We start from the raw sequence: 115343 nt of genomic DNA on the forward strand, positions 1-115343 counted from the left end.
GACCCGGATCTGCGACGAGTAGGCGGGGCGGGGGTTCCAGTCGCTCATGCGGCGCCACGTCTCGCCCTTGTCCTCGGAGCGGAAGACGCCGCCCAGGCGCTTGCCGTAGGAGATGGAGGAGGTGTAGCGCTCCCCCTGCTCGAGCGAGATGTAGACAACGCGCGGATCCTTGCGATAGATCGAGATCCCGATGCGCCCGACCTGACCGTCCGGCAGCCCACTCGTCAGGCGGCGCCAGGTGCGCCCAGCATCGGTGCTCTTGTAGAGGCCGGCCCCGGGGCCACCGCCCACGAATCCGAAGGGTGCGCGGCGGCGCTGGTACAGCGCGGCGTAGACGATGTTCGGGTCCGACGGATCGATCGCGACGTCGACCGCTCCGGTGTCTTCGTCCTTGGCGAGTACCAGCGACCAGGTCGCCCCGCCGTCGATGGACTTGTAGAGCCCGCGATCCGGGTTGGGCCCCCAGAGATGGCCGGGGACGGCAACATAGACGATGTCGGAGTTGGTCGGATCGATCGCGACGCGCGCGATGTGCCGGCTGTTGCGAAGCCCGACGTTGCGCCACGTGGCGCCGCCGTCGGTCGACTTGTAAAGGCCGTCGCCCCAGGACGAACTCTGGCGGTTGGTCGCCTCGCCAGTCCCCACCCACACGATGCGAGGATCGCGTTGATCGACGGCGAGGGCCCCCACCGAGTGCACGGCTTCGCGCTCGAAAACCGGCTTCCAGATGACGCCGTTGTCGGACGTCTTCCAGACCCCGCCGGTGGCGCTCCCGGCGTAGAACTCGTACGGGTTGGACTCGTTGACGGCAATGTCGACGATGCGCCCGCTCATGTTGGCAGGGCCGATCGAGCGGGCACGAAGCGCCGAAAACTCCGGGGCGCCCTGCGCGCCTGCGGCCGGCGGAATCAAGGCGGCGAAGCAGGCGATGGCGACGCGGAGGGACGAGTGCGTATGACGGGGCATTGGAGATGAGGTGAGCGACGCGCCAAGGCTATCGCCCGCGAAGCTTCGTGTCGACCGTCTCCTCTCGTGCGCGGTGGGGGCGCAGAACGCGTGGCGGCGGAGGATCGGGCTGGGACCTCGGGAGGGCGCTGGAACCAAAAAAAGTTCGTGTGTATATATCTCATAACAGAGACATTATCCCGAGGAATGATCCCATGAAGCGCTGGCTGCTCTCCGCCCTCTCCGTCCCCCTCGTGCTCGCCGCCGCCCCGGTCGCGCACGCTCAGACCACGAACTGGAAGATCGATCCGGTACACTCGGAGCTGACCTTCCGCATCCGCCACTACGTGACGCGCGTCCGCGGGACGTTCGGCAAGTGGGACGGCGTCATCACCGCAGACGCGAGCTCGCTGAGCAAGGGCGCGGTGGCCGTCACGATCGACGCGAAGAGCATCGATACCAACAACGAGACGCGCGACAACCACCTGCGTTCGAACGACTTCTTCGCCACCGACTCGTTTCCGACGCTCTCGTTCAAGAGCTCGAAGGTCGAGGTGAAGGGAGAGTCGATCAAGGTCTACGGCGATCTCACGATTCGTGGCATCAGCAAGCCGGTCGTCCTCGAAGGCGCGTACAACGGCGTGACCAAGGACATGCAGGGGAAGGACCGCATCGGCTTCGACGCGTCGACGAAGATCAATCGCCTGGACTACAGGGTGACGTGGAACCGCGCCCTCGAGGGGGGCGGCGCCATGCTCGGCGACGAGGTCGAGATCAACATCACCGTCGAGGCGGTCAAGCAGTAACCGCTCGCTCGGGAGGGGAGACGGGGCGTCCGGTCATGGCCGGGCGCCCGCGTCCGCAGCCAATGCGGCGCCTGGCGTTCGTGCCTCGTTAGGTGCGGTGCCAGTCGCCCTCGTACTCCATGTACCGCGCGGTCTCCAGCGCCAGGTCCTCGCCGAGCAGTCGCGCGACGACGTGCAGCGACATGTCGATCCCCGCGCTCACGCCCGACGAGAGGATCACGCGGCCGTTGTCGACGATGCGCGCCCCCTCGCGAATCGCCGTGTGCGGTGCCACCGCGCGAAGCTCGTTGAAGGCGAGGTGGTGCGTGGTCGCGGCGAGGCCGTCGAGCAGGCCGGCGCAGGCGAGCACCAACGCCCCGGTGCAGACGGACAGGAGGTACTCGCACGCCGCGCCCTGCGCCGCGACCCATTCCAGCATCACCGGGTTCTTCATCTCTCGGCGTGTCCCGAATCCACCGGGGACGAGCAGAATGTCGGGGCGAGGGGCACTCGCGAAGGAGTGGAGCGGCGTGACCACCAGTCCATTGCGCGCCCGAATCGTCTGGCCGCGCTCCGACACGGTGAAGACGTCGAACGGATCGAGTTGCGATCGACGTCCGCACACCGAGAAGACCTCGAAGGGCCCGGCGAAGTCGAGCACCTCGACCTCGTCAAAGAGGACGACAGCGACGGTGCGGCGCGTGACAGCGGCGAGGCCGGCGTGAGGCGAATGGATGGTCATCCCCTACAGGATATACGGGGGACTCCCTCACGCGCGAGTCATGCAGCTTCCTCAGCTTCCCGCGCATGTTCTCCCACACGATCATCGAGCCCTTCCGTGTCCGCACTGTCGAGCCGATCCGGCAGACGACGCGTGCCGAACGCGAGTCCGCCCTGCATCAGGCGAGCTACAACGTCTTTCGCCTGGATGCGCGCGACGTCCTGATCGACCTGCTGACCGACTCGGGGACCGGCGCGATGTCGGCCAACCAGTGGGCGGCGATGATGCAGAGCGACGAGTCGTATGCCGGCGCCCGCTCGTTCCATCGCTTTCGCGACGCGGTGGCCAACATCACGCACCTCACGCACGTCCTGCCGACGCACCAGGGGCGCGCCGCCGAGCGCATCCTCTTCACGGCGATGGTCCGCGCGGGCGATGTCGTCCCCAACAACACCCACTTCGACACGACGCGGGCGAACGTCGAGGACCGCGGCGGTATCGCCCTCGATCTCCCGTGTGCGGAGGGGCGCGATCCCGAGCTGCTGCATCCGTTCAAGGGGAACATGGATGTCGAGGCGCTGGAGCGCGCACTGCGAGAGCACGAGGGGCGAGTCCCGCTGGTGATGGTCACGGTGACCAACAACTCGGGCGGGGGACAGCCGGTGAGCATGGCCAACCTTCGCGCCGTGCACGAGGTCTGTCGTCGTCACGGCATCCCGTTCTTCCTCGACGCGTGTCGCTTTGCCGAGAACGCCTGGTTCATCAAGCTACGCGAACCGGGATACGCCGACAAAACGCCGTTCGAGATCGCCCGCGAGATGTTCTCGCTGGTCGATGGTTGCACGATGAGCGCGAAGAAGGACGGGCTGGCCAACATCGGCGGCTTCCTGGCGCTCAACGACGAATCGATCGCCAACCGCTGCCGCAACAACCTCATCCTCACTGAGGGGTTCCCGACGTACGGCGGCCTGGCCGGCTACGACCTCGAAGCGATCGCGGTCGGGCTCTCCGAAGTGCTGGAGCCCGACTACCTGCGCTACCGCATTCGATCGGTGGAGTACCTCGCCGAGAAGCTGCAGAAGGTCGATGTCCCCATCCTGGTCCCCCCGGGCGGGCACGCGCTCTATCTCGACGCCAAGCGCTTCCTGCCGCACGTGCCGCAGCTCGAGTATCCGGCGTGGACGCTCTCCTGTGCGCTCTACCTCGAAGGCGGAGTGCGCGCGGCGGAGATCGGGACGGTCATGTTCGGCCTGCAACCCGATGGCAGCGAGGTCCCCGCGCGCATGGAGTTGCTGCGCCTCGCCTTCCCGCGGCGCGTGTACACGCAGTCCCACGTGGACTACCTGGCCGAGGTGATCGCGTACGTGCGGCAGCGCTCCCACCTGCTGCGCGGCATGCGCATCGTCGAGCAGCCGCCGGCGCTGCGTCACTTCACCGCGCGACTGGCCCCGCTCGCCCCCGGCTTCTACGCCAGTTAGGCGCGCCGGCGTGACACTCGGTCACGTCGGCAACGCATGACGACGCACGCGCCCTCAGTTGAGCGGCGCGCCTAACGCGTCGCCGAGTGCCTTGGTGAACGACGTGTCGGTGGCGCGCACCGTGCCAAGGTGCTTCCACCGCAGCACCCCCTCGCGGTCGATCAGGTACGACGCCGGGACGCCGAGCGCCATGTACAGCGTCTGGACGCGCTCGTCGGGGTCGAGCCAGATGGGGTAACGCATGCCGAAGTCGGTCCGGAAATCGCGAATGGTGGCTTCCGATCCACTCGCGTCGACGCTGACGCCGATCACCTCCAGGCCGTTGGCAGCGTGCTGGTCGTACAGGGACTGGAGGTAGGGAATCTCCTCGCGACAGGGGGCGCACCAGGTCGCCCAGACGTTGAGGAGGACGACCTTTCCCTTCTGGTCGGCGATGGACGCCGCTTTCCCCTCCAGGGTGGTCGCCGCGTACGGAGGAATCGGCTTCCCGATGGCGACTTCCGTGGGCGGCGCGTCGGAACGGGCGCAGGCGACCGCCGACCAGAGGACGACCGCCAGCGCGAAGCGACGACCCGTCATGGCAGCGACTCCAGCCGGTAGCGCGCGAGTCGGACGCGCGCCGAGTCTCCCGGGACGGTCCATGCGGCGACGAGTTCGCCGCCGCGGCGCGTGATCCTGGGGAAGCCGCTCGCGCGGACCCCGGACGATCGCGCCAGCACCACGGGTGCTCCTGACGTTCCGTCGCGACGGACGCGACGCAGGCGTACCTCGGCGGTGGTGCTGTCGGTGCGCTCCAGCCACGACACCGCGGCCGTGCCGTCGTCGAGCATCTCCACGTCGACACGCCCGGCCGGGTTGCCCGCGTCGATGCGTTGCGGCGGGGAGAACGAGGCTCCGGCATCGATGCTGTAGGCCACACGGACCCGCGCGGTGTCCTGCGCGCCGGTGAACCAGGCAATGACCACCGTGTCGCCTCGCGAGGCGAGGGCGGGGCCGTTGACGGGGCAGGCGTCGATCTGCCAGTGGTCGTCATGCACGACGGCCGGCGTAGTCCACGCCCCGTCGACCCGCCGCACGACGGAGATGTCGCGCACTTCATCCTCGGTTCGATCGCGATAGGCCACGACCGGGCCGCGCGTGGTGCGCGTCGCGGCCACCTGACAGCAGTCGCAGTTGCGCTGGTCGAGGAGCAGTTCACTGCCTAACGTACCGTCGGCCCCGATGCTCGTGGTCGCGACGTGCATGGCGCGCATCGACGCGTCGTGGTGCGTCGTGCCGCGGCCATCGAGCCAGGCCGCCTCGATCCCGCCGTCGTCACCAGGCCAGATGGCGACGAAGCCGTGCTCCGCGGCGATCCCGTCACGATGCAGCACCTCGCCCGCACTCCAGGTGCGCCCGGAGTCAGCCGACCGGGTGATCATGACGTCGTAGCTGTACTTGCCGCCCGGGCGCCGCTGCAGCCAGTGCGCGAAGAGCATCCCCTTGCCCGACGCCACGACCGATGGAAAGTCGGCCCAGTTGACGAAGAAGTCGTTCCGCTCGGCGATGGTGCGCACGTCGCTCCAGGTCTCGCCCACGAGGCGCGCGTAGCGGAGCGCGTAGGTGGAATCGCCGCTCCGCTCGAGCCAGGAGAGGTGCACCGTGCCGCTGGCATCGGTGGAGAGGAACGGCTCGCCACTCCGCGTTGCGGCGGGGGAGGGGAGCTCCTGCAGCGGGTCGCCCGGCGGCAGTTCAATCACCTGCACGCAACCCGCGAGGGCCACGCCGAGCACGAGGGGGAGGAGGCGCATCCCGGAATCTGTCCGGCGAGCGCGCGGGGCGTCAATCGCGCGCTCGACCGGAGGGGCGACCGATCGCCCCTGGCTCCAAGCGTCGCGCGCTCAGCGTCGCGCGGCCGCGTCGTGGCGATAGATCGTGCCGCCTTTCATGACGAAGCGCACTCGGCGCGTGGCGTCGATGTCCTTCGTCGGGTCGCCTTCCATCGCCACGAGATCGGCCCAGAGCCCCGGCTTCACGCTCCCCAGCCGGTCGTCCAGGCGGAGGACCTTGGCGGTGACCGAGGTGGCCGCACGCATGGCCTCGAGCGGCGACATCCCGTAGTCGACCAGGAGTTGCAGCTCCCGGGCGTTCTCGCCATGCGTGAAGACGCCGACGTCGCTGCCGTTGCAGATCGTGACCCCGGAGGCGCGCGCGCGCGCGAAACTCTCGCGCTTGTTCTTGATGCGCGCCGGTTCTGGCTCCACGCCCTTCTGCCAGCCGCCGTACTGCGAGGTGGCGTCGCCGGCGGCGAGCGTCGGGCAGAAGGCGACTCCCTTCTGTGCCATGAGGGTGAAGACCTCGGTCGTGCCGAAGTCGCCGTGCTCGATGTTGGCGACGCCGGCCATCGTCGCACGCCGCATGGCTTCGGCCGACGAGGCATGGGCGACGACGTGCCGACCGCTCGACTCCGCAATCTCGACGGCAGCGCGGAGCTCCGACTCGGTGAAGGCCGGGCGCGTCTCTCCCGTCGGGCCCCAACGATAGTCGGCGTAGACCTTGATCCAGTCGGCGCCATGCTTGATCTGGTCGCGGACGACGCGCACGAGTTCGTCGGTGTTGCCCGCCTCTTCGGCCCCCTGGGGGATGTCGAGGTCGTTGGCGAAGGATCGCGGGCCGTAGCTCCCGCGGCCGACGATCGCCTTGGTCGTCACAAGCATGCGCGGCCCGGGAATGACGCCCTGATCGATCGCCATCTTCACGCCGACGTCGGCGTACCCGGCCCCTTCGGTGCCGAGGTCACGGATGAGGGTGAAGCCGGCCATCAGCGTCTGTCGCACATGATTCGTCGCGCGAGCGACGCGAAGCGCGGTGGGATCGCGCAGGACCTGGTCGTCCCAGGTGGCCTCATTGTACGGATGCAGGAGGACGTGCGAGTGCGCCTCGATCATCCCGGGGGTGAGCGTCAGTCCGGGAAGGTCGACGACCTGCGTCCCCGCCGGTACGGTGACCGAACTCGCAGGCCCGACTGCCTCGACCTTGTCGTCGACGACGAGGACGACCACACCGGGGCGCGGGGCATCGCTCACGCCGTCCCACACGCTCGCAGGGCGCAGCAACGTTGCCCGGGGCTTGGGGGCGACGGGCGCGCTCCCCTGTGCGCCAAGCGTGGGCGCGACAGCGGAGAGGGAGAGGGCGGCAAGGATCGCCGTCGCACGGGTGAAGGGCGTCCTGCCTAACGTGATGGAGGCGATGCGCATGGGGGCCGGGCGGGAGACGTGCCGAACGCTGCGGAGGGGCGGGAAGGTGCGCTGCAACACGCCGGGAATCCAGTCGCCGGGGCCCGACCGCTCCCCGCGCCCACGCGGGTCACGCCGCAGCGAACACCGCGTGGGCGAACCGGGCCAGCTTGTCGCTATCCAAGGCGCCGTCGGTGCGGACGCCGGAACAGACGTCGATCCCGAACGGGCGAACGGTCGTGATGGCTTCTCCGACATTGTCGACGCGCAAGCCGCCGGCGAGCAGGAGCGGGCGATCGGTCGCGGCGCGAATGCGCGCGCTGAGCGCCCAATCGTGCGTGCGACCGGTTCCCCCGAGTTCCTTCACGGCGAGCCGAGGGTTGCCGGAGTCGAGCAGGAGGCGATCGACGAACGGGGCCAGCTCCATCGCCTCGTCGATGGAAGATTCGTCGAGCACGTGAATGACCTGCACGAGCGTCACCCCTTCGACGAGCGCGCGCAGCCGCTGGTACTCGTCGTGCGAGGCGAGTCGGTCCACCAGCTGCAACGTGGTCGTCCGGCAGCGCGCGTGCTGCGCGGCGATCGCCGTCGCCTCGCGTTCCGAGGTGAGCAGGTAGGTCTCGATGGGGGGCGAGACGACGGCAGCGATGCTGGCGATCGTTGCCTCGTCGATGACCCCGGGCCCCGACGGCATGGCCGACACGAGGCCGAGCGCCGACGCTCCTGCGCCGATGGCGCGGGCGGCCTCGGCAGGGGTGGCGATGCAGCAGATCTTGAGATGCATGGGCGGGGCCGAGCGCGTCAGGGGGCGGGTGTCGGCGCCGTCGCGGGGGTGGTCGGCTGCGCCGCGCCCGGCAGCGCATGGGTCAACACCGGGATCTCCGTCACCCCGCCCGAGACGATGAACGCCATCATGTCGGAGCTGTTGGCGTCGAGGCGCGTGACCGCGGTGGTCGGGAAGATGTACATCTGCCCCGAGAAGTTGTACGAGTGTGGCATGTACACGGAGACGAAGCCCGGCATCTCGAGCTGCGTGAGCGATTCCTGCGTCACGAAGCCGAGCGCCCGGGCGTTGCCGCCGGGGAAGAGCTCGACGACGACCGGCTTGTCGAAGCGGCGCTTCTCGCCGACGAAGGCACTCACCAGGTCGCGCGTCGAGGAATAGAGCAGGCGCACGAACGGCAGACGCTCGAGCAGGTCGTCGAGCGCGCCGATCAAGCTGCGGGTGATGAAGCTCGAGGCGAGGAAGCCGAAGAGGGTGATGAGCGCCAGGGAGACGGCGAAGCCGGCGCCCGGAATCGGGAGGCCGAGCCAGCCGTCGATGGCGCGGAAGACCACAACACAGATGTACGCCGTGATCCCCACGGGAGCGAGGAAGACCAGCCCGCGCAGAAAATACGTGAGCAGGCGCCGGGTGAACCCCTGGGTGGCCGTGCGGGCCGACACCTAAGCCGACACAGATGACAGGGTGGTCTCGACGGGGAGCTCCGCTGCCTGCCACGCCTGGATGCCGCCGCGCAGGTTGACGACGGGCGCTATTCCGTGCAGTCGAGCGAGTGACGCGGCGATCGCCGAGCGGGCGCCGCCCTGGCACTGCATCACGATGCGATGCTTCGACGCGAGTTGGGGGAGCACGTCGGCGAGGCGCCCGAGCGGGGCGTTCACCGCCTCGGCGATGTGTCCCGCCTGCCATTCGCTGCCGGCCCGCACGTCAACCAGCGTGATCGCGTCGTGCCGCAGCCACTCGGCCAGCGTCGGGGGATCGATCTGCTCCACGCTGTCGAACTCCCGCCCCGCGGCACTCCACGCGGTGAAGGCCTCGGCGCCGAACCAGCCGACCACGCGGTCGAGGCCGATCATGGCCAGCTCGGCGGCGGCGGCCCGCACCGTCGCATCGTCGCTGTCGTCACACAGGAGGTAGACGTCCCGCGCGTAGTCGATGAGCCACCCGCTCCAGCCGACGAACGACTTGTTGAGCGGGACGTTGAGCGTACCGGGGATGTAGCGGTTGGCGGCGACGTCGGCGCGGCGAATGTCGACGACGAGCGCCTGGCTGGCGAGGACGTCGTCCAGCCGGGTGGCGGAGATGTGCGGCGGGGCGGGGAGGTGGCCGAGGATCGCCGGCCCCTCGCGATTGAGCTTCTTCATCATCGCGAAGTAGCGCGGCGGGTCGGGTTGTCCCTCGAGGACCGCCTCCACGAACCGGGCCTCGTCGTGAAGCTGCAGCGCCCAGTTGGCGAACTTCTCGTAGCCTAACGTGGTCTGTGGCACGGCGCCGAGCGCCTTGCCACACGCCGACCCCGAGCCATGCCCCGGCCACAGCTGCAGGTAGTCCGGCGCGCGCGCGACGAAGCGCTGCAGCGAGTGGAAGAGCTGCGCGGCGCCCGCCCGCATCGTCCCCTCGACCTTGGCGGCGCGCTCGAGCAAGTCGGGGCGCCCGACGTCGCCGACGAAGATGAAATCCCCGGTGAAGGCGCCCACCGGGTGCGGCGACGCCGGCGTATCGGTCAGGACGAAGATGATGTGCTCGGGCGTGTGCCCCGGCGTGTGGATCACGTCGAGCCGCAGGTTGCCGACCATGAAGGCATCGCCGTCGCGCAGGAGCGTCACGGCATCCCGCGTCGCGAAGGCGTACTGCCACTCCGGGCCCCCTTCCGCCGACAGGAAGAGGCGCGCGCCGGTCCGGGCCGCGAGTTCGCGACTGCCGGAGAGGTAGTCGGCGTGAATGTGGGTCTCGCTGACGTGCGTGATGCGCAGTCCCTCGCTCGCGGCGGCCGCGACATACTGGTCGGCGTCGCGGTGCGCGTCGATGACGAGCGCTTCGCCGGTCTTCTGGCATCCCACGAGGTAGCTCGCCTGGGCCAGCCCCTCATGATAGAATCGCTTCAGGAACACAGCTCCTCCAATCTCCAGCGGCAGTGGCACACGGTGGTCGGAGAAAAGTGCTCGGTCGGGGGCGCCGGAGGTAGGGCTGCGCGCCACCGATGCGCCCAGCACGGCGGCCGCGCTCCGGTGCAACGCGCGCGACCTTCACGCGACGATCGCCCACCTGCGCGCCATCTCGATTTCCCGCGCCTCCGTACCGGACCGTATCTTCACCCCATGCCGCCCGCCATCGAGACGCACGCGCTCCGCAAGGTCTATCCCGCTCCGTCGGCGCGTCGGCGATCCGGGCCGTCCGGACGAGGGATGGGACCGCCGCCGGCCCCCGCGATGGCACCGGCGCGCGTCTCCGCCGAGGGGGTCGTCGCGCTCGACACCCTCGATCTTTCCGTGGGTGCGGGAGAGTTCTTCGGCCTACTCGGGCCTAACGGCGCCGGCAAGACGACGACCATCGGCATCCTCACCACGCGCATCGTCCCGTCGTCGGGACGCGCGCTGGTGGCGGGCTATGACGTGTCGGGTGAACCGGCGCGCGTGCGGCAGCGGATCGGCGTGGTGCCGCAGCGACCGAATCCCGATCGCAGCCTGACGACGCTGGAGAACCTGGTCTTCCACGCCGCCTACTTCGGCATCCCGATCGACCGGGCGGAGCAGCATGCGCTGGAACTGCTCGAGCGCCTGCGCATCGCCGACAAGGCCGACGCCAAGGTCGACGCGCTCTCCGGCGGACAGCAGCAGCGCCTCATGATTGCACGCGCGCTCATCCACGAGCCCGAGGTGATCTTCCTCGACGAGCCGACCGTCGGGCTCGATCCGCAGGCGCGGCTGGACCTGTGGGGGATCCTGCGCGACCTGCACGCGCACGGGCGCACGATCGTGATGACGACGCACTACATGGAGGAAGCCGACCAGCTGTGCGAGCGACTGGCGATCGTCGATCGCGGGCGCCTGCTGGCCTGCGACACGCCGGCCAACCTCAAGGCGAGTGCGCCTGGCGGCACCCTGATCGAGATCACGCTCGATGGCCCCGCCGATGGCGTCGTGTCGTCGGCGCTCGCCGTCGCGGGCGTCACCCGCGCCGAGGCTCACGGCGTGGCGCTTCACGCGTACAGCGAGCGCGGGGGCGAGGCGATCCCCGCGCTCATCGGCGCCGCGCAGGGGAGCGGGCGCACCGTGACCAACATTCATCTCACGAGCCCGTCCCTGGAATCACTCTTCATCTCCATGACCGGAAGGAAACTCGATTGACGGCGCGCACTGCGGTCTCAGGGGAGCGGCCCCCGGTGTCGGCTCGGTCGGTCTTCGTGGCGTTGCTCCGGCGCGATGCGCGAGTTGCACGTCGCGAGCTGCCGTCGTTCCTGGTGCGGACGATCATGCAGCCGGTCCTCTTCCTCATCGTCTTCGGCTACCTGCTGCCACGCATGGGCTTCGTGCGGTCGGGTTACACCTCGGCACTCCTGCCGGGGATCATCGCCGTGTCGCTCACGCTGTCGTCGGTTCAGTCGGTGGCGCTCCCGCTGGTACAGGACTTCGGCTTCACGCGCGAGATCGAGGATCGGCTACTCGCGCCGGTCCCCATTCGGCTCATCGCCATCGAGAAGGTGGTGTCGGGGGCGTTGCAGGGCGTGATCGCGGCGTGCGTCGTCCTGCCGATCGCGCGCGTGATCATGGGGCCAATCACCGAATTGCACCTGCCGAACGCCGCGCTGGCGCTCGGTGTGACGCTTCTGGGCTCCACCGTCTTCGCGTCGCTGGGGCTGGTGATCGGGACGGCGATCTCGGCGCAGCAGATCGGGCTGATGTTCTCGATCATCATCGCGCCGATGCTGATGTTCGGCTGTGCGTACTATCCCTGGCGCGGCCTCGATGCGGTGCCGGCGTTCAAGTACGGGGTCCTGCTCAACCCGCTGGTGTACGTGGCCGAGGCGATGCGGGGGCATTGACGCCCTCGTTGCCGCACATGCCGCTCGCGGTGTCGTGCCTGGCGATGGTGGTGCTGTCGGCGCTGTTCCTTACGATCGGTCTTCGCACGTTCGCGCGCCGGGCCACGTCGTGACGTCGTCGTGACCGACGCGGCGCGCGCCGTGTGCGGTGTCGTGAGGAGGTGCGCGGCGCGTGCCGTTGGCGCGGCGTGGGCGCGGGCGCGATTGCCGGTACCATCTGCCGGCCCAATGCCCTACGTTTTTCCCCCATGACGAGCACCCGCATTCCCGCCGCGACCACGCCGGCCCCGACTCCTCCTGCCGAACCCCAGTCCTGGAGCGTCGAGGACGCGAAGGAGCTGTACAACATCGAAGGATGGGGCGCCGGGTTTTTCGACATCAACGACGCGGGGCATGTCATCGTGCGCCCCGATCCGTCGGTTCCCGGGACGACGCTCGATCTCTTCGAGATCGCGGTCGACCTGGAAGCACAGGGGGTGCCGCTCCCGGTGCTCCTGCGCTTCTCGGACATCCTCAAGCGCCGCATCGAGACGCTGAGCGAGTCGTTTGCCACCGCCATCCGCGAGTTCGAGTACACCGGCGGCTACACCACGGTCTACCCGATCAAGGTGAACCAGCAGCGCCACGTGGTGGAGGAGATCGTCGAGTTCGGGCGGAAGCACGGCGTGGGGCTCGAGTGCGGCTCGAAGCCCGAGCTGCAGGCGGTGCTCGGGCTGTCGGAGAGCACCGAGCACATCATCGTGTGCAATGGCTATAAGGACGAGGAGTTCATGCGCCTCGCCCTGATGGGGCAGAAGCTCGGGCACAACGTCTTCATCGTCATGGAGCAGTTGAGCGAGCTCGACGTGCTGCTCGACGCGGCCCGTGACCTCGGCGTGACGCCGCGCGCGGGCGTGCGCATCAAGCTCGCCTCCGAAGGGGCAGGGCGGTGGGCGCAGAGCGGTGGAGAGAAGAGCAAGTTCGGCCTCAACACGGCCGAGCTGATGAAGCTCATCGATCGCCTCAAGGAGATGGGGCAGCTCGACATCCTGCGGCTGGTGCACTTCCACCTCGGGAGCCAGATCACCGACATCCGCTTCATCAAGGCGGGGCTGCAGGAGATCTCGCGCTACTACGCGGAGCTGCACAAGCTGGGCGTGAACATCACGCACGTCGACGTCGGCGGCGGACTCGGGGTCGACTACGACGGGACCAACTCGGTCAACAACGCGTCGGTCAACTACACGTTGCAGGAATACGCCAGCGACGTGATCTACGGCCTGGCCGAGACGTGCCGCGAGGCCGACCTCCCAATGCCGCACATCATCAGCGAGTCGGGGCGCGCGCTTACCGCGCACCACGCCCTGCTCCTGCTGCGCGTCATCGACGTCGAGTCGCAGGCCGAGCCGCCGCTCCCCGAGATCTCGGAGGACGATCACGTCCTGCTGCACGAGATGCTCGAGGACTACAACACGCTGGCGAAGAAGAAGCTGCCGAAGCGCAAGATCGTCGAGATCTTCCACGATGCGTCGTTCGACAAGGAGCGCGCGCAGCAGCTCTTCAATTCGGGCGTCCTCTCGTTGCGCGAGCGGGCGATGGCCGAGACGATCTACTTCGCGACGATCAATCGCATCGCCATCGTGATCGCCGAGAATCGCGAGGCCTACGACGAGATCCTGAAGGAGGTCGACGCGACGCTGGTCGATCGCTACTTCTGCAACTTCTCGCTCTTCCAGTCGCTCCCCGACAGCTGGGCGATCGACCAGCTCTTTCCGATCATGCCGATCCACCGCCTCACGGAACGTCCCGATAGGCGTGGGACGTTGCAGGACGTGACGTGCGACTCTGACGGCAAGATCGATCGCTTCGTGGGTGGGCGTGACGGGCGTCCGAGCCTCGAGCTGCACACCTTCCGTGATGGCGAGGACTACATCCTCGGGATCTTCCTCACCGGCGCGTACCAGGAGATCCTCGGCGACCTGCACAACCTGTTTGGGGATACCAACGCCGTGCACATCCGGCTGACCCCCAGCGGGTACGAGCTCACCGACCTGGTGCACGGTGACACGGTGACCGAGGTCCTCAACTACGTCCAGTTCTCGGCGTCGCAGTTGCTGGGAACGTTCCGCCGCAAGGTGGGAGGGGCGAGCGGGATCACCCGTCAGGAGGCGAACACGTTCATCGCCGAGTATGTCGCGGGGCTCGAGGGGTATACGTATCTCGAGGGGGAAGCGGCGCGGTAGAAGACGGGAAGACGAAACGACCGCCCCGGGGGCGCCAAAAAACTCGGGACCCAGGTGTTGGAGCCCCCAGAGTCGTCGTCCCGTCTTCCCGTCTTCCCGCTCCCCCCGGCGTTGTCGCCACGCGCCGAAGCGAGCCGCGACCGCGCCCCAGTTCACCACGTTCCACCACGCGCCGATGTAGTCCGGACGGCGGTTCTGGTACTTGAGGTAGTAGGCATGCTCCCAGACGTCCAAGCCGAGCAGGATGTCGCCGGGCTTCTTGCCATCCATGATCGGGTTGTCCTGGTTAGGCGACGAGGTGATGGAGAGCTTGCCACCGTCGTTGAGCAGCCAAGCCCACCCCGACCCGAAGCGTCCGACCCCTGCCGCCTGGAACTGCGTCTTGAAGGTGGCGAAGTCGCCGAAGGCGGCGGCGATCGCCGCGCCGAGGGCACCCGTCGGCTCGCCGCCGGCGTTGGGGCCCATCAGGTTCCAGAACAGCGTGTGGTTCCAGTGCCCGCCGCCGTTGTTGCGCACGGCGGTGCGGATGTCGTCCGGGACGCCGGCGAGATTGCCTAACAACTCCTCCAGCGGCTTGTCCTGCAACCCGGCGTGCTTGTCGAGCGCCGCGTTGAGGTTGGTGACGTAGGCCTGGTGATGCTTGCCATGATGGATCTGCATGGTCTGCGCGTCGATGTGCGGCTCGAGCGCGTCGAATGCGTAGGGCAGTGCAGGCAGGGTGTGTGCCATATCGTGCGTTCTCCCGAAAGTCAGAGGGGAAGGATCACGAGGGGAAGTAAACGAAAGTCGATGGGAGAGTGAAGCGCCCACGGCGGATCAGGCGCGTGGGGTCCCGTCTCGCGTCCCCCTTGCCCGCGGGAGACGCGGCTTCCAGACTCCCGCGTCATGACCTCGCTCGGCGCGTCGCTCGACACCGTCTTCGTCGTGACCCACACGCACTGGGATCGCGAGTGGTATCGGACTGCGGAGGAGTTCCGGCCGGGACTGCTCGACCTCGTCGACGAGGTCCTGGATGGCGCCGCCGGGGGCCATTTCCTCCTGGACGGGCAGGTCATCCTCCTGCTCGACTACCTCGACAGTCGCCCCGAACGCGCCGGCGACCTGGCGCAGGCGCTGGCGGCGGGGCGCATCGACGCGGGGCCATGGTTCGTCCTCGGCGACAACCTCATCCCGTCGGGTGAGGCGCTGGTGCGCAACCTCCTGGTGGGGCGCGACGTGCTCGCGCGCCTCGGCGGGGAGGCGCCGCGGGTGCTCTACTGCCCCGATGCCTTCGGCCACCCGCACGCCATGCCGCGACTGGCTGCTGGCTTCGCGCTGCCGCTCGCCGTGCTCTGGCGGGGGTACGGCGGCGCACCGTGGCCGGCGGGCGACGTGGCGCGATGGCGTGATGACGACGGCAGCAGCGTGTTGCTCCATCACCTGCCGCCGGACGGGTACGAAGTGGGGTCCTCGCTGCCATCCGATGCACACGAGGCGGAAGCGCGATGGGCGCGCCTGCACAGCGTGCTGGCGCCGCGCAGCGCGTTAGGCGTCGTCCTCCTTCCCAATGGGGCCGACCACCACGCGGTACAGCGACGGCGGGGGGCCGCGCTCGACGCGCTCGCCATGGCCGCGGCGCCCACCCGGGTCGCTGTCGGTCGTTTGCAGGACTTTGCCGACGAGGTGCAGCGCCGCGCCGCCGGACGCGCCCTGCCGACGGTGCAGGGGGAATTGCGCCACTCCCCCGAGTACGCCTGGTCGCTGCAGGGGACCTTTGGTTCGCGGGCGCCGCAGAAGCGGCGCAATGCGCGGGCGGAGCGTCTGCTCGTGCACGGCGTCGAGCCGTGGCTCGCCATGGCCGCACGGCGCGACGGCGTCACCGCGCTGCAGACGCTCGACTCGCTCTGGCGCACCCTCCTGTCGTGTCATCCCCACGACACGCTCTGCGGTTGCTCGATCGATGCAGTGGCCGAGGCGATGGACCATCGACTGGGGGTCGTGGAGCGCGCCGGGGCACTGGTCGCGCGCCGCGCGCGCCTCGCGATCCTGGGACACGATGCCGCCGCGGCGCGCGAACGCGAGGACGAGTGGCGCCCGGTCGTCACCGTGTGGAACGCCCTGCCGCACGCGCGCGGGGGGATCGGCGAGGTGGAGATCGATGAGGTGGTGGGGGGCGTCCAGGTGGGCCCCGCGTCGGCGGGAGCGACGCTCCCGCGTCGTGTCGTGCGATCGTCGCGACTGGGCGATGGCACCGTGGCGACGCAGGAGCTGTCGCGCGAGTTCGTCCACGTGCGCGAGGAGTCGCCGCGCGACTATCCGCGCGACTTCCTCGTGCAGCGACGACGGGTGCTGGCCTGGCTTCCAGCGGTGGAGCCGCTGGGGATACGCGTCCTCCCCCTCCACACCGGGCGATCGCGCCCCGCCTCTCCGCCGCACCCGGTGACGGCCAGCGACCATGCCCTCGACAACGGACGATGCCGCGTCTGGCTCGATGACGAGCGACGGCTCTGCCTGACGAGCGCCGCCGGGCAGACCCTCACCGATGTCCTCGCCCTGGAGGTCGAGGGGGAGCGGGGCGACCTGTACACGCCTTCCCCGATTCCGGGGACGCGCCGGCAAGGAACCATCGTTCGCCATCGCTGCACCGCGCGCGGGCCGCTGCGCGGCGAGTTGCGCCTGACGATGAAGGCGGTGGTCCCGGCGCGCGCGCTCACCACGGCCATCGGAGGTGTCATTCGGCACAAGGCGACGCCGGTCACCGTCACCGTCGACGTGCGGCTCGACGCCGACGCCGAGGGGGTGGTGCTGGCCGTGCACGGGACGAACACGGCGCCGGATTGCCGCGTGCGGCTCGTGGTGCGCAGCGCGATCGGCCTGCCGGAGGTGCTGGCGGATGCGGCCTTCGGCGCCGTGATGCGGACGGGTGCGGCTGACGGAGGCGCGCCGGCGGCTGGCGCGGCGCGCGAGTGCGCGGTGCCGACGGCGCCGCTGCATCGCTACGTCTCGCTCTACGGCACCGATCGCGGCGTGACGGTCGCGAGCGATGGGCTCGCGGAGTACGAGGCGCGCCCCGACGGGAGCGTGGCCGTGACCCTCGTGCGTGCGGTGGGCGAACTCTCGCGCCACGACTTGCCCGAGCGGCCTGGGCACGCCGGCTGGCCCGCGGCCACGCCCGGGGCCCAGTGCGCCGGACCGTACCAGGCGTGCCTCGCCATCCTGCCGCATGGTCCGCCTGGCGAGGCCGTGCGCGCCCGCGTGGAGGCCTGGGTGCAGGGCTTCCTGCTGCCGCTGGTTGGGGAAACCTGGCGCTCGGCGATCGACCCGCCCGCGGCCGTGTCCGGGCCAAGCCTGACGGGGGAGGGGCTGGCCTTCCTGGCGTGCAAGCCGGGAACGGACGGCCGCTCGCTGGTGGTGCGCTGCCTCAACCTGCTCGATCGCCCCGTCGACGGGCGATGGCAGCTGACGGGGCTCCGGGAGGCCCGGTTGGCGCGCCTCGATGAGACGGCGGTGGGGATCCTTCCGGTGACGGTGGGGGGCGTCGTCGACTTCTCGGCGCCCCCGCACGCCACCGTGACGATCCTGTTGCGCGCCTAACGCCCCATCATCTTCCCGAGCATCCCCCCGAGGTCGTCGACCACCGAGCCGTCGCCATCGCGGTCGATGAGGCTCATCAGCCCGCCGAGTGCTCCGCCGGCCTGGCCGGGGATCGCGGCGCGCTCCTGACCGAGCATCGCCGCCAAGCCGCCGGCGTCGAGGCCGTTGGTGCGCTTGGCCTGCCCCAGGGCGGCCATCACGATCGGCGCCAGCATCCCCAGCAGTTGCCCGCTCTTGGCGGAGTCGAGTCCGGTCGCCGCCCCGAGTCCCCCGGCGACCGCGCCCTGCTTTCCGCCGAGGATGTGGCCGAGGATGCTGGCGCCGGCGCCCCCTCCTCCGTTCAACAGGGCCGGGAGGTCGTTCAGGATGCTGCCGTCGTGGTCGCGATCGAGGGCGCCGGCGAGCGAGGCGGCGCCGGCGGGCGACTGCGCGTTGCGCGCGAGCGCGCCGACGAGCGCGGGGAGGGCGGCACCGATCGCCTTCTGCGTCGTCGCGTCATCGGTGCCGAGTTGCTGGCTCATCTGGCGCACCGTATCACCACCAAGCTGCTGCATGAGACCGTCGAGCAGGGACGACATGAGGGACCTCGCGTGGGAAGCGCCCCGGGGGCGCGTGGCAGGGCGGGCGCCGGATCATCGGCATTTGCATCGCGGGGCGCCGGACCGCGTGCGTCGAAGAACGCGGGGGCCGTGGCGCGGCGCAAGGCACGACCCCGAATCTGGATTCGAGACGCAGGGCTCGTTAGGTCCGCTCCCCGAGCGGACGGACGCCGTCGCCCGACAGGCGATCGCGCAGCGCATCGCCGAGCACGGTACACAGCAGCACCGTCGCGACCAGCGCCAGCCCGGGGGCGAGCGCGACCCACGGCGCGGTGACGATCAGCTCGCGTCCGCCCGCGATCATGTTCCCCCAGCTCGGCGTCGGAGGCTGGACCCCGAGCCCGAGAAAGGCCAACCCGCTCTCCAGCAACATGGCGTTGCCCACGCCGAGCGTGAGCGCGACGATCGCGGGCCCCAGCGCATTGGGGAGGACGTGCCGCCACAGCGCGCGCCACTCGCCGACGCCGAGCGCCCGCGCCCCCTCCACATAGGGGCGTGAGGCGACCGCCTGCACCTCGGCGCGCACCAGACGGGCGACGCTCATCCAGCCCGTGAGCGCGAGGACGACGACCACGGTCGAGATGCCGGGGCGCCAGAGCGTGGCGCAGAGGAGCAGGAGGATGAGGCGCGGGATGGCGAGGAGCGCGTCGGCCACCGCCATCGCGATCCGGTCGACGGTGCCGCGCCACCACCCGCTCACGGCGCCGACGAGGACGCCGACTGCGGTTGCCAGCAGCGAGCCGCCGATTCCCACGGCGAGCGAGATGCGCGTGGCCAGCAGCATGCGGAGCAGCACGTCGCGCCCGAAGCGGTCGGTGCCTAACGGGTGCAGCACGCCGGCGGCGTCACGCGCCATGGGGGCCACCAGGCGCGCCCCCAGCACGTCGTCGATCGCCAGCGGGTCGACGCCGGAGAGCGGCGGGACGATGAGCGACAGCGCCGCCAGCACCAGCAGCGCCGCCAGGGCGCCCCACGCAGCGCGCGTCACGGTTCCCTCGGGCCGGTGGTCATCGCCGCCTCGGGTCCACCAGGTGCAAGGCGACGTCGGCGAGGGTGTTGGAGAGGATCACCAGCGTCGCGTACACCAGCGTTGCCCCCATCACGACCGGAAAGTCGCGGGCGGCGATCGCCGACAGGAGCGCGCGTCCCATCCCCGGCCAGGCGAAGATCCCCTCGACGAAGACCGATCCGGCGACGACACCGGGGAGGGCCAGGGCGAAGAGCACGACGAGGGGGCCGGCGGCGTTGGCGAGGACGTGGCGTCCCATGACGCCGCGCTCGCCCACCCCCTTCGCCCGCGCGGTGCGCACCCACTCGCTCGCCATGAGGTCGAGCGCCGCGCCGCGCGCATAGCGGGCGATGCCGGCCGCGCCGATGGCGGCGAGCACCGTCACGGGGAGGATCGCGTGGCGTGCCACCTCCACCATCGCGCGCCATCCGGTGGCCGTCGATGCCGGGCTGCGCATACCAAAGGCGGGAAGCCGAAGCCAGCCCGGAAAGTCCCACCACGACGCGCCGGCGGTGAAGAGGGCGACCAGGGCAAGTGCAAGCCAGAAGGATGGGGCGGCGAAGACGGTGATGCCGATCGCGGTCAGCAGGCGGTCGGGCCAGCGCCCGCGCCGCGCCGCCTGATAGAGCCCGGCCGTGACGCCCAGGGCGAAAGTGAGGGCGAGCGAGGTGAGCCCGAGGCCGAGCGATACGGGGAGGGCGCGCAGCAGGACGTCGCGCACCGGTTCGCGCAAGGCGAACGACTCGCCAAGATCGCCGGTGAGCACGCCGCCTACCCACCGTGCATATTGCGCGGGGAGCGAGGCGTCGAGGCCGAGCGTGCGCCGCAGGCGCATCACCTCGTCGGATGACGCCGAGGGTGACACGAGCAATTCTGCCGCATCCCCGGGCGCGAGGTGGGCGAGGAGGAACGTGAGCGAGACGACGAGCCACAGCAGGAGCAGCGACTCGGCGCATCGGTGGATGAGCGCGCGCACGTCGTCATAATGCCCTTCGGCCCCGCCACGTCAACGGCTTTCGCACGCGTCGTCGCGCCGATGGAGGCACGCCTCGGCGCGCCCGGTCGCGCGCACACCGTCACGCCGACGCTCGAGTGCCCACGCGCGCGGGGCGCGACCGCCGCGCATTCGGCGCCATCGATGGCGCTGACGCTCCTCGCGGTGGGGGCGGCGTGCCTCACCGGCGGGGGGTGCGGGCAGGCGTCAGCGGCGGGGGCGTCGCCGGCCGGGGGGACGGTCGTCGTCGCGTCGGGGGCCGACCTGGAGTCGGCCAACCCGCTCGTCACGGTCCACCCCATGGCGCGCCAGGTGCAACGGTTCGCCCTCTTCGTGACGCTGGCCCGCTACGATTCGGCGCTGCGCCCTGTGCCGTACTTCGCGCGGGCGTGGCGCTGGTCGGGCGACCGCCGCACGATCACCCTGTCGCTCGATCCGACGCTCCGCTGGCACGACGGCCGGGCGACCACGGCGCACGACGTCGCCTTCACGCTCGATGCCGCCCGCGATCCGGAGACGGCGTCGCCGCGCGGGGCCGATCTCGGGTGGCTCGCGCGCGTGGACGTCGCGGACGATACGACGCTGCGGCTCGTGGCGCGGCGGCCGCTCGCCGACCTCCCGTCGATTCTCTGCGAGCTCCCCATCCTGCCGGCGCATCGACTCGCCACCGTGCCCCGCGGGGACTTCCGGCGCGATCGTTTCGCCACGGAGCCGTTAGGCAACGGCCCCTTTCGCTTTCGCGAGCGGCGCGCCGGCGAGCGATGGATCTTCGATCGCAACGACGACTTTCCCGCCACGATGGGCGGGCCGCCACGCCTTGGCCGGCTCATCGTCGCCGTGGTGGACGAGCCGACCACCAAGTTCGCAGGGCTGGTGAGCGGCGACCTCGATCTGGCCGGAATCAGCCCTGGCATGGCGTCGCTGGTCCAGCGCGACCCGACCCTCGCGGTGCTCTCGTACCCGGCGACCTTTTCGTACGCCCTGGTCTTCAATTCGGCCCGCCCCCCATTCGACGATGTGCGCGTGCGGCGCGCGGTGAGCGCCGCCATCGACCGGGGGCGCATCGTCCAGGTGGCGCTGGCCGGCTTCGGGACGCCGGCCGGTGGCGCCGTCCCTCCCTCGCATCCGTTTGCGGCTGACGGGTTGGGCGACGCGGCCGCCGCCGGGCGCGACGAGCGCGCCGCTGCGCGTGCGCTCGAGGATGCCGGGTGGCGGCTCGGCGCCGACGGTCGGCGTCGCCGGAACGGCGACCCGCTGCAGTTCACCCTCCTCACGGTCGGGAGCGGCGACAATGCCCTCGAGCAGCTCGTACAGGGCGACCTGCGGCGCCTCGGGGTCACCGTGGAGATTCGCCAGATGGAGCTCGGCGCCTTCCTCGCCGAGGCGCGGGCGGTCCCCAAGCGGTTCGATGCCCTCGTGACGGGAATCCCGGGCGACCTCTCGCTTGCCCATCTCGCCGGTATGTTCGACGGGGCGCAGCGCGGTGGAGCGCTCGACTACGCGGGTTTCCACGAGGCGGTGCTCGACACCGCGTTCGCCGCCGCACGTGCGGCGACCACGACGGAGGGGGCGCGCGACGCGTGGCATGTCGTGCAACGTCAACTCGCCGATCGCATGCCGGTGGCGTGGTTGTATCACGCTCGCGGTGTGCAGGGGATTCGTCGGCGCCTTGGCGGCGTTCGCATGGACCTGCGCGGTGAACTCGCCACGCTCGCCGAGTGGACCGTGTCCCCCGCGCCGCGCGCGCCATGACGATCCTGCTCTCCCCGGACGCCGTGGCCGCGCGCGCGCCCGTGGCCCGCGGCGGACTGGCCCTGCTCGCGCAGTCGCTCCGCGCCGACCTCGCGCCGCTGCTCGAGGCGGGAGAGCCCTGGGTCCCGCCCGAAAAGGCGCGCCTCACGCGCGTCGGCGGGCGGTGTCCCACTCATGGAGTACTGCTCGACTTCGACCCGTGGCAGCCGAAGGCACACCGCTGCAGCGTCTGCGGCACGACGTATTCCGAGGACGAGCACTACCGCTGGTGGATCATGAACTACCAGCTCTGGCTCGCCGAACGTGCGGTGCATGCCGCCACACTGCACGTGCTCACCGGCGATGCGCCGTGCGGCGTCCTGGCGCAGGACATCCTGCGGGGGTATGCGTCGCGGTACGTGCAGTACCCCAATCGTGACAACGTCCTGGGGCCCACCCGCCCGTTCTTCTCGACCTACCTCGAGTCCATCTGGCTGCTGCAGCTGACGGTGGCGCTCGACCTGCTCGAGGCGCGCGGGGGGCGCCACGTCTTGGGCGAGGAGGTGCGCGAGCGGCTGGTGCGCCCCAGCGCGGCGATCATCGCGTCTTATGACGAGGGGATGTCGAACCGGCAGGTGTACAACAACGCGGCGATGGCCGCGGCCGGCGCGATGCTGGGCGACGAGGCGTTGGTTTCGCGCGCCATCGACGGCCCGTCGGGGCTGGCATCGCACCTCACGCAGTCGCTTCTGGCCGACGGGACCTGGTACGAGGGGGAGAACTACCATCTCTTCGCGCATCGCGGTTTGTGGTACGGCGTGACGATCGCCGAGGCGCTCGGCCACCCACTGGCCGCCGAAGGGCGGCGGCGCTTCGCCGAGGGCTTCGCCACGCCGTTCGCGACGGCGCTCCCCGACTTCACCTTTCCGTCACGCCGCGATTCGCAGTATCGCGTCTCGCTGCGACAGTGGCGCATGGCGGAGAGCTGCGAACTGGGAGTAGCGCGCGGCGACGACGATCGGCTGGGAGCGGCCCTCGCCGAGTTGTACCGGCGGGGGATCCCCGAGGGCGAGACGGGGCGTGCCCGCTCGACGGCCGAGGCCGAGCGCAACCTACCGCCGGTGCAACTCTCCCGTGCGTCGTTAGGGTGGAAGTCGCTCCTCTTTGCCCGCGCGGCACTCCCGCCGCTCGGTGGCAAGGTGCCCGCGTCTGTGCAGCTGGCGGGGCAGGGGCTCGCCGTCCTGCGGCGCGACCAGGCGCGCGCCTACGTGGCCCTCGACTACGGGGAGTCGGGCGGTGGGCACGGCCATCCGGACCGGCTCAACCTCTGGCTCGTGGTGGGAAACGCGCGCATCCTCGAGGACGTCGGCACCGGCTCCTATGTCGATCCGACGCTGCACTGGTACCGGAGCACCCTGGCCCATAACGCCCCCCTCGCCGACGGCCGCTCGCAGTGGCGCGTCTCCGGCGCGCTCACCGCGTACGACGAGCGCGGCGAGTCGGGGCTCGTGGCGGCACGGGCCACGATCGCGCCGGGGGTCGTGGTCGAGCGGACCGTCGTCGCCATGTCGAACTACGTGGTGGACGAGGTGCGCTGGCGCGCCGACCGCGTGGTCACCTTCGATCTCCCGTACCACGTGGATGCGGAGCTGGCCTCCGGGGGACGCTGGCGGACCACGGCCCTCGCCGGCGGGCGTGGGCTCGAGGACGGGTTCGACTTTGTTTCCGCCAGCGAGTACGTCGCGGGGACCCCGGGACTCTCGTTCGAAGCGCAGCTCGGCGAGGTGCCCGTGCGGGCGTGGGTGTACAGCGACACGCCGCACGAGTGGTGGCGTTGTGTCGCCCCCGGACCGCCAGGCGAAGCGCGCCGTCGCTTCCTGCTCCTGCGTACCCGAGGACGCGCCGGGGTCCTGCGCACCGTGTGGAACTGGACCGGGGAGGTGACGTCCTGCGTCTTCGAGCGGCAGCACGCGGTCGTGCACTTCGGTGCGTGGGCGCGCCACGTACATGGGCGCGACGAGGGGCGTTGGCGCGTGACCTTCGAAGCGGGGGGGACCGCCTCCACGATCGACTTCGCCGCCTCGCCCGACGCGGCGTCCCAACACGCGCACGATCCGGCACGCGACGAGCGGCGCGACGGCAGCACGATGGACTCGACCCACGCGCCGTCAGACGCCGGCGGTGCGCCGGACGTCGTGCCTGACATTGCACCTGACATTGCACCTGACGATGCGCTTCGTGCCGCGCGGCCGGGCGGCGTGGTGCTGCGTCGTGCCACCGACGTGCCGGCGGCGCCGGGGGCGCTGGCGCGCGGCGAGACACGGGGAACGGGGCCGGATGGCGGCGATCCCGTTGCGCGCTTCGTCCTGGGCGAGGCGTCCTATCGGCGCTCCGAGCCGACCTGGCGAGAGGCGGGGTGTCCGCGGGCGCGCGTCGCCGTGGTCGCCACGGCCTCGGACGTCGTCGTCGACGTCGATGTCGAGACGGAATCGGTCGCCTTCGCCCCGGCCTGCACCGCCAACCCGCTCGACAACGAGCACCCGGACATCAATTCCGACGGACTCCAACTCTACCTTGGCTCGTCGCACGGGAGTGGGCGCTACTACGCCTGGCTCCTCGTGCCCGAACTGGACGGGGCGAGCGTGGGCGTCCCCGGCGCCGTGCGCGTCTCGACCCGCGCCGCCTTCGGGCCGGCGGTGACGCTCACCGCGACCGCCGCCCTAACGAGCACCGGATGGGCGCTGCGGGCGACCATTCCGCGCGATACCCTCGCCCTCGACAGCGCGGGAGACTTCACCCTCGACCTCATCGTCAACGAGATTTCCCCGGGTCGCGAACGCCGACAGGGACAGCTCGTCCTCAGCGGCGGCCATGACGAATGGGTCTACCTGCGCGGCGATCGCCAGGACGCGGCGCGCGCTCTCCGATTTCACCTAGCCGATGTCTGAATCACTCCTGCACCGCGTCCGCGTGGTGCTGTTCGAACCGCAGGACCCGGTCAACATCGCCGCCACCGTGCGCGCGATGAAGAACATGGGGGTCCGCGACCTCTATCTCGTGCGGCCGGTGGATTTCACCGCGTACCGCATCGAGGGGATCGCCCACGACACGTACGACATCATCGAACGCATTCGCCGCGTCGAGACGCTCGACGAGGCACTCGCCGACTGTGTGCATGTCGCCGCGTTCAGCGCCCGCCGCCGGCGCCACAAGTGGGACCTCGCCTCGCCACGCGACATGGCGGCACGCCTGCTCGATCGCACCAGCGACGGACCGGTCGCCATCATGTTCGGTCGCGAGGATCACGGCCTCCCCAACGAGGCGCTCGACCGCGCGCACACCCTGGTGTCGATCCCCACGACCCATCACGCCTCGCTCAACCTGGCGCAGGCGGTGCTCGTGGCGCTGTACGAGTTGCACTTGGCGGCGGGCGACGCCACGCGCGTCGTCGCACCGCCGCGACACGATGCCCCTCCGGCCTCCAGCGAGGAGTTCGAGCGGCTCTTTCAGGATGCGGAACGCGGCCTCGCGGCGATCGACTTCTTCAAGACGCGCTTCCGCGATCACATCATGCGAAGCCTCCGCTCGCTGTACTATCGGGCGGGTCCCGATGCGCGCGAGATCCTCCTGTTGCGCGCGATGCACATCGAGGTCGTGCGCACGATCGATCGCATCCGGACACGATCCGGCGAAGCGGCGACGAGTGCCAGCGCCGCCGATCCTGCCGACGGCCCGCTTGCCTCGACGCCGGACACGTCCGGTGATGCCACCGACGCGCCCGACGCGTAATCTTTCCGCGATCCCGTCGCCCATCGCTCCCCACCTCCGATCGCCCCCGCTCGCCATGCCATTCAAGCGCTTCTTCGGACGCGGCAACGACGAACCCACGCCACCGCCGCCTGACGACGAACCCGAGGACGAGGGAGAGGAAGGGCTCGCCCCCGAGGCCGAACTCGCCGCCGATGAGATCGATCGCGACTGGCGTGAGCGCGCCGCGGTGGTCATCCCGGGAGGCACCTCGACCGCGAGCAAGCGCCCCGTCTCGCTCTACGGGCCCGACTCCCAGGTCGGCCCCGCGCACTTCACGTCGGCGCAAGGGTGCCGCGTCACCACGCCGTCGGGACGCACGCTGGTCGATTGCACGATGGCGTTAGGCGCGGTCGCCATCGGCTACGGCGACGACGCCATCAATCGGGCGGTGCTCTCCGCGGTCGCCAACGGCAACGTCTGCGGACTCGCCAGCACCGCCGAGGTCGAGCTCGCCGAGCGCTTGTGCGAGGTGGTGCCGTGCGCCGAGCAGGTGCGCTTCCTCAAGTCGGGGGGGGAGGCGATGGCGGCCGCCGTGCGCATCGCGCGGACCGCGACCGGACGCACGACCGTCGTGGGGTGCGGCTACTTCGGCTGGCAGGACTGGTGCAGCCGCGCGGCCGGCGTCCCCGCGGGGGCAAGCGCCGACTACGTCGAGGTTCCGTTCAACGACGTGGCGGCGCTCGAGCGCGCCGCGCGCGCCGCCGGGAGCGCCTTGGCCGCGATCGCCCTCGAGCCCGTGGTGAACGAGCTGCCGTCGCCGGAATGGTGCGCAACCGCCCGCCGTCTCTGCGACGCCGTGGGCGCCGTCCTCATCTTCGACGAGATGAAGACCGGCTTCCGCCTTGCCACGGGTGGATACCAGCAGTTCGCCGGCATCGAGCCCGACCTCGCCGCCTTCGGCAAGGCGATGGCCAACGGCTTCCCGCTCGCCGCTGTCGTCGGGCGTGCGGCGATCATGGAGGCCGCCGAGTCGACGTGGATTTCCGTGACGCTCGCCGGTGAGGCGACGGCCCTCGCGGCTGCGTCGGCGGTGCTCGACATCCACGCCGAGGTCGATGTGTGTGCCACGCTCTGGCGGGTAGGGAAGGAGATGCGCGAGCGCGTCGCGGCTGCGGTTCAAGCGAGTGGCGTCCCCGGCGTGCGGGTGACCGGGATCGACCCCATGTGGTCCATCGAATTCGACGACGAACGACGCCAGCGCGCGTTCCTCGAGGGGGCGGCGCTCGAAGGGGTGCTCTTCAAGCGCGGCGCCTACAACTACGCGTCCATGGCCCACGATGACGACGAGATCCTCCTCGAGATCGAGCGCGTGGCGAGCACGGCGCTGGTCGACGTGAGCGAGGACGAGGAGGCGTGAGCGCCACGACGCCGTTGGGAGGGACGCTCCCGCTCATCGACGTGCACGCGCACTTCTTCCAGCCGGAGGGTGGGCGCGCCGACTGGGCGACGCTCAACGCGCGTCGGCTCGAGGGTGGGGCGCGCATCGGGATCACGTATCACGTGGCGTCGGTGCTGGGCAGCTGGGGGGCGACATCGCCGACCTACTTCCAGTCGCCAAACGACACGGTGCAGGGGAACGACTTCATGCTCGTCGTGCAGGCCGACCATGAGGACTGCGTGCGCGCCTACGTCGCGGTGAACCCGAACGATGGCGACTTCGCGCTCGACGAGATCGACCGCTGCGTGGCGCGCGGTGCCGTGGGGCTCAAGCTGGCGGCGGCGCGACGATGCGACGATCCCCTCCTCGATCCGGTGATCGAACGGGCGCAGTTGCACGGGCTCCCGGTGCTCCACCATATCTGGCAGCATCGGCGCCGGCACTGGCCTTCGCAGGACATCTCCGACGGCGCCGACCTCGCGACCCTGGCCGGTCGCCATCCCGACGTCTCGTTCATCCTCGCGCACATCGGCGGCGGGGGCGACTACCAGCACACCTTCGCCGCCGTGCGCGACGTCCCCAACATCTATCTGGACCTGTCGGGGAGCGGGATCGATCGCGGGATGCTCGATGACGCCCTGCGTGCCGTCGGGGCGCATCGCCTGCTGTGGGGAGCCGACATCACGCTGTGTACCGGCTTGGCCAAGCTGTGGGCGCTGGAGGTCATCGGCCTGTCGGATGGCGACCTGGCCGACATCCGGTGGCGCAACGCGTGGCGCATCTTCCCGCGCGGCGCCTTCCCCGTGCTGTCCGAGGCGGCCCATGCCTGACGAGTCGCGCCACGCGCCGGTTGCCCTGGACGTCAACACGTTCATTGGCGGGTATCCCTTTCGCCACATCCCGCATCCGGAGCCGGAGATCCTCGTGCGCGTGCTCGCGCGCGAAGGGGTCGCGCAGGCCTGGGTCGGGCACCTGCCGAGTGCCTTTCATCGGGATCCTTCGGCGGGCAACGCCGAGCTGCTCGCGGCGCTCGCACCGCACGCCGCGGTGCTGCGTCCGGCGCCGATCGTTCGCCCCGACTGGCCGGGATGGCGCGACGCGTTAGGCGCCCTGGTGCAGGCGGGGGTGCCGGCCATTCGCGCCTACCCGCAGCTGTGGGGGATGGCGGCCGGGGACACGCGCCTGCAGGAGCTGGGCGCGGCCTGCGCGCGCGCCGGCGTCGCCCTGGTGCTCACGGTGCGATTCGAGGACCTTCGCCAGCGTCACCCGCTCGACGTGGCCGGCGACCTCTCGGCGGCGCATGTGCGCGAACTGGTTCGCAGCGGCTGCGGCGCGCGCGTGGTGGTCACCGCGGCGGGCCGTGAATTCATCGAGGAAGTGCACTGGGGGCTCACGCCGGTCGAACGCGCGCAGGTGCTCTTCGACTTCAGCTGGGTTTGGGGGCCGCCGAGCGACGAGCTGGCCACGCTGTTCCGGACGATCGGGAGCGATCGGTTCGTGTACGGCACGATGTGGCCGCTGCGGCTCACGCAGGGGGCGCGAGCCAATCTGGCGCTGCTCCCGGAGGAGCTGGCGAGGCAGCCGTTGGCAGTGCCGTGAGGCGCGTCGAGCGTGCTCCGTGACGGGGAGCGGTAGGGGGGTGGGGCGGCATCGGGCGTGGGTGCGAACCGAAATTGGGTTGCGTGCGTTGTGCTGCCAACGCGCGGCGGTTAGGGTGCCGCGTTGGGGATGTATGAGTGGGCCAGAAGGGGTTGGGATTCTGAGCAAGCGCACATCCTTCTCGAAGTTGTGCAACTCTCAGCGAATCCGACTCTTGCAAGACGGATGCAGCGTGGTCATTTTTCGCCGCTGTTTCGGTTACTTGTGAAATGATTCACAAGGCCGAGTCAATCAGTCGGCTTCCCTCCACCTCAGGACTCGATGACGAGCAGGCGCAAGTGGACGCTCGTTCCGGCGTTCTTCGCCATCGCGACGGCGGCGACCCTTCTCTCGGCCTACAGCGGCGCCTCGTCGTCGCAGGGGTTCTCCCCCGTCCAGCCGATTCAGTTCCCCCATCCGGTGCACGTGCAGACGCTGGGGATGAACTGCCTCTACTGCCACTACAGCGCGAACAAGTCGCCTGACCCGGGACTTCCGGCGGTGGGGACGTGCATGGGGTGCCATACGGTGGTTGGCCCCAACCGGCCCGCGATGGATGGCAAGCCGGCGCGCGTGAGCGCAGAGATCACGAAGCTCCAGAAGCTGGCGCCGCCGGGGCAGCCGGATAAGTGGCAGACGATTCCGTGGGAGCGCATCCACAAGGTCCCCGAGTACGTGCACTTCCCGCATATGCGTCACGTCAGCGCGGGGGTGACCTGCCAGACGTGCCACGGCGCGGTGCAGGGAATGGCCCAGGTGCAGCAGGCCGCCTCGCTCAACATGGGCTGGTGCGTCAACTGCCACGTGAAGGGCTACAAGCTCAGTGATGGGCTGCTGGCGGCTGGGGACACGGTGGGGGCCAAGGCGGCCGCCAACGTCGAACCCAAGAAGGCGCGGTACGACTGCGCCGTCTGCCACTACTAGTGGCCATCTCACACGGCGTCGCCGCATTGAAGCGCGTGACGTCGCGTGACATGGCTTGCCGTCTGGAAGCATCGCCGCCGCCGCGGCTGCCGGGCCTAACGAATCAGGCCCCAAGCGTCGCGGTTCGTCTCGACGATCGAGGAAGCACTGCATGAGCCAGTCGACGGGGTCCGCGGGCGTCAAGCGCCGCGAGTTCCTCAAGGTCCTGGGCGCCGCCAGCGCCGTTACGACCACCATTGGGTGTAGCCAGGAGAAGGTTGAGAAGCTGATTCCGTATCTGGTCTCGCCCGACCAGACGGTCCCCGGCGTCTCGACCTACTACAGCTCCACCTGCCGCGAGTGCGCGACCGCCTGCGGCGTCGTCGCCGAAGTGCGCGACGGCCGCGCCATCAAGCTCGAGGGGAATCCGGATCATCCGGTGAACCACGGCGCGCTCTGCGCGCGCGGGCAGGCGGCGCTGCAGGGGTTGTACAACCCCGATCGCTATCGCCAGCCGATGGTGCGCGAGGGCGGAAAGCTCGTCCCCACCACGTGGGACAAGGCGGTTGCCCTCCTCAGCCAGAAGGTGGGCGAGGTGCGCTCGAAGGGAGGCGCGGGGAACGTCGTCTTCATCGACCAGCACCAGTCCGGGTCGTTCGGCGTCTTCCTCGATCAGTGGCTCGGTGCCTTTGGTTTCCCGGCGCACGACCAGTATGACTCGGGGGCCGACCTCGCGGTTCGCGCGGCCAACACCATGGCGTACGGCGTCGCGATGCCGACGCTCGAGATGTCGGCGGCGTCGCTGGTCATCTCGTTAGGGGCCGACTTCCTCGACGGGCGCGATGCGGCCGTCCCGATGCAGCTCGCCTTCGCCGATGCGCGCGCCAAGCTGCAGAATGCGCCGCGCTTCATCTACATCGGCCCGCGTCGTTCGCTCACCGGCCTCAACGCCGATGAGTGGATCGCCTGCAAGCCGGGGAGCGAGGAAGTCATCGCCAACGCGCTGCTGGCGGCGGTCGGTGGCACGGGAGCTTCCATCAAGGAGGCGGCGGACGCCTCTGGCGTGACCGAGGCGACGCTGCAGCGCCTGGCCGATGAGCTCAAGGCGGCGCGCCCGAGCCTCGTGCTCTCCGGCGTCTCGACGCCGAACGCCGGGGTCGTGGCGACGATCGCGGCCAACATCAACAAGGCCGCCGGCAACGTCGGCGTGACGGTGAAGCCGAGCGAGCCGCTCGGCGGCTACTCGGGGGCGGTCGGTGCCGAGCGCATGGCGGCGATTGCCCAGCAGGCCAATGCTGGCAACGTCCCGCTGCTCTTCGTGCGCGGCGCGAACCCCGCGTACGACACGCCCAAGGCGGCGGGCTTCGCGGCGGCGATGGCCAAGATCCCGTTCAAGGTCTCCTTCTCGAGCTATCCCGACGAGACGACGGAGCTGTGCGACCTCGTGATGCCGAGCGATCACTCGCTCGAGTCGTGGGGCGACGCCGAGGCCAAGCCCGGCGTCATCTCGCTGCAGCAGCCGGTGATGGACCGCATCTTCGACACGCGAGCGACCGCCGACGTCCTGCTGCAGGTCGCGCAGGGCGATCCGACGACCGCGGTGCGCTTCCCCTGGAAGAGCTATCGCGACTACCTCGTGAGCCGCTTCCCCGGCGGGACGGCGGCCTTCACGCAGGCGCTGTCGAATGGCCTGGCCAACGGCACGATCGCCCAGCGCGATGCCGCCAACGCCAAGATCACGGTGGCCTCGACGGCCCCCGCGCCGATCGCGGGCGACGGCGAGTACTACCTGGTCACGTACCCGCACGCGGTGCTGGGGACGGGAGCGGGGGCCAACAAGCCGTGGCTGCAGGAACTCCCCGATCCGGTCGCCAAGGTCCTCTGGCAGTCGTGGGTGGAGTTGCACCCGACGACGGCCAAGAAGCTCGGTGTGCAGGCCGGTGATCACGTGACGGTCCAGACGGCGGCGGGGAGCATCACCGCGCCGGTCTTCATCTATCTCGGCATCCGGCCGGATACCGTGGCCGTGGCGCTGGGACAGGGCCACACCGCGTACGGCCGCTATGCGAAGGACATCGGCGTCAACGCGCTCGGCGCGTTAGGCGCAACGTACAACGGTTCCGGTGCGCTGGCCTACACGCAGTCCAAGGCCAAGGTGACCCGGGCGGGCGAACGCTCCGACCTGGTGACGACCGAAGGGTCGGCGCGCCAGCACGGGCGCGGGATCGCGCAGGCGCTCACCGTCGCCGACCTGGTGGCGGGTCGATTCAAGGAAGAGGAGCACAAGTTCCCGGGCGATGCGAACCACGAGTTCCTCCCCGGGCTGCGCTCGCCGGTAGCTGGCGACGCCCAGGGTGACCTGGTCGACTCGACGGCGAAGGACAAGGGGATGTACGACCCGAAGCATTGGAGCGGGATGGCCAAGCGCCGTTGGGCGATGACCATCGACCTCGCGCGGTGCACCGGGTGCTCGGCCTGCGTCACGGCGTGTTACGCCGAGAACAACATTCCGACGGTTGGTGCACGCTGGCAGGGTCGCTCGCTGCGGCCGGGCTCCGGCTCGGACGACTCGGCGTGGGATACGCGCCCGGGGGCGAACATCCTCAAGGGGCGCGAGATGAGCTGGCTGCGCATCGAACGCTACTTCGAGGGCGGGGAAGACGGCTCGAGCGATTTCGAGGCGCGCTTCGTCCCGATGATGTGCCAGCACTGCGGCAACGCGCCGTGCGAGCCGGTCTGCCCGGTGTACGCGACGTACCATGCCCCTGACGGCTTGAACGTCCAGGTCTACAACCGCTGCGTGGGGACGCGCTACTGCTCCAACGGCTGCCCCTACAAGGTCCGCTACTACAACTGGCACGGCTACGGCGAGAAGGAACGCCGTCAGTATGCCTTCCCCGAGCCGTTGCACCTGCAGCTCAACCCGGACGTCACGGTGCGCGGCAAGGGCGTCATGGAGAAGTGCTCCTTCTGCGTGCAGCGCATCCGCGAGGCGGAGAACCTGGCGAAGCTGGAGAATCGCGAGCTCAAGCCGGACGAGTTCACGTCGGCGTGCGCGCAGGCGTGCCCGTCCAAGGCCATCGTCTTCGGTGACGCGGCCGACGAGAACTGGTCGGTGGCCAAGCTGGCCGAGGATGCCCGCGCCTACCACGTGTTCGAGGAACTCAGTACCTACACCGCGGTGGTCTACTTGAAGCGCGTCAATCATCCGGCGGGAGGTGCCAACTAATGGCGTCCTTCGCTGAACCGCTCCGGCCGAATATCGCCTCGGCCGACGTGCAGCTCCCGGGGGTCCGGGACTACGAACAGGTCGACGACGACATCATCGCGACGCTCAAGCCGACCAAGGGGTGGTTCGCCGCCCTCGGCGTGGCGATCGCCTTGTTCCTCGTGGGCGCCGCGGCGTGGATCTATCAGATCTACTGGGGGCTGGGGAACGCGGGCTATGAGCCGCCGGTGATGTGGGGTGTCTACATCATCACCTTCGTGTTCTGGGTCGGTATCGGCCATGCCGGGACGCTCATCTCGGCCATTCTCTTCCTGTTCCGCGCCGGCTTCCGCACCACGATTTATCGATGCGCCGAAGCGATGACGGTGTTCGCGGTCATGACGGCCGGGCTCTTCCCGATCATCCACATCGGGCGCCCGTGGAAGTTCTTCTGGCTGATTCCGTATCCCAACTGGCGGTTGATCTGGCCGAACTTCAAGTCGCCGCTGGTGTGGGACGTGTTCGCCATCTCGACGTACCTCACGGTGTCGTCGACGTTCCTGTACGTCGGGCTCATCCCGGACATCGCGGTGCTGCGCGACCGCGAGACCAACCCGCTGCGCAAGAAGATCCTGGCGATCCTGTCGTTAGGGTGGCGGAACTCGGAGCCCGAGTGGCGTCACTTCATGAAGATGTACCTGTTCCTCGCGGCCTTCTCCACGCCGCTGGTGCTCTCGGTGCACTCCGTCGTGTCGTTCGACTTCGCCATGGCGCTCACGCCGGGCTGGCACGCGACGATCTTCCCGCCGTACTTCGTCGCCGGCGCCATCTTCAGCGGCATCGGGATGGTCTTCACGATCATCATCCCCATCCGGAAGTTCTTCAACCTCCAGCACTACGTCACGATCAACCACCTCGACGCGGCGTCGAAGCTCTGTCTCTTCACGTCGATGGTCGTCGGATGCGCCTACCTCATCGAGTTCTGGGTGGCGTGGTACTCCGGCGTGGCGGTGGAGCAGGACTACTTCTGGAACCGCGTCTTTGGTGAGTGGTGGTGGGCCGCGTGGATCATGCTCACGTGCAACATGATCTTCCCGCTGTCGCTCTTCTCGCAGAAGCTGCGCCGTAACCCGACCTGGCTCTTCATCCTCTCGATCTTCATCAACATCGGGATGTGGTTCGAGCGCTTCGTCATCATCGTCCCGTCGCTGTCGCATGAGTTCGAGCCGTGGCAGTGGGGCGGGTACGCGCCGAGCTGGGTCGACGTCTCGATCCTCATCGGGTCGTTCGGCTGGTTCTTCATGTGGTTCCTCCTCTTCATCAAGCAGCTGCCGGTGGTGGCGATCGCGGAAGTGAAGGAGATCATCCCGCCCAAGCTGCGCAGCCATGCGCGTGGGCACGGGCTCGACGCCTCGGGGCACCACCTCCCTTATGGCACGGAAACGCCGGGAGAACACGACTGATGCGGCGCGGACTTGTAGCGGCGTTTCGTGAGATCGACGCGACCTGCGACGCGATCGAAGCGCTCAAGAAGAAGAAGTACGACTTCACGGTGTACATGCCGACTCCGCGGCACGAGATCGAGCACGCCGTCGAGCCGCCCATGAGCCCCGTGCGCCGCTTCACGCTGATCGGCGGGTTGCTCGGCGTGACGTTCGGCTACTGGGTCGCGGTGTGGACGTCGGAGTACTGGCCGCTCGTGGTGGGCGGGAAGGCGATCGCGAGCTGGATCCCGTACACCATCATCGGGTTCGAGGTGATGGTGCTTGTCGGCGCCCTGTCCACCGTGGCGGCGATGTTCATCAACTCGCGCATCCCGAAGATCACGGCGACCACGGGCTTCGACCCGCGCTTCACGCACGGCGACTACGGCATCTACGTCGAAGCCGCGCCGGAGCGTCTCAAGGAAGCCGAAGCGACGCTTCGGCAGTTCGGCGCGATCGACGTGCGAGGGGAATCATGACGCGCGCAGAAGACGGGAAGACGAGAAGACGAGAAGACGAGATCTCAATGCGATTCTATCGTGGGTTCCGTCGCATGATGCTGCTCGCGCCGGCGACGCTGTCGCTCACGGCGTGCGAGTGGTTCACCGACTTCAAGCGCATGCCGATGGTGACCACATGGGAGCAGGACTCGATCCTCAAGGCGGTGCGTGGCGCACCGCAGGGGTCGGTGCCGCGCTCTGGGACGGCCGTCAGCGCCATGCAGGTGTCGTATACGAGCCTGCCGTTCCAGATCGACACGATCGGGATGCTGGCGATGAACCCGACGCCGGTGACCGAGGCGTCGCTCGCCAACGGGCACAAGTACTACCAGATCAACTGCGCCGTGTGTCACGGCGACAAGGGAGACGGGATGGGGAAGGCGATGCGCTATGGCGTCCCCCCCATCAACCTCCTGATGGACATGACCAAGAATCGCACCGACGGCTACATCTACGGCATGATGCGCAACGGCCGAGGGCTGATGCCGTCGTACAACCGTATTGAGGAGTCGGACCGCTGGGACGTGGTGAACTACGTCCGCGCCCTGCAGGGGAGCGTCACCGGCGTGCAGTTCGCGACCGGACCGATCGCCCTGCCCGGGGTGAACGGCGACAAGGTTCCGGGGGCCACCGAACTCGGCCCCAACCGTTGGGTGCAGCACGTGCCGCCGACGCTGATCGGGACGCCAGGCGTCTCGGCGCGCCCGGCCGAAACGAAGCCCGCGGAAACCACGACGACTGAAGGGGCAGCACAGCCGGCGAAGACGGGAGAACACGAGTGAGCGCACATCACGGAGCACACACGCCGTCCCGGCAGGACCTGGTCAAGATGATCCAGGCCAGGCCGGTCCCGAAGAACCTCAAGACGATTTCGCTCGTCCTGGCGGTCGTCGGATTCGGCATCTTCATCGCCGGCGCGGCCATGGGCGAGAACCGCGCGTGGCAGGCCTTCCACGTCAACTGGCTCTACTTCACGATCCCGTCGTCGGCTGCGGTGATGTTCGCCGCGGTGCAGCGCATCACCACGGCGCGCTGGTCGCGCGGCGTGATCCGCCTGATCGAAGGGTTCGTGGCCTTCCTCCCGGTCGCCTTCGTCCTCCTGCTCGTCACGCTGTTCGCGGGGAAGGGACACATCTTCCCGTGGATGCACGAGACGATCACGATCAAGGAAAAGGCGATGTGGCTGGAGCCGACCTTCTTCGTCATCCGTGGCGTCGTCGTCTTCGGGCTCATCACCGCGCTCAGCGTCTGGTACATCTACACGTCGGTGCGCGTGGACGTCGGTCTCCTGCCGGAGTGGGGCGCCGGCTGGGCCAAGGGACTGCGCGACGGGATGCGGCGCGGCTTCGGTGAAGAGCGTCGCGAGATGCACTCCACGCACTCGCTGCAGGGCAAGCTCGCCGTCTTCCTCGCCCTCACCTTCGGCTTCGGCTGGACGATGCTGGCGTGGGACCTGTCGATGTCGATGGACTACCACTTCCAGTCCACGATGTACGGCTGGCAGGTGTTCATGGGTGGCTGGCTCGTCATGCTGATGTTCTTCTCGCTCCTCGTGCGCTGGTGGCGCGACTTCATGGGGGCGCACGACGTCATCACCGAGACGCACTTCCACGACATCGGCAAGCTCTGCTTCGCCTTCACCGCGTTCTGGGGCTACCTCACCTTCTCGCAGTTCCTGGTCATCTGGTACGGCAACTGGGGCGAAGAGACGCACCGCCTGCGCCTCACGCTCATCCAGCCGTGGACCAACATCAGCGTGTCGGTCGCCTTCCTCGTCTTCGGCGCGCCGTTCTTCGGCCTGCTGGGCAAGGCGCCAAAGCTGTTCACGCCGACGATGACGCTGTTCGCGGCGTCCTCGATGATCGGCATCTGGATCCATCGCTACCTCGAGATCTATCCGCCGTACTACGTCCAGACCGTCACCTCGGCGCCGTTCGGCATCTGGGAGATCGGGACGACGATCGGCTACCTCGGGCTGTGGGGCTTCTGCTACCTGAGCTTCATGGACGCCTTCCCGCGCATGCGCGTGGTGTGGATGACGTCGAAGCATCGCGATGAGATGCAGGTCCCGGTCGACGCGAAGACCATGGAGCCGCTGCCGGCGCACGAGTAGAGCTGGGAAGACGGGAGGACGAGAAGACGGGAAGACGAGTCGCGTCTTTCCGTCTTCTTCTGAGGGTTGGCCTGTTGCGGCGTTGGCGACCGCGGGGGAGGGAGTTTTCTCTTGTTGGGTAAGGGGGTGCTCGTGGCGGCCTGGGGGTTGAGGACTGGTGAGCGTTGAGGTGGGGGGAGGGGGGGCTTTTCCGTGGTCTTTCTGTAACTGGCGGCTCTGGTGATCCCGCCTCGCCGGCTGGAGCGCTGGGTACGTGAAGGCTCAACGGATGCCGGACAGAACAAGGGGGCGCCCTGAGGCGCCCCCACTCGTCTTCCCGTCTTCCCGTCTTCCGTCCCTATCCGATGTACTGCAGCGAGTAGCCTCGCTCCTGCGCCCGATTGACCGCCACGATCCCCGCGGACATGAAGTGCGCGTTCTTGATCGCACTCGCCTTGAGCTCCTGGTAGATGTCTTCCGGCTTGCTCTTGGTCTTGGCGGCGATGATCCCGGAAAAGGCCCGGGTCGCCATGTCGCAGATCGCGAAGTGGGTCCCGCGCGCGATCATGGCATCGAGCGTCGTCCCGCGACTCGGGATCAGCATGCCGTAGTCGTCTGCCTGGTACACGTTGACCGTCGGCGGTGCCTGGGTCTTGGGGTCGTTGAACTTGATGCGCTCGGCCATCATCGCGCCGTACTTGGCCCAGAGCTCGTCCGAGAAGGCGAACGGGGTGGCCCAGTGCCGCAGGCAGATGACCACGGCGAGGTCCTTGGGCTCGAGGCCATATCCCGCCTTGCTGGCCACGTAGTAGTTGCTGGCGAAGGTGATGGCCTCGCCCGCGCCGTTGGGGGTGGTCGCGTCGAAGAAGAATCGGTGCTTTCCCGGGACCTCGTCGAACCAGTCGTCCTGCGGGTACCGGGCGGGACGGAAGCCACCCTGAGCCGATTGCGCGCTCGCCGGCTGCGCGATCCCCATGGCCGCCGAGAAGGCGGCGACGCCGGCGCCGAGGCGCGTGAGGAACGACCGGCGTTCGATCACCGAGGCGGGCAGGGCCGCGGGATCGGGGACCAACGCGGGCAGCGACGACTCGTCAGGAAGCGGTTGCGACATGGGGATCACTCGATGGAGGGCGATGCTCGACGATCCGGCGCGGCGTAACGCCAGGACAATGGATGACGTTCGCGTGATGCGTGCGGTGGGAGTGCGTGACTACTTACGTAGCAATGTGTTAGGCGCTCGGCGTTCGCGCACGTTGGAGCAACGATTCCAGCCCGCCGATGGGGAGTGCGCCGCTCTGCCGCGCGACCTCCTCCCCTCCCTTGAAGACGATGACCGTCGGGATGCCACGAATGCTGAACGACCCTGAGGTCTGCGGCGCTTGATCGGTATTCAGCTTGGCGACGAGTGCCGTCCCGATGTTTCGTGCGGCGAGCTCGTCCACGGCGGGCGCCATCATCTTGCAGGGGCCGCACCAGTCGGCGTAGAAGTCGACCAAGATGGGGAGCTCCGATTCCTTGATCGTGCGCTCGAACGAATCCTCGTACAGCGTCCACGGGCGGTCGAGCAGGATGAAGCGCGCGCAGTTGCCGCACTTCGGGCGTTCGGCGGCGCGTGTGCCGTCGACGCGGTTCCAGGTCTGGCAGAACTGGCAACGGACGGTGAGGCTGTGTCCGGCGGGGATCATGACGGTTTCCTCGGCTGCGGTCGGTCGGATATATTGCCCCTCGCTCCGGGGCGGTAGCTCAGTTGGGAGAGCGCGTGCTTTGCAAGCATGAGGTCAGGGGTTCGATTCCCCTCCGCTCCATCTCGGAACGCCGGCGTTGCCGGTCGAGCGCCCTTCGATCATTGCGATCGGGGGGCGCTCGCGCATTCAGGGAATGTGCGGTAAGAGCGCCCGAGGTGCCCGGGCGTATCGGCCGCCGCGCCCCCGGACATAACGTTGCACTCCACCGTTCGCCCCGCAACTTGGGCTGCATGACGCACGCGCTCGACGCTGGCGATCGCCGACCGGGCAATCCCTTCCCGTCGCACGGGTGTCGAAGTAGCAGCCCATGACCAATCCCTCATCTCCCCCTCCGGCGACCGATGGCGTCGCCGAGCGTGTGCAGCGTGCGCTCGGGCATGCGTATCGCATCGACCGAGAGATCGGCGGGGGAGGGATGTCGCGCGTGTTCCTGGCGCACGAGGGGTCGCTGGCGCGCGACGTGGTGGTCAAGGTGCTGCGCGAGGACATTGCCGAGGGGCTGTCGCGCGAGCGATTCCGGCGCGAGATCCTCACCTCGGCCAACCTGCAGCACCCCAACATCGTCGGGGTAATTGCAGCTGGCGACGCCGAGGGACTCCCGTACTTCGTGATGCCGTTCGTCGAGGGGGAGTCGCTGCGGGCGCGCCTGACGAGCGAGCGCGCGCTCTCGGTGCCGATGACCGTGAGCATCCTGCGCGACGTGGCGCGCGCTCTCGCCTTCGCACACGAGCGGGGGATCGTGCACCGCGACATCAAGCCGGACAACGTCCTGCTGGCGGGCGGGGCGGCTATCGTGGCCGACTTCGGGGTGGCCAAGGCCGTCGCCACCGCGCGCGACCGCAAGGAGCATCCGCATGGGACGCTGACCAGTGCGGGGATCTCGCTGGGAACGCCGGCGTACATGGCGCCGGAGCAGGTGGCGAGCGATCCCACGATGGATCATCGTGCCGATCTGTACGCCCTTGGCGTGATGGCGTACGAGATGCTCGCTGGCCGCCCCCCCTTTGCCGATCGCGGCGTGCGCGAGACGATGCAGGCGCACCTGGTGGAGACGCCGGAACCGCTGACCCGCTACCGCCCGACGACGCCGGCAGCACTGGCGTCGCTCGTCATGCAATGTCTGGAGAAAGATCCGGCACATCGCCCGCAGGACGCCGCGGCGATTCTCGCCGTGCTCGACGATCCGGCTGTGGTGAGCGGCGCGGTCGCCTCCTCGTCGGTTCGCGCGCTGGCGCGCTCGGCACACGCGCCCTCACTGCGCTGGTGGCTGGTGGGCGGGGCCGCGGTGGTGGCACTCGCGGGGGTGGTGTTCGCCATGCGCGCGCGGCGCGACCCCGCGGCGATCCCGGCGGTCGTGGCCGAGCTCCCGCCCGGCGTCGCCGTCCTCCCCATGGTCAGCGTCTCTCCGGACTCCAGCGATGCCTACCTGGCCTTGGGGATGTCCGAGGAGATCACCAGCGCGCTGTCGCGCATTCCCGGGTTGCGCGTGGCATCGCGGAGTGCGGCGGAGGCGGCGCAGGCGGCGGGTGGATCGGTCGCGGAGGTAGGGCGTCGACTCGGCGTCCCCTTCCTGCTCGAGGGGACGGTGCAGCGCAACGGCGATCGCATCCGAGTGGCGGTGCGGTTGGTGACGGCGCGCGATGGCTTCAGCGCCTGGTCGCAGGTGTACGAGCGCCCCACGGGCGACCTGCTCGCGGTGCAGTCGGACATCGCGGCGCAGATCGCGGCGGCGGTGAGCAGCGACGTTACCGCCGACGCCTCCGTCGACGTGAGCGGGGCGCGCGATCCCGAGGCCTACAACGACTACCTGCGCGGGCACTATCACCTGGCGCAGCGGACACCAGCCTCGCTGCCGCAGGCGGTGTCGGCTTTCGAATCGGCGGTGAGCCGCGACCCGGCCTTCGCGCGTGCGTACGCCGAGCTCGCGCAGACGTACTCGATCCTCCCGTCGGCGACGACCGGGGAGCGCGCCGAGTCGATCGACAAGGCGACCTTTGCGGCGCAGCGCGCGCTGGCGCTCGACTCGTCGTTGTCGGCGGCGCACGCGGCGCTGGGGAACATCCACGACCTCGCCTGGCGCTGGTCGGACGGGCGCGCCGCGCTGACGCGGGCGCTTGCCCTCGACTCGCTCAACGTCCCCGCCTTGCAGTGGTTGGCGATGAACCACGCCGTGAATGGCGAGGCGCGTGAGGGCGTGCGATTGCTGCAGCGGGCGGCGCGCCGCGCGGGGGGCGGCGGGGCGGCGCGACTGCTGGCGGTGGTGCAGGGGATCGCGGGCGAGCATGCGGCGGCAATGGCAACCGTGCGCGAGGCCGCGGCGCGCGACTCGACGTCGCCGGCGGCCCGACTCGCACTGGCGACGGTCCTGCTGTACGCGGGGCGTGCGGCCGAGGCGATCCCCGTCCTCGAGTCGATTCGCGGCGACGATGCCGAGTCGCCGGAGGTGCTGGGTTCGTTAGGCTACGCCTTGGCGCGCGTCGGGCGCACGACCGAGGCCCGGTCGATCGTGGCCGGACTCGAGCGCGATACGCGTCGCTCCGGCGTCTACCCGGCGCTGGCCAAGGTGCACCTCGGGTTGGGAGACGCGGATTCGGCGATTGATGCCCTCACGTGGGCGACGGCGGCACGCGACGACTTCTTCGTGCACGAGTCCATGGCGTCACCCCTGTTCGACCTCATTCGTCGCGATGCACGGTTTGCGCGCGTGGTCGGCATCGTCGGGCTGGAGGTCGGCCGGCTGACTGCGCCGGTACGACGGGGCTAGCATCGTCGGCCAGCCCATCGGTTGGCGGTCGCTGCCACGTGGTCGGGAGCGCGTGGGCGACGGTGCGGGGGGGCGATCACTGGCGCCGCCGGTGCAGTTTACCCACGGGGGAACGGTCGTCGATCGCCGTGCGCGTGCCGTGGATTGCAGCTCGCTTGCCGGCGTTCGAGGGGAACCCTAGCTTGCCCCCGTCCTCTCACCCATACCTGACGCTGCAATGACGTCCAGCACGACGCTTCGCGTGCCCGCCGTTGGCGAGCTCGCACCGGATATCTCCCTCCCGTCGACCTCGGGCGAGGTCGTGACCCTGTCCTCGTTCCGCGGGCAGCAGAGCGTCCTCCTCGCCTTCTTCCCGTTGGCTTTCACCGCGGTCTGCACGACCGAGATGTGCAGCTTTCGCGACGACTACGCCGATTTCAGCGACAAGGACGTGACCGTCTTCCCGGTCAGCGTGGATGCCACGCCGTCGCAGCGCGAGTTCAAGGCCAAGTATGAAATGCCGGTCGACCTGCTCAGCGACTTCAAGCGCGAAGCGGCGACGGCGTACGGCGTCCTGATTCCCGAGAAGTTCTTCGCGAATCGCGCCTACTTCCTCATCGACAAGGCCGGCGTGATTCGCTGGGCGCACGTGGAAGCGCATCCCGGCCAGCGTCGCGAGAACGCCGAGATCCTGGTCGAGATCGCGAAGCTCGGCTGACGGGCGCGTCCCGCCATGGACCCGATCGAGGCGCTGGCGCGAGCGGACAAGTGGTATCTCGGCAGCGGTGACGGCATCATCTTCGCCCCACCGTTTCCCACCTGGCTCGATGCGCCGGGGTTCTGGGACGACGCGCAGATCTACCAGTACGCGATCGGCCCGCTCTTCACCGTCACGATTCTCGATCACGACGGTCGGGAGCTGCCGCTGGTCGCCCGCGGGCGTCGCTGGACGCCCGCGGACCTCACCGTCGAGTATGACCTTCCGGGTGGCCTGACGGCGACCGAGATCCGGTCGGTGCAGCCGGGAGGGATCTTCGCCAGCGAGTGGTCGGTGCGTGCGCCGCGCCCCGTCTCGCTGCACGCCGTGGCGTGGACGGCGCAGGACACGGCCGCGATCGAGCTGCGCACGGTGGGGTGGGATGGCGCGCTCAAGTGGATTCGTACCGCGAGCGACCGCCGCGAGGTCCCGTTCCGGGCTCGCATGGAGCTGGCAGCGGTCGGCGAGGCGACGAGCTGGTCGGCGACGCTGAGCGAACGAAGCGCGCTGCAGCCGCACTGGCGCTTTGCGCCGTTTGGGGAGCTGTGGGAGGGCGAGGCGCTTCCGCGCGAGGTCCGGCTGCAGGGCATCTCCCCGACCGGATTCCTCTATGGCGCGGTGCACACCGCGCTCCCGCCGATGGTCACGCAGGCGTCCTTCGCCTTCGCCTTGCGGCTGACGGCGTCCGACGATGCCCTCCGCGGCGGGCGGGGGGCGACGCCGCTGGCGACGCGTATCGTTCGCGAAGGCGCCGCGCCGCCGACCCCCCTGTCGACGGCCACGATCGGTGGCGCCGCCGGCGCCGTGAGCGGCGGTGCGCGCGCGTCGGCCTCGATGCCCTTTGCCCGCGCCTCACGCCGGCGCTGGCGCGACTTCTTCGCCTCGGTGCCGAGCTTCGCCTGCTCCGATCCGTACCTCGAGCGCTACTACTGGTATCGCTGGTACGGCCTCTGGCTCAACAGCATCCAGCCGGGTGTGGGCAACTACCGATGGCCCACGGTCTGCGAGGGGATCGGCTTCTTCCACGAGCCCATCACGTACAGCGCGCAGTGCCACGCGCGGGAGTTGCGCTGGCTGCGCGATCCCGCCCACGCGCGCGGAGTGCTGCGCACGATCTTCGACCACCAGAAGCCCGACGGTGCCCTCAACGGGCGCATCTACGTCAACCACCTGCAGGGGACCGACTTTTACCACGCCAACTGGGGCGACGCACTCCTGGCGATCGATGCCGTCCGCCCCGACGACGACTACGTGCGCGAACTGTATCCCGCACTCGCCCGGCACGCCGAGTGGCTCGTGGCGACGCGTGATGCCGACGGCACAGGGATGATCGACGTCGTCGACCAGTACGAGACGGGGCAGGAGTACATGTCTCGCTACCAGGCGGTCGACGATCGGGCCGACGCGTACGGGTGGGAGAACCGGATCCGCCTCAAGGGGATCGATGTCACGGTGTATGCCTACGCGCTGTATCGCTGCCTGGAGCGCATCGCGTCGCGTGCCGGCGTCGCGGGCGAGTCGGCGCACTGGCGCGGGTACGCGGAGCGCACGGCGCGCGCGGTGCGCGGGGTGATGTGGGACGCGGCGGCGGGGATGTTCTTCGACGTCGATCCGCGCACGATGCAGCGCACCGGCGTCTCGGCGGCGGTCTGCTTCTATCCGTACTTCACCGACTTGGCGGGCGAGGAGCACCTGGCGGGGCTCGAACGCAACCTGCTCGACCCGGCGCGCTTCTGGACCGCGTACCCGGTGCCGTCGTCGGCGCTCGACGATCCGTACTTCAATGCGATCGCCGAGTGGAAGGGGAAGCGGCACGTGTGCCCATGGAACGGGCGCGTCTGGCCGATGACAAACTCGCACGTGATGGAGGCGCTGGGGCGCTGGGGCGACGCGGCGCATCCGAGGTTGCGGGCCGCCGCGGGGCAGTTCCTGCCACGCTTCGTGCGGATGATGTTCCACGACGGCGACCTCGATCGCCCCAACTGCTACGAGCACTACAACCCGTTCACCGGCGCGGCGTCGGTGTATCGCGGCATCGACGACTACCAGCACTCGTGGGTCGCCGACCTGATCATCCAGTTTGCGTGCGGGGTGCGGGTGCACGAGCACGAGATCGTGATCGATCCCATCCCGATGGACCTGGACTACTTCGAGCTGCGTGGCGTGCGCGTCGGCGATATCGACCTGTCGGTGCGGCTCGACGGCGGCTTCGTGACGGTCACGGCCAACGACCAGTTGCGCCTGGCGCGGTTCGGCGAGACGATCGTCATCCCGCGGTGATGCGCCTCGTCGTCCTGGTGCCGACGGGAGCGGACCGCGAGGCGGCGGGGGCGGTGGCATGGGCGACGGAGGGGGGGTACGACGTGGTCACCGTCTCGCTCGGCGATGCGGCGATCCCCGACCTGGGCCCCGAGGACGTCGTGTGGTGCCACGCGGCGCACGAGGCCCCGGCGATGCACGCGACGTTAGGCACGGCCGTGCGCGCGTGGGTCGCCGGCGGGGGGGGCGTCCTGCTGTCGTCGCTCGCTACCGTCCTGGCCCCGGCCGTCGGCGCGCCTGACGAGCGCCCGCAGTTGCAAGTGACGGCGGCGTGGCGCCATGCCGAGGACCCCCTGTGGGACGAGAGCTTCCGCGACTGGCCCGACTATCCGCACATTCGCGGGGCGCAGGGCTGGGGCGAACATCCGCTCTTCGACGGGTTGCAGCGCGGGACCTTCACCTGGACGGCGCGAGAAGGAGAGGCGGTCGCGCGCAGCGTCTTCGTCGCCCCGCACTGGCCCCGCGGGGATGTGCTCGCCGTCGACCGCGCGTATGTGCGCCTCGATGCCGCGACCGCGGTCGCCTGGGAGTACCAGGCCGGGGCGGGGCGCATCCTCTGCCTCGGGGCCAACGTGGCCTTCACGGCCGCCGACCGGCGACTTACGGCGCAGCGCGACCGGTACCTCCTCAATGCGATCGCCTCGCTCGATCGGCGCCGCGACACCTGGCGCACGCGCCGGACGTCCTGGCCCCGCGCGCGGGCGCACGAGGGCGCCCCCGAGCTCCTCATCGCGCCGCGTGATCCGTCGTCGGCCGCTGTCGCCGCGCCCGCGCTCCCCTTCGCCGGCCCCCTCGGCGCGACGTCGCTCGAACTGGGGGGCCGCGCGCCCGCAGGCCCCGTTCACGATCGCCGGGCAGCGCACGCTGGTGGTGGGCGACGAGGGCGACGGCGTGCGCGAATGCTGGATCCATCCGCTGTGCGTCCTCTCGGAGGGTTTGCGCCTGACGGTGCAGGGCGCACCGCTTCGGTGCGACACGGTGCGCGTGACCCCCGGCGCGGTGGAACGGCGGCTCGTGGACGCGCAGGGGGGGACGTGGCGGGAGATCGTGGCCACGTCGCCCGACCACGCCGTGATCCAATGCGAGATCGCGCCGGTCGTCGTGGCCGAGACGGCCGAACTGGTGGCGGAGTGTGCCCTGCGCCTGCGCCTGCAGTGGCCGGTGCCGCCCGATGCATTGCAGCCGTTGCGCGTGGAGTGGGAGGGGGGCGCCGGCGGCCGCGATGTGTTGCACCTGCAGGCGGCCGATGGGCGCGCCGCGGTGCGCGTGGTGGTGGATGGCGCGCGCGCGGCGCGCTGCGTCGCCGACCCCGTGGCGCCGAGGCTCACCGCGCATGGCGCGCCGGGCGGTGGATTGCGGCTGGCGGTGATCGCCTCGACGGACGGGACGGCGTCCATCACCGGCGAGTGGCGCGCACTGGCCGACGCCACCCTGGCCACGACGCTGCGGCGGCGGGCGCAACAGGACGAGGCCCGGCGCCTCTCCACCGTCCGGGTGGCCACGCCATCTCCGGCCTTCGACCTCGCGTGGGAGTGGGCCAAGGCGCGGCTCGCGTCGTTCACCGTCCACGTGCCCGGAGTCGGGACCGGACTCACCGCCGGCCACGCTGCCTCGCGCCCTGGGTGGGGCGACGCGCGCCCTGGCTATGCCTGGTTCTTCGGACGCGATGCGTGCTGGTGCGGCGACGCGCTGCTGGCCGCGGGGATGTTTCGTGAGGCGCGGCTCGCCCTCGAGTTCCTCGCCGCCACCGCCGACGTCACCGGGAAGATCGCCCACGAGATCACGACGAGCGGTGTCGCACACTACGATGCCGCCGACGCGACGCCGCTCTGGCTGCGCTTCGTCGCCCTCTACGCCGACTGGACCGGCGACCTCGCGACCGTGCGCAGCCACTGGGACCAGGTGCGCGCAGCGCTCGCGCACGTCCTCGCCCTCGACACCGACGGCGACGGCCTCCCCGAGAACACCGGGGTGGGACACGGATGGGTCGAGTCCGGCCCGTTAGGCGGTGGGGCCGTGACGTCGTACGTGGCCGCGATCTGGATCGATGCGCTGCGCCGGTTGGGACCGCTGGCGGCGCGGCTGGACGACCGCGAGCTCGCGGAGCGGGTGCGCGTCGCGCGCGACCGCGCCGAGCGGGGCTTCGCGTCGCGGCTGCGCGACCCGGCGTCCGGTCGCGTGTACTTGCAGCTGTCGGCCGACGGCCCCCCCGCGCGTGACCTCACGGCCCTCGCCGCCGTGCCCATCCTCCTCGGGGTCGACCGGCACCCTTCGGCCGACGAGGTCGTGGCCGCGCTCGCGTCGGCGGACTTCGCCCCCGGTTGGGGGGTGCGCATGATCTCCCGGGGTGATGCGCGCTACCGCCCCCGAGGCTACCATTTCGGCGCCGTCTGGCCGCTCTTCACGGGATGGGCGTCGCTCGCCGCCTTCGCGCGCGACCGGGGCGACCTCGGGTGGCAACACCTCGCCGCGGTGGCCGACTGCGCCTTCGCCCGCCAACGTGGGGCGTTCGACGAGGTGCTGGACGGCGACACGGGAGCGGCGGCCGGCGTCTGCCCCGATCAGGCGTGGTCCGCGGCAATGGCCATCTCCCCCTTCATCCATGGCATGTTAGGGATGCAACCCTCGGCGGCCGATCGACGGTGCACGTTGTCTCCCCGTTGGCCGAGTGACTGGCGTGAGGCGCGCGTGGAAGGGCTGCGCGTCGGTGCGTCGCGCTTCGCGCTGGCGATGACCCGTTGTGACGAGGGCGGGCCCCCCGGCCATCGCTACACCCTGCGGCTCGAGGGAGGGCCACCGCTCACCGTGGCGTTCGGTACCGGTGACGAGGCGCAGCGCGTGACGCTGACCGACGCGTCGCCGGTGGACGTCACGTATCCCGAACGCGCCGGAGGGGACCATGGCCGGCGTTAGGCTCGCGGGGATCGCCAAGCGCTTCGAGTCAGGCGGGGCACCCGCCGTCGATGGCGTCTCGTTCGAGGTCCACGACGGCGAGTTCGCCGTCCTCGTGGGGCCATCGGGCTGCGGCAAGACGACCGTGCTGCGCATGATCGCCGGCCTCGAGACCCCCACCGACGGCCGCATCTTCATCGGCGGGCGCGACGTGACCGACCTCGCGCCACGCGATCGCGACATCGCGATGGTCTTCCAGAACTACGCGCTGTATCCGCACCTCTCCGTGCGGGAGAACATCGGCTTCGGCCTCACGATGCGGCGCGTGGCGCCGGCCGAGATCGCGGCGCGCGTGACGCGCGTGGCTGAGTCGTTAGGTATCGACGAGCTGCAGGCACGGCGTCCGGCGCAGCTGTCGGGCGGGCAGCGGCAACGCGTGGCCCTCGCCCGTGCCATCGTGCGAGAGCCCGCGGTCTTCCTCTTCGACGAGCCGCTCTCCAACCTCGACGCCCAGGTGCGGGCGCAGACACGCGGCGAACTGGTGCGCCTGCACCGGCGCCTGGGGACGACGATGATCTACGTCACGCACGACCAGGTGGAGGCGATGACGATGGCCCAGCGCGTGGCCGTGATGCACCGCGGGCAGGTCGAGCAACTGGCCCCGCCGCTCGAGGTCTACCACGCGCCGTCCACGCTCTTCGTCGCCTCCTTCGTCGGGTCGCCGACCATCAACCGCTTCGCCGGCCGCGTCGCCGCCGGTGGCGCGACGCCCGTCTTCGAGGGAGCGTTGCGTCTGGCGGTGCAGGCGCCCGTGGCTGCCGTCGCGACGCTGGCGGTGCGCCCCGAGCATCTCGTCCTCGTGGCACCCGCCGACGGCGCGGCCGCGGAGGTGACGCTCATCGAACCGCTCGGTCCCGAGACGATCGTGCATGTGCGCCTGGCGGCCGGGGAGGAGGCGACGCTGCGCATTCAGGGCGGGCGCGTGCCCGGCCTCGGCGAATCCGTGGGCATCGCGGTACGCGTCGCGGAGGCGCTCGTCTACGGCGCGGATGGCCGCTTGGTGGGACGCGGCGCCGCGTGAAGCGCCGGGCCACCCGCGCCACGCCGCGGCTCGTGGCGGTGACGAGCCCGCCCGCCGATCGCGCGCGTGCGGTGGTGCTGCGTGTCGCGGTCGCATGCCTGGCCCTCGCCCTAAGCGGCGGGTGCCGCGGTGGGGGCGACGACATCGTGCTGCGCATGACGTCGTGGCAGTCGCCGCAGGAAAACGTGCTGGACCGGCCGGCCATCCAGGCGTTCGAACGCGCACACCCCGGCGTGCGCGTGGTCAACGAACCGGTGAGCAACCAGGCGGAGTATCGCGAGAAGGTCATCACGGCGATCGCGTCGGGGTCGCCCCCCGACGTCCTCCTGCTCGACGGCATCGACGTGCCGTCGTTTGCCGATGCGGGGGTGCTGCTCGACCTCACGCCGTTTGCCGCCCGGGCCGGACTCGCGCTCGAGAAGTTCTTCCCGAATGTGCTCGCCATGTTCGCGCGCGGCGACACGGTGCTGGCCTTTCCCAAGGGATTTTCTCCCGTCGTCTACTACTACAATCGGGCGCTCTTCGACGCGGCCGGGCTCCCCTATCCCACGGACGGGTGGACGTTCGACGACTTCTTGCGCACCGCGAAGGCGCTGACCATCGATCGCGACGGCGACGGGACGCCGGAGCAATGGGGGACGGCGGTCGACCGCCGCTTTCACACCTGGCAGGCCATGATCTGGAGCGGAGGAGGGGACATCCTCGCCCCCGACGGTTCGCGTGCCAGCGGGACTCTCGATGCCCCCGCGTCGGTGCGGGCGCTCGAGTTCCTCACCTCGCTGGCGGTCGTGCACAAGGTCGCCCCGCGCCCGAATGCCTTTCGCGCCGTCTCCGGGAACGAGACGCGCCTCTTCTATTCGGGGCGGCTGGCGCTGCTCCCCAGCGGGCACTGGCTCATCCCCAACATCAAGGCGCAACTGGTGCGCGGCCAGCTCGCGTTAGGGGTGGTCTCGTTCCCGCGGGCGACCGATGCCACCGCGGCGACGCCGCTCTTTGCGTCGGGCTGGGCGGTGCCGCGCAACACGGCGCACCGCAAGCTCGCGGTCGAGCTGGCGGCGGCCCTGGCGGGGGAGGCGGCGCAGCGCCAACGCCTGGCGGCGGGGCTGGAACTCGCGACGATGCCGGCGGTCCAGGCGGACTTCGCCGCCCGGGACTCGTTAGGACTGGAGGCGGCCTTCCTGCGACAGGTGGCGACCGGGCGCGCGCCGTGGGGGGCGCGCATCGCCCGCTTTCGCGAGGTGGAGGCGCAGCTCCCCGACATCATCGATCGGGTCGTGATTCGGCATGAACGCGTGGCCGACGTCGCCCGTGACGTGGCGCGCCGGCTGGACGAGATCCTCGCCCGATGAGCGACACGGCGCGCACCACCGCGAGCGGCCGTACGAGCGACCGCACGAGCACCACGGCGCCCCCCACATCGCGCACCGTCACCGGTGGGGCGGTGCGCTGGATCGTGGGCGCCTGCGTCATGTGGGCCCTCGTGTCCGGTGGCATCGTCGCGCGGACGGCGGCGAACGTCGAGTATGCACTCGCTGCGCATGAAGGACGCGCGCTGGTCGCGCGCGAAGGACGCGCGCTTGCCGCGCCCGAAGGACGCGCGACTTCCGCGCGCGCGGACTCCGTCGCCCCGAGCACCGCAGCGCGGTCGCGGCGCGTCATCGCGAGCGCCCCCCTGCCAGAGGCGCACGCGGCGCTCTCCCGCTTCCTCGGTCGCCCCGCGCGCCCCCTCGACGCACAGGACCGCGCACTGGTACATGCCGCCTGGTGGCGGCGCGCGGTGAGCCTCCCCATCAAGGATCGCGATGAGTGGGAGATCATCGGCGCGGTGGCACTCGAGGCCTCGCCGTGGCGCCCGCTCGGTCTCCCGCTCGCGCTCGTCGCGGTGGCCGCGCTCCTGGCGATCGGGCTGGCGCGGCGCGCCGTCTCGCGGGCCGCAGGCGATCGGGCGGTCAGCCCGGCGCTGGCGCTGGCGCCCCCGCTTTCGGTGCTGGCGACCTGCTCGCTTGGGCTCGTGCTGCTCGTGCGAGGCTCCGTCGAGCGCGCCCAAGCGCTGCTGCCGCCGGCGACGGCGGTTGCGCGCTTCGATGCCCTGGCCTTGCCCCTCCCGTCGGCCCCGCTCGCGTCGCTCGCCCTCGCGCTCACCCTGGCGGCGGCGACCGCGGTGATCGCGGCCGCCGGCTGGGCCGCCTCGGCGCGCCGCCGCCCCGCCGACCGACGCGAGACGCTCACGGCGTGGGGCTTCCTCGCGCCCAGCGCCCTGCACCTGCTGGTCTTCACCGCCGGACCGCTGGCCTTCACGCTGTACGTCTCGATGCACGACTGGGACCTGCTGCGCGTCGACCGCCCCTTCGTGGGACTCGGCAACTACGCCGAGCTCGCGCGGGACCCGCTGTTCTGGCGCGCGCTGGCGAACACCGCACTCTACGCGCTCTACGTCCCCGTCAGCATGGCGTTGGCGTTAGGCGCCGCCCTCATCCTCGACCAGCCGCTCAAGGGGATGAAGGCGCTGCGCGCGGTGGTCTTCCTTCCCACGGTGGTGTCGTACGTCGCCATCGCCGTGGTCTGGCAGTGGATGTTCAACGTCGACTTCGGGCTCCTCAACTTCCTGATGCGTGCCGTGCAGCTGCCGGCCGTCGACTGGCTCGGCAACCCGAAGACCGCCCTCGTGGCCGTCATGATCGTGTCGGCGTGGGTGCAGCTCGGCTACCAGATGGTCATCTATCTCGCCGGCCTGCAGGGGATCCCGGCGCACCTGCACGAGGCGGCAACGCTCGACGGAGCCGCCGCCTGGGCGCGCTTTCGCCACATCACCTTCCCGCTGCTGCGCCCCGTCACCGTCTACCTCTTCGTCACGGGGATCATCTGGTCCTTCCAGGTCTTCACCCTGGTCTATGTGATGACCGAGGGGGGGCCGGTGCACGCCACCGACGTGCTGGTCTACCGCATCTACCAGAACGCCTGGGAGTTTCGCCGCATGGGCTACGCCTCGGCGATGAGCTGGGTCCTGTTCGCCATCCTGCTGGGGCTCACGCTCCTCCAGTGGCGTGCCCTCAATCGCAAGGTCGACGATGCGGCCTGACGCCTCGCGCCGACGCGTGCTCGGGGGCTATGCGGCGGCGATCCTGCTCGCCACCGTCATGCTCCTCCCGTTCGCGTGGATGCTCTCCACCGCACTCATGGAGGAGTTCGAGGTCTTCCAGTATCCGCCGCCGCTCCTCCCGGCGTCGCCGCAGTGGCGCAACTTCCCCAACGCACTCACGCAGCTCCCCTTCGCCCGCTTCTTCCTCAACAGCGGGATCCTGGCGCTCTGCATGGTCGTGGGACAGACCTTCACGGGAGCGTTAGGGGGGTACGCCTTCGCGCGCTTCCGCTTCGCGGGGCGCGGCGCGCTCTTCGCCGCGTACCTCGGCGCGTTGATGATCCCCGGGATCGTCCTCCTCATCCCGCGCTTCCTCCTGATCGACGCCCTCGGCGGCGTCGACACCATCGCTGGGCTGGTCTCCACGGAGATCGTCTCGGTCTGGGGCGTCTTCATGATGCGACAGTTCTTCCTCTCGCTCCCGCGCGAGACCGAGGACGCCGCGCGCATCGACGGCGCCTCGGAGTGGACCATCTTCTGGCGCATCGCCCTCCCGCTCGCCCGCCCGGCCATGGCGACGCTCGCCCTCTTCGCCTTCATCGACGCGTGGAAGTCGTTCCTCTGGCCGCTGGTGGTCACCCAGTCGATGGAGATGCGCACCGTGGAGGTGGGGATCGCATCCTTCCATGGCCTCTACTACGCCAACTGGCCGTATCAGATGGCGGCCGCCGTCAGCGCCCTCGTCCCGGTCCTCGTCGCCTTCCTGGCGTCGCAGCGCTTCTTCACCCGCGGGATCCAGCTGACGGGGATTCGATAGGGACGGTTTGGCAGGGGAGATGAGGGGCCGATAATCCTGAAGTAGGGGTCGGACGTTACCCGGATGCCTCCTCGTCGGTCATTCTGTCCGAAGACGGGCCCGTCCGTATGATGGCCGCGTCCCCCGCCTCCCCACCCGCGCCGAATCCCCATGGCTCCCACGGATGTCAGCACCACGGTGCATCCGCTAGCGGTTGTCTCCGACGTCGCCGTTCGCCTCGCGTCCGGCGACGACGTCGTGACCAAGACCAGCGACATCCTCGAACTCCTCAAGTCGGCTTTCGGCGGGCAGGAGGTCGGGCTTTGGCTCTACGGCGCCACGGGGCTCGTCTGCTCGCTGCGCGCCGGCGAGGCGGGCATCGTTCCTGAGGACGTTGCCTCGCTGCTCGAAGCCGGAGGGGGGAGCACGACGACGTTGACGGTGCGTCGGCTCGTGGCGGGGACGCGTCGACTGGGGGCGCTCGCCCTTCGCCACGCGGCCCCCCCGGGGGCCGATGCACTCCTCGCCTTTGGCACGGTGGCCAACATCCTGGCCCCGGAACTCTCGCGCGCCGAGCAGATGCGCCATCTCGAGGGCGAGGTGGAGCGGCGCACACGGCAGCTGGATGACGAGAAGCGCTTCACCGAGCAGATCGTCGATTCGCTCCCGGTGGGGCTCTACGTGATCGATCGCGAGTACCGCGTCCAGGCCTGGAATCGCAAGCGCGAGACCGGGATGCAGGGGATCTCGCGGGAACAGGCGTTAGGCAGGACGATCTTCGAGATCCTGCACCGCGCCCCCGCCGAGAATCTGCGCAAGGAGTTCGACGAGGTCTTCCGCACCGGGCGCATCCAGCAGTTCAACATGGAGTCGCGCGCCTCGGGCGAGCTGCGCGCGTATCGCATCACGAAGATCCCGATGCGCCTGAGCGACGCGGCCATCACGCACGTCATCAACATCGGCGAGGACGTGACCGACTGGACGGTGGCGCAGGATCGCTTTGCCCAGTCCGAGAAGCTGGCCGCGATCGGGCAGCTCGCCGCCGGGGTGATGCACGAGGTGAACAACCCGCTGGCCACCATCTCGGCCTGCTCCGAGAGCCTGGGGCTCCGGCTCGACGACCTGCGCGCGGGCGGGGTCGACGTCCCCGTGCAGGCGGGGGAGTTCCTGCACATCATCGACGCCGAGATCCAGCGCTGCAAGCGCATCATCGATGGGCTGCTCGACTTCTCGCGTCCGCGCTCGGCCGAGAAGGCGCCCGCCCGCATCAACGACGTCGTCGAACAGTCGGTCTTCCTGGTCAAGCACCACGCCCGCTTCAAGAAGCTGCAGCTGCAAACGCTGCTCGACCCCGAACTCCCGGTCGTCGACGCCAACGCGGAGCAGCTCATCCAGGTCTTCATGGCGCTCATGATCAACGCCGCCGACGCCATGGAGGCGCACGACGGGACGATCACCATTCGCACGCGCCGCGGAATCTCGCGGCACGAGGCGATCATCGCCGAAGTGATCGACGAAGGGCAGGGGATCGCGCGCGGCGACTTGCAGAAGATCTTTGATCCGTTCTTCACCACCAAGGCGCCGGGGCGCGGGACGGGGCTGGGCCTCTCCATCTGCTACGGCATCATCACCGATCACGGCGGACGCATCGAGGTGGATAGTGCGGTGGGGGCCGGGAGCACGTTCCGCATCTTCCTTCCCGCGATGCCCGCGACGTGACCGACACCAGTCGCATCAAGGTCCTCGTCGCCGAGGACGAGACACACCTCGGGAGCCTGCTCGAGCAGTTCCTGACGTCGCGCGGGCACGACGTGACCGTGGTGCGCGACGGGGAGCAGGCGCTCGCCACCCTGCGTGGCGAGGCCTTCGACGTCGCCCTGCTGGACATCGTGATGCCGCGGCTCGACGGGCTGGAGGTGTTGCGCCACCTGCGCGAGGAATCCGCGCCGCCCGAGGTGATCATCATCACCGGCAACGGCACGGTGGAGACGGCGATCGGCGCCATGCGACTGGGCGCCTACGACTACCTCTCGAAGCCGTACCGCATGGCGGAGATCGACGTGCTCGTGCGGCGCGCCTGGGAAAAGCGCGAGCTGGCCCGCGAGAACGCACGTCTCGCCAAGCGGTTGCAGGCCGTCGATCCGCTCCCCGAACTCGTCACGCAGCACGCGCCGCTGCGCGAGGTGCTCGAGACGATTCCGCGAGTGGCCCGCAGCATGACGCCCGTCCTCATCACGGGCGAATCGGGGACCGGCAAGGAGCTGGTCGCCCGCGCTATCCATCGTTTGTCCGAGCGCGGTCGCGGCCCGCTGGTCGACATCGCCTGCGCCGCCATCGGCGGCGTGTCGGTGGAGACGGAGCTGTTCGGCTACGAGACCGGCGCCTTTCCCGGGGCCGAGGGGCGGCGTGCGGGGTTGCTGGAACTGGCCGCCGGCGGCACGCTGTTCATGGACGAGATCGGGGCGCTCGACCGCCGGCTGCAAGGCGCGCTGCTGCGCGTGCTCGAGCAGGGGTCCTTCTTCCGCGCCGGGGGGACGCAGAAGGTCTCGCTCAATTCCCGCCTCATCACCGCCACCAACCGCGACCTCGACGCGCTGGTGATGGCCGGTGACTTTCGCGACGACCTGTTCTATCGCATCAACACGGTCCGGCTCTCCTTGCCGCCGCTCCGCGAGCGACGCTGCGACATCCCGGTCCTCGCCGAGCACTTCCTGTCGCGCTACTCCAGTGCCCGGCCCATGGGCTTCAGCGCCGACGCCCTGGACACCCTGGCCGGCTACGACTGGCCCGGCAACGTCCGAGAGCTCCGCAACGTGATCGAGCGCGCCGTCCTCCTGACCGGCGGCGACACGATCACCGGAAAGGACCTCCCGCTCCCGACCTTCCGCACGGAGCGACGCTCCACCAACAACGGGACCGGCGTCCTTCGCCCGCTGGCCGACCTCGAGCGCGACCACATCCGCTTCGTGCTCGAGCAGGTAAACTGGCATCAGGGTCGCGCGGCGAGCATCCTCGGCATATCCTCAAAGACGCTGTACCGAAAGATTCGCGAGTACGGCTTCGACCGCGGAGCCGAGCCGCAGCCCCACCTCAAGAAACGCCTCCAAAACAGCTCATGAAGGTCCTGGTCATCGAGGACGATCCCACCGTCGGCGCGTTCATCAAGCGCGGTCTCGAGGAACAGCGGTGGGGAGTGCAACTCGTCACCGATGGCGAAGAAGGCGAACAGGTCGCAGCGACCGAGACGTTCGACGTCATCATCCTCGACATGCGACTCCCGGGGAAGTCGGGGTTGGAGGTCCTGCAGGGGCTCCGCGCCCGCGGCTTCGAGAAGCCGGTCCTCGTCCTCACCGCGCAGGACGCCGTCGATGCCAAGGTGCGCACGCTGCGCGCCGGCGCCGACGACTACGTCACCAAGCCCTTCGCCTTCGAGGAGCTCCTCGCCCGCGTCGAGGCCCTTGCCCGTCGTCCGCGCGCCATGGCCTCCCCGATCCTCCGGGTCGGTGATCTGGAGGTCAACCGCGACACTCGCGAGGTGCACCGCGCCGGAGAGGCCATCGAACTCACCCCCAAGGAGTTCGCCGTCCTCGAATACCTCATCCGGCACGCCGGACGGGTCATGAGTCGCACGCTCATCACCGAGTACGCGTGGGGATACCACTTCGACCCCGGAACCAACATCGTCGACGTGGTCATCAATCACCTTCGGAAGAAGATCGACGCCAAGCACGAGAAGAAGCTGATCACGACCGTCCGCGGTGTCGGCTACGTCGTGAAGGGGTAGAGTCGTCCGTCCAGCGATGAGTTCGATTCGCGCAAAGCTCACCGTTCGCTACACCCTCGTGATGCTGGCGTCGATGCTGGCGTTCGCGGGTGCGGTCTTCTTTGCGCGGCAGGCGGGGGTGCGTCGCGAGGCGGCCCAGGTGGCGGTCACCCATGGCGACCTGGCGGTGGCGATCCTGCGCGCCACCCAGCGCGCCGGCGCCCCGCAGATCATCGTCTCCGACTCGCTCATCGGCACGGTCCTCAACCAGGAGGTCGCCCGACTCCTCGTCGAGATTCCGGGCTATCTCATCGTCATCGACGATGCCACCGAGCGGCGGGTCTTCACCTCGCGCGCGGTCGACGACCTCTACTTCCGCCCCGGCAACGAGGCGCAACGTGAAATGCGGGAACGCGAGGTGCAGGCGTTCGAGAACGCCCTCGTTGCGGTGCACAACGCCGATCGCGCCGTGCGCGTCCCCATGCGCGACGGGGAACTGATCCTCGTCGAGCGACGGGGGACCGACCCCAGCTTCGGGCGCCGGCGCGTGATCGCGGGAGTGGACGTCCGGGAGTACGACACGTCGTCGCGCGAGATCCTCGGCAGCGCGCTGATGATCTTCCCCTTCATCCTCGCGCTCTCGGTCGGCGGGGCGTACGTCATCGCCGGACGGGCGATTCGTCCCATCGACCGCATCACCACCGAGGTCGGCGACATCACCGACGGGCGCTCGCTGCACCGGCGCCTCGCGATGGAGTCGAGTCGTGACGAACTGGCGCGGCTGGTGACGACGCTCAACGCGATGATCGGCCGCCTCGAGAGTTCGTTCGGTGCGCTGCGCCGCTTCACCGCCGATGCCTCACACGAGCTCAAGACGCCACTCGCCGTGATGCGGGCCGACGTGGAGCGCGCGATGCAGGCGCAGGCGCAGCCCACGGAGCAGCTGGTGGCGCTGGAGGAGGCGCTGCAACAGACGACGCGCATGGCCGACCTCGTCGACTCGCTCCTCACCCTCGCGCGCGCCGACGAGGGGCGCTTCGACCTGCACCGCGAGCCGGTCGCCCTGGGACCGCTCGCCCGCGAGGCGCTCGAGACCGCCCTCATCCTCGGCGAAGAGCCCGGCCTCGAAGTGACGATGCCGACCGCGGAGGAAATCACCGTGCTCGGCGACCGCACGCGGCTGCGCCAACTCGTCCTGAACCTGATCACCAACGCGATCAAGTACACGCCGAGGGGGGGGAAGGTGGAGATCAACCTGGCGCGCCACGACGACGGGCAGGCGCACTTCAGCGTGAAGGACACGGGCATCGGGATCGCGGCGGCCGACCTGCCGTACATCTTCGAGCGCTTCTGGCGCGCCGACCGGGTGCGCTCGCGGGCGTCGGAGCGCAGCGGCTTCGGCCTCGGCCTGGCGATCTCGCAGTGGATCGCGCAGGCGCATGGCGGACAGCTGACGGTGCAGTCGCGCCTGAATCGCGGGAGCACCTTCACGGTGATCCTCCCGATCCACGAGGAGGGGGACGAGCTGGAGCCGTCGCTGGAAGACGAGACGAAACCGTCGTCGCGCGTCGCGAGCTGAGTCCCACAACGCGGTCGAGTCCTGCCGCCGGTTGATGCCCCCCGCTCGCACCAGATGGCGAGTGGGGGGCATTCCTTCATGTAGGGGACTGCCCGATCAGGGAGGAGACCGGGGGCTCGAAAGGATGGGGAGTGGCGACCCTAACGCGTTCTATGGCAGCTGTTTGCTGTCGGCCATCTCGTGTGATACCTAACAAGTCCCGGTGTCGGGGGGCGTGTGAGGGAAGAGGAAAATCTAACGCGCGCTTCATCGTTTCTTAATCAAACTGCTATTCCGCCAACATCCCCGAACCGTAGAATCGCCCCGTTCACTCCAGACGCTGTTCTGCCAACGTGTCCCGACGGTCGAGGGTTATGTTCAACAACCTGGTCGAGTCCAAGCGCAAGAAGCAGCGGAGTCCTGCCGGTCTCTTTGCGTCGTTCGTGCTGCACGCCGCGCTGATCACCCTGGTGGTGGTCGCGGGCGGACAGGCGGCGGAGCAGTTCGAGAAGCCGAAGCAGGAGAAGGTCGACTTCGTCGAGGTGAAGAAGGATGAGCCTCCTCCACCGAAGAACGAACCGCCTCCGCCGCCACCACCGGATGTGGTCGCGGCTCCGCCGCCGCCGAAGGGATTCCAGATCCTGACGGCCCCCGTGGATATCCCCGACGTTCTCCCTGACATCGACCTTTCGAAGAAGGTCACCGACGAAGCCGACTTCTCGGGCAAGGGTGCCGCCGGTGGTACGGCCAAGGGTGTCGAGGGGGGCAAGCCTCAGCTGGTCGGTGCCAACAACGACCAGCCGTTCTTCGAGTTCCAGGTGGAGAAGCCCGTCCAGGCGCTCCCCGGTGGCTCGTCGCCGCGCTACCCGGACATCCTCCGGCAGGCGGGCGTCGAGGGCGAGGTACTCGCGCAGTTCGTCGTCGATACGACCGGACGCGCCGAGATGAACTCGTACAAGGTGCTCAAGACGACGCACGAACTGTTCGGCAATGCGGTGAAGCAGGCGCTGCCGGGTATGCGCTTCATCCCCGCCGAAGTCGGCGGACGCAAGGTGCGCCAGCTCGTGCAGCAGCCGTTCTCCTTCGCGATCTCGAAGTAGTCTTCCTCACCCACATCCCACTCTCGGGAGACCAACAGTATGAATCTGAATTTCGCGGAAATCTGGGCAGCGACGCCGCCGTTCGGGAAGTTCCTGTGGGCCGTGCTCGCCTTCATGTCGGTCTGGTCGCTGTCGACCGGCGTCTCGAAGGTCTGGCAGCTGCGCTCGGCGCAGGGCGAGACGGTGAAGTTCGCCCCGGAGTTCTCGCAGTTCCTCGAGGAAGACAACCTCGGCGAAGCGATCAAGCTCGCGGAGAGCTACAAGAAGTCGCACGTCGCGCGCGTCCTCGGTGGCGCCCTCGCCGAAGTCAAGCCGCTGATCATGGACGGCTCGGTCACGGTGGCCGACATCAACACCGCTGAGCGTGCGGTCGAGCGCGAAATGCTGATGGAGATGGTCTCGCTCAAGCGCGGCCTCGCGGTCCTCGCCACGGTGGGTTCGACGGCGCCGTTCGTCGGGCTGCTGGGCACGGTGTTCGGCATCATCAACGCCTTCGAAGGCATGGCCAAGTCCGGCTCGGGCGGCATCACCGCCATCGCCGCCGGTATCGCCGAGGCGCTCATCGCGACGGGCTTCGGACTCATCGTCGCCATCCCGGCCGTGTGGTTCTACAACTACTTCACGACCAAGATCGACAACCTGTCCGCCGAGATGACGTACACGTCGAAGGAAATGATCGACTACCTCATCAAGGGCGTCTCGGGTGAGTTCGGTCGTTCGCGCTTCACGCGTGAGTTCAACACCCAGGCCCAGAGCGGCGGCCCGCTGACCTGATCCTGATCCTCCGGAACTTCGCCTTCCCCGTTTAGGAGGATTTCGTAATGGGCATGTCAGTTGGAAGTGGCGCCGAAAGCGTCAAGTCCGAACCGAACGTGGTGCCGATGATCGACGTCATGCTGGTGCTCCTCATCATCTTCATGGTGGTGACGCCAGCACTCGCGGCCGGCTTCCAGGCGGTCCCCCCCGCGGGGATCAACCTGAAGACGCACCCCGAGGAAGACACCGATCAGGTCCTCGGTATCGACAAGCAGGGCCAGTACTACCTCAACAAGCGCGCGCTCCAGAACGACAAGCTGGCGGAAACGCTCAAGTCGATCTACGACGCTCGCACCGTCGACAAGATCCTGTACATCAAGGCCGACAAGGACCTCGAGTACATCAAGGTCCTCGACGCGATGGACATCGCCTCGCGGAACGGCGTGCGCGTGGTTGGCGCCGTCTCCGACCAGGTCCCGGGCACGGAATCGTCCGTGGCTGGCGACGTTCCTGATCCCACCAAGAAGTAGAGGAATCCGCCAATGGGAATGAGTACTGGAAAGAGCGGAGGCCTCAACAACGAGCCCAACGTCGTCCCCATGATCGACGTGCTTCTCGTGCTCCTGATCATCTTCATGGTCATGCAGCCGATGGCGCGTAAGGCGATCGACCTGCAGCTGCCCGATCCGACGCCGCAGGTGGCCGCCGCGAATGCGGTGTCGAACCAGATCGTGCTCGAAGTGCTGCCGGGTGAGCAGTTCGCGATCAACAAGGAACCGGTCACCAAGGACGGTCTCCTGATCCGCCTCAAGCAGATCTACGATCCCCGTCCGGACAAGATCATGTTCGTGAAGGGCGATCCGAAGGTGAAGTATCAGCAGGTCATCTTCGCGATGGACCAGGCGCGTGGCGCTGGCGTCAAGGTCATCGGTGTGACGCCGAAGGAAGCCGCGGCGGAAACGCCGCAGTAAGCCGCGGCGGAAACGCCGCGGTAGTCGCGGTCACGGCACGACGCGGGCGGCGGGCATCCATCAGGGTGCCCGCCGCTCTCGCATGTCCCCCTCGTGCGATGCACTCGCGCGCGATCGCATGAACCCTTTCGCCGCGCCAGGTCGTATAGGTTCCAGCGGTCGACTCCAACCCATCCTTCGTGACGCTGGCCCGCCCCAATCCCTCTCCTGACGCGCCCAAGCGACCGCCGCTCCGGCCGCCCGTTGGCATACCCCTGCGCGACACCTCTCGTCGCGAAGGAACGATCGTGTCGGTCCTGCTGCACGCGCTCGTCGTCTTCCTGATCGTCTCCCCACCGCTCTTCCTCGCCACGAAGCTCGACTATCAGGGGAAGCAGGGCGCGGGCGGGCCCGGCCCCGCAGGCGGGGGCGGTGGTGGCTCCGGCGGGAGCGGCGGACGCATGGTGCGCGAACGCCTGCGATTCATGCAGGTCGTGGCGCCCGTGGCGCAGCCGGTCGTCACGCCGCCGGTCGTCCCGCCGCCCCCCAAGCCTGTCGAGCCCCCCAAGGTCGAGCCGGTGAAGCCCCCGCCGCCGCCGACCCCCGCTCCGCAGGCCACCGACGTCGCAGCGACGGCCACGGAGAGCAAGGACGCGAGCGTGGTCAACGGGGCGGGGGGAGGCTCCGGGAAGGACGGCACCGCTGGCAGCGGCCCCGGAAGCGGCGGCGGCGTTGGCTCGGGCGTCGGCACCGGGCGCGGGAGCGGCGTGGGACCGGGGACGGGCGGGGGAGACGACGCCATCTATCCCCCGGCCGTCGTCTCGCTCCCCATCCTCCCGCTCCCCGTCCCCGGAAAGGTGCGCCCGTACAAGCTCGTGGCGTACTTCGAAGTCGATACCACGGGCAACGCGCGCCTGCTCGCCTTCAATCCCTCCAACGACGGCGGCTACAACAAGCGGATTCGCGAGATGCTCAGCGAGATCCGCTTTCGCCCCGCCACGCGTCCCAACGGACGCCCGGTGCTCGACACCGCCATCGTGACCGCCGAGGCTCCGCGCTCGTAGCGCTGGCGCTCGATCAGGCGGCAGGGCACCCCGCGCGCACGCGACGCCCCCCGGTCATGCCCAATCGGCGACCGCTCCCGCGTAACTCCAAGCCGCGCATAACGCTCTGGCCATAGTTCCCACGCAGGAATATCTTTTCGCGGCTTTCACACCGGGTTCGGCATCACGTCCTGCCGCCGCTGCCCGCCTCATCTACAGTCGCGACGGGAAGGAGACGCGTGGCCGATTCTCACGACGCACGCACGAGCTCGGAATTTGTCCGCGCATTGACGCTGACAGACGCGACCATGCTCGTGGCCGGCTCGATGATCGGCTCCGGGATCTTCATCGTCTCCTCCGACATTGCGCGAACGCTCAACTCCCCGCTCTGGCTCCTGATCACATGGATCGCCACCGGGGTCATCACCGTCCTTGGGGCGCTGGCGTACGGGGAGCTCGCGGCGATGTACCCCAAGGCCGGAGGACAGTACGTCTTCCTGCGCGAATCGATGGGTCCACTCATGGGTTTCCTCTATGGGTGGACCCTTTTTCTGGTGATCCAGACCGGGACCATCGCCGCGGTCGGTGTCGCGTTCGGGCGCTTCCTCGGCGTGCTGGTGCCGTCGATCGGGGCGGATCGCTTCGCGTGGTTCCCCCAAGCGGACGTCTGCCTGTCGATCATGGGATGTGATTCGCCGGCCAAGGCCTTCCAGTTGGGCCTCTCGCCGCAGCGCCTCATCGCGCTCATCAGCGTCTGGGTCCTGACGGCGGTGAACCTGCGCGGCGTGAAGGAGGGGAAGGCCCTCCAGACGTCGCTCACAGTGATCAAGACGGCGGCCCTCGCCCTGCTGGTGGTCGTTGGACTCACGATCGGACGTAACGCAGATGCCATCGCGGCCAACTTCGGCGCCAACCTGGCGGGGAGCCCGCCCGTCGGATCGACGCTCATCCTCGCCTTCGGCGCCGCCATGGTCGGCTCGCTCTTCTCTAGCGACGCATGGAACAACGTGACGTTCGCGGCGGCCGAGGTCCACAATCCGCAGAAGAACCTCCCGCTGGCCCTGCTGCTTGGGACGGGCCTGGTGAGTGCGCTCTACATCATGGCGAACGTGTCGTACCTCAACGCGCTCCCGATGGCGGGCGACCCCAACGGCGTGACGTCGGTGGCGCGCGGCATTCAGTACGCGACGCAGGATCGCGTCGGGACGGCGCTGATGGAGTCGGTCTTCGGCCCCAACGGCACGACGCTGATGGCGATCGCGATCCTCATCTCGACCTTCGGCTGCAACAACGGGCTGATCCTGGCGGGGTCGCGCGTCTACTGGGCGATGGCCCGCGACGGGCTGTTCTTCCAGCGCGCCGGTTCGCTCAACGCGCGCGGCGTCCCGGCCTTCGCCTTGATCGTGCAGTCCATCTGGATCTCGCTGTTGTGCCTGACGGGGACGTACGGTCAGCTCCTGGACTACGTGATCTTCGCGGCGCTCGTGTTCTACTGCCTGACGACCATCGGTCTCTTCATCCTGCGCCGCACGCGACCCACGGCGGAGCGACCGTACAAGGCGGTGGGCTACCCCGTGCTGCCCGGGCTGTATGTGCTGCTGGCGGGGGGGCTGGCGATCGTCCTGCTCATCGCCGACAAAACGCGCGCGCAGGCGGTGGCGGGGTTGGCCATCGTGCTGCTGGGCATTCCCGTGTATTTCCTCTGGCGCTCGGCGGGGGCCCCCCGGGCAAGCGCGACGTAGGCAGCGCCGGGATGTGGTGAGGGGCGCGGCGCTCGGTCGGAAGGGCTGCGGGTGGGCGGGGCCTGGGTGCAGGTGCAGGTGAGGACGCAGGACCCGTGGTACCGGCAGTCGCACGACACAGCAGGGCACGACGTGCAGTGAGCAGGGCCAACAGTGAGCACACGACGGGCGCGGATACGGCGCGTCCGGAAGGGATCCTGGCGGAGACCCCGAACTTTCATGGAGAGCACGGCATGACGAATGTGTTGGTACGCATGTGGCACGCTTCCGGCCGTTTGACCCGCGTCTTGGCGCTGGCGGCGGCGAGCGCCTTCCTGCTGGGGACGCCGGTGACGGCGCAGGCCCCGGCCACCGAGCCCGCGGTGGTGACTGCGGCCCCTGACGCCCAGGTCGCGGCGCCCGAGACGCAGGCGGCACCGGAGCATCGACCGGGAGGGGAAGCCAACCTCAAGGTCCCCGATCTTTCGACCGAGACGTTTCTCGGCGGCATCGACGGCAAGACGCTCCTGCTCAGCGGGATCGTGGTGTCGGTGCTCGGCCTCCTCTTCGGCCTGGCGATCTATCGACAGCTGCAGGGCATGGCGGTCCACAAGTCGATGCTCGAAGTCTCCGAGCTCATTTACGAGACCTGCAAGACGTACCTGATCACGCAGGGGAAGTTCATCCTCCTGCTCTGGCTCTTCATCGGGGCCGTGATCGTGCTGTACTTCAAGGTGCTGGTCGGCTTTCCGTGGGACCGCGTCCTGATCATCCTCGCCTTCTCGCTCATCGGCATCGCCGGGAGCTACGGCGTGGCGTGGTTCGGCATTCGCGTGAACACCTTCGCCAACTCGCGCACCGCCTTCGCGGCGCTGAAGGGGAAGCCCTACCCGTGCTACGCGATTCCGCTCAAGGCCGGCATGTCGATCGGCATGATGCTCATCTCGGTCGAGCTGCTGCTGATGCTCATGATCCTGCTCTTCATCCCGGGTGACTACGCGGGCCCCTGCTTCATCGGCTTTGCCATCGGCGAGTCGCTGGGGGCGGCGGCGCTACGTATCGCCGGCGGCATCTTCACCAAGATCGCCGACATCGGCGCCGACCTGATGAAGATCGTCTTCAAGATCAAGGAAGACGACGCCCGCAACCCTGGCGTGATCGCGGACTGCACCGGCGACAACGCCGGTGACTCGGTGGGTCCCTCGGCCGACGGCTTCGAGACCTACGGCGTCACGGGTGTGGCGCTCATCTCGTTCATCCTGCTCGCCGTGCGCGACCCGGCCGTGCAGGTCCAGCTGCTCGTCTGGATCTTCATGATGCGCGTCATGATGGTCGTGGCGTCGGGGCTTTCGTACTTCATCAACGAAGCGATCGCCAAGTCGCAGTCTGCCGATGCGCCGCACATGAACTTCGAGGCGCCGCTGACGCGCCTCGTGTGGCTCACGTCGATCGTGTCGGTCGTGATCACCTACATCGCGTCGTATCTCCTCATCCCGACGCTCGGTGATGGGACGCTCTGGTGGAAGCTGGCGACGATCATCACCTGCGGTACGCTCGCCGGCGCCATCATTCCGGAGCTGGTCAAGGTCTTCACCTCCACCGAGTCGCGGCACGTGCGGGAAGTCGTCACCGCATCACGCGAAGGCGGACCGTCGCTCAACATCCTGGCCGGGCTCATCGCCGGTAACTTCTCGGCGTACTGGTTGGGCATGGCGATCATGGGGCTGATGGCGGCCGGCTACTACGTGAGCGACATGGGCGTCGGCGATCTGATGATGGCCCCCGCCGTCTTCGCCTTCGGCCTCGTCGCCTTCGGCTTCCTGGGCATGGGTCCGGTGACGATCGCGGTCGACTCGTACGGCCCGGTCACGGACAACGCGCAGTCGGTCTACGAACTCTCGACCATCGAGCAGCTCCCCGGCATCGAAGCCGAGGTGCAGCGCGACTTCGGCTTCAAGCCGCAGTTCGAGAAGGCCAAGGACTTCCTCGAGGAGAACGACGGGGCGGGGAACACCTTCAAGGCCACGGCCAAGCCGGTGCTCATCGGGACGGCTGTCGTGGGCGCCACGACGATGATCTTCTCGATCGTCGTCTCGCTCACCGAAGGGCTCAAGCCCGAGTACCTCGCCAACCTGTCGCTGCTGCACCCGCCGTTCCTGCTGGGGCTGATCTCGGGCGGCGCGGTGATCTACTGGTTCACCGGCGCGTCGATGCAGGCGGTGTCGACCGGCGCCTATCGCGCGGTGGAGTTCATCAAGAACAACATCAAGCTCGACGGCAACGCGACCAAGGCGTCGGTGGAGGACTCCAAGAAGGTCGTGGAGATCTGCACCGTGTACGCCCAGAAGGGGATGTTCAACATCTTCGTCACCGTCTTCTTCTCGACGCTCGCGTTCGCGTTCGTCGAGCCGTACTTCTTCATCGGCTACCTGGTCTCCATCGCGCTGTTCGGGCTCTACCAGGCCATCTTCATGGCCAACGCCGGTGGCGCCTGGGACAACGCCAAGAAGATCGTGGAGACGGAGTTGAAGGCGAAGGGGACGCCGCTGCACGATGCCACCGTCGTCGGTGACACGGTCGGTGATCCGTTCAAGGACACGTCGTCGGTCGCGCTCAACCCGGTCATCAAGTTCACCACGCTCTTCGGCCTGCTGGCGGTGGAGTTGGCGGTGAGCCTGTCCAACAAGAACGGGACCGGTCTCACGCACTCGCTGGCGGCGGTCTTCTTCCTGATCAGCGCGTACTTCGTGTACCGCTCGTTCTACGGCATGCGGATCGAGTCGTCTGGCAGCCCCGCGGCCAAGGCGTAAGACTCGTTGACGACCGCGGGGTTTCGGGGAGCAGGATCTCCGGAACCCCGCGGTCGGCGTTTCCCCCTCCGTCCCTGAGTCGATGTCCCCTCCCACGTCCATCTTCGCGAAGAAGTCCGTCGCCGATTGCGAGGCCGAGGTCTCGCTCGGCGGAGGGCTCAAGCGCCATCTCACCAAGTGGCACCTGACGGCACTTGGCGTCGGCGCCACGATCGGAGCCGGCATCTTCGCCACCACCGGTACCGCCATCGTCGGTGACGCCGCGCGCCCGGGCGCCGGCCCGGCGATCGTCTTCTCCTTCCTCCTCACCGCCATCGCCTGCGGCTTTGCGGCGCTCTGCTACGCCGAGTTTGCCGCGATGGTTCCGATCGCAGGGTCGGCATACACGTACGCCTATGCCGCCATCGGCGAGTTTGTCGCCTGGATCATCGGCTGGGACCTGATCGTCGAGTACGCGGTGGGCAACATCGGCGTCGCGATCGGATGGTCGGGGCACTTCCGCGAGCTCATCTCGCACTTCGGCATGCAGCTGCCGGCGTGGTTGGCCACCGACTACCGCACCGCGCACGATGCCTTCAACGCGGTCGCGGCCGGCTCCACCGACGCGTCGATGCAGTACCTGGGCTCGGCGTGGAGCAACGCGCCGCACCTGCTTGGCCTCCCGGTGATCATGAACCTCCCGGCGGCGCTCGTCGTCTTCTGCATCACGACAGTGCTCGTCATCGGGATCAAGGAATCGGCCAACACCAATAACGCGATGGTGATCCTCAAGATCGGGATCATCGTCTTCTTCCTGGCCATCGGCGTCTTCCTCATCAAGCCGGACAACTGGACCAACGCGGCCAACGGCGGCTTTGCCCCCAACGGCTTCAAGGGGATCAGCGCTGCGGCGGCGATCATCTTCTTCAGCTACATCGGCTTTGACGCGGTGTCGACCGCGGCCGAGGAGGCGAAGAACCCGGCCAAGGACATGCCGTTCGGGATCATCATGTCGCTGATCATCTGCACGGTGCTCTACGTGGCCCTCTCGATCGTGATGACCGGGATGGCGCCGTGGAAGCAGCTCGGGACCCCCGAGCCGATGATCACCGCGCTGCAGTATGCCAGCGGGCCGCCGGCGTTGCTCACCTTCTCGCGCTTCATCATCGCGTTAGGCGCGGTGATCGCGATGGGCTCGGTCCTGCTCGTCTTCCAGCTCGGACAGCCGCGCATCTTCTATTCGATGGCGCGCGACGGCCTGCTCCCGCCGATCATGGCCAAGGTGCACCCCAAGTTCCGCACCCCGTACGTGGGGACGATCATGACCGGAACGTTCGTCGCCACCTTCGCCGCCTTCGCCAACATCGCCGAGGTGGTGGACCTCACGAACATCGGGACGCTGTTTGCGTTCGTTCTCGTGTCGGCCGGCGTGATCTTCCTGCGCAAGTCCGATCCCGACCGCGTGCGACCGTTTCGCGTGCCCGGCGTTCCATTCACGCCGCTGATCTCGATCGCCGCTTGCCTGTACCTGATGATGCAGCTTCCAGCCGTGACATGGATCCGCTTCGGCATCTGGCTCGCCGTCGGCCTCGTCTTCTACTTCATGTACGGCTATCGCCACTCGGTGCTGCGCACCGGCAAGCGCCCGCACATTGAACCCGTGAAGGGCGGGGGACACTAGCACCTACCGGCAGCGAAGGCACCGCGACACGCGTTGTCACTCGTCTTCTCGTCTTCTCGTCTTCCCGTCTTCTCCAATTCGAATGTCTCAAGCGACGCACCTGCAGGACGCGACGCCCGCCAAGAAGGGCGGCTTGACGTTGACCCACTGGATCCTCCTCTCGATGGTGCTGGGGATCCTCGTGGGGACCTTCCTCCCGGACATCGGCAAGGAACTGAAGCCGATCTCCAACATCTTCCTGCGGATGATCAAGTCGCTGATCGTCCCGCTCCTCTTCAGCACGTTGGTGATCGGCATCGCCGGTCACGGCGACGACATGAAGAAGGTCGGGCGGTTGGCGCTGCGTTCGATCATCTACTTCGAGGTGGTCACGACGCTCGCGCTGATCGTCGGCCTCGTCGCGGTGAACTGGATTCGCCCCGGTGACGGCATCACCCTCGAGGGGGCGACGGCCGAGACCGGGGAGAAGTTCGCCTCGACCAAGGTGACGTGGGGGGGCGTCCTCGAGCACACCGTCCCGCAGAGCTTCTTCGAGGCGGCGGCCACCAACGAAGTGCTGCAGGTCGTCTTCTTCTCCATCCTCTTTGCCGTGGCGCTCGCCCGCGTGAAGGGGGAGCCCAAGAAGATCATGCTCAGCGTCCTCGAGTCGTTGAGCGAGGTGATGTTCAAGTTCGTGGGGCTGGTGATGTCCTTCGCCCCCTTCGGCATCGGGGCGGCGATCGCGGTTACGGTCTCGAACAGCGGGTTGGGGGTCCTCAAGAACCTGGGCATCCTCGTCCTCACGCTGTACGGGGCGCTGATCGTCTTCATCCTGCTCGTGCTCGTCCCGATCCTCGTGATGTTCCGCATCCCGCTCAAGGAGTTCATCGCGACGGTGCGCGAGCCGGCGCTGATCGCCTTCTCGACGGCGTCATCCGAGGCGGCCCTGCCGCAGGCGATGCAGGCGATGGAGAAGTTCGGCGTGCCACGCCGCATCGTCGCCTTCGTGATGCCCACGGGCTACTCGTTCAACCTCGACGGGAGCACGCTCTACCTCGCGCTGGCCTCGATCTTCGTGGCGCAGGCGGCGGGGATCGACATGCCGCTCAGCCAGCAGATCCTGATGATGCTGACGCTGATGCTCACGTCGAAGGGGGTCGCCGCGGTGCCGCGTGCCTCGCTCGTGATCCTGTCGGGGGCGCTCGCCTCGTTTGGCCTCCCGCTGCAAGGAGTCGCCGTCATCCTCGGCGTCGACGCGCTCATGGACATGGCCCGCACGTCGGTCAACCTTGTCGGCAACTGTCTCGCGACGGCGGTGATGGCCAAGTGGGAAGGGGAGTTCCGCAAGGAGTCGCTCCCCGAGATGGCACGCATCGAAGGCGATACGCTGCACGTGCCGTCGGCGTAGCCGAGCGCGCCGCGTCGCGCGGCATCGGGCGTCGGTCCTTCGGGATCGGCGCCCGATTTGCGTGCGGGCCGGCGTACCGCGCGCCAACGGCGATCCGTCAACCGCGCGCCGCGTCGACGTCCCGGGCAACGCCTCACGCGTTCCGGCGCGCCGCGTCGACGTCCCGGGCAACGCCGCACGCGTTCCGGCGCGCCAGGTCGACGTCCCGCGCGACGCCGCACGCGTTCCGGCGCGCCAGGTCGACGTCCCGCGCGACGCCGCACGCGTTCCGGCGCGCTAGGTCGACGTCCCGCGCGACGCCGCACGCGTTCCGGCGCGCTAGGTCGACGTCCCGCGCGACGCCGCGCGCGTTTCGGCGCGCCAGGTCGACGTCCCGCGCGACGCCGCGCGCGTTTCGGCGCGCCAGGTCGACGTCCCGCGCGACGCCGCACGCGTTCGACGCGCCCGGTCGACGTCCCGCGCGACGCCGCACGCGTTCCGACTCGCCGTCGGCCGGGGGGGCGGCGCGGCCCGTACGTCGACGTGTCGGTTGACGCCGCACCGTTCCGGCGCGCCACGTCGACGTCCCGAGCGACACCGCACGCGTTCCGACTCGCCTCGTCGAAGTTCCGGGCGCCGCTGCACGCGTTCCGACGAAATACGTCGACGTTTCGGTTGACGCCGTACACGTTCCGGCGCGCCACGTCGACGTCCCGAGCGACACCGCACGCGTTCCGACTCGCCTCGTCGAAGTTCCGGGCGCCGCTGCACGCGTTCCGACGAAACACGTCGACGTTTCGGTTGACGCTGCACGCGTTCCGGCGCGCCACGTCGACGTCCCGAGCGACACCGCACGCGCTCCGACTCGCCACGTCGAAGGCCCGGGCGCCGCTGCACGCGTTCCGACGAAACACGTCGACGTTTCGGTTGACGCTGCACGCGTTCCGGCGCGCCACGTCGAAGTTCCGGGCGCTGCGGCACCCGTTCCGGCGTATCGCGTCGACGCGTCGGGCGACGCGGTTCACGGTTCGACGAAATACGTCGACGTTACGCGCAGGTGCGCCCAGCGTTCGCGAGACCTCGCCGACGTCGCGGCATTGTTTGTCGATCTCCTCGGGGCAACGCTGGGAGCTCGGACCAACCTGGGACCGTCGCCGCGTGCGAAAGCGGGGCCAGTCGCCCGGTTACCGCGCTGCGCGCTCCGCCAGGATGCGCTGCCGCTCCTGCCACACAGCCACCACTCCCGGGATGATCGAGAGGATGATGATGGCCAGGACCACGAGGGAGAAGTTGTCCTTCACCACCGGGATGTTGCCGAAGAAGTAGCCGGCAAAGAGCATCAGCCCCACCCACGCCACGCCACCGCTGATGTTGTACGCCGCGAACCGCTGGTACGACATGGTACCGGCGCCCGCGACGAATGGGGCAAAGGTGCGGATGATCGGGACAAACCGGGCGAGGATGATCGTCTTCCCGCCGTGTCGCTCGTAGAACTCGTGCGTGCGCTGGATGTGTTCCTTCTTGACGAGGGGCAGCCGCCCCGCGGCCGCCTGCGCCCCCAGCCTGGACCCCAGCCAGTAGTTCACTGCGTCGCCCAGGATGGCGCAGACCGTCAGGAGGACGAAGAGGGCCACGATGCTCAGCGACCCGGTCGCGGCGGCCAGCGCCCCCGTGGCGAAGAGGAGCGAATCGCCTGGGAGGAATGGGGTTACGACCAGCCCGGTCTCGCAGAAGATGATGAGCGCCAGCACCACATACGTCCACACGCCCGCCCAGCTCACGAGCGTGGCGAGGTGGGCGTCCAGGTGCAGGACGTAGTCGACGAACGTATGGATCAGGTCCATGAGACTGGGAAAGGGGGAGACGCCGGTCTCTGTGCAAGCCTCAGGCCGCGGGAGACGATTCGCTGGCCGGTCGAGCATCGCGGGGACCGGGCGGGGGAGGGGGACGCCGCGCCCTCCCCGCCGGCCCGTCCGGGCCCCGCATCAGTTCGTGGTGGCCCCGAGCAGGCGAAGGGCACCGCGCACGGCGCCACGCACCGGGACCAGTTCCTCCTCCCGCAGCTGGGCCCCCGGGACCGCCGTCTTGAGGCGGTGCACCATGCGCTTGCGCAGGAGCGTCCCCTTGGCCAGCAGCCCGCCGCCTAACGCCAACGGCACCGCAGCCCGCTCGTCGCCAAAGAGCTGGCGCGCCAGGGTGCGGGCGTGGAGCACGAGCTCCTCGACCGCGAGCGTCACCAGCGAGTTGGCGCGCAGGTCCCCCCCTTGAGCCACGCTCAGGACGACCGGGGCGAGCGTGGCGAGCGTCGCCGGCGTGGCAGCAGCCCCCCACGCCACGAGGTCGGCCACCTCATTCACCTCGGCGGCCGTCAGCACCGCCCCCGTGAGCTGTGTCTCGGGTTCGCGCCCGTCGAACGATGCGGTGACGATGCTCAACGCCCGGCGACCGATCCAGGCGCCACTCCCTTCGTCGCCGCAGTTGGGACCCCAGCCGCCGCAGCGGGCGAAGGCCCCGGCGGGGCCTCGGCCATACCCTACCGATCCGGTGCCGCTGATCACCAGCAGCCCCGGCCCATCGCCAAAGGCGTCGTCGAGCGCGATCATGGCGTCGGGATGCACGGCCACGTCCTCGGCCAGATCCCGGCTCATGAGCGCCTGCCAGAGGGCGTCGCGCTCCGCGTCGCGCCCCGCGCCGGCCACGCCGACGCAGAGCACCTTGGGGACCACGTGGGTCATGTCGCAGGCCGCGAGCGCGTCCTTGATGGTCGCCGCGATCATATCGGCCGACTTCTCGGCTTCCCCGGGGCGCACCGCGCTCGGGCCGCCTTCGACCGTGACGATCTCCTTCCCGGTCTCGTCGGCGACCATCACGCGCGTGCGCGAGCCGCCGCCGTCGACGCCTACGACGATCGCAGTCATGCCCCCCCCTTGGACGGAGTGGACATCGAGGGCGGAACGACGGCGGGATGAGTGAGCGACGACAGCATGCCGGTGAGGAACGTGATGGTGGTGCCGATGAGGACGTACCAAGGCCAGGCGATGGCGCCCAGCGGGCCAAGGGACTCGGCGAGCGAAGGATAAGCGGCCGAGAGCTGCTTTGCGAAGACCACGAACGTCATCGACAGGATTCCCACGGCCATCCCCGTGATCGCGTCGCGCTGGTTGGCGCGCCGCCAGCCGAGCCCGAGCGCAAAGGCGCCTAACAAGCCGCCGTAGGTGAAGGAGGCGATCGAGAGGGCGACCACGACCACCGGCGTTCCCTGGTTCTTGTAGAGGAGCGCGCCGCCGATCAGGATCACCGCCCAGCCGAGCGTGAAGAGCTTTCCCGCGCGATACACGGCAGGGTCGTCGGCCTTGCGCCCGCTCAGCGGCAGGTAGATGTCGTGTGTCGTGGCGGCGGCCAGTGAGTTGAGCGAGCCCGACACGGTGCTCATCGCGGCCGCGAGGATGGCCGCGACCACCAGACCGGTCATGCCCGGCGGCATCACCTCGATGATGAACGTCGGAAAGATCTCGTCGGGCTTGGCGAACGTGCGCGCGTCGTAGTACGCGTAGAGCCCCACCCCGATGAAGAGGAAGAGGAGGAACTGCCCCAGCACCGCGAAGCCGCTGCCGATGAGTGAACGACGGGCATCGCGCAGGTTGTTGGACGCCAGGAGCCGCTGCACGATGAGCTGGTCCGCACCATGGCTCGCCATCGACAGGAAGCCGCCGCCGATCACGCCGGCCCACAGCGTGTGTGGCTTGCTCACGTCGGTGGAGAGGTCGATGACGCGCAGCTTGCCTTCGGCGCCGGCGCGCGAGAGGATGGCCGACCACCCCCCGTCGACGCCATCGCCGATGAGGTAGAGCGCCGCAAACCCGCCCGCCAGATACACGCCGGTCTGCAGCACGTCGGTCCACACCACCGCTCGCATCCCGCCCTCGTACGTGTAGACCAGGGTGAACGCGCCCAGGATGAGGATCGAGACTGGCGTGACGTATTCCACCGGGATCGACGGCCCGAGAATCAGCGCGACCGGGATCGCCGTCGCGAACACGCGCACCGAGTCGCCAAAGGCGCGGGTCACCATGAAGGTGATGGACGCGAAGCGTCGCGTTGCCAGGCCAAAGCGACGTTCGAGCAGTGCATACGCCGTGACCAGCTCTCCCTGGAAGTATCGCGGCAACAGGACATACGACACGATGATGCGTCCGACGATGTAGCCGAACACCACCTGCAGGAACGAGAAGTCGCCGAGGTACGCGAGACCGGGGATCGAGATGAAGGTGAGAGCGCTCGTCTCGGTGGCCACGACCGAGAAGAGGATCGCCCACCAGGGGATCGCCTGGGACGCGACGAAGTAGTCACGGGCGCTCTTTTGCCCGCGGCCGAGCCAGACGCCTAACGCCGTGGTCCCGCCCATGTAGGCGACCAGCACGACGATGTCGAGGACGGTGAAGCTTCCCATTATGCCGCCCCCTTACACGACGACATACGCCTCCATGGCGAAGTACTCAGCCAGCCCGAGCCGGTCGAGCAGTGCGGCAGTGTCCTTGTTCCGGGCCTCGACGCGCTGCCAGAATTCGCGGTCGTCCTGGCCGGGGAAGGGGGCCGAGTCCTTCTGCGACTGGTGCTTGAAGATCGCCTGGATCTTGAGGCGCAGTTCGTCCTGCGAGATCGGGACGAGCCAGGTCGCATCGGTGATCGGCCACTCCTGCCACGCGCCGCGGTAGAGCCATACCTCGGGAGTCGGCTTCCCCTCGGCGCGCAGCGCGTCGAGCGCCCCCTCGATCGCTTCCTTGCACATCCGGTGCGTGCCATGCGGGTCGGAGAGGTCGCCTGCCACGAAGATGATCTCCGGGCGCGTCTCTTCGATCGCTGCCTTCACGATCGCCACGTCGGCCGGGCCGATCGGGTCCTTGCGCACCTTCCCGGTCTGATAGAAGGGCAGGTTGAGGAAGCGCGCCGCACTGCTCTGCATCCCAAGCGTCTCGATCCCCGAGATCGCCTCCGACTCGCGAATGATGCGCTTGATGTCCTGCACCTCGGGCGTATCGACGTCGCCCGGGTGCTTGGCGTCGAGAAAGCCGTACACTCGGTCGCGCATCGCCCCGATCGCCGCCACGTCGAGCTGGCGGTCGTGGGCGAGGCGCACGAGGAAGTCGACGTAGCGCCGGACGTCATGGTCGAAGACGGCGATGTTGCCGCTCGTCATGTAGGCGACCGTGATGGCGTTGTCGTTGAGGACCAGCTTGCGCAGGATCCCGCCCATCGAGATCACGTCGTCGTCGGGATGCGGCGAGAAGCAGAGGATGCGCGTCTCTTCCGGCAGCTTCGACCGCCCCTTGATCTTCGCGCCTAACGCGTTGAAGACGTGCCCGTTCACCTCGCCGGCGCTCCCGAACTTGGCCACCAGCGAGGAGAGGTGGTGCTCGGCATAGTCGCGCTGCGTCAGCTTGAGGATCGCCTTGCCCTCCTTGAGCGACAGCCAGACCACCGCGCGGATCGTGAGCCCCTCGGTCCAGGTGACCTCGTCCAGCAGCCACGGCGTGGCGATGCGCGTGAGGTCGGCGGCCGCGGCGCGGTCGATGTAGAAGCGGGTGGCCGGGTGACGCTGCAGGAACGTCGCCGCCACGTCGACGGCGATGTCGCCTTCCACGGCGCGGCGCACGATCGCCGACTTGTGCTCACCGGTCGCCAGGATCGCGATCTCGCGCGCGTCGAGGATGGAGGCCACGCCCATCGTCAGCGCTTCGCGCGGGACGTTGTCCTCGCCGAAGAAATCGGCCGCCGCGTCGCGCCGCGTGATCATGTCGAGCGTCACCAGGCGGGTGCGGCTCTCGGCGCCCGACCCGGGCTCGTTGAAGCCGATGTGCCCCGTCTTGCCGATGCCGAGGATCTGGAAGTCGATCCCCCCGGCGTCACGGATCGCCACCTCGTAGTCGCGGACGTGCGCCTCGACCGCCGCCCGCGGGATGTCGCCGCGCGGGATGTGCACGTTCTCGGCCTCGATGTCGATCTGCGAGAACAGGTTCTCCCACATGTACCGGTGGTAGGAGTGCACGTTGTCCGGCGCCATCGGGTAGTACTCATCCAGGTTGAACGTCACCACGTGGCGGAAGGAGAGCCCTTCCTCGCGGTGCAACCGGATCAGTTCGCGGTAGACGCCGATCGGCGTGGAGCCGGTCGCGAGGCCGAGGACGCACCGTTGCCCCGAGGCCGCGCGGTCGCGGACGAGCGTGGCGATGCGCGCCGCCACGAGCCGGGCGATGTCCTCGTGCTCGTCGACGACGATGGTGGGGATGCGCTCACGCGAATGGGCGTCGCCGGCGGGGGAATGCGAAAGCCCGCGATTCGTCGACAACGGATCGCGGGCCTCGTCGTGCGCGGCGGCGCCCGGCGTGGTGGTCACGCCAGGAGCCGGGAGAGTCATGGTTCGTTAGGCAGAGAAGGAACTACCGCAGCCGCAGCCGCCGGTGGCGTTCGGGTTCTTGAAGGTGAAGCCCGAACCCTGCATCGACGAAACGTAGTCGATGATCACCTGATTGATGTACTGCGCCGAGAAGGGATCCACGAACATCCGGAATCCCTCGTGCTGGACGATGTAGTCGTCTTCCGCCGCCTGGTCCTCGATGAGCAGCCCGTACTTGAAGCCGCTGCATCCCCCAGGCTGGACGCTCACGCGGAGCCCGCCGACATCCGCCGAGACACCCTCGGCATCCATGAAACGCTTGACCTCGACCGCGGCGACCGGGGTCACGGTAACGACGATATCGGGGTGGACGTTGGTGCTCACGATTGCCTCCATTTGCGATAGGTCGCGAATTGCGACTGGAATGGTCGTTAATCTAGCGGCCGCTCCCCGGGCATTCAAGCAAGGTCGCGTTCTCCGCGCACCCTTGGAGCGCCCCCATCACCGCGTCGGCGACCGCGATCCGCACCCCCCCGATCTTCCGGTTTTCGCGCGTGGGGTTCACCCGGTTGGTCAACAGGATCACGAAGACATCGTTGGCCGGGTCGACCCAGAACGAGGTGCCGGTGAAGCCGGTATGCCCGAACGCCGCGGCCGACATCCGTCGCCCCGCCGAGTTGGACCCGTTCGGCTTCTCCCACCCCAGCGCACGGTTGGAGAGCGGGGAGTCGGGCCGAGACGTGAAGCGGGCGATGGTCGCCGAGTCGAGGACCTGCACGCCATCGAGACGCCCGTGATTGAGGTACATCCGGGCCAGGCGGGAGAGATCAGCGGCCGAGGAGAAGAGCCCGGCGTGTGCCGAGATCCCGCCGAGGGCAAAGGCATTTTCGTCGTGCACCTCCCCGCGCAGGTGACGCTGGCGCCACGGGTCCACCTCGGTCGGGGCGATGCGGGCGCGCAGCGACGCGGCCGGGCGCCACGCGGTCTCGCGCATGCCTAACGGGCGAAAGACGTTGCGCGTGACAAACTCGTTGAACGGCGTCCCCGACACCCGCGTCACGACCTGCCCGGCGAGAATCGCCCCCAGGTCGCTGTACACCATCCGGGCGCCGGGCACCGTGTCGAGCGGCGTGGCGAAGACGAGGGCGAGCGCCTGCGCCGGCGAGGTGGCCTCCTTGTACAACGGACGCCACGAGGGGAGCCCCGATGAGTGCGACAGCAGGTGGCGCACCGTGACCTTCTCCTTCCCGGCCCCCGTCCACTCCGGGAGGTAGCGCTGGACCGGCGCGTCAAGGTCGATCATGCCGTCCTGCACGAGGCGCAACACCCCCGACGTCATCCCGACCACCTTGGTGAGCGAGGCGAGGTCCCACAGCGTGCGTTCGTTAGGCACCGCCGGATCGGCCGCGTCCAGCGTCCCGACCGCCGACTGCGCGAGGATCCCCGCTCGACTGCCGACCAGCGCGACCGCTCCGGGAAAGGCGCTGTCGCGGATGGCCTGCTGCAGCACGCGATCCAGCCGCCCCTGGAGCACGGCGAGGTCAATGCCGCGCGCGGTCGCCACCGAGGCGCTGACGCGCGGGAGCGGCGCCGCCGCAGGCCCCTGACCGGGCAGTCGGCAGGCGGTCGCCGCGAGCACCGACAGCGCCGTCAGGACCGTCCGGTGACGACGCCGGCGCGGGAACGACGGAGCCTGGACGAGCGAATGCGAAGGGGCGGGCGACGGCGAACGGGGCATGGCACGTGTGATGGAAGGTGTTGCGCGAACGGTCGTGCCTCGGCACCTTCGCCCGCAAGAGCGCGCGTCGCCGAGACCGCGTGTCATCGTCTCCTGCCCCGATCCTCGATGCGCCGATTCCTCTGCTTGGCGATGCTGACCCTCGTTCCGCTCGCGGCGTGCGCCCGTCAGGTCACGCTCCAGTCGACCCCCGCCGCCGCCGTCGAGGTCTCGCTCAAGGTCACCAACCGCACCACCCAGGCCATCACGATCTTCGTCCTGGCCGGCGGGACCGAACAGCAGCTCAAGGTCGTCGCGGCCAATGCGACGGAACTGATCCCCGTCCCCGGGGTGACTGGAGGAAGCACGGTGCGCCTGCGCGCCGCACTCGCCGACGGCTCGCGTTCGTACACGCGCGATGGGGTCGTACTCACCGGTGTCTTCGAGTGGCAAGTGCCGTAGTCGCAGGGTTGTAAGTGCCTGCGGACAGGCGTACTTTCAGTGGCTCGGATCATACCGGGCCCGTCCGGTTTTCTGACCGCGTCCCGCCCTAGGCGAACCGCTCGCCATCCCTATCCGCCCCGCATGAAGAGTCTCTGGGAAGCGATCATTCGCGGTTACCTCAAGGTGATCGCCCCCGTGGCGGACTGGATGGTTCGGAAGCGCATCAACCCCAACACCATCACCACGGTTGGGACGATCTGCTCGGTGATTGCGGGTGCCATCTTTGCGGCTGGCCACATTCGGACCGCGGGATGGGTGCTGGGGCTCACGGCGCTCTTTGATGTCCTCGATGGCACCGTGGCTCGGCGCACTGGGCGTTCGACCGTGTTCGGCGCGTTCTACGATTCCACGCTCGACCGCGTCGCGGATGGCGCCCTGCTTGGCGGGCTCACGATCTTCTTCGCCCGCAACGACGTCCATCAGGCCATCCCGCACAGCATGGGGACGCCGATGGTCGCCGTGCTGATCCTCGGGAGCATCGGAACGTTCCTCACGTCGTACACGCGTGCGCGTGCCGAGTCGCTCGGCATCGACGCGAAGGTCGGGATACTGCAGCGCCCCGAACGCGTGACGCTCCTTTCCGCGCCGCAGGCCTTCTTCGGTCTCGCCCTCAACGGGTGGGTCCTGATCACGATCTGCGTCCTGCTCTCGGTGACCGCATGGATCACCGCTGTACAACGCATTCTCTACGTTTACCGCGTGACGAACACCCCGGCGCTCGACGCCGAGGTGGCCCCGTCCGCCCCCGTCGCGCCGGCTGCCGGCGCTGAGGCTCGCCGTCCCGCGCCAGCGGGACAGGGCGCCCGCTAATTCGCCTATTCAGGAGAACTGTCCGTGCAGGGTTCGTCTGCTTCTACGCCCCGCGTCGCCGTCCGTCCGGCCACCGGTAAGCTTGGCATCCTGACCCCGGGGCTCGGGGCCGTCGCGACCACCTTCATCGCGGGCGTCGAAAGCGTCCGGCGCGGGCTGAGCCAGCCAATTGGTTCGCTCACGCAGATGGCGACCGTTCGCCTCGGCAAGCGCACGGAGCATCGCGCGCCGCTCATCAAGGACTTCGTCCCGCTCACGCCGCTCCAGGACATCGTCTTCGGCGCGTGGGACCCCATTCCGGATGATGCGTACACCGCCGCCAAGAAGGCGGGTGTGCTCGACGACAAGGATCTCGAGCCGCTCAAGGACTTCCTCTCGTCCATCGTCCCGATGCCGGCCGTCTTCGAGTCGCGGTACGTCACGCGCCTCACGAACACGACCAACGTCAAGACGGGCAAGACCAAGCGCGACCTCGCCGAACAGCTGCGCCAGGACATTCGCGACTTCAAGGCGAAGAACGGGTGTGAGCGCGTCGTCGCCGTCTGGTGCGCCTCCACGGAGACCTTCATCAAGCCGGGGCCGCAGCATGCGACCATCGAGCAGTTCGAACGCGCGATGGAAGCGAACGACGATGCCATAGCGCCGGCGATGCTGTACGCGTGGGCCTGCATCATGGAGGACGTCCCGTACTGCAACGGCGCCCCCAACCTCGCGGTCGATACCCCGGCGCTGCTGGAGCTGGCCAACCGGCGCGGCGTCCCGATCTCGGGCAAGGACTTCAAGACCGGGCAGACCTGGATGAAGACCGTCATTGCCCCCGGCATCAAGGCGCGCATGCTTGGCCTGGCGGGATGGTACTCCACCAACATCCTCGGCAACCGCGACGGTGAAGTGCTCGACGATCCTGCGTCGTTCAAGACGAAGGAGGAGTCGAAGCTGTCGGTGCTCCACACCATCCTGCAGCCCGAGCAGTACCCGGCGCTGTACAAGGACTTCTCACACGTCGTGCGCATCAACTACTACCCGCCGCGCGGCGACAACAAGGAAGGGTGGGACAACATCGACATCTTCGGGTGGATGGGCTACCCGATGCAGATCAAGGTGAACTTCCTGTGCCGCGACTCGATCCTGGCGGCGCCGATGGTCCTCGACCTCGCGCTCCTCTCCGACTTCGCGCACCGCGCGGGGATGAAGGGGATCCAGGAGTGGCTCTCGTTCTACTACAAGAGCCCGATGGCCGCGCCAGGGCTGCAGCCCGAGCACGACCTGTTCATCCAGCAGACCAAGCTCAAGAACACGCTGCGTCACCTGATGGGTGAAGAGCAGATCACGCACCTTGGCCTCGAATACTACGCCTCATGATCCGACGGCTCCGGCTCGCGCTGGCAGCGAGCGTCCTGGCGTTGGGCGCGGTCGCATGCGGCCCAACCGGCCCGCAACCGCAGGTCCGCCTCTTCACGGACGACTACTCGATTGCCATTTCGTTCGAGCCGGCGCCGCCGTGTGCGCTGGAGCAGGTCGAGTTCAAGGTCGTGGTGCGCGATGCCAAGACGGGTGAGCCGATCGAGGGGGGCGAAGGGCGCATCTTCGCCACCAATGAGGATCGCAAGAGCGTGGACAATGGGCTCACGCCGGGGAAGGAACTCGGCACGTACTACAGCAAGCTGATGTTCGTGAATGCCGGGACCTGGGCCATCGGCTTCCAGTTCCGGCGCGACTCCACCCAGCGCCTGCAGCGGGCCAACGACTGGATGCAGGAGATCCTGTCCGAGGCACCGCCGGGGCAGCCGTGCAACAAGTGACGACATGCGCCATTTCTTCCGCACACACCTGACGCCGGCCGAGGTCATCGACTCGGCCGATGCCTACTTCGCAGCCCTCGGCCTCAAGACCCTGTCGTCGACGTCGCGCGGCCGCGTCTTCCAGGGCGTCGTCGGGACCCCCGAGGTGCCGGCCCGACTCAAGCTGAGCGCTAAGCCCGAAGGCGGGCACTACACCTTTGTGGAAGTGCACACCGACCAGATGGGGGAGAGCCGCCTCGATCGCAACGTGAAGCGGTTCTTCGTGCAGCTGCGCAATCAGGACGATCCGCGCCATACGCTCGAGGCGGCGTACTGAATGGCGGCACGGAAGAAGACGGCAGGCGGGACGCGGGAGCCGGACGGGAGCCACAGGGCGATTCGCACGATCGCGCCCGCAGCGCCGCCCCCCGGCCCTCGGCCCTCTGATCACCTCTCCCGTGCGCAGCAGCTCGAGCTGTACTACTGGATGCGGCTCACGCGTACGCTGGAGGAGCGGCTGGTCGCGCTCTATCGCCAGACCAAGGTCGTGGGCGGGCTCTTTCGCTCGTTAGGGCAGGAAGCGGATGCCGTCGGCTCGACGTTCGCCCTGGAGCGCCGGGACGTCATGTCCCCGCTCATCCGCAACATGGGCTCGATGCTGGTGAAGGGGGCCACCCCGCTCGAGATCCTGCGCCAGTACATGGCCAAGGGCGACTCCCCCACGCGGGGGCGCGAACTCAACATCCACTTCGGCGACCTCGATCGCGGCTTCATCGGCCAGATCTCGCCGCTGGGCGACATGGTCCCCGTGATGGCGGGGGTCACGCTGTCGTTCAAGCTGCGCGGTGAGGATCGCGTGGGGCTCGTCTACGTGGGTGATGGCGCCACGTCGACCGGGGCCTTTCACGAGGGGATCAACTTCGCCGCGGTGCAGCGGTGCCCGCTCGTCGTCGTGGTCGAGAGCAACCAGTACGCGTACTCCACCCCGTCGTGGAAGCAGACCGCGGCGAAGCAGATGGTCGACAAGGGCCCGGGCTACGGCGTGGCGACCGAGCAGGCCGACGGCAACGACGTCCTGGCGGTCTACGACGTCACCAAGCGCGCCGTCGATCGCGCGCGCGCCGGCGGGGGAGTCACCCTGGTCGAGCTGATCACCTATCGCCGCAAGGGACACGCGGAGCACGACAACCAATCGTACGTCCCCGAGGGAGAGATGGAGTGGTGGGCGGCCAACAACGACCCCATCGACCGCTACCTGGCCGTGCTGCGTGAGTCGTTAGGCTTCGCCGAGGCGGAGATCGCCGCCACCGATGCGCGGGTGCGCACCGTGGTCGACGAAGCGACCGAAGTCGCCGAGGCCTCGCCCTTTCCCGAGCCGCTCGATTGCCTCACGGGGATCTACGCCGACCCGCCGGCGGAGACGCCCCTCTGGTTCCGGGAGGGGACGCGCGCCGCGGTCGAGCGGAACGAACGCGCCGAAGGGTGGGGGACGTGGAATGCCGGCGCCGACGAGGCGACGCAATGAGCGAGATCACGTATCTCGAGGCGATCCGCCAGGCGCTCTTCGATGAGATGGAGCGAGACCCGAGCGTCTTCTGCATCGGCGAGGACATCGGCGCCTTCGGTGGGGCGTTCAAGGTGACCGAGGGGCTCCTCGCCAAGTACGGCGAATCGCGCGTGATCGACTCGCCCATCTCCGAGATCGGGATCGTCGGCGCGGCCGCTGGGGCGGCGCACATGGGGTTGCGTCCGGTGGTCGAGATGCAGTTCATCGACTTCATCGCCAACGCCTACGACATCCTCACCAACTACGTGGCTACCGCGCGCTATCGCGCCTTCCTGCCGTGCCCGATGGTGGTGCGCGGCCCGAGTGGCGGCTACGTCCGAGGTGGTCCCTTCCACTCGCAGAATCCGGAAGCCGGCTTCATCCACACGCCGGGGCTCAAGGTCGTCTACCCGTCGACCGTCGCGGACGCCTACGGCCTGATGAAGGCCGCCATTCGCGACGACGACTGCGTCCTCTTCTTCGAGCACAAGCACCTGTATCGCCGTATCAAGGGGGTGCTCCCCGAGGGCGACGGCGTGGTCCCGATCGGCAAGGCGCGCGTGGCGCGTGAGGGGGGCGACCTTTCGATCATCACGTATGCCGCCGCGGTGCACAAGTCGCTGGAGGCGGCCGAGCAACTGCAGCAGGAAGACGGGATCTCGGTGGAGGTCGTCGACCTGCGCTCCCTCGCGCCGCTCGACGACGAGGCGATCGTGGCCACGGTGAAGAAGACGAACCGCGTCCTGATCGTCCATGAGGATACGAGGACCGGAGGGCTGGCGGGCGAACTGACGGCGCGGATCAACGAGTCGTGCTTCGCCTGGCTCGACGCCCCGGTGATGCGGGTGACGGCGCACGACGTCCCACTCCCGTACGCACCGGCGCTCGAGGACTATGTTCTTCCACAGGCCAGCGACGTCGTGCGTGCGGCGCGCTGGGTGGCGAGGTATTGATGGCTGACGAAGCGCGTGGGACGGGCGAGAATCGGGAGGACCAGGGGGCACGTGAGGCCGGCTGGTCGGGCGGGGGAGGGCCGCGACGCACGCCGTCGCAGCAGGAGAACGACGAAGCCGTCGCCTTCGGGCGGAAGTTCGGACTCGGGTGCTTCACGTTCATCGTGGGGGGCTTCAGCGGCGGAATGGTGGCAGTGCTGATCGGGCAGGTGGTGGCCTACCTCAGCAAGGCGCCCAAGTGCGAAGGACTCCCGGTGTGCAACTGGTATGTGTATGTCGGGATCGGCGGGATCTTGGGGGCGCTGTCGCTCCCGACGCTGGTCCTGATGCGGCTGTCGAGGAAGCGTTAGGCGACCCACCCGCGGTGCCTCGGCACCGCATGTTCAAGCTCGGCGTACCTGCGCCGTGAACCGCTCGGCGCTTGGCGCCGTGAACTGCACGGCGTTTTGGCGCCGCGAACCGTCATAGACGAGAGGGAGATCCTTTGGCTCGCATCGACGTGGTGATGCCCCAGATGGGGGAATCGATCGCCGAGGGGACGATGTCCCGCTGGCTCAAGAAGATCGGCGACAGCGTGAAGCGCGATGAACCGTTGTTCGAGATCTCGACCGACAAGGTCGACGCCGAGATTCCGTCGCCGTCGGCCGGCATTCTCGTCGAGGTCCTCGTGAATGACGGTCAGACCGTCCCCGTGCAGACGGTGGTGGCGCGCCTCGAGACCGACGCGAGCGTGGCCGCGGCGATTCCCGCCGCGGCGATGCCGAGCGCCCCGGCGGCGGCGAGCGCGGCGGGGGCGCCCCCCGCTATCGAATCTGTTGCCGCCCCGGCCGCCGCGCCCAACCAGCCGGTTGCGCCCCCCATCGTTCCCGCGGCACCGGCGCTCCCGACGACCCCTGCCGCCGCACCCGGCTCCTTCGAGGATCGCATCCGCACCAAGTCCTCGCCGCTGGTGCGGAAGATCGCGGCGGAACACGGCATCCAGATCACCGGACTCCAGGGTTCCGGAGTGGCTGGCCGCGTGACCAAGAAGGACATCCTGCAGGCCATCGAGTCTGGTGTGACCGCCCCGGCGGCCCCCTCCGCGCCGGCGGCGCCGACCGCGTCCGCGCCGATCGCCGCCCTCCCCGGGGCGTCCATGTACGCCCCCGGCGGATTCGGCTTCGACGCGCCGGTCGTGCACCCGTGGCCCGGCGACGTCGTGGAACCGATGTCCAAGATCCGCCGCCTCACGGCGGGCCACATGGTGTACTCCAAGCACACCTCGGCCCACGTCACCACGTTTTTCGAGGTCGACCTCACGAAGGTGGCGCGCATTCGCCAGCGCATGCGTGGCGAGTTCGAGGCGCAATACGGCGAGAAGCTGACCTTCCTCCCGTTCATCACGCAGGCGGTGGTGCAGGGGCTGCGCAAGTTCCCGGTCCTCAACGCCGCGGTGCGCGGCACCGACATCGTCTTCCGCAAGCAGTACAACATCGGGATTGCCGTGGCGCTCGAGTGGGGGTTGATCGTCCCGGTCGTCAAGCAGGCCGATTCGCTGTCGCTCGTTGGACTCACGCGCGGCATCAACGACCTTGCGAATCGCGCCCGCGCCAAGAAGCTTCGACCGGAGGACGTGCAGGATGCGTCGTTCACCATCACCAACCCCGGCGTCTTCGGGTCGGTCATGGGAACGCCGGTCATCCCGCAGCCCACGGTGGCGATCCTGTGCCTCGGGAGCATCGAGAAGCGTCCCAAGGTCATCACCGGCCCCGACGGCGAGGATACGATCGCGATTCGCACCTGTGCGTACTTTTCGCTGTCGTTCGACCATCGCATCGTCGATGGGTCGGACGCCGACCAGTACATGGCGTTCGTCAAGAAACAGCTCGAGACGATCCCGGACACGGGCTTCTAGCCACGGCGCGCGACCGCAGGGTGGTCGCGCGATCAACCCACGGGGCGCCGCCGGGCGACGCGTCGCCCGGCCGCCAGCACTTGGAGCATCAGGACATGCCTACGCGCAGCATCACCATCGACGACAAGACCTGGCGCGTCTTCCCGAGCGGCTTCGTCACGCAGTACGAGCACGACGAATTTGCCCTCATCTTCATCCACGGCTCCGGCGAGGGGCGCGAGGTCCGCGTCACGCGGTACTCGCCGCATGGCACGCGCTCGCGCGAGCAGTCGCTGGTCGAACTCCCCGAGGGAGAACTGCGGCGCCTCTTTACCGAGTCGCAGCCCGGCGCCACCTCGCCCGAAGCGGGTTACGCGACGTGAGCGGTCCCGCCGCGACTCCCCTCCCGGGTGATGCGCTCCCGGCGCGTGTCGACCTGCATATGCACTCGACCGCGTCTGATGGATCGCAATCGCCGGAAGGCGTCGTCGCCGCCGCGCTCGCGTCCGGCGTGAGCGCGATCGCGCTCACCGACCACGACACCGTCGCCGGCGTCCAGCCGGCGCGCGAGGCGGCGGCCGGCTCCTCGCTGCGCGTGATCGCCGGCGTCGAGCTGAGCGCGTACCAGGGAGACGAGGAGACGCACCTGCTGGGACTGCATCTGACGGACGTCCTGGGAATCGAGCGCGAGCTCGAGGCCTTCCGCGACGCCAGGCGCGATCGCGGTGAGCAGATGGTCGAGCGCCTCAACGCCATCGGGGTCAAGATCACCTTTCAGGATGTGCTCGACGCCGCGGGGAGCGGCGCCATCGGCCGTCCGCACGTGGCCAAGGCGCTCGTCGAGAACGGCTGGGCGCGCGACAACCGCGATGCCTTCGATCGATACCTCGGCGCGGGACGACCCGCCTACCTCGACAAGCGCCGTTTGTCGCTGCGCGACGCCATCGCGATGGTCCACGGCTGCGGGGGGATCGCCGTGCTCGCGCATCCCGGCGGCGAAGGGACCCTCACGCGTCTCACCGCACTCAAGGCGATGGGGCTCGATGGCGTGGAGGTCCTGCACCCGAGTCACTCGGGTGAGGATCGCAAGCGACTCCTCGCGATTGCCGAGCACCTCGATCTCGTCCCCTCCGGCGGGTCGGATTCGCATGGGGCGACCGCTGGCCCTCGCGTGATCGGGGCGCTCCCCGTGCCGCTCGCCTGGCTCGAGCGACAGGACGCCCGCGTCGAGTTGCGGCGCGCCGGCGTCGCCGCCTAACGGGAGCGATCGCATGGCGGAGCGTCGCGTCGCACTCGTGACGGGCGGCGCCCGCCGCCTCGGGGCCGCCTTTTCGCGCGTGCTCGCCCGGCGCGGCTACGTGGTCGCCCTCCATCACCGGCAGTCGCACGCCGAGGCCGCCGCGCTCGGGGCGGAGATCGCCAGCGCGGGCGGCGAGTCGCACACGTTCGCCGCCGATCTCGCCGACCCCCAGGCGCCTGCCGCGCTGGTGCGTGACGTCGTTGAACGCTGCGGACGGTTGGACGTCGTCGTGAACTCCGCGGCCAACATGCTGCGCACCCCCGTCGGGAGCGTCACCGCGGAGCAGCTGGACGAGATCTTCGCGCTCAACACGCGCGCCCCGTTCCTCATCGCGCAGGCCGCCGCGGCCGCGATGACCGACGGCGGGGTGATCGTCAACATGGCGGATCTCGCCGCCTTCGAGACGTGGGCGGGCTACATCCCGCACGCCATGTCCAAGGCGGCGATCGTGCAGATGACGCGCGCCCTCGCGCGCGTGCTCGCCCCGCGCATCCGCGTCAATGCCATCGCCCCCGGCGTGGTGCTCCTCCCCGACGGGTGGGATGGCGCCGCGGCCGAGCACCTGGCCGCCACGACGCCGCTGCGCCGACACGGCTCGCCAGACGACGTCATGCGCGCCTTCGAGTACCTGCTGGATGCCCCCTTCGTCACCGGCGAGGTCCTCTTCGTCGATGGCGGGCGGCACGTGCGCCGCTGAGCGCCACGCCGGACCTGCCTGCGAACGTGCGGCGGGTTCACGGCGACGTGGAGACGGCCGGTACCACCGGAGGGATCGTCGCGCGAAATTACGCAGGCCTGCGCGGGGCAGCGCGCACCTTACTTACCGGGAGCTGAACGTGGGGACGCACAACTACGAGGTCGTGATCGTCGGCGCCGGACCGGCCGGGATGACAGCGGGACTCTATGCGGGTCGCTCGATGCTCAAGACCGTGGTGCTCGAGCGCGGCGCCCCGGGAGGGGAGCTGCTCAACACCGAGATGATCGAGGACTATCCCGGCTTTGAACATGTAGAGGGATGGGATCTCGCGCAGAAGTTCGCGAGCCACGCCGCCAAGTTCGGCTGTGAGTTCCACACACGAAATGTCGAGAGCGTGAAGCGCCTCGACGACGGAACGTTCGAGACGCGCGCCGACGACGGCGAGGTGTATCACTCGCCCACGGTCATCGTCACCGCCGGCGGAACCCCGATCAAGCTCAACATCCCCGGTGAGAACGAGTACGCGGGGAAGGGGGTCTCGTACTGCGCCGTCTGCGACGGGGCCTTCTTCAAGGGGCACACGATCGCGGTCGTCGGCGGTGGCGACGCCGCGTGCGAGGAAGCCGACTACCTGACGCGCTTCGCGACCAAGGTCTACCTCATCCACCGCCGCGACACGTTCCGCGCCTCGAAGATCGTGCAGAAGCGCGTCTTCGAGAATCCGAAGATCGAGGTCATCTGGAACACCGTCGTCGACCAGGTGCACGGCGACGCCCAGGGGCTCGTCGATCATGTCACCCTGCGCGACGTGAACGCCGGCGCCACGCGCGACCTGGCGGTCACCGGCTTCTTCGTCTTCATCGGGTTCAAGCCCAACACGACGATCATCGCCGATCACGTCGATCACGACGAGTCGGGCTACCTCCGCACCAGCTGGCACATGGAGACCACGATCCCGGGGCTCTTTGCGGCTGGCGACGTGCGCGTGCAGCTCACGCGACAGGTCACGACCGCCGTCGGAGACGCCACGACCGCCGCGGTGGCCGCGGAGAAGTACCTCACGGCCCTCAAGGATGCGGCCAAGGCGCGTGCGGCCGAGGGAGAAGGGACGGCGTGAAACGCTCGGTCTTCGTCGTCGGCGCCTTCCAGGAGAACTGCTACCTCGTCGCGGACGAGGCGGCCGGCAAGGCCGTCCTGATCGATCCGGGGGACGACGGCGACCGACTGTGCGATGCCGTACAGCGCGCGGGGCTCACCCTCGAGGCCATCTGGCTCACGCATGCGCACCTCGATCACATCGGCGGAATCGCCGCCATCAAGCGGCGCGTCGACGTCCCGGTCTTTCTCCACCCCGACGACCTGACGGTGTATCGCTACGCCCCGCAGGCGGCGGCGATGTACGGGCTCCCCTTCGAACTCGGTCCGCTCCCCGATCGCACCCTGTCTGAGGGGGATGTCATGACCCTCGGCTCGTTGCGTTTCGAGGTGTGGCACATGCCGGGGCACGCCCCCGGGCACGTCATCTTCCACGGCCACGGCATCTGCTTCGGCGGCGACGTGCTCTTCGCCGGCTCGGTGGGGCGCACCGACCTCCCGCTCTCGGACGGCGAGGCCTTTCAACGCACACTCGCCCGGATCGCGACGCTCCCCCCCGAGACAGTGGTCTGTCCCGGGCACGGCCCGGAGACGACCATCGCCGACGAGATCGCCGCCAACCCCTTTCTCAGTGGACAAGCGCGACCGTTGCGGAGGTAGCCGTTCGTCTCGACCGCCAGCGGAGTCCGGCGCGGCCTCGCGTCTCGAACGCGGTGGCTTGGCGTTGTCGGGAACTCCTGTGAACTCCGGTGTCACACCTCCGATCACCTCTCGCCGGTCCGTCCGCGGCCTTCCTCTTCGATCCCCCTGATGCGCATCCCTCGTCAGTCCCGTCTCGCCTCCGGTTCGCTCGCGGCCCTCGTGGCGGCCGTCGTTCTCGTCACTGCCTGCGACACGACGTCTTCGTTCTCGCCCAGTCAGCAGAAGTGGGGCTTCATCTACGTCTCGGCCCTCAAGACCACGGGCGGCGAGTATCGGGTCGCCCCCACCGGATCGTTCTTTCGCGGCTCGATCTCGTCGATTCCTGACGCGCGCATCCGCACCGACTCCTGCTTTACCGTCGGCGACTATGTCGCGCCGAGCAACGGCGTCCTCACCGGGGTGACGTATCTCGACGCAGGGGCGAGCCTCACGGCCAAGCTCGGGACGACGACCAACACGATTCCTCGCGTCAGCGCGAGCGCATCGACGCTGTACAACCTGGCCTCCGGGACCACGCTGCCATACACCCCGGGCGACTCGATCGTCATGACCGTTCCGGGCGCGAGCGGCGGCTACCCCGGCGCCGAGGTCCGCGGACGCAGTGCCGAGCCGTTCACCTTCGATGCCGTCGTCCCGTCGACCGCGACGATTCCACTCAAGTGGTCGGCCGCCACTGATGGCAACAGCGCCATGATCATCTCGCTGCAGTACACGCCGGCGACCTCGGGCGCCAAGACGCAGGAGATCCGCTGCGCCTTCACCGACGACGGCGTGGATTCCATCCCGCTGCGCCAACATCAGGCCTGGTCGTCGGCGACGAACGCGAGCCGCTCGATCACCTTCACGCGGCTCCGCACCAGCATCGTCTCCGTCGACGACGGCGCCCTGGAGCTGATCTCGACGTTCAACGTCCCGACGCCCACGCCGTAACGTGGGTAGGTGGGGGCGCGGCCGCCGATGCGCGCTGCGCCCCCTCGGCGCCCCCCGTTTCCCTAGTCGCGCATGTCGGAGACCCGGACGGAACGTGACCCGTTAGGCGCGATGGATGTGCCGGCCGAGGCGCTGTACGGGGTGCAGACCGCGCGCGCGGTGCAGAACTTCCCCATCAGCGGGCTGCGCCCCCTCGAACCGTTCGTCGTCGCCCACGTCTGGATCAAGAAGGCGGCGGCCCTCACCCACAAGGAAACGGGGCGCCTCGACGCGCGCCTCGCCGACGCGATCGTCGCCGCGGCCGATGAAGTCCTGGCCGGACGGCACCGCGAGCACTTCGTCGTCGATCCCTACCAGGCGGGGGCAGGGACGAGCCACAACATGAACGTGAACGAGGTCCTCGCCAATCGCGCCAACGAGTTGTTAGGCGGTCGCCGGGGGGAGTACACCCCGGTGCATCCCAACGACCACGTCAACATGGCGCAAAGCACCAACGACACGATTCCCACGAACATCCGCCTTGCCGCCCTCGCGCGACTCGCGCCTCTCGCGGCGGCTTTCGAGGGGCTGCGCGATGCGCTGGCCGCCAAGGGGATCGAATTCGACGATGTGGTGAAGGCCGGGCGCACGCACCTGCAGGACGCGATGCCCATCCGCCTCGGACAGGAATTCACCGCCTACGCGGGCTCCATCGATCGCGCCCTGCGCCGCATCCGCGAAACGTCCGACTACCTGCGCGACCTCGGCATCGGCGGGAGCGCCGTCGGGACCGGGGTGACGGTCGAACCGTCGTATCCCGCGCGCATGGTGGTCCACCTGTCCGAGATGACCGGGCTGGTGTTGCGGGTCGGCGCTGACCGCATTCAGCTCATGCAGAGCATGGGCGACGTGGCCGCCTTCTCGGGGTCGCTCCGTGTCCTCGCCCTCGAGCTGTCGAAGATCGTCAGCGACCTGCGTCTGCTGGTGATGGGGCCGCGCACCGGGATCGACGAAATCGTCCTCCCCGCGGTGCAGCCGGGGTCGTCCATCATGCCGGGAAAGATCAACCCGTCGATTCCGGAGATGGTCAATCAGGTCTGCTTCCAGGTCATGGGGTGCGACGCGACGGTCGGCATCGCCGCCGAGCACGGGCAACTGGAGCTCAACGTCATGATGCCCGTGATTGCCCATAACCTCCTCTTCTCCATGCAACTCCTCACCAACGCCGCCACGGTGCTGACGGAGAAGTGCGTGAAGGGGATCGCCGCCCATCGGGAGATGTGCGCCTACTGGGTCGAACGCTCCGCCGCCCTCGCCACCGCGCTCGCGCCACGGATCGGCTATGCCGCCGCCGCGGAGCTCTCCAAGCGGTCGGTGAAGGAGGGGACGCTCATACGCGACATGGTGCGAAACGAAGGGCTCCTCCCCCCGGACGAGATCGACGCCGTGCTGGACCTGCGACGCATGACCGAGATTGGCATCCCCGGTGGCCCCCACGGGCCATCCAGCGCGGGCTGACAATCCGGAAGCCGACTTTTTTCCTCGTCTTCTCGTCTTCCCGACTTCTCGTCTCCTATATTGGACCCATGCGGATCACGACGTGGGCGGAGTACGGACTCATCTGCGCGCTACACCTGTCGCGCCGACACGGTGAGGGACCGGTCACGGGTCGGGAAATCGCCGCGCGCGAGCGTCTCCCCGCCGACTACGTCGAGCAGATCCTACTGCGACTCCGTCGCGCGGGTATCGTCAGCAGCACGCGCGGCGCGAAGGGCGGCTACATCCTCGCCCACGACCCCATGGACGTCACCGTGCGCGAAGTCATCTCGGCGTCCGAGCGCGGGACGTTCGACGTCCATTGCGTCTCCCATCCCATCGCCGAGGAGCGCTGCTCCGAGTCGCAGAATTGCAGCATCCGTCCCGTCTGGCTGATGCTGCAGCAGCGCATTGACGACGCGCTCGATAGCGTGCGGCTGGCGGATCTCCTGCAGGATGAGACGTCGGTGCGCGCCCGGGTCGGCCTCCCCGTGCTGCAGGCCTGAAGAGGAGTCCCGCGCCATGTCGCCGCGTCTCTTCGACGAGTGGCGCTCTGAGTGGCGCCTGAAGCGTGGGCTCGGCGCCTACGTCGCCTCGATCATGAGCGAGCCCGACGCCGACGACGTCGCCTGGCTGGCCGAAGCGGCATGCGGCGGTGACCTCGACCGCGCCGCGTGGGAGTTGCGCTATGCTCGTCGCGCCTTGGGGCTCGTGGTGTCGCAGCGTGATGCGCTCGACGACCGCACCGGGTCGCTCGTCGCCCGCGAGCTGGGCACCGCGCAACAGGCGGATCGGCACGTGGCCCCCGCCATGCTCCGGGTCGCCGAGCGGCAGTTCAACGATCGATTGACCATGTACCGCGACGTCCTCACTTCGCGGACACCGTCCGAAGGGGCAGGGGCCCGCCTCGGACGCGCCCTGCTGATGATCGCCGGAACGGCGCGCGCCGGTGACGACATGATCGCGCGCGCCGGCGACATCCTGGCCCGGTATGTTGGCGAGGCCAACGACGCGCTGCGCAAGGCGTTCGGCGCGCCGTCGCTCCCCGACGACATCCCCCCGTCGGCGCTCGGGCGCTGACCGACGCCACACGAGAAACGGCGCGACGCCCGGTGGGGTGTCGCGCCGTTGATGTATGATGACACGTGCTGCAGTGCGCTCGGGGAGACTCGAACTCCCATGGGTGTTACCCACCGGCTTCTGAGACCGGCGCGTCTACCAGTTCCGCCACGAACGCAGGATCCCGACGAATCGCCACCGATGTGCGAGTGGCGAGGAACGTGGGGACGGGAAGGTATCGGCGTGCCGATGCCAAGTCAACGCGGTGTATCGTCTTACGCGGCCGCGCGCCACGCCGTGGCCGTCGACCGATTACTTTCACTCGCGGGATCGGTGCACGCGGAGCACGTGAGGGCCGCGCTCACCTCCTGCCTGACTCCCCAACCGACGAGATGGCCCAGAAGACCGAGGCGGACGACATCAAGGTCGTCGCGCGGAACCGCGATGCGCGCCACAACTACCACATCCTCGAGACGTGGGAGGCGGGGCTCGTGTTGACCGGCACCGAGGTCAAGTCGCTGCGGAACGGCAAGGCGAACATCTCCGATGCCTACGGGATCGTCCGCGATGGCGAGGTCTATCTCCTGAACGTGAACATCTCGCCCTACGAGCGGGGCGGGTACGTGAACCACGATCCCACGCGCCTGCGCAAGCTGTTGCTCCACACGCGCGAGATCCGCCGGTTGATCGGGGCGGTGGAGCGCGAAGGTTTGACCCTCGTGCCGCTCGAGCTGTACTTCCGGCGCGGGCGCGCCAAGGTCAAGGTCGCCCTGGGGAAGGGGAAGAAGCTGCACGACAAGCGCGATGACTCCAAGAAGCGCGACGCGGATCGCGAGATCGCCCGCGCCATGCGCCACCGATGATTGCGCTGCTCGCCGCCTTCGCCCTCCTGCAGCAGGTCGGCGATCCGCCGGCCGCGCTCACGGTTCGCGAGGGTGACAAGGTCGGCAGCATCCCGGTCGTCGTCACGCGACTGGGCGCCATGGTTCGTGCGCAGGACCTGCTGGCGCCGTTAGGCGCGGTACTCCTCCGGGATGCCCCCGAGCGATTCCGCCTCGTGATCGGCGGCACGGAGATGGAGCTGGCGACGGGGATGGCGTTTGCCAAGGTCCGCGGAGCGACCGAACCGCTTACCGCTGCGCCCACGCTCCTCAACGGAGCGCTGTATCTCCCGCTCTCGTTTCTCACCGACCTCCTGCCGCGTGTGGGGACCGGGTTCCTCTACGACGCACGGCTCTCGGAGCTACGCAGGTTCGCGACGGTCACCGCGACGCGTCGCCCCGACCCGGACAGCGATCGTGCCCCCCCTCCGGCCCCGCGAGACAAACCGCGCAGTGCCGCTCCCCCCTCGGCCTCGCCGCGGACGCCGCGGCGCGACCGCACGCCGGTTGTCGTCGTCGACGCCGGACACGGGGGACGCGATCGCGGGATGCACGGCCCCATCGGCGGCGGACCACGTGTCTACGAGGCCGACATTACGCTGGCGGTTGCGAAGCGCTTGCGCGACGAGCTCACGCGGCGTGGCGTGCAGGTGGTCATGACGCGCAGCTCGGACACGCTCATCGCCCTCTCCGATCGTGGGCGCATCGCGAATCGCGCGCAGGGCGACCTGTTCGTCTCGGTTCACGTCAATGCCGCCAATCCGCGATGGAAGAACCCCGGCGGGGCACGCGGGTTCGAGACCTACTTCCTGTCGGAAGCCAAGACCGACGATGAGCGCCGGGTGGCCGAGCTGGAGAACGAGGCGGTGAAGTACGAGGTGGAGGAAGGGGCGGCGGGCGGCGACCCGCTCAGCTTCATTCTCAACGACATGAAGCAGAACGAGTACCTGCGCGAGTCGAGCGCCTTCGCCTCCACGGTGCAGCAATCGCTGCGGTCGGTGCACCCCGGGACCGATCGCGGGGTGAAACAGGCGGGCTTCGTTGTGCTGGTCGGAGCCTTCATGCCGTCCGTCCTCGTCGAGATCGGCTTCGGGACCAACGCGCGCGAGGCGGCCTACCTCTCGGGCGACGCGGGGCAGCAGTCGCTCGCCCGGGCAATCTCCGATGCCACGCTCGCCTACCTGCAGCGGTACGTCGGTCGGCGAAGCAACGCGGGGGGGCAATGAGCACTCCGTCGTCGTCGCCCTTGGCGACCGCGCTCGGCGGCCTGGCGCTGCAGAACCCGGTGCTGCTGGCCGCCGGCACCGCGGCGTACGGCGATGAGATCGACGAGGTCAGCTCGCTTGAGGAACTCGGCGGAATCGTGACCAAGGCGGTGAGCCTCGATCCTCGAAAAGGAGCACCGGCACCGCGCGTCGCCGAGTTTCCCGGCGGGATGATCAACGCCATCGGCTTGGCCAACCCCGGTGTGGAGGAGGTGCGAGCATCGCATCTCCCGTGGCTCGCCCGGTCGCTCTCGCGTGCGCGTGTGCTCGTCAATGTCGTCGGGTATGCCATTGACGACTTCGCCCGTGTCATCGAACGTCTGGACGACGTGCCGGGGAAGGACGGCTACGAGCTGAACGTCTCGTGTCCGAACGTGAAGGCCGGCGGCATGGAGTTCGGCGCCGATCCGGCCGCGCTGCGCGAGGTCGTCCTTCGGGCCAGGGCCGCGACGTCAGCGCCGATCTTCGTCAAGCTGTCGCCAACGCTCGTGGACATCGCGGGGGCGGCGCGCACCGCGCTCGACGCCGGCGCGAATGGCGTCACGCTCGTGAACACGATGCCGGGGCTCGTGATCGATCTGGAGCGTCGGCGACCGGCCCTCGGTTTCGGAACCGGGGGGGTGAGCGGTCCCGGGCTGCTCCCGATCGGCGTGCTGGCGACGTGGAAGGTGTGGAAGGCGACGCGCGCCCCTATCATCGGGGTCGGTGGGATCACGACCGCGGAGGACGCGCTGCAGTACCTGATGGCGGGCGCGACCGCCGTCGCGATGGGGACCGCGGGTTTGCGCGATCCCCGTCAGCCGCGGCGCGTGGTGCGCGGTCTGGACGCGTGGTGCCGTCGGCATGGGGTGCGATCGCTGACGGAGGTTTCAGGATCCCTGGAGTGGCCCGCATGACTTCTCTGGCGCGCACGAGCGCAATTCCCATCGTCGCATTGGACGTCGCGAGCGTTGGCGATGCCATGGCGCTGGTGAACCGGCTGGGCGAGAGCTGCCGGTACTACAAGGTCGGGTGTGAGCTCTTCACGGCGGCCGGACCGCACGTGGTGCAGGCCATCCGAGAGCTGGGGCACGAGGTCTTCCTCGACCTCAAGCTTCACGACATTCCGAATACGGTGCGCGGGGCGGCGCGCTCGGCGTCCCGAATCGGCGCTTCGCTCCTGACGGTGCATGCCTCGGGCGGCGTGGAGATGATGAGGGCCGCGGTGGAGGGGGCGGGCGAGGGGTGCGGCATTCTGGCCGTAACCATCCTGACCTCATTCGACGCCGATGGGGTGGCCGCGGCGTGGGGGCGGGAGTCCTCGCTGTCGGTGGAGGGCGAGGTGGAGCGGCTGGCGGGGATGGCGGCGGTGGCGGGGACGCACGGGATCGTCTGCAGCGGGCTGGAGGCGGCGCGGGTACGGGCGCGGCACGGCGATCGGTTGGCGCCGCTGGTCCCCGGGATCCGATTCGCATCGGGCGAGCTTCACGATCAGTCGCGGGTGGTGACACCCGGTGGAGCGGTCGCGGCTGGTGCGCGGTACCTGGTGCTGGGGCGCGCGGTGACCGGGGCGCCCGATCCTCGCGAGGCGATGGAGCGTGTGTGGCAGGAGATGGCGGCGGCGGGGTAGTGGGAGCGATTCTGGAGAGGGGAGAGGGGGTGAAACGGGCGTAATCCCGCACCACTACGTGATTTTGGCCCTGCGCTCCCTTGCATCGTGGGGGCATGGTGTCTATTCTTGGAGTCTTGTCCGATTTTTCGTTTGTTACCTTCGGTTCGATTCGGAGCCTCCGGTGAAAGTCCGAAGCAGCGTGAAGCCCATCTGCGAGCACTGCAAAGTCGTGAAGCGCAGCGGCGTCACTCGCATCATTTGCAAGCGCAACCCTAAGCACAAGCAGCGGCAAGGCTAATTATGGCTCGTATTGCTGGTGTCGATCTCCCTCGCGATAAGAAGGTCGAGATCGGGTTGACCTACATTTTCGGGATTGGGCGTGCGGTGGCGAAGGAGATCCTGGAGAAGACCGGGATCAGCGCCGACCTCCGCATTCGCGATCTCATCGACGCCGACGTGAACAAGCTCCGTCAGGTGATCGAAAAGGACTATCGTGTCGAGGGCGCGCTGCGCACCGAGATTGCGATGAACATCAAGCGATTGATGGATATCGGGTCCTACCGAGGGATCCGTCATCGCCGTGGGCTCCCCGTGCGCGGCCAGCGCACTCACACCAATGCGCGAACGAAGAAGGGACCGCGTCGCGCGATCGCGGGCAAGAAGAAGGTGACCAAGTAGTATGGCTACCGGGAAAAAGACCAAGCGCGTCGTGGAGGCGGAAGGTGTCGCCCACATCAACGCGACCTTCAACAACACGCTCGTGACGATCACCGACATGCATGGCAATGCCATCGCGTGGGGGACGTCGGGCAAGGCAGGATTCAAGGGCTCCAAGAAGTCGACGCCGTTTGCGGCGACGGTGGCGGCCGAGCAGTGCGCGCGCGAAGCGCTCACCGCCGGCGTGCGCCGCGTCCACGTGCTCGTCCAGGGGCCCGGGTCTGGCCGTGAGTCCGCCATTCAGGCGCTCGCGTCGGCCGGCCTTCAGGTCAAGTCGATCAAGGACGTGACGCCGATTCCGCACAACGGCTGCCGTCCGCCGAAGCGTCGGAGGGTCTAGGCCATGCGTTACACTGGAGCCTCCTGCCGTCAGTGCCGTCGCGAAGGGACGAAGCTGTTCCTCAAGGGGACGAAGTGCTTCACCGAGAAGTGCCCGGTCGAGCGCCGTCCGTATCCCCCCGGTCAGCACGGTCAGTCGCAGTCGCGCCGCCGCAAGTCGTCGGAGTATTCGAAGCAGCTGCGCGAGAAGCAGAAGATCAAGCGCATCTACGGGGTCAGCGAGACGCAGTTCCGCAACACGTTCGAGAAGGTGTCGAAGCTCCCGGGCATCACGGGGCACAACCTCCTCGCCGCGTTGGAGAGCCGTCTGGACAACCTCGTGTACCGCATGGGCTTCGCCCCGAGCCGTAAGTCGGCGCGCCAGCTCATTCGCCACCGCCATGTCGAGATCAACGGCAAGCTGGTGGACATCCCGAGCTACGCCGTTGCGCCGGGCCAGGAAGTCCGCGTGAAGCAGAAGTCGCGCGAACTCATCCTCGTGCAAGGGGCGATGGAGCAGGCGACGCGCGGGGCTTCCCCGTCGTGGCTCGCGGTCGATCGCGACACCTACTCGGGTCGTATGCTCGAGCGCCCGTCGCGCCCGAACATCCCGATCGCCGCGCAGGAGCAGCTGGTCGTCGAACTCTATTCGAAGTAGTGAGATCGATGCGAGACGAGAAGACGCGGTGGTCCACCTCGTCTTCTCGTCTTCTCGTCCTCTCGTCTTCTACCAGATGGTCGAGACCCTAACTCTCGTACGAACCCACCGCGCGTTAGGGGCGGGGTGGGGCGTTGCCGGGGCGCGGCCCCGGTATGACCGCACCGAGCACTGATTCATGTCACAGGCGATCGACTTGAAGGGCCTTGTTCGTCCGCACCTCATCGAGGTTCGCAAGCGGGACGACGCCCCCCACATCTCGGAATTCATCCTGCAGCCGCTCGAACGCGGCTACGGGCACACGCTCGGCAACGCCATGCGGCGCATGCTCCTTTCGTCGCTGCGTGGCTCGGCGGTCTGGGGCTTTCGCATCGACGGGGTGGTGCATGAGCATCAGACCATCGTCGGCGTCGTCGAGGACGTGCACCAGATCATCGGCAACCTCAAGACCCTCGTCCTGAGCTTGGCCGACGACGTCGAGGAAGCGGTCCTGCGCATCGGCAAGTCCGAGGCGGGCCCCGTGACCGCCGGCGACATCGAGGAGAATGGCAGCGTCCGGGTGATCAACCCGAACCACCACATCTTCACGCTCCAGGATGCGCGCGACATCAACGTCGAGCTCTACATCAACAAGGGGCGCGGCTACATCGAGTCCGACGCGCACGTCGTCGACCGGGGACTCCCCATCGACCTCGTTCGCATCGACGCGATCTACAATCCGGTGCGCCGGGCGAACTTCTCGGTCGCTGAGACCCGCGTGGGTCAGCGCACCGACTACGACCGCCTGACGCTCACCGTCGAGACCAACGGCACGATCGCTCCGGAAGAGGCGGTGAGCTACGCCGCGGCGCTCGCGCAGACGCACTTCCAGTACTTTGCCTCCTTCGGATCGCACGCTTCGGCGCCGATGTCGATGGGGGGGGAAAGCGGCGGCGGCGATGCGGCCCGCCTCGCGCAGCTCTTCAAGTCGGCCATCGACGACCTCGAACTCTCGGTCCGCTCGGTGAACTCGCTGAAGAACTCGAACATCCGCACCCTGGGTGACCTCGTTCGCCAGACCGAGAACCAGATCCTCCAGGTCAAGAACTTCGGGAAGAAGTCGCTGCAGGAGATCGCTGAGCTCCTGGAGCGCGAAGGATTGAACTTCGGCATGCGCTACGAAGAGAACGGCGACGGCGTCCGCATCATCGATTGGGGCACGCCGCCGAGCCGCGCAGCCGCGAACGCGCCAGACGACGAAGAGGAGTAAGGAGCAATGCGTCACAGGAAAGCGGGGCGCCAGCTTCGCCGCACCAGCGAACAGAAGCTCGCGCTCATGCGCGGCCTCGCGTCGTCGCTGATCGAGCACGGTGCCATCGAAACCACCGAGGCGAAGGCGAAGGAACTGCGCCCGTTCATCGAGAAGTTGATCACCAAGGCCCGCTCCGGGACCTTGCACGATCGTCGTCTCGCCGGGCGGCACATCCACAAGCGGGAGACCGCCGACAAACTGTTCAAGGAAGTCGGGCCCAAGTACCTCAAGCGGCCCGGTGGATACACGCGCATCCTCAAGACCGGCCATCGCAAGGGCGATGGGGCGGAAATGGCGCGCATCGAGCTCGTGGAGGGCTGACGTCATGGCCATCAATCGCAGTCGCTGCTACGTATGCGACAAGGGCGTGACGTACGGCAACAACGTCTCGCACGCCAACAACAAGACCCGCCGCACCTGGAAGCCCAACCTTCAGGTCGCGCGCGTCGTCAGCGAGGGGAAGACCATCAAGGTGAAGGTCTGCACCCGCTGCCTCGCCGCCGGCAAGGTCCAGCGCGCCCCGCGTGGTGCTGCCGTCGCGTGAGCACGGCGCACCGTCCGCGGCAGGGTGAAGGGAGCGCGTTAGGCGCTCCCTTTTGCTTTCACCCCCCACGCGTTCGAGCCCTCTCCCTCCAGCTCCGTTTCGCATGAGCGACGGGAACGTCCGTACAGCGCTCGTCACCGGGATCACCGGGCAAGACGGCTCGTATCTGGCCGAGCTCCTGCTCGCTCGTGGCTACCGCGTCGTCGGGACCACGCGCGCGACCGGGACGGCCGACACCTGGCGCATTCGGCATCTGCTCTCGCGCGTCGAGTTGCTCGCCCTCGATCTCCGAGACGGGGCCGCGGTCCGAGGGGTCGTAGCGCGCATCGCGCCCCACGAGGTGTATCACCTCGCGGCGGCCAGCCGGGTCGATCGTTCGTGGGAGCGGCCGATGGAATCGCTGGAGGCCAACGCGGGGAGCACGGTCCACCTCATGGACGCGGTGCGTCATGAGGCGCCGCGTGCGCGCATGGTCGTCGCGTCCTCCTGCGAGATCTTCGGTCGCCCTGAGCAGGCGCCACAGTCCGAGTGCACCCCGATCCGCCCCGCATCCCCCTACGGCGTGTCGAAGGCGGCGGCGTACTGGCTCGCGGCCAACTATCGCGATAGCCACGGGCTGCACGTCGCCTCGGCGATCCTGTACAACCACGAGAGTCCGCGCCGAGGCGAAGCCTTCGTGACGCGCAAGATCTCGATGGGGGTCGCGCGCATCGCCTGCGGCCAGGCGACGACCCTCACGCTCGGCAACCTGGACGGGCGACGCGATTGGGGCTTTGCCGGCGACTACATGGACGCCCTCTGGCGCATGCAGCAGCTGGAAGCCCCGTGCGACCTCGTGGTGGGGAGCGGCGTCGCACACTCGGTGCGGGACTTCTGCGAGCGCGCCTTCGCGGTGGCGGGACTCGACTATCGCGCGCACGTCGCGTCGGATGACGGGCTCCTGCGGCCAGTCGATGCCACGACCCTGGTCGCCGATGCGTCGCTGGCGCGAGAGCGCCTCGAGTGGGGGCCGACGGTCGACTTTGGCGGGCTCGTGGAAATGATGGTTTTCGCCGACCTGGAGCGCGTGCGGAGCGGGGCAGGGGTGTAAATTTCGCCCCGGTCCGGCACCGGGGGCACCTCCGGTTCGCCGGCGGAGACGTCGAGCCGACGTTGCCCCGAAATCGAACGGTTTTCTGTACCTAGTCCTCCCGACATGCCTCGTCGTACCGACATTCACAAGATTCTCCTGATCGGCTCCGGCCCGATCGTCATCGGGCAGGCCGCCGAGTTCGACTACTCGGGGACGCAGGCGGCGCGGGCGCTGCGCGAGGAGGGATACGAGGTGATCCTCGTGAACTCCAATCCGGCGACGATCATGACCGACCCGGAGATCGCCGACCGGACCTACATCGAGCCGGTGACGCCGGAGTTCGTCGAGCTGGTCATCGAGAAGGAACGCCCCGACGCGCTCCTTCCCACGATGGGCGGCCAGACGGCGCTCAACGTGGCGATGAAGCTGTCCGAGCGCGGCGTGCTGGCGAAGTACGGCGTGGAGTTGATCGGCGCGAAGGCCAAGGCCATCAAGATGGCCGAGGACCGGCACGAGTTCGGCGAAGCGATGAAGCGCATCGGGCTGCAGGTGCCGCAGGGCAAGATCGCGACGACGTGGGAGGAGGCGCTGGAGATCGCCGACTTCACGGGCTTCCCGGCGATCATCCGCCCCGCCTTCACGTTAGGCGGTTCGGGCGGCGGCATTGCCTACAACAAGGAAGAGTACGAGCAGATCTGCCGCCGCGGGTTGGCGGAGTCGCCGGTGAGCCAGATCCTCATCGAGCGTTCGCTGCTGGGGTGGAAGGAGTTCGAGCTCGAGGTGATGCGCGACCACGCCGACAACGTCGTGATCGTCTGCTCCATCGAGAACATCGACCCGATGGGGGTGCACACCGGCGACTCGATCACGGTGGCGCCGGCCATGACGCTCACCGATCGCGAGTACCAGGTGATGCGCGACGCGGCGGTCGCGGTGATTCGCGAGATCGGCGTGGAGGCGGGCGGGTGCAACATCCAGTTTGCCATCAATCCCAGGGACGGGGAGATGGTGGTGATCGAGATGAACCCGCGCGTGTCGCGTTCCTCGGCGCTGGCCTCCAAGGCGACCGGCTTCCCGATCGCCAAGATCGGGACGAAGCTCGCGGTGGGGTACACGCTCGACGAGATCCCCAACGACATCACCAAGACGACGCCAGCCTCGTTCGAGCCCGTGCTCGACTACGTCGTCGTGAAGTGTCCGCGCTTTGCTTTCGAGAAGTTCGCGCGCGCCAATCCGTACCTCACGACGCAGATGAAGTCGGTGGGGGAGTCGATGGCGATGGGGCGCACCTTCAAGGAGGCGTTCCAGAAGGGGCTGCGCGCCCTCGAGACCGGTCGTGCCGGCTGGACCGTCGGCGCCCGTGCCGTCGACGACCGCCTTCCCGACGACTCGATCGAGGCACTGCGCGGCGCGTTAGGCAAGCCCTCGCCCGAACGCATCTTCGAGGTCAAGCGCGCGATCCTCGCGGGACTCACCACCGAGCAGCTGCACGAACTCACGGCGATCGACCCGTGGTTCCTCGAGCAGATGCGCGAGCTGGTGGAGGCCGAGCGGTCGTACGCGTCGGCGTCGTCGGTGGGCGCCGAGGAGATCCGGGCGATGAAGCGCCAGGGGTTCTCGGACCGGCAGCTCGCCGAACTGCGCGGCGAAACGGAGCAGGAGGCGCGCGCCCGTCGGTGGGGGCTGGGCATCCATCCCGCCTACAAGATGGTCGACACGTGCGCCGGCGAGTTCCCGTCGGCGACGCCGTACCTGTACTCCTGCTACGACGAGGAGAGCGAAGGGCCGCGCACCGGCAAGCCGTCGGTCGTCATCCTCGGGAGCGGGCCCAATCGCATCGGGCAGGGGGTCGAGTTCGACTACATGTGCGTCCGTGCCGTGCTCGCCCTCAAGGAGCGCGGCTACGAGACGATCATGATCAACTCGAATCCCGAGACCGTTTCCACGGACTACGACACCGCCGACAAGCTGTACTTCGAGCCGCTGACGCTCGAGGACGTGCTGGAGATCGTGCGGCGCGAGCAACCGTTAGGCGTGATCGTGCAGCTCGGCGGCCAGACGCCGCTCAAGCTCACGAAGGGGCTCGAGGCCGCCGGCGTGAAGATCCTCGGCACGACGCCGGACGCCATCGACATCGCCGAGGATCGCAAGCGATTCGAGGCGGTGGCGCGGGCGATCGGGGTGCGACAGCCCGACGCCGGGACGGCGACCAGCGTGACGGAAGCGGTGACGATCGCCGAGCGGATCGGCTACCCGGTCCTCGTCCGTCCGTCGTACGTGCTGGGCGGACGCGCGATGCAGATCGTGTACGACGAGGCGTCGATGCGCGGGTACTTCGAGTCGGCAGTGCGGGTGAGCGAGGAGCGTCCGGTGCTTGTGGATCGTTTCCTCGAGGATGCCTATGAGGCCGACGTCGACGCCGTGTGCGATGGCACGCGCGTGGTGATCGGCGGGGTGATGCAGCACATCGAGGACGCGGGGATTCACTCCGGCGACTCGGCGTGCGTCCTCCCGCCCTACGTGATCCAGCCGGCCGACATCGCGACGATGAAGGCCCACACGGTCGCCCTGGCGAAGGAGCTGGGGGTGGTGGGGCTCATCAACGTGCAGTTCGCCGTGAAGGACGGCGTGGTCTACGTCCTCGAGGTGAACCCGCGCGGCTCGCGCACGATCCCGTTTGTCTCCAAGGCGATCGGGGTGCCGTTGGCCTCGGTCGCGGCCCGGTGCATGGTGGGTGAGTCGCTCGAGTCCATCGGCTTCACCGAGGAGATCGTGCCGCCGTACCACTCGGTGAAGGAAGCGGTCTTCCCGTTCACCAAGTTCCGCGAGTTCGACCCGCTGCTCGGCCCCGAGATGCGCTCGACGGGCGAGGTGATGGGGATCTCGACGTCGTTCGGGAGCGCGTTCGCGAAGGCGCAGCTCGCGGCCGACAACGAGTTGCCGTTGGGCGGGGCGATCTTCATCACGGTGAACGATGGCGACAAGCCGACGGTGACGCCGATCGCGCGCCGCTTCCACGAGATGGGGTTCACGCTCTACGCGACCGAGGGGACGGCGCAGTACCTGCGCGAGCGCGGCATCCCGACCAGCGGCGTGCGCAAGGTGCACGAGGGGCGTCCGCACGGCGTGGACCTGATGCTCAACGGCGAGGTGCAACTCCTGATCAACACCCCGCTGGGCAAGCACGCGCAGTTCGACGACTACGCGCTGCGGCAGACGGCGATCTCGAAGCGGATTTCCTACACGACGACGATGTCGGCGGCGAGTGCCGCGTGCGATGCGATCCAGTCGTTGCGGGCGCAGGCCCCGTCGGTCTGCTCGCTGCAGGAGTGGCACGAGATCCTGCACGCGTCGCGATAGCATGGCACCGCCGTTCATCCACGAGTCGGCCTATGTCGACGACGGCGCGGTGGTCGGAGACGACACCCGCATCTGGCATTTCTGCCACGTCAACAGCGGCGCGGTGATCGGCGAGCGCTGCTCGTTGGGGCAGAACGTGGTGGTGATGCCGCGCACGAAGATCGGCAGCAACGTGAAGATCCAGAACAACGTTTCGGTCTACGAAGGGGTCGAACTGGAGGACGATGTCTTCTGCGGCCCCTCGATGGTCTTCACCAACGTCATCAATCCGCGCAGCCATGTGTCGCGCAAGCACGAGTATCGTCGCACGCTGGTACGGCGCGGGGCGAGCATCGGCGCCAATGCGACGATCGTGTGCGGGGCGACGCTCGGCGAGTATTGCTTCGTGGGGGCGGGGGCCGTCGTGAACCGCGACGTGAAGGCCTACGCACTCGTGGTAGGGGTCCCGGCGCGGCAGGTGGGGTGGGTCTGTCAGTGCGGGGAGACGCTGCCGCGAGAGGGGAAGACGGAAAGACGGGAAGACGAGAAGACGAGTGCGGGCACGCGCGTGGCGTGTACCGCGTGTGGCTCGGCCTATCGGCTCCTCGATGGCAACCTTTCGCCGGAGGGTGCGGCATGAGTGACGGGGCGACGACGCCGGTGCGGATTGCGCTCGTCGGCTGCGGGCGGATCAGCCGCAACCACTTCGAGGCCATCGCCAAGATCGACGAGTTGCAGCTGGTGGCGGTGTGCGACGCCGTCGAGGCGCGGGCGCGTGAGGCGGGGGTGCGGGAGGACGTGCCGTGGTTCACGTCCTATTCCCGCATGCTGGAGCACGCGCCGTGTGACGTCGTCGCCGTCTGCACGCCGTCCGGGCTGCATCCGCAGCACGGCATGCTCGCGGCCAGGGCAGGGAAGCACGTCGTCTGCGAAAAGCCGATGGCGATCACCCTGACCTCCGCCGACGACCTCGTGCAGGCGTGCGATGACGCCGGCGTGCAGCTGTTCGTGGTGAAACAGAACCGCCTCAATCCGCCGATCCAGCTGCTCAAGCGCGCCATCGACAAGGGACGCTTCGGGCGCCTGTACATGGCCAACACGACGGTGCGCTGGACGCGACCGCAGGAGTACTACGACCAGGCGTCGTGGCGCGGGACGTGGGAGTTCGACGGCGGGGCCTTCATGAACCAGGCGTCGCACTACGTCGACCTCATCCAATGGCTCGTGGGGCCGGTCGAGAGCGTCATGGCCAAGACGGCGACGCTCGCCCGCCGCATCGAGACCGAGGACTCGGGCGTGGCCCTCCTCAAGTTCCGGTCCGGTGCGTTAGGCGTGATCGAGGTGACGATGCTCACCTACCCGAAGAACCTCGAGGGGTCGATCACCATCCTCGGGGAAAAGGGGACGGTGAAGGTCGGGGGAACCGCCGTGAACAAGGTGGAAGCCTGGCAGTTCGCCGACTACGACGACGACGACAAGTTGATAGAGTCGGCGACGTACACCCCGCCCAACGTGTATGGGCACGGCCATGAGGGGTATTACCGCAACGTCATGGCGGTGCTGCGTGGCGAGGCCCATCCCGACACCGACGGTCGTGCTGGTCGCAAGTCGCTGGAGCTGATCCTGGGGATCTACGAGTCGGCCAAGACCGGCCACGAGGTTCCGCTGCCGCTCCGGGCGCGCGTCTAAGTCGAGTCCGTCACTCGTTTTTTCGTCCTCTCGTCTTCTCGTCTTCTCGTCTTCTGGTACTACCCATGCCCGTCCCTCTGCTCGACCTCAAGGCCCAGCACTCGTCGATCCGCGACGAAGTCGTTGCCTCCCTCATGAAGGTGGTCGACGACCAGCTCTTCATCCTCGGCGAGCCGGTCGAGCGACTGGAGCGCATGGTCGCGGAACTGTCGCATTCGGCCCACGCCATTGGGTGCGCCAACGGCACGGATGCCATCCTCCTCGCCCTGCGCGCGCTGGACGTAGGGCGCGGCGACGAGGTCATCACGACCCCGTTCACCTTCTTCGCCACCGCCGGGACGATCCACAACGTGGGGGCGACCCCGGTCTTCGTGGACATCGATCCCCGGACCTACAACATCGATCCCAAGGCCGCGGCCGCCGCGGTTGGAAGCCGGTCGAAGGCGGTTATCCCGGTCGACCTCTTCGGCCAGATGGCGCCTATCGAAGCGGTCCGGGCCGAAATCCCGACCCTCCCCCTCATCGAGGACGCGGCGCAGTCCATCGGTGCGTCGCGCATGATCGACGGGAAGAAGGTGATGGCCGGGGAGGGGGCGACGATCGGGACCTTCTCGTTCTTCCCGTCCAAGAACCTGGGTGGCTACGGCGACGGCGGGATGATGGTGACGCAGGACGAGGCGATCGCCCTGCGGCTCAAGCGCCTGCGCGTGCATGGGGGGGCCAAGCAGTACTTCCACGACGAGGTCGGCTACAACTCCCGCCTCGATGCCCTCCAGGCGGCGGTACTGGTGGCCAAGCTCCCCCACCTGTCGCACTGGAGCGCCGGGCGTCGTGCCAATGCGGCGTACTACGATTCCGCCTTCGCCGACATTCCCGAGATCGTGACGCCGTACATCGATCCGGAGAACGAATCGATCTTCAACCAGTACACGATCCGGGTGGAGCGCCGCGACGCGCTGCAGGCCTTCCTGAAGGAAAAGGGGATCGGATCGGCCATCTACTATCCCCTCCCGCTGCACCTCCAGCCGTGCTTCCAGTACCTGGGGTATCGCGAGGGGCAATGCCCGGTGGCCGAGGCCGCGGCCAAGTCGGTCCTGTCGATCCCGGTCTTCCCGGAGCTGACGAGTGCCCAACTGGACGAGGTAGTCGGCACGGTTCGTGCCTTCTACGGGCGCTAAGCGTCCCTATAAGGATTCTGGGAACTCCCCAACACTGACAGCCATGGGCATGAAAGAACAGCTTCTTACCCGGATCAACGACCGGTCCGCGGTGATCGGGGTCGTTGGACTGGGTTACGTCGGCCTCCCGCTCGCCATGGAGTTCGCGAAGGCGGGCTTCAAGGTGATCGGCTACGACATTTCGACACGCACGTGCGACGGCCTCATGAAGGGGCAGTCGCACATTCAGGACGTTCCCTCGGCCGAAGTCGCCGAGCAGGTCAAGGCCGGGCGATTCGTGGCCACGGATCAGGAGGGGCGCCTCAAGGAGTGCGACGCCATCTCCATCGCCGTCCCGACGCCGCTGTCGAAGACGCGCGACCCGGACATGAGCTTCGTGCAGGCCGCCACCGAGGCGATCGCCCGCAACTGCCATCCGGGGATGCTGGTGGTCCTCGAGAGCACGACCTACCCCGGGACGACGCGCGAGGTCATGCAGCCGCGCATCGAGGCCCAGGGGCTCAAGGTCGGCCGGGACGTCTTCCTGGCGTTCAGCCCGGAGCGCGTCGATCCGGGGAACCCCAAGTGGCACACCAAGAACACCCCGAAGGTGGTTGGCGGTGTGACCCCCGAGTGCGTCGAGGTGGCGAGCGCCCTGTACGGCTCCTGCATCGACACGATCGTCCCGGTCTCGAGTGCCGAGGCGGCGGAGCTGGTGAAGCTGCTCGAGAACACCTTCCGCGCGGTGAACATCGGGCTCGTGAACGAGATGGCGATCGTCTGCGACAAGCTCGGCGTCAACGTCTGGGAAGTGATCGATGCGGCGGCCACCAAGCCGTTCGGCTACATGAAGTTCACGCCGGGCCCCGGCATCGGCGGCCACTGCATCCCGCTCGACCCGCACTACCTCGCGTGGAAGATGCGCATGCTGAACTACAAGACGCGCTTCATCGACCTGGCGAGCGAGATCAACTCGGAAATGCCGGAGTACGTGGTGCGCAAGGTGGCGCGGGCGCTCAACACGGACCGCAAGGCGGTCAACGGCTCGCACATCCTCATCCTCGGCATCGCGTACAAGAAGGACATCGATGACATGCGCGAGAGCCCGGCGTTCGACGTGATGCGCCTGCTCGAGGAGCGTGGGGCGATCGTCGACTACCACGATCCGTACGTTCCGCGCTTCCAGGAGCATGGCCATTCGCGCGCGGGGGTCCCGCTCACGAAGGAAGCGCTGGAACACGCCGATGCCGTGGTGATCGTGACGGACCATTCCAACGTCGACTACCAGTTCGTCGTGGATCACGCGGGGCTGGTCGTGGACACGCGCAACACGACGGGGAAGACGAAGCAGTCGAAGGCGCGAATCGTCCCGCTCTCCAAGCTGAGCGAGGGGATTCCGGAGGGCGAGCTGGCGCACCTGTAGGCCAGGACGGGAGTCGGGAGGCAGGGGCTCGGTGCACGGGCGCGAGGACCTCGCGCGTCGGCGCCGGAATTGCTCCAGTCTCCCGCTTCCGTATCGGGTTCGAACACTAGGATTTCGAGGATCGCGTGAACATTACGGTTGTCGGGTCGGGGTACGTCGGGCTGGTCGTGGGGGCGTGCCTGGCCGAGACGGGGAACGATGTGGTCTGTGCGGACGTCGACGCCAACAAGATCGACGCACTCACGCGCAGCGAGATCCCGATCTACGAACCGGGGCTCGAGCAGCTGGTCGAGCGGAACCAGAAGCAGGGGCGCCTGCACTTCACGACCGACGTTGGCAGCGCAATCGCGCATGGCGAGGTCGTCTTCATCGCCGTCGGCACCCCGCCGGATGAGGATGGCTCGGCCGACCTCCGCCACGTCCTCGACGTGGCCGAGCAGATCGGGAAGCACATGTCGCGCGAGATGATCGTCGTGACCAAGTCGACGGTCCCGGTGGGGACGGCGGCGAAGGTGCAGGCGGCGGTGTCGAAGCACGCGCGCCTGCCGTTCCACATGTGCTCCAACCCCGAGTTCCTCAAGGAAGGGGCTGCGGTCGACGACTTCCTCAAGCCGGACCGCGTCGTGCTGGGCGTCGAGACCGACCACGCGCGAAGTGTCATGGCGGAGCTCTACGCGCCGTTCGTGCGCACCGGGAAGCCGATCATCTTCATGGACATCGCCTCGGCCGAGATGACGAAGTACGCGGCCAACGCGATGCTCGCGACGCGCATCTCGTTCATGAACGAGATCGCGAACCTGTGCGAGAAGGTGGGGGCCGAGGTCGACCTCGTGCGCAAGGGGATCGGCTCCGACTCGCGGATCGGGCCGTCCTTCCTCTTTCCGGGGCCGGGCTACGGGGGCTCGTGCTTTCCCAAGGACGTGAAGGCGCTGCTGCGCACCGCGACCGAGTACGGCATGCCCTTGCGCGTGCTGGACGCGGTCGAGGAGGCCAACGATCGGCAGAAGGAGCGCCTGTTCGAGAAGTTGCAGGTGGCGGTGGGGGGCGACCTGAACGGGCTGCACGTGGCCGTCTGGGGACTCGCCTTCAAGGCCAACACCGACGACATGCGCGAGTCGCCGTCGCTGGTCCTCATCGAGCGGCTGCTCGAGTCGGGCGCGACGGTCACGGCGCACGACCCTGCGGCGATGCACGAGGCGCAGCGGCGCCTCGGCGATCGCGTGACGTTCGCCGAGAGCAACTACGAAGCGTTGAAGGATGCCGACGCCCTCGTGGTCGTCACCGACTGGAACGAGTATCGCCACCCCGACTTCAACCGGATGAAGGCCTCGCTGCGTCGCCCCATCGTGATTGACGGCCGCAACCTCTACGAACCGACGAAGATGCGCGCGTTAGGCTTCACGTACTCCTCCGTCGGGCGGTCGCGCTGATGCGCGTCCTCATCACGGGAGCCGCCGGCTTCCTCGGCTCGCACCTCACCGACCGGTTCCTGCGCGACGGGCACTCGGTAGTGGGGTTGGACAACTTCATCACGGGCAATCCCGACAACATCGCGCACCTGGCGGGGCACGAGCGTTTCGAGTTCGTGCGGCACAACATCTCCACCTACACGTACGTCGCCGGCCCGCTCGACGGCGTGCTGCACTTTGCCTCGCCGGCCAGCCCGATCGACTATCTCGAGCACCCGATTGCCACGCTCAAGGTGGGAGCGTTGGGCACCCACAACGCGTTGGGGTTGTGCAAGGCCAAGGGGGCGCGGTTCTTCCTCGCCTCCACCTCCGAGGTCTACGGCGATCCGCTCGTGCACCCGCAGCCGGAGAGCTACTGGGGCAACGTGAACCCCATCGGTCCGCGCGGGGTGTACGACGAGGCCAAGCGTTTTGCCGAGGCGATGACGATGGCGTATCATCGGGCGCACGGCGTCGATACGCGCATCGTCCGCATCTTCAACACCTACGGCCCCCGCATGCGGCCCCACGACGGGCGCGTCGTCTCCAACTTCATCGTGCAGGCGCTCAAGGGTGAGCCACTCACGATGTACGGCGACGGGAGCCAGACCCGCTCGTTCTGCTACGTCGACGACGAAGTGGAGGGGATCTACCGCCTCTTCATGCACGGCGATTCGCAGCCGACCAACATCGGCAACCCGCACGAGTTCTCCGTCCGGCAGTTGGCGGAGATCGTCCTGGAGCTCACCGGATCGGCATCGCCGCTGGCCTTCAAGGAGCTCCCCGAGGACGACCCCAAGGTCCGGAAGCCGGACATCACGCGCGCCCGGACGATGCTGGGGTGGGAGCCGGCGGTGGACCTGCGCGAGGGAGTGCGCCGCACGATCGCCTACTTCCAGAAGGTGCTGCAGCTGTAGTTCTGGTCCGCCCGCCCTCGGATCCGTCGGGGGGCGGGGGGACCCCGCTCGGCCTCCCCGCGGGCGCAAACGCCGACATCCCCACAAGCGATGTCGGCGCATTATCTTACCCGGCTCCGCGGGCATCGGCGCACGTGCCGCATCCGCGAACCGAACGCCATTCGCCGGGTATTCAACCCGCTATGCACTTTTCGCGCACCTTCCGGCTCGCTGTCACCGCGCTCGGCGTCGCCGCAGTTTCGGCGTGCTCCGCCGGGTTCAAGCTGAGTCGATACGGGACCAACGAGAGTCTCTTCAACGCGGCGCTCGGGGAGTTCAACAAGAAGAAGTGGGATCACGCGGTGACGGCGTTCGAGAAGCTGACGTTCGACCTGCCGGCCCGCGACTCGCTCCTCCCGCTCGCCCACTGGTACCTCGCCAAGTCCCACGCCGGACGAAAGGAACACCTCCTCGCGGCGCAGGCGTACAACCGGCTCGCGGAGTCGTTCGCCACCGACTCGCTCGCGGACGATGCGATGTACGAGGCGGCGCGTGAGTTCCAGAAGATGTGGCGGCGCCCCACGCTCGATGCGAACTACGGCGAGCAGGCGCTCTCGGCCTACCAGTCGCTTCTGGGGCTGTATCCGGACACCGACAAGAAGGACCTGGCGACCGCCGCCGTCGACAAGTTGCAGGAGTGGTTCGCCGCGAAGGACTACGAGAGCGGCATGTACTACTACCGGCGCAAGGCGTTCGACTCGGCCATCATCTACTTCAAGGATGTGGTGAAGAACTACCCACAGACCCTGATGGCCAAGGAGGCGTACCTGCGGCTGGCGTCGTCGTACGACGCGATTCGCTACCGCGAGGACAAGCAGGAGGTCTGCGCGACGCTGTTCCAGCGGTATCCGGGCGACAAGGAGGTCGCGGTCGCCTGCGGCGCCCCGACGCCGACGGTCACGCAGAGCCCCAAGCCCGACAGCACGGCCCGCCGCGACTCGCTCTGAGCCGTGCGCATCGGGCTCTTCGGCGGGACCTTCGATCCGCCGCATCACGGGCACCTGCTGGCCGCGTCGGACGCCTTCGAAGCGCTGGCGCTCGATCGCTTGATCTGGATCCCGGCGGCCGAGCAGCCCTTGAAGCAGGGGACGCAGTCTGCCTCGGCGGCCGACCGGCTCGCGATGGTGCGCCTTCTTGTCGGCGATGATGCCCGCTTCGCGGTCGATCCGATCGAAATCGAGCGGGCCGGGTTATCTTACACGGTTGAGACGGTCGAGGCCCTCAGGGGACGATTTCCGGGGGACGAACTCGTCCTTCTGCTGGGGACCGACGTGCTGGCGACCTTTGCCCGGTGGCGCGAGCCGCGGCGGATCGCGTCGTTGGCGCGAGTGGCGATCCTGCATCGGGCAGTGAACGGGGGGGCTGTCGAAAAGGCAGCGGTGGTTGGCGCCGTCCGTGCTGTGACGGGCGACGACCTTCCAGCCCCTGTCGTGCTGGACACTCGGCGAGTGGATGTCTCGTCGACGGAAATTCGGGAGCGCGCGCGCGACGGGCGTTCCCTTCATGGCTATGTACCCGATGCAGTGGCGCGCTACGTCCGTGAGCACGCGCTGTATCGATAGAGGCGGCGATGCTCAAGGGAATCCTCTCGAAGGTCTTCGGCACCCGGCACGATCGCGAACGTAAGCGCATCCAGCCGATCGTCGATGAGATCAATGCGCACTACGCTCGTCTGCAGTCGGTCTCCGAGGAGGAGCTCCGGGGGCAGACGGCGAAGTTCCGACGGGTCCTTGCCGAGCGCACGGACGCGCTCGAGCAGCGGGTCGCCGAGCTGAAGGAGCTCAAGAAGACGACGAAGGACGCCGCCGAGCGCGAGAAGATCGACCTCGAGTTGGGCGGGGGCGACGGACGCGGCGGCCTGGAGAAAGAGCTGCGCGACGAGATCGCCGAGGTGCTCGACGAGATCCTCCCCGAGGCGTTCGCCACCGCGCGCGAAGCGGCGCGGCGGCTGTGCGGGAGCACGGTGTCCGTCACGGGGCAGGAGCTGGCCTGGGACATGGTGCACTACGACGTGCAGCTCATGGGCGGTATCCAGCTGCACCTCGGGAAGATCGCCGAGATGGCGACGGGTGAAGGGAAGACGCTGGTCGCGACGCTCCCGATGTACCTGAATGCGCTGCCGGGCAAGGGGGCGCACCTGGTGACGGTCAACTCGTACCTCGCCCGCCGCGACTCGCAGTGGATGGGGCATCTCTACGCGTACCTGGGGCTCACCGTCGGCTGCATCGACGACACGGAGCCGGGGTCGCTCGATCGCCGCGCGGCGTACAACGCCGACATCACGTACGGCACCAACAACGAGTTCGGCTTCGACTACCTGCGTGACAACATGGTGTTCTCGCTGGAGCAGCGGGTGCAGCGGGCGCACTGGTACGCGATCGTCGACGAAGTGGACTCGGTCCTCATCGACGAGGCGCGCACCCCGCTCATCATCTCGGGGCCGGTGGGGAATGACGGCGATACGTCGTTCGCGGAGCACAACAACGCGGTGCTTCGGCTGTTTCGTCGCCAGTCCGAGGTGGTCAACCAGCTCGTCGGCGACGCCGAGCGGGCGATGGAGGCGGGCGACAAGGATGCGGCAGCGCTGGCCTTCTTCAAGGCGCAGTTGGGGAGCCCGAAGAACAAGCGCCTGATGAAGGCGATGAACGAGCAGGGGATCAAGCAGCTCACGCAGCGAATGGAGCTGGATTACCTCGCCGATCGCAAGCTCGCCCCCAACAAGCAGCAGTTCCGGGAACTCGAGAACGACCTCTTCTTCGTCCTCGACGAGAAGGGGCACACGGTGCACCTGACGGAAAGCGGGATCGACGAACTGAGCCCGGGCGACCACGACGAGTTCGCGCTCCCCGACATCTCAACCGAGATCCACCGGATCGACCGCGACACCGAGATGTCGCCGCAGGAGAAGCTGGAGGCGCGCCGCACCATCGAGGCGGAGTACGCGATGAAGAGCGAGAAGCTCCACATCGTGCACCAGCTCCTGCGGGCGCATGCCCTGTACGAAAAGGACGTCAACTACGTCGTGCAGGACGCGCAGGTCCTCATCGTCGACGAGTTCACCGGGCGCACGATGCCCGGGCGGCGCTGGTCGGAGGGGCTGCACCAGGCGGTCGAAGCCAAGGAAGGGGTGCAGGTGAAGGGCGAGACGCAGACGCTCGCCACCATCACCATCCAGAACTACTTCCGCATGTACGAGAAGCTCGGCGGCATGACCGGTACCGCCGAGACGGAAGAGACCGAGTTCCACCAGATCTACGGCCTCGAGGTGTCGGTCGTCCCGACCAACCGCGACATCGTACGCGACGACCGGCAGGACCTCATCTACAAGACGCGGCGCGAGAAGTTCAACGCGATCGTCGAGGAGACGCGGCGCCTGCACGACCTCGGCTACCCGGTGCTCGTGGGCACGGTCAACGTCGAGGTGTCGGAGACGCTGTCGCGCATGTTCAAGCGCGCGGGCCTTCCGCACAACGTCCTCAACGCCAAGTACCACCAGCGCGAAGCCGAGATCGTCGCCGGCGCCGGGCAGAAGGGGGCGATCACGATCGCCACCAACATGGCCGGCCGTGGAACCGACATCAAACTCGGCGAAGGGGTCAAGGTCGCGCAGCCGTCGAAGATCAAGGATCCCGACGGCAAGGAACTCGAGATCGAGGAGTGCGGCGGGTTGCACATCATCGGCTCCGAGCGCCACGAGTCGCGCCGTATCGACCGCCAGCTGCGCGGGCGTTCCGGGCGCCAGGGCGACCCGGGGGCGTCGCAGTTCTTCCTGTCGCTCGAAGACGACCTGATGCGCCTCTTCCAGTCCGACCGCATCGCGCGGCTGATGGACCGGTTGGGCGCGCAGGAAGGCGAAGTGCTCACGCACCCGCTGGTGACCCGATCGATCGAGCAGGCGCAGAAGCGTGTCGAGCTGCAGAACTTCCAGGCCCGCAAGCGACTGCTGGACTACGACGACGTGATGAACCAGCAGCGTGAGGTGATCTACTCGCTGCGGTCGTTCGCGCTCGACGGGGGCGAGGAGCTGCGCGGCGAGTCGATCAAGATGGTCGAGAAGGCGATCACGAAGCGCGTGACCGACCTGCTGGCCGAGTATGCCGATGCGACGCAGTGGGACCTGGGACTCGTCAGGCAGGAACTCCTGATGCACTACCTGTTGTCGGTCCCGCAGCTCGAGGGCGAGGATACGCCGACGACGGTGGAGGGCGTCGTGTCGGCGGCGGTGGCGGCGGCCCACGCGGCCTTCGCGATGAAGGAGGAGAGCCTGAACGCGGTGCAGGACGAGGCGGGGCACGGTTTCGCGTCCCGGCTCAACGCGCTGATCATGCTCAACGTCCTGGACGAGAAGTGGAAGGACCACCTCTACGACCTCGACCAGCTGCGCGCGGCGATCCACTACCGCTCGTGGGGACAGAAGGACCCGCTCATCGAGTACAAGCAGGAAGCGTATACGATGTTCGTGGACCTGATGGGCGACATCCACCACACGTTCGCCGAGCGGTTCCTGCGAGCGCAGCTCGTCTTCAATCCGCAGGACTTCATGGGGGGCGACGCGGCGCCCGAGCCCGAGCCCGAGTTGCCGCGCCGACCGACCAAGCGCTACAACGCCCTCGGCATTCTCGAAGACATCGTCGAGGAGCCACTGGTGGTGGAGCCGGAGCCGGAGGCGACCGTACCATCCGAGGATCCGCCCGAGGATGAGGGGGGGACAGTGGAGCAGAAGCCGGTCGTGAAGAGCGATCCCATGGTGGTGGGGGCAGGGCGCGCGCGTTCACTCTCCAGTCTGGCGGGTGGCGCGAGCGGCCCGGTCGACTTCGCAGGAGTGGGTCGCAACGATCCCTGCCCGTGCGGCTCGGGGAAGAAGTTCA

At 68.5% G+C, this 115343-nt stretch carries 99 protein-coding genes, 2 tRNA genes and 1 pseudogene (2 of these 102 cut by a window edge); 81 read left to right on the plus strand and 21 right to left on the minus strand.

From position 1 onward, the window contains the following. Positions 1-966, minus strand: partial view of a hypothetical protein gene (locus tag IPN47_01450; GenBank protein MBK9406714.1) — the 5' end (the start) only. Its footprint begins 2067 nt before the window's first position; the window shows 966 of its 3033 coding nt (coding positions 1-966); the start codon lies at positions 964-966; its stop codon lies off the left edge, out of view. A gap of 194 nt (positions 967-1160) precedes the next feature. Between IPN47_01450 and IPN47_01455 the strand changes: the two genes are divergently transcribed. Continuing rightward, a complete protein-coding gene (locus tag IPN47_01455) occupies positions 1161-1751 on the plus strand; it encodes a polyisoprenoid-binding protein (GenBank protein MBK9406715.1) in 591 nt (196 codons plus the stop codon). A gap of 88 nt (positions 1752-1839) precedes the next feature. Here the strand turns inward: IPN47_01455 and IPN47_01460 are convergent, their stop codons facing one another. Next, complete coding sequence (locus IPN47_01460; protein MBK9406716.1) at positions 1840-2472, minus strand: DJ-1/PfpI family protein; 633 nt, start codon at positions 2470-2472, stop codon at positions 1840-1842. A 65-nt stretch (positions 2473-2537) separates the two neighbouring features. Between IPN47_01460 and IPN47_01465 the strand changes: the two genes are divergently transcribed. After that, the gene (locus IPN47_01465) at positions 2538-3929 is read left to right on the plus strand and encodes a tryptophanase (protein MBK9406717.1); all 1392 of its coding nucleotides are present in this window, start codon (positions 2538-2540) and stop codon (positions 3927-3929) included. 54 nt (positions 3930-3983) lie between these two features. On the opposite strand, the gene IPN47_01470 is transcribed toward IPN47_01465, so the two are convergent. From IPN47_01470 to IPN47_01495, 6 genes are all read right to left on the minus strand, one after another. Then, positions 3984-4508, minus strand: a complete 525-nt coding sequence (locus IPN47_01470) for a TlpA family protein disulfide reductase (GenBank protein MBK9406718.1) — start codon at positions 4506-4508, stop codon at positions 3984-3986. Next, on the minus strand, positions 4505-5719 hold the full coding sequence (locus tag IPN47_01475) for an exo-alpha-sialidase (GenBank protein ID MBK9406719.1): 1215 nt from the start codon (positions 5717-5719) through the stop codon (positions 4505-4507). Before IPN47_01475 ends, IPN47_01470 begins: the two co-directional genes overlap by 4 nt. Before the next feature lie 90 nt (positions 5720-5809). Beyond that, positions 5810-7165 carry an amidohydrolase family protein gene (locus IPN47_01480; GenBank protein MBK9406720.1) on the minus strand — a complete coding sequence of 452 codons (1356 nt, stop codon included), beginning with the start codon at positions 7163-7165 and terminating at the stop codon, positions 5810-5812. 109 nt (positions 7166-7274) lie between these two features. After that, positions 7275-7928: a phosphoribosylanthranilate isomerase gene (locus IPN47_01485; protein MBK9406721.1), complete on the minus strand. Its 654-nt coding sequence runs from the start codon at positions 7926-7928 to the stop codon at positions 7275-7277. Between the two features lie 17 nt (positions 7929-7945). Beyond that, a complete protein-coding gene (locus IPN47_01490) occupies positions 7946-8590 on the minus strand; it encodes a DUF502 domain-containing protein (GenBank protein MBK9406722.1) in 645 nt (214 codons plus the stop codon). Then, positions 8591-10039: an MBL fold metallo-hydrolase gene (locus IPN47_01495; GenBank protein MBK9406723.1), complete on the minus strand. Its 1449-nt coding sequence runs from the start codon at positions 10037-10039 to the stop codon at positions 8591-8593. Between the two features lie 294 nt (positions 10040-10333). On the opposite strand from IPN47_01495, the gene IPN47_01500 reads away from it, so the two are divergent. The 3 genes from IPN47_01500 (at position 10334) to speA (ending at position 14192) form a co-directional block, all read left to right on the plus strand. After that, positions 10334-11275 carry an ATP-binding cassette domain-containing protein gene (locus IPN47_01500; protein MBK9406724.1) on the plus strand — a complete coding sequence of 314 codons (942 nt, stop codon included), beginning with the start codon at positions 10334-10336 and terminating at the stop codon, positions 11273-11275. 35 nt (positions 11276-11310) lie between these two features. Further along, complete coding sequence (locus IPN47_01505; protein MBK9406725.1) at positions 11311-11970, plus strand: ABC transporter permease; 660 nt, start codon at positions 11311-11313, stop codon at positions 11968-11970. A 248-nt stretch (positions 11971-12218) separates the two neighbouring features. Further along, positions 12219-14192 (plus strand): biosynthetic arginine decarboxylase, encoded by a 1974-nt coding sequence (gene speA, locus IPN47_01510; GenBank protein ID MBK9406726.1) that lies wholly within the window; start codon positions 12219-12221, stop codon positions 14190-14192. A gap of 126 nt (positions 14193-14318) precedes the next feature. Here speA and IPN47_01515 read toward each other — a convergent pair. Next, a pseudogene (locus tag IPN47_01515) lies at positions 14319-14921 on the minus strand (superoxide dismutase). A gap of 156 nt (positions 14922-15077) precedes the next feature. Here IPN47_01515 and IPN47_01520 point away from each other — a divergent pair. Beyond that, positions 15078-17765 carry a hypothetical protein gene (locus IPN47_01520; GenBank protein ID MBK9406727.1) on the plus strand — a complete coding sequence of 896 codons (2688 nt, stop codon included), beginning with the start codon at positions 15078-15080 and terminating at the stop codon, positions 17763-17765. Here the strand turns inward: IPN47_01520 and IPN47_01525 are convergent. From IPN47_01525 to IPN47_01535, 3 genes are all read right to left on the minus strand, one after another. Next, a complete protein-coding gene (locus IPN47_01525) occupies positions 17762-18343 on the minus strand; it encodes a DUF937 domain-containing protein (protein MBK9406728.1) in 582 nt (193 codons plus the stop codon). The two genes, IPN47_01520 and IPN47_01525, sit on opposite strands and share 4 nt — an antisense overlap. A 163-nt stretch (positions 18344-18506) precedes the next feature. After that, positions 18507-19352, minus strand: coding sequence for an ABC transporter permease (locus IPN47_01530; protein MBK9406729.1), 846 nt, complete (start codon positions 19350-19352; stop codon positions 18507-18509). A gap of 19 nt (positions 19353-19371) precedes the next feature. Next, positions 19372-20349, minus strand: a complete 978-nt coding sequence (locus IPN47_01535; GenBank protein ID MBK9406730.1) for an ABC transporter permease — start codon at positions 20347-20349, stop codon at positions 19372-19374. A 60-nt stretch (positions 20350-20409) separates the two neighbouring features. Between IPN47_01535 and IPN47_01540 the strand changes: the two genes are divergently transcribed. From IPN47_01540 to IPN47_01595, 12 genes are all read left to right on the plus strand, one after another. Next, positions 20410-22119, plus strand: coding sequence for a peptide ABC transporter substrate-binding protein (locus IPN47_01540; protein MBK9406731.1), 1710 nt, complete (start codon positions 20410-20412; stop codon positions 22117-22119). After that, positions 22116-25046, plus strand: a complete 2931-nt coding sequence (locus IPN47_01545) for a heparinase II/III family protein (protein ID MBK9406732.1) — start codon at positions 22116-22118, stop codon at positions 25044-25046. Before IPN47_01540 ends, IPN47_01545 begins: the two co-directional genes overlap by 4 nt. After that, entirely contained in the window at positions 25039-25887 is an 849-nt protein-coding gene (locus IPN47_01550; protein MBK9406733.1) for a TrmJ/YjtD family RNA methyltransferase, read from the plus strand. Before IPN47_01545 ends, IPN47_01550 begins: the two co-directional genes overlap by 8 nt. A gap of 55 nt (positions 25888-25942) precedes the next feature. Further along, positions 25943-27265, plus strand: a complete 1323-nt coding sequence (locus IPN47_01555; protein ID MBK9406734.1) for an aminotransferase class III-fold pyridoxal phosphate-dependent enzyme — start codon at positions 25943-25945, stop codon at positions 27263-27265. Further along, entirely contained in the window at positions 27262-28116 is an 855-nt protein-coding gene (locus IPN47_01560) for an amidohydrolase (GenBank protein MBK9406735.1), read from the plus strand. Before IPN47_01555 ends, IPN47_01560 begins: the two co-directional genes overlap by 4 nt. Next, positions 28109-28885 (plus strand): hypothetical protein, encoded by a 777-nt coding sequence (locus tag IPN47_01565; GenBank protein MBK9406736.1) that lies wholly within the window; start codon positions 28109-28111, stop codon positions 28883-28885. The genes IPN47_01560 and IPN47_01565 overlap by 8 nt, the downstream gene beginning before the upstream one ends. Before the next feature lie 321 nt (positions 28886-29206). Then, entirely contained in the window at positions 29207-29848 is a 642-nt protein-coding gene (locus IPN47_01570; GenBank protein MBK9406737.1) for a cytochrome c3 family protein, read from the plus strand. 151 nt (positions 29849-29999) lie between these two features. Continuing rightward, positions 30000-33056: a 4Fe-4S dicluster domain-containing protein gene (locus tag IPN47_01575; protein ID MBK9406738.1), complete on the plus strand. Its 3057-nt coding sequence runs from the start codon at positions 30000-30002 to the stop codon at positions 33054-33056. Beyond that, positions 33056-34498: a polysulfide reductase NrfD gene (nrfD, locus tag IPN47_01580; GenBank protein MBK9406739.1), complete on the plus strand. Its 1443-nt coding sequence runs from the start codon at positions 33056-33058 to the stop codon at positions 34496-34498. The genes IPN47_01575 and nrfD overlap by 1 nt, the downstream gene beginning before the upstream one ends. After that, positions 34498-34998 carry a DUF3341 domain-containing protein gene (locus IPN47_01585; protein MBK9406740.1) on the plus strand — a complete coding sequence of 167 codons (501 nt, stop codon included), beginning with the start codon at positions 34498-34500 and terminating at the stop codon, positions 34996-34998. Before nrfD ends, IPN47_01585 begins: the two co-directional genes overlap by 1 nt. A 47-nt stretch (positions 34999-35045) precedes the next feature. After that, positions 35046-35801 (plus strand): cytochrome c, encoded by a 756-nt coding sequence (locus IPN47_01590; protein ID MBK9406741.1) that lies wholly within the window; start codon positions 35046-35048, stop codon positions 35799-35801. Next, entirely contained in the window at positions 35798-37132 is a 1335-nt protein-coding gene (locus IPN47_01595) for a hypothetical protein (protein MBK9406742.1), read from the plus strand. Before IPN47_01590 ends, IPN47_01595 begins: the two co-directional genes overlap by 4 nt. Before the next feature lie 337 nt (positions 37133-37469). Here the strand turns inward: IPN47_01595 and IPN47_01600 are convergent, their stop codons facing one another. Next, a complete protein-coding gene (locus tag IPN47_01600; protein MBK9406743.1) occupies positions 37470-38222 on the minus strand; it encodes a hypothetical protein in 753 nt (250 codons plus the stop codon). 118 nt (positions 38223-38340) lie between these two features. After that, entirely contained in the window at positions 38341-38796 is a 456-nt protein-coding gene (trxA, locus tag IPN47_01605) for a thioredoxin (protein MBK9406744.1), read from the minus strand. A gap of 47 nt (positions 38797-38843) precedes the next feature. Here trxA and IPN47_01610 point away from each other — a divergent pair. The 23 genes from IPN47_01610 to IPN47_01720 all read left to right on the plus strand — a co-directional run bounded on the left by IPN47_01610 (position 38844) and on the right by IPN47_01720 (position 69551). Continuing rightward, positions 38844-38916 (plus strand) — tRNA-Ala (locus IPN47_01610). A gap of 247 nt (positions 38917-39163) precedes the next feature. Then, positions 39164-41620 carry a protein kinase gene (locus IPN47_01615; GenBank protein MBK9406745.1) on the plus strand — a complete coding sequence of 819 codons (2457 nt, stop codon included), beginning with the start codon at positions 39164-39166 and terminating at the stop codon, positions 41618-41620. A 217-nt stretch (positions 41621-41837) separates the two neighbouring features. Further along, positions 41838-42317 carry a redoxin domain-containing protein gene (locus IPN47_01620; protein ID MBK9406746.1) on the plus strand — a complete coding sequence of 160 codons (480 nt, stop codon included), beginning with the start codon at positions 41838-41840 and terminating at the stop codon, positions 42315-42317. A gap of 15 nt (positions 42318-42332) precedes the next feature. Continuing rightward, a complete protein-coding gene (locus tag IPN47_01625) occupies positions 42333-44636 on the plus strand; it encodes a hypothetical protein (protein MBK9406747.1) in 2304 nt (767 codons plus the stop codon). Positions 44637-45413: 777 nt separating this feature from the next. Beyond that, the gene (locus IPN47_01630) at positions 45414-47588 is read left to right on the plus strand and encodes a hypothetical protein (protein MBK9406748.1); all 2175 of its coding nucleotides are present in this window, start codon (positions 45414-45416) and stop codon (positions 47586-47588) included. Beyond that, positions 47575-48648 (plus strand): sn-glycerol-3-phosphate ABC transporter ATP-binding protein UgpC, encoded by a 1074-nt coding sequence (gene ugpC, locus IPN47_01635; protein MBK9406749.1) that lies wholly within the window; start codon positions 47575-47577, stop codon positions 48646-48648. Before IPN47_01630 ends, ugpC begins: the two co-directional genes overlap by 14 nt. Beyond that, positions 48645-49997 (plus strand): sugar ABC transporter substrate-binding protein, encoded by a 1353-nt coding sequence (locus tag IPN47_01640; protein ID MBK9406750.1) that lies wholly within the window; start codon positions 48645-48647, stop codon positions 49995-49997. The genes ugpC and IPN47_01640 overlap by 4 nt, the downstream gene beginning before the upstream one ends. Further along, positions 49994-51727: a sugar ABC transporter permease gene (locus tag IPN47_01645; protein ID MBK9406751.1), complete on the plus strand. Its 1734-nt coding sequence runs from the start codon at positions 49994-49996 to the stop codon at positions 51725-51727. Before IPN47_01640 ends, IPN47_01645 begins: the two co-directional genes overlap by 4 nt. Then, positions 51717-52544 (plus strand): carbohydrate ABC transporter permease, encoded by an 828-nt coding sequence (locus IPN47_01650; protein ID MBK9406752.1) that lies wholly within the window; start codon positions 51717-51719, stop codon positions 52542-52544. The genes IPN47_01645 and IPN47_01650 overlap by 11 nt, the downstream gene beginning before the upstream one ends. A 150-nt stretch (positions 52545-52694) precedes the next feature. Further along, complete coding sequence (locus IPN47_01655) at positions 52695-54242, plus strand: PAS domain-containing protein (protein ID MBK9406753.1); 1548 nt, start codon at positions 52695-52697, stop codon at positions 54240-54242. Then, the gene (locus IPN47_01660) at positions 54239-55642 is read left to right on the plus strand and encodes a sigma-54-dependent Fis family transcriptional regulator (protein MBK9406754.1); all 1404 of its coding nucleotides are present in this window, start codon (positions 54239-54241) and stop codon (positions 55640-55642) included. Before IPN47_01655 ends, IPN47_01660 begins: the two co-directional genes overlap by 4 nt. Continuing rightward, on the plus strand, positions 55639-56307 hold the full coding sequence (locus tag IPN47_01665; protein ID MBK9406755.1) for a response regulator transcription factor: 669 nt from the start codon (positions 55639-55641) through the stop codon (positions 56305-56307). The genes IPN47_01660 and IPN47_01665 overlap by 4 nt, the downstream gene beginning before the upstream one ends. 16 nt (positions 56308-56323) lie before the next feature. Then, entirely contained in the window at positions 56324-57865 is a 1542-nt protein-coding gene (locus tag IPN47_01670; GenBank protein ID MBK9406756.1) for a HAMP domain-containing protein, read from the plus strand. Positions 57866-58218: 353 nt separating this feature from the next. Continuing rightward, a complete protein-coding gene (locus tag IPN47_01675) occupies positions 58219-58944 on the plus strand; it encodes an energy transducer TonB (GenBank protein ID MBK9406757.1) in 726 nt (241 codons plus the stop codon). A 39-nt stretch (positions 58945-58983) separates the two neighbouring features. After that, a complete protein-coding gene (locus tag IPN47_01680; GenBank protein MBK9406758.1) occupies positions 58984-59718 on the plus strand; it encodes a MotA/TolQ/ExbB proton channel family protein in 735 nt (244 codons plus the stop codon). A gap of 47 nt (positions 59719-59765) precedes the next feature. Next, entirely contained in the window at positions 59766-60230 is a 465-nt protein-coding gene (locus IPN47_01685) for a biopolymer transporter ExbD (protein MBK9406759.1), read from the plus strand. Positions 60231-60248: 18 nt separating this feature from the next. Beyond that, positions 60249-60671, plus strand: coding sequence for a biopolymer transporter ExbD (locus IPN47_01690; protein ID MBK9406760.1), 423 nt, complete (start codon positions 60249-60251; stop codon positions 60669-60671). 287 nt (positions 60672-60958) lie between these two features. Further along, complete coding sequence (locus tag IPN47_01695) at positions 60959-61714, plus strand: hypothetical protein (protein MBK9406761.1); 756 nt, start codon at positions 60959-60961, stop codon at positions 61712-61714. Positions 61715-62001: 287 nt separating this feature from the next. Then, positions 62002-63435 (plus strand): amino acid permease, encoded by a 1434-nt coding sequence (locus IPN47_01700; GenBank protein ID MBK9406762.1) that lies wholly within the window; start codon positions 62002-62004, stop codon positions 63433-63435. A gap of 254 nt (positions 63436-63689) precedes the next feature. After that, entirely contained in the window at positions 63690-66224 is a 2535-nt protein-coding gene (locus IPN47_01705; protein MBK9406763.1) for a sodium-translocating pyrophosphatase, read from the plus strand. 82 nt (positions 66225-66306) lie between these two features. Next, positions 66307-67884, plus strand: a complete 1578-nt coding sequence (locus IPN47_01710) for an amino acid permease (GenBank protein MBK9406764.1) — start codon at positions 66307-66309, stop codon at positions 67882-67884. Positions 67885-67966: 82 nt separating this feature from the next. Further along, a complete protein-coding gene (locus tag IPN47_01715; protein ID MBK9406765.1) occupies positions 67967-69271 on the plus strand; it encodes a cation:dicarboxylase symporter family transporter in 1305 nt (434 codons plus the stop codon). Positions 69272-69332: 61 nt separating this feature from the next. Further along, positions 69333-69551: a hypothetical protein gene (locus IPN47_01720; protein ID MBK9406766.1), complete on the plus strand. Its 219-nt coding sequence runs from the start codon at positions 69333-69335 to the stop codon at positions 69549-69551. An 883-nt stretch (positions 69552-70434) separates the two neighbouring features. On the opposite strand, the gene IPN47_01725 is transcribed toward IPN47_01720, so the two are convergent. The 6 genes from IPN47_01725 to IPN47_01750 form a co-directional block, all read right to left on the minus strand. Further along, positions 70435-71094 (minus strand): DedA family protein, encoded by a 660-nt coding sequence (locus IPN47_01725; protein ID MBK9406767.1) that lies wholly within the window; start codon positions 71092-71094, stop codon positions 70435-70437. Positions 71095-71235: 141 nt separating this feature from the next. Then, on the minus strand, positions 71236-72168 hold the full coding sequence (locus IPN47_01730; GenBank protein ID MBK9406768.1) for a hypothetical protein: 933 nt from the start codon (positions 72166-72168) through the stop codon (positions 71236-71238). Next, the gene (locus tag IPN47_01735) at positions 72165-73700 is read right to left on the minus strand and encodes a sodium/solute symporter (GenBank protein MBK9406769.1); all 1536 of its coding nucleotides are present in this window, start codon (positions 73698-73700) and stop codon (positions 72165-72167) included. Before IPN47_01735 ends, IPN47_01730 begins: the two co-directional genes overlap by 4 nt. Positions 73701-73712: 12 nt before the next feature. Continuing rightward, positions 73713-75665 (minus strand): glucosamine-6-phosphate deaminase, encoded by a 1953-nt coding sequence (gene nagB / locus IPN47_01740; GenBank protein ID MBK9406770.1) that lies wholly within the window; start codon positions 75663-75665, stop codon positions 73713-73715. 6 nt (positions 75666-75671) lie between these two features. Beyond that, positions 75672-76040, minus strand: coding sequence for an iron-sulfur cluster assembly accessory protein (locus tag IPN47_01745; protein MBK9406771.1), 369 nt, complete (start codon positions 76038-76040; stop codon positions 75672-75674). Between the two features lie 40 nt (positions 76041-76080). Next, the gene (locus IPN47_01750; GenBank protein ID MBK9406772.1) at positions 76081-77382 is read right to left on the minus strand and encodes a beta-lactamase family protein; all 1302 of its coding nucleotides are present in this window, start codon (positions 77380-77382) and stop codon (positions 76081-76083) included. Between the two features lie 108 nt (positions 77383-77490). On the opposite strand from IPN47_01750, the gene IPN47_01755 reads away from it, so the two are divergent. From IPN47_01755 to IPN47_01840, 18 genes are all read left to right on the plus strand, one after another. Next, positions 77491-77823, plus strand: a complete 333-nt coding sequence (locus tag IPN47_01755) for a hypothetical protein (GenBank protein MBK9406773.1) — start codon at positions 77491-77493, stop codon at positions 77821-77823. A 123-nt stretch (positions 77824-77946) separates the two neighbouring features. Continuing rightward, positions 77947-78675, plus strand: coding sequence for a CDP-alcohol phosphatidyltransferase family protein (locus IPN47_01760; protein MBK9406774.1), 729 nt, complete (start codon positions 77947-77949; stop codon positions 78673-78675). Positions 78676-78765: 90 nt separating this feature from the next. Next, complete coding sequence (locus IPN47_01765) at positions 78766-80037, plus strand: inositol-3-phosphate synthase (GenBank protein ID MBK9406775.1); 1272 nt, start codon at positions 78766-78768, stop codon at positions 80035-80037. Further along, entirely contained in the window at positions 80034-80477 is a 444-nt protein-coding gene (locus IPN47_01770; GenBank protein MBK9406776.1) for a hypothetical protein, read from the plus strand. The genes IPN47_01765 and IPN47_01770 overlap by 4 nt, the downstream gene beginning before the upstream one ends. Positions 80478-80481: 4 nt before the next feature. After that, positions 80482-80793: a hypothetical protein gene (locus IPN47_01775; protein MBK9406777.1), complete on the plus strand. Its 312-nt coding sequence runs from the start codon at positions 80482-80484 to the stop codon at positions 80791-80793. Next, positions 80794-81981: a thiamine pyrophosphate-dependent dehydrogenase E1 component subunit alpha gene (locus IPN47_01780; GenBank protein MBK9406778.1), complete on the plus strand. Its 1188-nt coding sequence runs from the start codon at positions 80794-80796 to the stop codon at positions 81979-81981. It abuts the gene before it with no gap. Further along, a complete protein-coding gene (locus tag IPN47_01785) occupies positions 81978-82955 on the plus strand; it encodes an alpha-ketoacid dehydrogenase subunit beta (GenBank protein ID MBK9406779.1) in 978 nt (325 codons plus the stop codon). The genes IPN47_01780 and IPN47_01785 overlap by 4 nt, the downstream gene beginning before the upstream one ends. Continuing rightward, positions 82955-83305, plus strand: a complete 351-nt coding sequence (locus IPN47_01790; protein MBK9406780.1) for a hypothetical protein — start codon at positions 82955-82957, stop codon at positions 83303-83305. The genes IPN47_01785 and IPN47_01790 overlap by 1 nt, the downstream gene beginning before the upstream one ends. A 155-nt stretch (positions 83306-83460) precedes the next feature. Further along, positions 83461-84849: a 2-oxo acid dehydrogenase subunit E2 gene (locus IPN47_01795; GenBank protein MBK9406781.1), complete on the plus strand. Its 1389-nt coding sequence runs from the start codon at positions 83461-83463 to the stop codon at positions 84847-84849. A 95-nt stretch (positions 84850-84944) separates the two neighbouring features. Beyond that, positions 84945-85211 carry a hypothetical protein gene (locus IPN47_01800; protein ID MBK9406782.1) on the plus strand — a complete coding sequence of 89 codons (267 nt, stop codon included), beginning with the start codon at positions 84945-84947 and terminating at the stop codon, positions 85209-85211. Then, the gene (locus tag IPN47_01805; protein MBK9406783.1) at positions 85208-86086 is read left to right on the plus strand and encodes a PHP domain-containing protein; all 879 of its coding nucleotides are present in this window, start codon (positions 85208-85210) and stop codon (positions 86084-86086) included. Before IPN47_01800 ends, IPN47_01805 begins: the two co-directional genes overlap by 4 nt. A 13-nt stretch (positions 86087-86099) precedes the next feature. Then, a complete protein-coding gene (locus IPN47_01810) occupies positions 86100-86825 on the plus strand; it encodes an SDR family oxidoreductase (protein MBK9406784.1) in 726 nt (241 codons plus the stop codon). Further along, a complete protein-coding gene (gene trxB, locus IPN47_01815) occupies positions 86800-87942 on the plus strand; it encodes a thioredoxin-disulfide reductase (GenBank protein MBK9406785.1) in 1143 nt (380 codons plus the stop codon). Before IPN47_01810 ends, trxB begins: the two co-directional genes overlap by 26 nt. Continuing rightward, positions 87939-88580 (plus strand): MBL fold metallo-hydrolase, encoded by a 642-nt coding sequence (locus IPN47_01820; GenBank protein MBK9406786.1) that lies wholly within the window; start codon positions 87939-87941, stop codon positions 88578-88580. The genes trxB and IPN47_01820 overlap by 4 nt, the downstream gene beginning before the upstream one ends. 150 nt (positions 88581-88730) lie before the next feature. Then, positions 88731-89552 carry a hypothetical protein gene (locus tag IPN47_01825; protein ID MBK9406787.1) on the plus strand — a complete coding sequence of 274 codons (822 nt, stop codon included), beginning with the start codon at positions 88731-88733 and terminating at the stop codon, positions 89550-89552. A 72-nt stretch (positions 89553-89624) separates the two neighbouring features. After that, on the plus strand, positions 89625-91049 hold the full coding sequence (locus IPN47_01830; GenBank protein ID MBK9406788.1) for an aspartate ammonia-lyase: 1425 nt from the start codon (positions 89625-89627) through the stop codon (positions 91047-91049). Positions 91050-91117: 68 nt separating this feature from the next. Continuing rightward, positions 91118-91573 carry an Rrf2 family transcriptional regulator gene (locus tag IPN47_01835; GenBank protein MBK9406789.1) on the plus strand — a complete coding sequence of 152 codons (456 nt, stop codon included), beginning with the start codon at positions 91118-91120 and terminating at the stop codon, positions 91571-91573. A gap of 16 nt (positions 91574-91589) precedes the next feature. Continuing rightward, the gene (locus IPN47_01840) at positions 91590-92147 is read left to right on the plus strand and encodes a hypothetical protein (protein MBK9406790.1); all 558 of its coding nucleotides are present in this window, start codon (positions 91590-91592) and stop codon (positions 92145-92147) included. A 74-nt stretch (positions 92148-92221) separates the two neighbouring features. Here IPN47_01840 and IPN47_01845 read toward each other — a convergent pair. Next, positions 92222-92304 (minus strand) — tRNA-Leu (locus IPN47_01845). A gap of 214 nt (positions 92305-92518) precedes the next feature. Between IPN47_01845 and smpB the strand changes: the two genes are divergently transcribed. The 22 genes from smpB to secA all read left to right on the plus strand — a co-directional run. Next, a complete protein-coding gene (gene smpB, locus IPN47_01850) occupies positions 92519-92989 on the plus strand; it encodes an SsrA-binding protein SmpB (protein ID MBK9406791.1) in 471 nt (156 codons plus the stop codon). Next, a complete protein-coding gene (locus tag IPN47_01855) occupies positions 92986-94233 on the plus strand; it encodes an N-acetylmuramoyl-L-alanine amidase (protein MBK9406792.1) in 1248 nt (415 codons plus the stop codon). Before smpB ends, IPN47_01855 begins: the two co-directional genes overlap by 4 nt. Continuing rightward, positions 94230-95168 carry a dihydroorotate dehydrogenase gene (locus IPN47_01860; protein ID MBK9406793.1) on the plus strand — a complete coding sequence of 313 codons (939 nt, stop codon included), beginning with the start codon at positions 94230-94232 and terminating at the stop codon, positions 95166-95168. Before IPN47_01855 ends, IPN47_01860 begins: the two co-directional genes overlap by 4 nt. Next, positions 95165-95881, plus strand: a complete 717-nt coding sequence (pyrF, locus tag IPN47_01865; GenBank protein ID MBK9406794.1) for an orotidine-5'-phosphate decarboxylase — start codon at positions 95165-95167, stop codon at positions 95879-95881. Before IPN47_01860 ends, pyrF begins: the two co-directional genes overlap by 4 nt. Positions 95882-96044: 163 nt before the next feature. Further along, entirely contained in the window at positions 96045-96161 is a 117-nt protein-coding gene (gene rpmJ, locus IPN47_01870) for a 50S ribosomal protein L36 (GenBank protein MBK9406795.1), read from the plus strand. 2 nt (positions 96162-96163) lie between these two features. Then, a complete protein-coding gene (rpsM, locus tag IPN47_01875; protein ID MBK9406796.1) occupies positions 96164-96541 on the plus strand; it encodes a 30S ribosomal protein S13 in 378 nt (125 codons plus the stop codon). A 1-nt stretch (position 96542) separates the two neighbouring features. Next, positions 96543-96920, plus strand: a complete 378-nt coding sequence (gene rpsK / locus IPN47_01880; protein ID MBK9406797.1) for a 30S ribosomal protein S11 — start codon at positions 96543-96545, stop codon at positions 96918-96920. Between the two features lie 3 nt (positions 96921-96923). After that, entirely contained in the window at positions 96924-97556 is a 633-nt protein-coding gene (rpsD, locus tag IPN47_01885; GenBank protein MBK9406798.1) for a 30S ribosomal protein S4, read from the plus strand. Positions 97557-97734: 178 nt separating this feature from the next. Further along, positions 97735-98805 carry a DNA-directed RNA polymerase subunit alpha gene (locus tag IPN47_01890; GenBank protein ID MBK9406799.1) on the plus strand — a complete coding sequence of 357 codons (1071 nt, stop codon included), beginning with the start codon at positions 97735-97737 and terminating at the stop codon, positions 98803-98805. A 6-nt stretch (positions 98806-98811) separates the two neighbouring features. Beyond that, the gene (rplQ, locus tag IPN47_01895) at positions 98812-99168 is read left to right on the plus strand and encodes a 50S ribosomal protein L17 (GenBank protein MBK9406800.1); all 357 of its coding nucleotides are present in this window, start codon (positions 98812-98814) and stop codon (positions 99166-99168) included. 4 nt (positions 99169-99172) lie between these two features. Continuing rightward, positions 99173-99391 (plus strand): 50S ribosomal protein L28, encoded by a 219-nt coding sequence (locus tag IPN47_01900; protein ID MBK9406801.1) that lies wholly within the window; start codon positions 99173-99175, stop codon positions 99389-99391. A gap of 103 nt (positions 99392-99494) precedes the next feature. Next, positions 99495-100481 carry a GDP-mannose 4,6-dehydratase gene (locus tag IPN47_01905; protein MBK9406802.1) on the plus strand — a complete coding sequence of 329 codons (987 nt, stop codon included), beginning with the start codon at positions 99495-99497 and terminating at the stop codon, positions 100479-100481. Positions 100482-100586: 105 nt separating this feature from the next. Continuing rightward, positions 100587-103823, plus strand: a complete 3237-nt coding sequence (gene carB / locus IPN47_01910; GenBank protein MBK9406803.1) for a carbamoyl-phosphate synthase large subunit — start codon at positions 100587-100589, stop codon at positions 103821-103823. 1 nt (position 103824) lies between these two features. Further along, positions 103825-104442 (plus strand): N-acetyltransferase, encoded by a 618-nt coding sequence (locus IPN47_01915; protein ID MBK9406804.1) that lies wholly within the window; start codon positions 103825-103827, stop codon positions 104440-104442. Continuing rightward, positions 104439-105491, plus strand: a complete 1053-nt coding sequence (locus IPN47_01920; GenBank protein MBK9406805.1) for a Gfo/Idh/MocA family oxidoreductase — start codon at positions 104439-104441, stop codon at positions 105489-105491. The genes IPN47_01915 and IPN47_01920 overlap by 4 nt, the downstream gene beginning before the upstream one ends. A gap of 65 nt (positions 105492-105556) precedes the next feature. Continuing rightward, a complete protein-coding gene (locus tag IPN47_01925; GenBank protein MBK9406806.1) occupies positions 105557-106669 on the plus strand; it encodes a DegT/DnrJ/EryC1/StrS family aminotransferase in 1113 nt (370 codons plus the stop codon). A 43-nt stretch (positions 106670-106712) separates the two neighbouring features. Then, on the plus strand, positions 106713-108071 hold the full coding sequence (locus IPN47_01930; GenBank protein MBK9406807.1) for a nucleotide sugar dehydrogenase: 1359 nt from the start codon (positions 106713-106715) through the stop codon (positions 108069-108071). A gap of 125 nt (positions 108072-108196) precedes the next feature. After that, on the plus strand, positions 108197-109501 hold the full coding sequence (locus IPN47_01935; protein MBK9406808.1) for a UDP-glucose/GDP-mannose dehydrogenase family protein: 1305 nt from the start codon (positions 108197-108199) through the stop codon (positions 109499-109501). After that, the gene (locus IPN47_01940) at positions 109501-110436 is read left to right on the plus strand and encodes an SDR family oxidoreductase (protein MBK9406809.1); all 936 of its coding nucleotides are present in this window, start codon (positions 109501-109503) and stop codon (positions 110434-110436) included. The genes IPN47_01935 and IPN47_01940 overlap by 1 nt, the downstream gene beginning before the upstream one ends. A gap of 182 nt (positions 110437-110618) precedes the next feature. Then, positions 110619-111422: an outer membrane protein assembly factor BamD gene (bamD, locus tag IPN47_01945; GenBank protein ID MBK9406810.1), complete on the plus strand. Its 804-nt coding sequence runs from the start codon at positions 110619-110621 to the stop codon at positions 111420-111422. Positions 111423-111425: 3 nt separating this feature from the next. Further along, positions 111426-112037 carry a nicotinate (nicotinamide) nucleotide adenylyltransferase gene (nadD, locus tag IPN47_01950; GenBank protein MBK9406811.1) on the plus strand — a complete coding sequence of 204 codons (612 nt, stop codon included), beginning with the start codon at positions 111426-111428 and terminating at the stop codon, positions 112035-112037. An 8-nt stretch (positions 112038-112045) separates the two neighbouring features. Next, positions 112046-115343, plus strand: partial view of a preprotein translocase subunit SecA gene (gene secA / locus IPN47_01955; protein MBK9406812.1) — the 5' portion only. The gene runs 26 nt beyond the window's last position; 3298 of the gene's 3324 nt are visible here — the first part of the coding sequence; the start codon lies at positions 112046-112048; the stop codon falls past the right edge of the window.

The organism is Gemmatimonadota bacterium (genome assembly GCA_016719105.1).
Lineage (GTDB): Bacteria > Gemmatimonadota > Gemmatimonadetes > Gemmatimonadales > Gemmatimonadaceae > SCN-70-22.

What these genes read in the sequence shown, in the direction of transcription:
- IPN47_01455 (MBK9406715.1), top strand. Translation starts at nt 1,161, where the DNA reads ATGAAGCGCTGGCTGCTCTCCGCCCTCTCCGTCCCCCTCGTGCTCGCC.
- IPN47_01460 (MBK9406716.1), bottom strand. Translation starts at nt 2,472, where the DNA reads ATGACCATCCATTCGCCTCACGCCGGCCTCGCCGCTGTCACGCGCCGC.
- IPN47_01465 (MBK9406717.1), top strand. Translation starts at nt 2,538, where the DNA reads ATGTTCTCCCACACGATCATCGAGCCCTTCCGTGTCCGCACTGTCGAG.
- IPN47_01470 (MBK9406718.1), bottom strand. Translation starts at nt 4,508, where the DNA reads ATGACGGGTCGTCGCTTCGCGCTGGCGGTCGTCCTCTGGTCGGCGGTC.
- IPN47_01475 (MBK9406719.1), bottom strand. Translation starts at nt 5,719, where the DNA reads ATGCGCCTCCTCCCCCTCGTGCTCGGCGTGGCCCTCGCGGGTTGCGTG.
- IPN47_01480 (MBK9406720.1), bottom strand. Translation starts at nt 7,165, where the DNA reads ATGCGCATCGCCTCCATCACGTTAGGCAGGACGCCCTTCACCCGTGCG.
- IPN47_01485 (MBK9406721.1), bottom strand. Translation starts at nt 7,928, where the DNA reads ATGCATCTCAAGATCTGCTGCATCGCCACCCCTGCCGAGGCCGCCCGC.
- IPN47_01500 (MBK9406724.1), top strand. Translation starts at nt 10,334, where the DNA reads ATGGGACCGCCGCCGGCCCCCGCGATGGCACCGGCGCGCGTCTCCGCC.
- speA (MBK9406726.1), top strand. Translation starts at nt 12,219, where the DNA reads ATGACGAGCACCCGCATTCCCGCCGCGACCACGCCGGCCCCGACTCCT.
- IPN47_01520 (MBK9406727.1), top strand. Translation starts at nt 15,078, where the DNA reads ATGACCTCGCTCGGCGCGTCGCTCGACACCGTCTTCGTCGTGACCCAC.
- IPN47_01525 (MBK9406728.1), bottom strand. Translation starts at nt 18,343, where the DNA reads ATGTCGTCCCTGCTCGACGGTCTCATGCAGCAGCTTGGTGGTGATACG.
- IPN47_01540 (MBK9406731.1), top strand. Translation starts at nt 20,410, where the DNA reads ATGGAGGCACGCCTCGGCGCGCCCGGTCGCGCGCACACCGTCACGCCG.
- IPN47_01545 (MBK9406732.1), top strand. Translation starts at nt 22,116, where the DNA reads ATGACGATCCTGCTCTCCCCGGACGCCGTGGCCGCGCGCGCGCCCGTG.
- IPN47_01550 (MBK9406733.1), top strand. Translation starts at nt 25,039, where the DNA reads ATGTCTGAATCACTCCTGCACCGCGTCCGCGTGGTGCTGTTCGAACCG.
- IPN47_01555 (MBK9406734.1), top strand. Translation starts at nt 25,943, where the DNA reads ATGCCATTCAAGCGCTTCTTCGGACGCGGCAACGACGAACCCACGCCA.
- IPN47_01565 (MBK9406736.1), top strand. Translation starts at nt 28,109, where the DNA reads ATGCCTGACGAGTCGCGCCACGCGCCGGTTGCCCTGGACGTCAACACG.
- IPN47_01570 (MBK9406737.1), top strand. Translation starts at nt 29,207, where the DNA reads ATGACGAGCAGGCGCAAGTGGACGCTCGTTCCGGCGTTCTTCGCCATC.
- IPN47_01575 (MBK9406738.1), top strand. Translation starts at nt 30,000, where the DNA reads ATGAGCCAGTCGACGGGGTCCGCGGGCGTCAAGCGCCGCGAGTTCCTC.
- nrfD (MBK9406739.1), top strand. Translation starts at nt 33,056, where the DNA reads ATGGCGTCCTTCGCTGAACCGCTCCGGCCGAATATCGCCTCGGCCGAC.
- IPN47_01585 (MBK9406740.1), top strand. Translation starts at nt 34,498, where the DNA reads ATGCGGCGCGGACTTGTAGCGGCGTTTCGTGAGATCGACGCGACCTGC.
- IPN47_01590 (MBK9406741.1), top strand. Translation starts at nt 35,046, where the DNA reads ATGCGATTCTATCGTGGGTTCCGTCGCATGATGCTGCTCGCGCCGGCG.
- IPN47_01600 (MBK9406743.1), bottom strand. Translation starts at nt 38,222, where the DNA reads ATGTCGCAACCGCTTCCTGACGAGTCGTCGCTGCCCGCGTTGGTCCCC.
- trxA (MBK9406744.1), bottom strand. Translation starts at nt 38,796, where the DNA reads ATGATCCCCGCCGGACACAGCCTCACCGTCCGTTGCCAGTTCTGCCAG.
- IPN47_01615 (MBK9406745.1), top strand. Translation starts at nt 39,164, where the DNA reads ATGACCAATCCCTCATCTCCCCCTCCGGCGACCGATGGCGTCGCCGAG.
- IPN47_01620 (MBK9406746.1), top strand. Translation starts at nt 41,838, where the DNA reads ATGACGTCCAGCACGACGCTTCGCGTGCCCGCCGTTGGCGAGCTCGCA.
- IPN47_01625 (MBK9406747.1), top strand. Translation starts at nt 42,333, where the DNA reads ATGGACCCGATCGAGGCGCTGGCGCGAGCGGACAAGTGGTATCTCGGC.
- ugpC (MBK9406749.1), top strand. Translation starts at nt 47,575, where the DNA reads ATGGCCGGCGTTAGGCTCGCGGGGATCGCCAAGCGCTTCGAGTCAGGC.
- IPN47_01645 (MBK9406751.1), top strand. Translation starts at nt 49,994, where the DNA reads ATGAGCGACACGGCGCGCACCACCGCGAGCGGCCGTACGAGCGACCGC.
- IPN47_01650 (MBK9406752.1), top strand. Translation starts at nt 51,717, where the DNA reads ATGCGGCCTGACGCCTCGCGCCGACGCGTGCTCGGGGGCTATGCGGCG.
- IPN47_01655 (MBK9406753.1), top strand. Translation starts at nt 52,695, where the DNA reads ATGGCTCCCACGGATGTCAGCACCACGGTGCATCCGCTAGCGGTTGTC.
- IPN47_01665 (MBK9406755.1), top strand. Translation starts at nt 55,639, where the DNA reads ATGAAGGTCCTGGTCATCGAGGACGATCCCACCGTCGGCGCGTTCATC.
- IPN47_01670 (MBK9406756.1), top strand. Translation starts at nt 56,324, where the DNA reads ATGAGTTCGATTCGCGCAAAGCTCACCGTTCGCTACACCCTCGTGATG.
- IPN47_01675 (MBK9406757.1), top strand. Translation starts at nt 58,219, where the DNA reads ATGTTCAACAACCTGGTCGAGTCCAAGCGCAAGAAGCAGCGGAGTCCT.
- IPN47_01680 (MBK9406758.1), top strand. Translation starts at nt 58,984, where the DNA reads ATGAATCTGAATTTCGCGGAAATCTGGGCAGCGACGCCGCCGTTCGGG.
- IPN47_01685 (MBK9406759.1), top strand. Translation starts at nt 59,766, where the DNA reads ATGGGCATGTCAGTTGGAAGTGGCGCCGAAAGCGTCAAGTCCGAACCG.
- IPN47_01690 (MBK9406760.1), top strand. Translation starts at nt 60,249, where the DNA reads ATGAGTACTGGAAAGAGCGGAGGCCTCAACAACGAGCCCAACGTCGTC.
- IPN47_01700 (MBK9406762.1), top strand. Translation starts at nt 62,002, where the DNA reads ATGCTCGTGGCCGGCTCGATGATCGGCTCCGGGATCTTCATCGTCTCC.
- IPN47_01705 (MBK9406763.1), top strand. Translation starts at nt 63,690, where the DNA reads ATGTGGCACGCTTCCGGCCGTTTGACCCGCGTCTTGGCGCTGGCGGCG.
- IPN47_01710 (MBK9406764.1), top strand. Translation starts at nt 66,307, where the DNA reads ATGTCCCCTCCCACGTCCATCTTCGCGAAGAAGTCCGTCGCCGATTGC.
- IPN47_01715 (MBK9406765.1), top strand. Translation starts at nt 67,967, where the DNA reads ATGTCTCAAGCGACGCACCTGCAGGACGCGACGCCCGCCAAGAAGGGC.
- IPN47_01725 (MBK9406767.1), bottom strand. Translation starts at nt 71,094, where the DNA reads ATGGACCTGATCCATACGTTCGTCGACTACGTCCTGCACCTGGACGCC.
- IPN47_01730 (MBK9406768.1), bottom strand. Translation starts at nt 72,168, where the DNA reads ATGACTGCGATCGTCGTAGGCGTCGACGGCGGCGGCTCGCGCACGCGC.
- IPN47_01735 (MBK9406769.1), bottom strand. Translation starts at nt 73,700, where the DNA reads ATGGGAAGCTTCACCGTCCTCGACATCGTCGTGCTGGTCGCCTACATG.
- nagB (MBK9406770.1), bottom strand. Translation starts at nt 75,665, where the DNA reads ATGACTCTCCCGGCTCCTGGCGTGACCACCACGCCGGGCGCCGCCGCG.
- IPN47_01745 (MBK9406771.1), bottom strand. Translation starts at nt 76,040, where the DNA reads ATGGAGGCAATCGTGAGCACCAACGTCCACCCCGATATCGTCGTTACC.
- IPN47_01750 (MBK9406772.1), bottom strand. Translation starts at nt 77,382, where the DNA reads ATGCCCCGTTCGCCGTCGCCCGCCCCTTCGCATTCGCTCGTCCAGGCT.
- IPN47_01755 (MBK9406773.1), top strand. Translation starts at nt 77,491, where the DNA reads ATGCGCCGATTCCTCTGCTTGGCGATGCTGACCCTCGTTCCGCTCGCG.
- IPN47_01760 (MBK9406774.1), top strand. Translation starts at nt 77,947, where the DNA reads ATGAAGAGTCTCTGGGAAGCGATCATTCGCGGTTACCTCAAGGTGATC.
- IPN47_01770 (MBK9406776.1), top strand. Translation starts at nt 80,034, where the DNA reads ATGATCCGACGGCTCCGGCTCGCGCTGGCAGCGAGCGTCCTGGCGTTG.
- IPN47_01775 (MBK9406777.1), top strand. Translation starts at nt 80,482, where the DNA reads ATGCGCCATTTCTTCCGCACACACCTGACGCCGGCCGAGGTCATCGAC.
- IPN47_01780 (MBK9406778.1), top strand. Translation starts at nt 80,794, where the DNA reads ATGGCGGCACGGAAGAAGACGGCAGGCGGGACGCGGGAGCCGGACGGG.
- IPN47_01785 (MBK9406779.1), top strand. Translation starts at nt 81,978, where the DNA reads ATGAGCGAGATCACGTATCTCGAGGCGATCCGCCAGGCGCTCTTCGAT.
- IPN47_01790 (MBK9406780.1), top strand. Translation starts at nt 82,955, where the DNA reads ATGGCTGACGAAGCGCGTGGGACGGGCGAGAATCGGGAGGACCAGGGG.
- IPN47_01795 (MBK9406781.1), top strand. Translation starts at nt 83,461, where the DNA reads ATGCCCCAGATGGGGGAATCGATCGCCGAGGGGACGATGTCCCGCTGG.
- IPN47_01800 (MBK9406782.1), top strand. Translation starts at nt 84,945, where the DNA reads ATGCCTACGCGCAGCATCACCATCGACGACAAGACCTGGCGCGTCTTC.
- IPN47_01810 (MBK9406784.1), top strand. Translation starts at nt 86,100, where the DNA reads ATGGCGGAGCGTCGCGTCGCACTCGTGACGGGCGGCGCCCGCCGCCTC.
- trxB (MBK9406785.1), top strand. Translation starts at nt 86,800, where the DNA reads ATGGCGGGCGGCACGTGCGCCGCTGAGCGCCACGCCGGACCTGCCTGC.
- IPN47_01825 (MBK9406787.1), top strand. Translation starts at nt 88,731, where the DNA reads ATGCGCATCCCTCGTCAGTCCCGTCTCGCCTCCGGTTCGCTCGCGGCC.
- IPN47_01830 (MBK9406788.1), top strand. Translation starts at nt 89,625, where the DNA reads ATGTCGGAGACCCGGACGGAACGTGACCCGTTAGGCGCGATGGATGTG.
- IPN47_01835 (MBK9406789.1), top strand. Translation starts at nt 91,118, where the DNA reads ATGCGGATCACGACGTGGGCGGAGTACGGACTCATCTGCGCGCTACAC.
- IPN47_01840 (MBK9406790.1), top strand. Translation starts at nt 91,590, where the DNA reads ATGTCGCCGCGTCTCTTCGACGAGTGGCGCTCTGAGTGGCGCCTGAAG.
- smpB (MBK9406791.1), top strand. Translation starts at nt 92,519, where the DNA reads ATGGCCCAGAAGACCGAGGCGGACGACATCAAGGTCGTCGCGCGGAAC.
- IPN47_01855 (MBK9406792.1), top strand. Translation starts at nt 92,986, where the DNA reads ATGATTGCGCTGCTCGCCGCCTTCGCCCTCCTGCAGCAGGTCGGCGAT.
- IPN47_01860 (MBK9406793.1), top strand. Translation starts at nt 94,230, where the DNA reads ATGAGCACTCCGTCGTCGTCGCCCTTGGCGACCGCGCTCGGCGGCCTG.
- pyrF (MBK9406794.1), top strand. Translation starts at nt 95,165, where the DNA reads ATGACTTCTCTGGCGCGCACGAGCGCAATTCCCATCGTCGCATTGGAC.
- rpsM (MBK9406796.1), top strand. Translation starts at nt 96,164, where the DNA reads ATGGCTCGTATTGCTGGTGTCGATCTCCCTCGCGATAAGAAGGTCGAG.
- rpsK (MBK9406797.1), top strand. Translation starts at nt 96,543, where the DNA reads ATGGCTACCGGGAAAAAGACCAAGCGCGTCGTGGAGGCGGAAGGTGTC.
- rpsD (MBK9406798.1), top strand. Translation starts at nt 96,924, where the DNA reads ATGCGTTACACTGGAGCCTCCTGCCGTCAGTGCCGTCGCGAAGGGACG.
- IPN47_01890 (MBK9406799.1), top strand. Translation starts at nt 97,735, where the DNA reads ATGTCACAGGCGATCGACTTGAAGGGCCTTGTTCGTCCGCACCTCATC.
- rplQ (MBK9406800.1), top strand. Translation starts at nt 98,812, where the DNA reads ATGCGTCACAGGAAAGCGGGGCGCCAGCTTCGCCGCACCAGCGAACAG.
- IPN47_01900 (MBK9406801.1), top strand. Translation starts at nt 99,173, where the DNA reads ATGGCCATCAATCGCAGTCGCTGCTACGTATGCGACAAGGGCGTGACG.
- IPN47_01905 (MBK9406802.1), top strand. Translation starts at nt 99,495, where the DNA reads ATGAGCGACGGGAACGTCCGTACAGCGCTCGTCACCGGGATCACCGGG.
- carB (MBK9406803.1), top strand. Translation starts at nt 100,587, where the DNA reads ATGCCTCGTCGTACCGACATTCACAAGATTCTCCTGATCGGCTCCGGC.
- IPN47_01915 (MBK9406804.1), top strand. Translation starts at nt 103,825, where the DNA reads ATGGCACCGCCGTTCATCCACGAGTCGGCCTATGTCGACGACGGCGCG.
- IPN47_01920 (MBK9406805.1), top strand. Translation starts at nt 104,439, where the DNA reads ATGAGTGACGGGGCGACGACGCCGGTGCGGATTGCGCTCGTCGGCTGC.
- IPN47_01925 (MBK9406806.1), top strand. Translation starts at nt 105,557, where the DNA reads ATGCCCGTCCCTCTGCTCGACCTCAAGGCCCAGCACTCGTCGATCCGC.
- IPN47_01930 (MBK9406807.1), top strand. Translation starts at nt 106,713, where the DNA reads ATGGGCATGAAAGAACAGCTTCTTACCCGGATCAACGACCGGTCCGCG.
- IPN47_01940 (MBK9406809.1), top strand. Translation starts at nt 109,501, where the DNA reads ATGCGCGTCCTCATCACGGGAGCCGCCGGCTTCCTCGGCTCGCACCTC.
- bamD (MBK9406810.1), top strand. Translation starts at nt 110,619, where the DNA reads ATGCACTTTTCGCGCACCTTCCGGCTCGCTGTCACCGCGCTCGGCGTC.